Raw genomic sequence first — 91,994 nt, forward strand, 5'->3', positions numbered from 1 at the left:
CGTGCGGGCCCCCGCCATCGCCTGGTCCAGCCACCACAGGCCGTATCGAACCCTTCCAACGCGCAGTGGTCGCCGACTGACTCCGAGTGCCTGTTGAGCTGTAACAGCCATGCCACCTGCCTCAGTACACCTCGACCACTGACCCCTGCCTGAGCCCGTACCCGCCGAGATCACCACCGAACGTCGCCGAGGGGTGAAGATAGGTGCATGTAGCCCCTAAGGATGATTTACCTATCTACGTGGCGATCGTCCGATTCCGCCCTATTCGACCTCCGGTCCACATCGTGGCCCGATTCCGGGTAGCGTCATCACCATGGCTGACGCATCGGACCAGGCACCTCGTTCCAACGACGGAGCCGCACAGGACCTGCCCACGACCGAACAGGAATGGCGCGAGCGCCTGGATCCCATGGAGTACGCGGTACTCCGTGAGGCCGGCACCGAGCGCCCTTGGACCGGCGCCTACGTCGACACCAAGACCACGGGCGTCTACCGTTGCCGGGGATGCGGGACCGAACTGTTCCGCTCGGACGAGAAGTTCGACTCCCATTGCGGGTGGCCGAGCTTCTTCGACCCGGCCGACTCCGAAGCCGTGACCCTGCACGACGACGTCTCCCTCGGCATGGTCCGTACCGAGGTGCGGTGCGCCACCTGCCGCTCCCATCTGGGGCACGTCTTCCGTGGCGAGGGCTACGACACTCCCACCGACGCCAGGTATTGCATCAACTCCGTCGCGTTGTCCCTCGAACCCACGGAGTAGGCTTACCTTCCGGTTCGCCGGGTATCCCGTGGCCACTGCCACGGCGGGTCCCCGTACCCGCGTCGATTCCCACCCCCACGGGATCGGGGATAATCTCACCAACGCACCGACGCTCGGCCCTTGGTCGAACGGAAGCCGCGCGAGGGGGCACCCCACCCGGTGACCGTGCACCGCCCCGCCACCCGTACGGGGCCCGCCCCTCAAAGCGGTGACCGATGTGCGGGCGAACAGACCGACCCGTGACGAAAGCGCCCCATGACCGACGACTCACCTTCCTCCTCCGTCTCCCCACGGCCACCGGCCCGACCTCGTATGGGCATGGCCCAGGGATCGGCCCCCTGGCTGGTACCGGCGTTGGGCGCCGCCGGCGCCGCGGCCCTGGCCGCGCGAGGTTCCAGGGCACGCACCCTGGCCGCCGTACCCGTGATCGCGCTCGCGGCGGGGATGACCTGGTTCTTCCGTGACCCGGAGCGCGGCCCGGCCACCGGGCGCGTGCTGTCCGCGGCCGACGGGGTCGTCCAGAGCATCGATCCACGACCCGACGGGCGTACCCGGGTCGCCGTCTTCATGAACCCCCTCAACGTGCACGTCAACCGTGCCCCCCTCGCCGGTGTCGTGACCGGTGTCGAGCACCGCCCCGGGGGATTCCGTCCCGCCTTCGACAAGGACAGCGAGCGTAATGAACGCGTCATCTGGACCCTTGAAACCGAGATCGGTGAGATCACGGTCGTTCAAATCGCCGGCGCGATGGTCAGGCGTATCATCCCGTATCTCGCTGCGGGGCAGAAGGTCGAACAAGGCGAGAGGATCGGTCTCATCCGGTTCGGGTCACGCGTCGACGTCTACCTTCCGCGCGGGGTCGCCCCGGCGGTGGAGATCGGCCAGAAGGTCCGCGCCGGGGAAACCCGTCTTGACGCCGACTGACACCACCGGTGCCTCCAATAGCGGTGAGATCACCGAGGAAGCTCCCAGGCTCCGTCTGTGCGTCGCCGACTACCTGACCCTGGGCAACGCCCTGTGCGGTTTCCTGGCGGTGTGGGCTCTGGCCGGCGCTCAGAGCGCCCACATGGTCGCCGGGACGGTCGGCCCGCTGCCCAAGGCGGCGTTGGCCACCGCGGTGGGCCTGATGATGGTGGCGGCCTCCCTGGACGTGCTCGACGGTCGCGTCGCCCGTAAGTGGGGTGGTAGTGGCATGGGCGCCGAGTTGGACAACCTCGCGGACGTGATCAGCTTCGGTGTCGCGCCGGCGTTCTTCTTCCTGGTGTGGAGCACCACCGCCACCGAGGGGACCCTGTGGCCCGTGGTCGGTGCGAGTGCCGTGCTGCTCGCGGTGATCGTGCGGCTGGCCCGTTTCTCCTGCCAGTCCCCGGGGGCCGACTACTTCACCGGTCTGCCGTGCCCGTTCGGGGCCATGGCCGTGGTGACGATCGTCCTGCTGGACCCGCCGGTCGTCGTCGGCATGGCCGCGGCGCTGCTGGTGGCCTGGCTGATGGTGAGCCGCATGGAATACCCCAAGCCCAAGGGCCGCAAGGCCTACGTGGTGCTGGGGATGCTCGCCGGTGGCGTGCTCCTCATCATCGCCTGGGGACTCGGCCTGCCCTCCGGTGACGTGCTCATCTACCTGGCGAGCGCCATGGTGCTGGTCTTCATCGTCACCGTCCCGTTCTACGTGATCGCCACGCGGCGGGGCGCCACCGCGCCCCGGCGAGAGACCGTCCCCATCGAGTAGGTCCCCTCGCCCGGCCCGCACATGGAGAGGGGGACCCCGCGCTCTGACAGCGCGGGGTCCCCTCTCCATGTGCGGGCCCTGGTCCGATTACGGCAGGGAGGCGACCAGTTCGGCCGCGCTCTTGCGACGGCCGCTGTAGAAGGGGATCTCCTCACGGGTGTGCAGGCGGGCCTTGGCGCCGCGCAGGGTACGCATCAGGTCCACGATGCGGTGCATCTCGTCGGCCTCGAAGGCGAGCAGCCACTCGTAGTCGTTGAGACCGAACGAGGAGACCGTGTTGGCCCGCACGTCCGGGTAGGGGGCGGCCATCCTGCCGTGCTCGGCGAGCATGGCGCGCCGCTCTTCGTCGGGCAGCAGGTACCACTCATAGGAGCGCACGAACGGGTAGACGCAGATGTTGTCGCGCGGCTCCTCGCCGGCCATGAAGGCCGGCACGTGACCGCGGTTGAACTCGGCGGGGCGGTGCAGGCCCATGACCGACCACACCGGGGTGCAGGCGCGACCGATCCGGGTGCGTCGGAAGTCGGAGTAGATGTCCTGCGCCTGGTCGGAGCTGTCGGCGATCCACCAGAACATGATGTCGGCGTCGGCTCGGTAGCCCTGCACGTCATAGCTGCCACGCGTGGTGACGCCCTGTTCGGCCGCCTTGTCGAGGAGCGCCTGGAGCTCCTCCGCGGCGGCGGTGCGGTCCACGCCCTCCAGGCCGTCGACCTTGAAGACCGACCACATGGTGTAGCGGATGATCTTGTTGAGGTCGGTCCCGTCCTGCGTGATCGACTCGTTCTGCCGGCCTGTCACGGGTTGACTCCTTGATCGTTCGTTTCCTCGGCGCTTCCCGCGCCGCGGCTGGTGTGGCTGTGGTCGATGAGGGTGTCGGCCAGACGCGCGGCCTCGCGACCGGCGTCGGCGACACAAGCGGGGACGCCCACTCCCTCGTAGGCGGCTCCGCACACGCCGAGCCCCTCGTGGGTCCGCACGTCCGCGCGGATCCGCTCCACGCGGCCGGCGTGACCGACCCCGTACTGCGGCAGCCCGTCGGTCCAGCGGGTCACCCGGGTCTCGACGGGCGCGCCGGTCCGCCCGCTCACCTTCGTCAGGTCGGCGAGGGCGGCGGCGGCCAGTTCCTCGTCGGGGCGGTCCAGGACGTTCGCCTCGCGGAAACGTCCGATGGAGCATCGCAGAACGACCAGGTCCGCGCCCGGATCGACCCTATCCAGCTCCTGGGCGATCCAGGGCCACTTGTTGCTGGAGAAGGTCGCGGCCTTGATGGTCGTCCCCTCCCCTGCGGGAACCAGGAAGCCGGTGCCGGTCAGGGGCTCGGGGAAGGCGGAGGCGGGCAGGGCGAAGGTCACCAGGGCCATGCTCGCGTAGTCGACGTCGCGCAGCTCGCGAGCGGCGGTGGGCGCGGTGTCGGCGAGGAGTCGGGAGGCCTCGGCGGCCGGACAGGCCAACAACACCGCGTCGCAGGCGAGCTCCTCGACCCCCTGGGCGCCTTCCAGTCGCACGCTCCAGCCCTGCGGGGTGCGGGTGAGGCCTTGGGCCCGGGCGCCGGTGCGCAGGTCCTTCTGTCGAGCGGCCAGGGCGTCCACGACCGAGGCGACCCCGCCCCGTAGGGAGGCGAAGACCGGACCGGCCTTGGTGGGCGCCGTGCCCCGCCCCTTGAGGCTGCGGTGCACCGCGCGCATCAGCGAACGGTCCGATCGGGCCATCGGGGCGATCTGCGGCAGGGTGGAATCGAGGGAGAGCTCCTCGGCCCGTCCCGCGTACACACCGCCGAGCAGGGGTTCGACAAGTCTTTCCACCACCTGACGCCCCATGCGGGTGCCCACGTAGGTCGCCACCGGCACGTCCGAACGCACCGGGGTGCTCGGCCGGACCAGATCCAGTGCGGCCCTGGCGGTCCCGGCCGGAGACAGCACTCCGCTGCGGGCCAGGGCACGAAGGTCGCCCGGCACGCCCATGAGCTGCCCCTTGGGCAGGGAGCGGATGCGCCCACGGCTGTAGACGGCGGCCGACCCGGGTCCCGGGTGGACGATCCGATCGTCCAGTCCGAGCTCGGAGAACAGCTCCACCGCCTCGGGTCTGCGGGCGAGCACCGCCTCGGCCCCGGCGTCGATGGACACCCCGGCCACCGGTGAGGCGCGCAGTTTTCCTCCCGGCACGTCCGCGGCCTCGAGCACGGTGGTGGTGATCCCCCGTGCGTTGAGACGGTACGCGGCGGTCAGTCCGGAGACCCCGCCCCCGACCACGACGACATGTGGTGCTTCAGCCATGCCTCCAGCCTTCCAGATGCCGTGTGTCACAGCGCCTCGCCTCGCCCCTACGGGACCTCGGACCTCCGGACGTGCCCCGACGACCTGTGACCGGGGGGCGTCCAACCCGTTGTCCTGCCGTTACCGGAAGGACAGAACGAGTCCGGGTCCCGCCCCGTCGAACGGGCATGGACACTTCAACGCCCGCGCGTCCGGGGCGCGTCGTCACGGTGATGGCCTCCGCCGTTCTGGGTGCACTGTTACTGACCTCCTGCGGCGCCACCTCGGAACAGGCGGACTTCGAGTCCACCGGGGATTCGGCCCCCGCGTCCCGGGGCCTCACCGAACCCGAGAACGCCGACGCCGAGGCCCCCGAGGGGGTCGAGCAAGGTGGCGAGGAGGCCGAACCGGCCGACACGGTCGGCTCCGACGTGGAGATCGACGACCGACGACTCATCCACACCGCGCACATGACCGTGCGGGTACAGGACGTGGCCGAGGCCTCCGAGGACGCCAAGGAGCTGACCCGGGGGTCGGACGGCTACGTCGCCTCCGAAGAGCTGTCCACGCCCGCCGACGGCGCCCCCGAGGGATCACTGACCTTGCGCATCCCCACCGGGGAGTACGAGGGGGCGTTGACCGACCTGGCCGAACTCGGTGACCGCTCCGACATCGAACGATCGGTGGAGGACGTCACCGAGGAGATCGCCGACGTCGAGAGCCGCATCGATTCCTCCGAGACCGCGCTGGAGTCGCTGCGCGGCTACCTGGAGGAGGCCGAGAACGTCGACGACCTGCTCCGGGTGGAGCGGGAGATCCAGGACCGGCAGGCGGACCTGGAGTCCTTCCAGGCCCGGTTGGAGACGTTGCAGAACCAGACCTCGTACTCGACGGTGCACCTGACGCTGCGGCCGCCTTCCACCTACCTGGAGGAGCGCTCCGGCGACGAGTCGATCGGCTTCCTGGGCGGGTTGGAGCGCGGTTGGCGAGCGCTGCTCTCCCTGGGCCAGGGTCTGGCCGTGATGGTGGGTTGGTCGCTGCCGTTCATCCTGGTCGCCGTGGTGATCGGGGCCTGGCCGCTGTGGCGTCTGCGACGCCGTCGGCAGGAGGTCCAGAAGCCGCGGGGCCGGACCGCGAGCCGGTTCGGGCGGGTTCGTCCTCGCCGACACCCGGCGATGGCGACCACGCCCACCGGAACGACCTCCACGGTCGAGCCCCAGGGTGAGGCCGGCCCCGAGGGCGGGGAGCGGTCCGACGACGTCTCGGGATCCGGTGACGAGGGCTCCGACGGCGGGTCGGATTCCTGATCCCGACCCGCCTCGGACACGCCGACGCCCGGCTCCCGTCACGGGGCCGGGCGTCGGCGTGGGAACGGCCGGCCCACAAGGCCGGGCGGTCGGACTGGCCTACTGGACCGCGGTCTCTTCGTGCACGAACGCGGTGAGGCGCTCCAGCATGGCCGGGTCGGTGGTCGGCAGCACGCCGTGACCCAGGTTGAAGATGTGGCCCTCGGCGGCGCGCCCACGGGAGAGGATGTCGCGCGTACGGTCGGCGACGACCTCCCAGGGGGCGAACAGGGTCGCCGGGTCCAGGTTGCCCTGCAGGGCGATACCCGGCTGGACCCGCTGGGCCGCCTTGTCCAACGGCACCCGCCAATCCACGCCCACCACGTCGGCACCGGCCTCACCGAGCAGGCCGAGGAGTTCGCCGGTGCCCACACCGAAGTGGATGCGCGGCACCTCGTACTCGCTGAGCTGACCGAAGATCCAGGAGGTGTAGGGCAGTACCGAGGCCCGGTAGTCCTCGGCGCTCAGCGCGCCGACCCAGGAGTCGAACAGCTGGACCGCGCTGGCCCCGGCCTCGATCTGGGTGCGCAGGAAGCCGAGCGAGATGGCGGCCAGACGGCGCATGAGCTCGTCCCACAGCTCCGGCTCGCCGTACATGAGCGCCTTGGTGTGCTCGTGGTTCTTGGAGGGCCCGCCCTCGATCAGGTAGGAGGCGAGCGTGAACGGCGCGCCCGCGAACCCGATGAGCGGTTTGTCGCCGAGCTCGCCGACGATCTGGCCGACCGCTTCGGTGATGAAGTGGACGTCGTCGGGCTCGATGTCGCGCAGCCGCTTGATGTCGCCGGCGTCGCGGATCGGGTCTTGGACCACGGGGCCGACCCCGGGCTTGATGTCGAGGTCGATGCCGATGGCCTTGAGCGGTACGACGATGTCGCTGAAGAAGATCGCGGCGTCGACGTCGTAGCGGCGTACGGGCTGCATGGTGATCTCGGTGACCATGTCAGGGCGCGTACACGACTCCAGCATCGGCACGTCGGCGCGAACCTGGAGGTACTCGGGCAGGGAACGCCCGGCCTGGCGCATGTACCACACCGGGGTGTGGCTCACGGGAAGGCGCCGGCAGGCACGGATGAATGGAGAGTCTTGAAGCGTCACACCCTGATCGTGCCATGACCTTCGCGAAGGTCCCACTCGGATCACCGGGTGGGACCGGACACGGGTCGGCCCCCTCCCGCGGGGGCGTGACCGGGAACCGGGTCGAACCCGAGGGAGATTCGGTCGCGAACCTGCACGGTTGACGGTTTCGCGGTCCCAAGATCATCACAAAACCCCGACACGCCGGGGGATCTGCGACCCCCCATCGGTGACTCGTGCCACCGTCGACCAGTGCCCACCATCACACCATCGGCGGGGCACGTCCCGACGACCCCCGCCAGGACGTGATCACCACAATATGAAGGCTGACGTTTCCACCATGCCCGATGTCGGTAACGCCGAGAACGCACAAGACACGTTCCGGCGAGCGGTCGAGGCCCTGCGCTCCCCTCTGCTGCGCCCCGAGATCGCTGTCCGGGAGATCCCCCCGCCCCAACGGTTGGCCCCACACTCCGCCGCCGTCTCGGCCGAGGTCACCGTCCAGGACGAGGAGATCGCCTGGGGGCGACTGATCGTCCTGTACGACCCCGAGAACACCCGTGACTGGCCCGGTCCCTTCCGGGTCGTGTGCCAGGCCAACTCGGAACTGGAGTCGGAGATCGCCACCGACCCCCTGCTCGGTCCGGTGGCCTGGAGTTGGCTCACCGACGCCTTGGAGGTCAACGAGGCCACCCATCACACGTTGAGCGGGACGGTCACCCGGGCCACCACGGAGGGCTTCGGCACCAAGGCGCACGAGGGCGCGAACACCGAGGTCGAGATGCGTGCCTCATGGACACCGGAGTCGGACGATCTGGCGCCCCACGTGAACGCGTGGTTGGCCCTGCTGGCCTCGGCCTCCGGCCTACCGCCCCTGGACGTCACCGACATCGCCCGCCAACGTTCACGCCCCTGACGAGCCCTTCGGAAGACGCCCCGGGCACCGTTCCACGGTCGCCACGGGGCGGTCCATATCCGCGTTCGGTGGCCACAGCGCATACCGTAGTGGTGTGGCGAACGCGTTGAACTCCAAGACAGAATCCCGCGAAACCGACAACGACGAATCGGAGAGGGCGCCTCTGCTGCGGGAACCACGCGAGGGCCTTCCCGAGGTTACGGCGGATCCCGACACCCTCGCGGGTGTGGCCGCGGCGCTCGGCGCCGGCTCCGGCCCCGTCGCGGTGGACGCCGAGCGCGCCTCCGGCTACCGGTACGGTCAGCGCGCCTATCTGGTCCAATTGCGCCGTGAGGGTTCCGGTTCGGCCCTGATCGATCCGATCGCCTGTCCCGACCTGAGCGAGGTCGACGACGCGATGGGCGGGGCCGAAGTGGTGCTGCACGCGGCGCACCAGGACCTGCCCTGCCTGGCCGAGGTGAACCTGCGCCCCTCCCGGTTGTTCGACACCGAACTGGCCGGGCGATTGCTCGGGTACCAGCGGGTCGGCCTGGGCTTCATGGTGGAACGGCTGTTGAACCTGCGTCTGGCCAAGGAGCACTCGGCGGTGGACTGGTCGCAACGGCCACTGCCCGAGGACTGGCTGCGCTACGCGGCGCTGGACGTGGAGATCCTCATCGAGCTTCGCGACAACCTGGAGCGAGAGTTGGAGGAGAGCGGGAAGCTGGGGTGGGCTCAGGAGGAGTTCGCCTCGGTCCTGACCGCACCTCCCAAGGAGCCGCGCACCGACCCCTGGCGGCGCACCTCCGGTATCCACAAGGTCCGCAACCAGCGTTCCCTGGCCGCGGTGCGCGAGCTCTGGTATGAGCGCGACCGCATCGCCCAGGAGCGCGACACCTCCCCCGGTCGGGTGCTGCCCGACGCGGCGATCGTGGAGGCGGCCACGGCCATGCCGCGCACCGTCCCCGAACTGACCAGGATCCGCCAGTTCGGCATCAAGTTGGCCAAGCGCTACCTGAACACCTGGATCAAGGCGATCAACCGGACCCGGGGCATGGCCCAGAGCGATCTTCCCCGACCCAACGCCCCCGGTGATGGACCGCCCCCGGTGAACCGGTGGGCCGACCGGGCGCCCGAGGCCGCCCGGCGGCTCGACGCGGCCCGCTCCACGGTGACGAGGATCGCCGAGGAGATCGTGATGCCCACGGAGAACCTTCTGTTGCCGGACAGCGTCAGAAGGTTGGCGTGGGCGCCTCCCGAGGCCGTGGACCCGGGTTCGGTGGGTGAGTTCCTACGCTCGCGCGGGGCCCGCGACTGGCAGGTCGGACTGACCTCGGAGGCCTTGGCCGACGCCCTGCACGAAGCGGAAAAGGCGTAACAATTACCCCATCATGCCGCATCGAACCCTAACGTGATGGAAGTCACCACCCCTCAAGGGCGGTTCATACCTGTTCCGTAGCCCGGTGTCCGATTAAGTTATAGAAGCGTGCCCCTGATCGTCAGGGGATCGTGATCTGTTCGTTGGGTGTGTATCGGACCGTGGACCCACAAGGACCCGGTTCGTGATCAGGGAAATGTGGTGAGTCCGCTTGTCGTTCTGGCGTGTGTTGCTGCGCAGGGCCGGCTTGATGCGTTCTGCCGAGGTCGAATCGACCCAGGCCGTCCAGCCCACCTCCACAGACCGCACGGAGCATCCCGAGGAACGTGCGACGGACTCCGATGTTCGTGCGACCACGGTGCCGGAACAGGTTTCGGTGTCGGCCGACGAGGAGCCCACCAGGGCCCTGTCCGCCGCGGAGCCCGCCAAGGCCCTGGCCGCCGCGGTGCCCGAGCGGGCCGAACGGTCGACCGAATCCGAGGCGGGAACGACCTCCGTGAAGACGACCTCCACGGAGCGGACCGGCACTTCCACGAGGGCGACCTCGGTGAAGGGTTCGGGCTCCGGTTCGATCGTGCCCACCGCCGGGAAGCGCTCCGCCGTCCTGGAGCGCACCCTTCAGTCCCTGGTGGAACGACTCGGCACCGAGCACCCCGACACCATCACCGCCCGCAACAACCTCGCGACCAAGTACGCGCAGATGGGGCGGCGCCAGGCCGCCGTGCAGCAATTCGAACTGGCGTTGGCCGAGGCCGTCTCGGTCTACGACGAGGAGCACCCGCGCACCGAGATCATCCGGGAGAACCTGGCCTGGGCGTACGAGGACGCGGGGCGTCCGGCCGACGCCGCCGGTCAGTGGGAGACCCTGCTCGGCCAGCGTGAGGGGCAGTTCGGTCCGGCCGACGAGGACACGGTGGAGGCGCGCATGCGCCTGGCCGTGTGCTACCGACGCAGTGGTCGGTTGGACGCCGCGGTGGTCCACTACGAGCGGGCCATCGAGGACGTCGCCTCCACCAAGCGCCGCGAGGAGCTGCGTTTGGGCCTGAGCGCCGCGCAGAGCATGGCCGGCCGCTACGAGGCGGCCATCTCCCAGCTGCGCATGGTGCTGGCCGCCCGTAGGCGCCGACTCGGCAAGGGCCACCTGGACACCTTGGCCGTGCACCACCGACTGGGCCGATCCCACACCCAGGCGGGCCGCCCCGACGAGGCCGTCGAGGTGCTGCGCGAGGCCTACCGGGTGGCGCTCAACTCCTCCGGCGACCCGGAGGTGCGCCGGTTGACGGTACGTCTACGCCGCGACCTGGCGGGCGCCTACAACGCGGCGGGGCGCCACCGCGAGGCCGACGCTCTGCTCTGAACACCGAGAACGACACCGGGCCGGGGATCCTTCGTGGTCCCCGGCCCTCGTCGTTCTCGGTGCGACGCGTCGGGCATGGGGCGCCACGTGCGAAAACCACTCGCGCGCCCGGGACCCGGCCGGCAGTATCCGTTGGTCGGCTCCTCGTCGGCGCCACGTCGGGCCGCCGACCACGTCGGACCCCATCGACCACACCGAACGACCGGAGAGTGCCATGCTCGAGCTCACCGACGAGGAGATCCGCTCCTCGTTCGTCAACTGCCCCAAGGGCGAGACCAAGCGGATGACCTATCCCCCGACCATGCCCCTCCTGGACTGGGAGGACATGGATTTCCTGGGGTGGGTCGACCCCAAGGCGCCGGGCCGCGCCTACCTGGTGATCGACTCGGGTGAGCAACCGATCGGGGTCGCCCTGCGCCTGCCCAACGGCGGCCCCAAGGCCGACTTCTTCAAGTCGATGACGTGCTCGTTCTGTGTGACCGTGCACCCCGCCGGCGGTGTGCGCCTGTTCAGCGCCCCCAAACCCGGCAAGGCCGGCCGGCAAGGCGACACCGTGGGGTTGTACGTGTGCGCCGACCTGGCCTGCCCGCTGTATGCGCGGGGCAAGCGGGAGTCCTCGCTGATCCAGCCGGCGGAGACGATCGGCCGGGAGGAGCGGATCCAGCGCCTGCGCCTCAACGTCGATCGCTTCGTGACCCGATTCCTCGACGGCCGGGGCTGAGTTCAGGCGGGATGGCCCGCGCTGCGCGGGTCCACGCCGCCCCTCCATGGGTGTGGAAGGGCTCTTCGGTGATCGTCTGAGCAGGGCGGCGTGTTCGAGGTCCGGATCGACCACGCGCACTCCAGGCTTGGTGCCCAGGGGAAGGAAGCTCGGCGCGGCCCACCGCGAGGACCGAATCGGCCACCATCACCGAAAGCCGGGTTCCTTCCTTACTTCCGATATGCCCGGCCCCGCTGCTCGCACTATTTGTTACTGGCGAGTAGCATGACCTCAACAGTCCACCCATCGCTTGAAGAAGGAGGGGCCATCGTGCCGCGAACCGCCCGCGAAGTCGTGTTCGTCGACGGGGTCCGCACCCCGTTCGGCAAGTCAGGCAAGGGCCTCTACGCCGAGACGCGCGCCGACGACCTCATCGTCCGCGTGATCCGCGAACTGATGCGCCGCAACCCGGGCCTTCCCCCGGAGCGCGTCGACGAGGTCGCCATCGCCGCCACCACCCAGATCGGCGACCAGGGCCTGACCCTCGGGCGCACCGCCGCGATCCTGGCCGGGTTGCCCAAGAGCGTCCCCGGTTACTCCATCGACCGCATGTGCGCCGGCGCGCTCACCGCCGCGACCACCGCCGGCGCGGGCATCTCCTTCGGTGCCTACGACGTCGTGATCGCCGGTGGCGTCGAGCACATGGGCCGGCACCCCATGGGTGAGGGCGTCGACCCCAACCCCCGGATCATCTCCGAGAAACTGGTCGACCCGTCCGCGTTGGTCATGGGCAACACCGCCGAGAACCTGCACGACCGGTACCCGACCATCACCAAGGAGCGCGCCGACTCCTACGCGGTGCGCAGCCAGGAGAAGGTCGCCAAGGCCTACGCCGACGGCAAGATCCAGCCCGACCTGGTCGAGACCCTGGTCCGTTCCGCGGAGAAGGGCTTCGGCCTGGCCACCCAGGACGAGCCGCCGCGCCCCGGTACCACCATGGAGTCGCTGGCCGGCCTGAAGACCCCGTTCCGCGCGCACGGCAACGTGACGCCCGGTAACGCCGCCGGCCTCAACGACGGTGCCACCGGCACCCTGCTGATGGCCGAGGAGGTCGCCGAGGAGCTGGGGCTGGACGCCAAGATGCGTCTGGTCGACTTCTCCTTCACCGGTGTCGAGCCCGAGGTCATGGGCGTGGGCCCCGTCCCGGCCACAGAGAAGCTCTTCGCCCGCCAGGGCATCTCGATCGACGACATCGGTCTGATCGAGATCAACGAGGCCTTCGCCGTCCAGGTGCTGGCCTTCCTCGAACACTTCGGCATCGCCGACGACGACGCCCGCGTCAACCCGTGGGGCGGCGCGATCGCCGTCGGTCACCCGCTGGCCTCTTCCGGCGGCCGTCTGATGATGCAGCTCGCGCGCCAGTTCGCCGAGCGCCCCGACGTCCGCTACGGCATCACCACCATGTGCGTGGGCCTGGGCATGGGCGGGACCATCCTTTGGGAGAACACCAACTACGAGGGGGGCAAGTGAGCACCGCGATCGAGCAAGCCCGGGAGCTGTTCAAGGACGAGGTCGTCACCAAGGCGCTCGCCCGTGACATCGAACTCCCCTACGGGGCCGGCAAGGCCGTCCTGATCACCCTGGACAACGGACACGACCACACCAAGCCGAACACCTTCGGCCCCGGTGGTCTGCTCAGCCTGGACGCCGCGATCGAGGCCGCCAAGGCGCGCACCGACATCGTCGCGGTCATCGTCACCGGCAAACCGTTCATCTTCGCGGTCGGCGCCGACCTCACCGGCGTTCCCGCGATCCAGACCCTCGATCAGGCCAAGGCCATCGGCAAGCTCGGGCACGACGTGTTCCGCAAGCTCGGTGAGCTGGACGTACCGACCTTCGCGCTGATCAACGGCGCGGCCATGGGCGGCGGCGTCGAGGTGGGTCTGCACTGCACCTACCGCACCGTCTCCTCCGGCGTGCCGGCCTTCTCCCTGCCCGAGACCTTCCTCGGCCTCGTCCCGGGTTGGGGCGGCACCTACCTGCTGCCCAACCTGATCGGCGCCGAGAAGGCCCTCAAGATCATCATCGACAACCCGCTCGCCCAGAACAAGGTCATCAAGGGCGAGCAGGTCTTCGAGATGGGAATCGCCGACGCCATCTTCGAGCCGGCCGACTTCGTCGAGGAGTCCCTGCGCTGGGCCGCCCAGGTCCTCAAGGGTGACATCGAGGTGGAGCGCCCCGAGGTCGACAAGGGCGAGGCCTGGGACAACGCGGTCAACATGAGCCGCTTCGTGGTCGAGGGCAAGCTGCACGGCGCCGCCCCGGCCCCGGCCCGCGCCGTCGAGCTGGTCGCCGCCGCCAAGACCGCCACCCGTGACGAGGGCTTCGCCGCCGAGGACGAGGCGCTCGCCGAGCTCATCATGAGCCCCGAGCTCAAGGCCGGCCTGTACGCCTTCGACCTGGTCCAAAAGCGCGCCAAGCGTCCCGCGGGCGCCCCGGACAAGTCGCTGGCCCGCAAGGTCACCAAGGTCGGTGTCGTCGGCGCCGGTCTGATGGCCGGGCAGCTGGCCCTGCTGTTCGCGCGCCGTCTGGACGTTCCGGTCGTCATGACCGACCTGGATCAGGGTCGCCTCGACAAGGGCGTGGCCTACGTCCACGGCGAGGTCGACAAGCTCCTGAAGAAGGGGCGCGTCAACCAGGACAAGGCCAACCACCTCAAGGCCTTGGTCACCGGTTCGCTGACCAAGGACGCCTTCTCCGACGCCGACTTCGTCATCGAGGCCGTCTTCGAGAAGATGGAGATCAAGAAGCAGGTTTTCGCCGAAGTGGAGGCCGTGGTCTCCCCCGAGGCGATCCTGGCCACCAACACCTCCTCCCTCTCGATCACCGAGATGGCGTCGGAGCTGAAGCACCCCGAGCGGGTCGTGGGCTTCCACTTCTTCAACCCGGTCGCCGTCCTCCCGCTGCTGGAGATCGTCCGCGGCGAGAAGACCGACGACGCTTCCCTGGCCACGGCCTTCGCCGTCTCCAAGAAGCTGAAGAAGACCTCGGTACTGTGCAAGGACGCCCCGGCGTTCGTCGTCAACCGTCTGCTCACCCTGTTCATGGGCGAGGTCCTGGCCGCCGTGGGCGAGGGAACCGAGCCCGAGGTCGCCGACCGCGCGGTCGCGCCGCTGGGTCTGCCGATGTCGCCGCTGATGCTGCTGCAGCTGGTCGGCCCGGCCGTCGGTCTGCACGTCGCCCAGACCCTGAACGAGGCGTTCCCCGAGCGCTTCGCGGTCTCCCCGCAGCTGGAGGCCGTGGTCGAGGCCGGCAAGTCGGAGATCTTCGCCCCGGACTTCACCATCGACCCCGAGGTGAAGGAGCTCCTCAAGGGCGGCGACAACCCGTCCGAGGAGCAGGACATCCTGGACCGGGCCCTGCGCGCCTTGGCCGAGGAGATCCGGATCATGCTGGACGAGGGCGTGGTGGCCGAGGCCGCCGACATCGACCTGTGCCTGATCACGGGCGCCGGTTGGCCCTTCCACACCGGTGGCATCACCCCGTACCTGGACAAGGTCGGCGTGTCCACCGCGGTGAACGGCAAGCCGTTCCACGAGGGCGCCCCGAAGGCCGTCTAGGGTCTCACTCGCAGTGTCCGAACGGGCCCGGTCTCCACACGGAGATCGGGCCCGTTCCATGTCTTTCATGGCATTACTCTTGAACCATTCTCAAAACGACTTATAGCCACATTACCATTACTCGCACATACCCATAAGTAACCCTCGGTAATGTGTCTCCCGTGGCAGTTTCCCCCGAACACCAGATATACGCGGAGTTGTTCTCCGACGCCCCGGATATGGCGGTGGCGTTCCTACGAGACCTTGGAGTGGAGGTACCGAAGTACGACCGCAGCGAACTGACCTCCTGCGACCTCGGGCACGTCGATCCGGTCGAACGACGCTCCGACGTGGCCATCATGCTGCGCGACAAGGTCGGCGAAGACCCGCTGGCAAGGCTGATGGGCGTCGTAGTGGAGGTCCAGCGCGACACCAGCGAGCGCAAACGCTTCACTTGGCCCGAATACCTCTGCGCATTGCGTTCCAAGAACGAGTGCCCGGTGACCTTGTTGGTCATCTGTCCGCGGCAACACGTGGCCGACTGGTACGACGAGCCCATTCCACTGGGACATCCGGGTTTCGCCCTCAAACCCGTTGTCTTAGGACCCGATCGCATTCCGGCGATCACCGACCCGGCAAAGGTCGGACGCTTCCCGACTCTGGGTGTTCTGTCCGCTGCGGCACATGGGCCGGCCGACCCTGACGTGATCCGGGCTCTGCACCTGCTCACCGACAGCAGCTGCCAGAGGGCTCTGGAGGAGCTGGTAAAGGGATCCCGGTCCTGAAGGACCGGGCTTTCAGCCCTGGTGGCTGAGGGCCGCCTTTACCAGCACCAGCCATCACCCACGAGGAGGTGACCTTGATGGCTACGTTCCGTACAGGACAGCAGACCCACCCACCTGTGCTTCCTCAGCAGGTGGCTCTGGAATCGGAGTCGGTAGACACGCCCCGGATCGGGCACGAAACGAGGCTTCGGCACCACCCCACGGTGGTACCCGGTACGGACCATGTGCGAGGGGAGACCGGTACCGCATCACCTGATGGTTCCGGCGTCACCACCCAGCCCCTGGCTGGGGAGAAGCCGCGTGAGCGGCACCCATCAGTGTTCGTCCTCGACCAGCACCACACACCACTGCAACCTTGTCACCCCGCCCGAGCCCGCCAGCTCTTGGCCAAAGGACGGGCCGTGGTGGCCCGGCACACCCCCTTCACCATCCGCCTCAAGGACCGCAGCATCGCCGAGTCCGAGGTCGATGGTGTTCAGGTCGGTATCGACCCGGGCAGCAAGCACACCGGCTTCGCGGTCTTCACCCACCAGGCCGGAGAGCGTCGTGGCCGATACGCGATTCAACTGGACCATCGTGGCGGGCGGATCCGGAAGAAGATGGGCCAACGCTCCGCTTACCGGCGGCGTCGCCGGGCGGCGAACCTGCGTCACCGTGCTCCCCGGTTTTCCAACCGCACCCGCCCCCCAGGGTGGTTGTCCCCGTCCTTGAGGCATCGGGTGGAGACCACCACCGCCTGGGTGGACCGGCTCACCCGGTGGGCACCGGTCACGGCGGTGCACGTGGAGCGGGTGGCCTTCGACACCCACTCCCTGTCCGCAGGACGGCCATTGGAAGGGGTGGAGTACCAACAGGGCACCCTGGCCGGGTACGAGGTTCGCGAGTACCTGCTGGCCAAGTTCGACCGCACCTGTGCCTACTGCGGGGCGACAGACACACCGCTCAACCTGGACCACGTCCACCCGCGCTCCCGGGGTGGGTCCGATCGGGTATCGAACCTGGTGTTGGCGTGCGTGGCCTGCAACCAGGCCAAGAACGATCGGCCCGTCGAAGAGTTCGTCACCGATCCGAAAACCCTGGCGCGGGTCCTGGCCCGTGCCAAGGCCCCGTTGCGGGACGCGGCGGCGGTGCAGTCCACCCGCTGGGCGCTCTGGCGCTCCCTGAACGAACGGTTGCCCACCCGGGTGGGTTCGGGGGGTCGCACCAAGTGGAACCGGACCCGTAACCGGTTGCCCAAGTCCCACACCCTGGACGCCTTGGCCGTGGGCGAGGCCGAGACCATCACCCAGACCACCGACCGGGTACTGGTCGCCGCATGCGCGGGGCGGGGCTCCTACTCCCGTACCCGGCCCGACAAGCACGGGTTCCCGCGCCTGCGCCTGCCTCGCACCAAGGGGTTTTTCGGGTTCGCCACCGGTGACCTGGTGCGGGCCGTGGTACCCCAGGGCAAAAAGGCCGGGGTCCATACCGGCCGGGTCGCGGTCCGCGCCTCGGGCAGCTTCAACATCACCACCGCCCACGGCACCGTCCAAGGAATCGGCTACAAGAACATGCGCCTGCTCCAACGAGCGGACGGCTACGGCTACACCTGGAAAGGAGAGGGCGTTTCCTCCCGCCCCTGAAGGACCGGGTTTCCACGCCCAACACAACGATGATGACGGATACGTACGAATACACGAGCGCCTGGACCGAAAGTCTCAAGGCCGAGGGTGAGGCGAAGGGCGCGGCAAGGACACTCCTCCGTGTGCTGGAACGTGACGGGGTCGAGGTCACGGAGCAAGCACGCCAACGCATCCTCGGCTGCACCGACCCGAAGCGGATCGAAGCCTGGGCCGACAAGGTCTTCAACTCCACCATCACCCACGTCGACGAGCTCCTCGACGAGTGAGTCCGGGGCGGGCCGATGCTCCGGTGGCCATCGGCCCGCCCCTCTCCGACGATCACACGCCGGCGGGCACCTTCTGGCTCGTGTGTTCGGCATCGGACCGGGTCGGCTCGTCGTCGCCGCCCTCGGAGATGCCGACGCGGTCGTGCAACCATCGCAGCGGCCGGGGCAGCCACCAGTTCCAGGCGCCGAGCAGACGCATGGTGGCGGGCACCATGATCGCCCGCACCAGGGTGGCGTCCACCAGGACCGCGATCGCCAGGCCCACCCCGATGATCTTCAGGAAGAGCAGGCCGGAGGTGCCCATCGCCAGCAGCACCACGCCCAGCAGCAGGGCGGCGCTGGTGATGATGCGTCCGGTGCGTTGCAGGCCCAGCGCCACCGAGGCGGTGTTGTCGCCACTGCGCAGGTACTCCTCCCGGACCCGGCTGAGCAGGAACAGCTCGTAGTCCATCGCCAGACCGAAGGCCACGATGGTGACCAGCACCAGGTAGGTGGGGTCGATGGTGCCGACCGCGTCGAAGCCCAGCAGGGCCGAGAAGTGCCCCTCTTGGAAGCCCCAGATCACCACGCCGAGTGACGCGCTCAGGGACAGCGCGCCCATGAGCACCGCCTTGATCGGCAGCACGAGCGACCCGAAGGCCAAGAAGAGCAGGATCAGCGTGGACACGATGATGAAGGCGATGGTGGTGGGCGCGTTGTCGACGATGGCGTCGAGGTTGTCCAATTGCATGGCGGCCACACCTCCCACGAGTGCCTCCTCGGCACCTTCAGGGGGCGATTCGGCGCGCACGTCCTCCACGAGCGCCTGGACCTCGGGCGAGTCGGTGGCCCCTTGGTAACCCACCTCGATGTGGGCGATGCCGTCACCGGTACGTTCCACGGTGACCAGAGCGGCGCCGGGCAGGGCCTCCAGACGTTCGACGTACTCATCGAGATCCTTCTCGGTGGAGCCTCCCGTCACGGCCACGTGCAGTCGACCGACCTGACCGGCGGGGAAGTCCTTCCCCATGGTCTCGGTCGCGATCCGGGAGTGGGCGTCGGCGGGCAGGTAGCGCTGGTCGGTGGTGCCCAGGTCGGTCGAGGCCAGCCCGGAGCCGAAGGCCACCAGGACGCAGGCCACCGCGACCAGTGAGACGGCGGGGCCTCGCATGACGGTACGGGCCAGGCGGGCCCAGGTTCCGGCGTTCTCGTCGAGGGTCCCGGTGATGGTGCGGCGCGGCAGTGGCAGCTTCATCCGGTCGATCCGGTGGCCCACCACGGACAGCAGGGCGGGCAGGAAGACGAGCGCGGCGACGAGGTCGAAGGCGACCACGGCGATCCCGCCCCAACCGATGGACTGCAGGATGGGTTGGGGGAAGAAGAGCAGCCCGGCGAAGGCGATGCCGACGGTGACGCCGGAGAAGGCGACGGTGCGTCCGGCGGTGTCCACGGTCCGGCCGACCGCCTCACGTACGGCGCGGCCCTTGTTCAGTTCTTCGCGGAAGCGGCTGACCATGAACAGGCCGTAGTCGATCGCCAACCCCAGCCCGAGGAGGGTGGCCACGTTGATGGCGAAGACGGAGACCTCGGTGACGTGCGTGAGGGCCCGCAGCACGGTGAGGGAACCGAGGATGGCCAGACCTCCGACCGCGAGGGGCATCAGGCCCGCGACGAGGCCACCGAAGATCAGGACCAGCAGGAGCAACAGCACGGGCAGGGTGAACATCTCGGCCCGGACGATGTCGCTCTCGGCCGTCTCGGAGAGCTCGTGTTCGACCGCGATGGGGCCACCGAGGTGGGTTTCGAGGGGACCCGCCTCCAGTGCGGCGGCCACCTCCCCGTACTGGCCGAGTCGTTCCTGGTGGCTCTGGCCGGTGAGGGTGATCGGTATGTACGTGGCGTGCATGTCCTCGGACACGAGCATGCCGCGTTCGATGTCGGTGAGTTCCTCGTCGAGGTAGACGTCGTGGTCGGCGACGACGTCCTCGGGCAGATCGTCGGAGATACGCTGTACCGCCTGGGCGAAGGTGGGGTTGTCGACCTTGATCTCGTCACTGCGGAACACCGCGATGATGTCGACGTCGGCGTGACCCAGTTCGTCCTCGATGAGGTCCATGGCCCGGGAGGACTCCGCTCCGGGATCCTCGAAACCGCTGTCGCTGACGTCCTGGAAGACCCCGAGTCCCCAGAACACGGAGAGCACCGCGAACAGGCCGGTCACGGCGATGACCCACCATCTCCCGCGGTGGGCTCCGAGCCCCAGTCGGCCGAAGAATCCCGTTTTCGTCGACATTCCCGCTCCTTCGTGCGAACACGCGTCATGTCCGTTAACGCTGTTTGCTAACGGTGTTCACTTAAGCGTGCACCCGTTACGATGTCAATATCGTCGACCGAACAGAGCGGTGCCGTGGAACCGGCACCGAGACGGGGTGAACCACTGAACATGACGAAACCGCCGGTCACGAGCCAGCCGCGATCCGAGGCCGCTCCGAGTCGCCGAGATCGTGTGCGCGAAGCCACACTCACGGAGATCAAGTCGATCGCGCGCAGACATCTCGTGGAGCACGGTGTCGCCGGGGTCTCCCTGCGTGCGATCGCCCGCGAGATGGGCATGACCGCGCCGGGGCTGTACCGCTACGTGCCGGGCATCGACGCGCTGCTGGTGGCGATCACCGCCGACATGTTCGACGAGTTGGCCGACACCGTCGCCGCCGCCGACGCCTCGGCCCCGGCCGAGGACACCGAACTGCGCCTGCACATCGCACTACGGGCGCTGCGCGCCTGGGCCATCACCCATCCCGCCGAGTTCTCCGTGATGTTCGGGCCGAGCAGCCGACTCGACTTGGAGGCCGACATCACCCCTGCCCTGGAGGCCGGCAGGCGCTTCGCCTCCACCTTCTTCTCCCTGTGCGATCGCCTGATCAGGGAGAAGGACATCCCACTGCCCGCGGACGAGGAGATCGGACCCGAACTCACCGCCGAGCTGCGTTCCTTCGCCGACACCGTGGGCCTGTCCGCGCACGCCATGCCCACGGGAGCGGCCCTGGTGCTCACCCGGTGCTGGATACGCATCTACGGGGTGGTGTGCATGGAGGTGTTCCAGCACCTGGGCTTCGTCGTCACCGACATGGAACCTTTCTTCGAGTCCGAGCTTCAGGACCTGATGACCGGCCTCGGCGTCCGGTATATCCCCATAGAGCACATGGGGAGGCCCGTCACGGACGCCCCTGGTTGACCCATACTGGGGGCATGGGGCAGTTGTCCGTTTCATGGGTACAAACCGGACATGCCCTTTCCCTGTCGGCGCGATGACGAGGATGGCCCCGTGGACAACCGAACCGGAGACGAGGCTGCCGGGGACCACTCCCGGACCGACCGGCACGGCACCCACCCCGAAGACGCCCCGGGAGCGGAGCCACCGTCCCACACGCCCCGAGGGGCCGCCCCGGCCCCACAGTGGCCCGACGGCACGCACGCCCCGGGGACCTCGCAGGTCCCCGGCCCCGCCCCGCGACCGGAGGCCCCGCAGGCCCCGCAAGGACCCGAGGTGACGCGTACTCAGCACACTGCGGGTGCACCTCGGGTATCCGTGGCCGGCCATGCCACAGAGGTACCAGGGACTCCCGGGGAAAGCCCCGTGACGAACGTTCCGGTCGGCGCGCGGCCGCAAGGGGTACCCGGCGGTTCCCCTCAGGGGCCGTGGGCGGCCCGGGGGCCCCACGTTCCGGTCCCGCAGGGCCCCCGAGCCCCCTGGCCGCCGCAGCCGCAGACGTTCCCCGAGGCGCACCCTCGAACGGGCTGGGCACCCCCACAGGGGCCACCGTGGCATCCCCATTGGGGGCCGCCACAGACGTGGTATCCACCGCCTCGGCGCGCGGACCGGGGCAAGGGCATGCTCATCGCGGCCTTCGCCGCCGCGTCGATGGCCCTGGTCGCCCTCGTCGCCGGCGTGGTGGTCGTGGCCAACACACCGCAGCAGCGGTCCTCCCCCGGTGGCACCGACCTCTCCGCCTTCCGGGACCAGGAACTGCTCGCCCGGCCGGCGCCCGCGGAGATCGACCTGGTCGACCACCCGCTGTACGACATGACCGTGCCACCGCCCATCGACTGCGACCTGCCCGACCTGGACGTGGACTCCGACGAGTCCTGGGAGGGCTTCTCCCGACAGGCCGGGGACTGCCTCGACGAGCTGTGGGCACCGGTGATGGAGGACCTTCGACTCGCCCCCGAGCTGCCCGACGTCACCGTCACCGACCAGGGCCTGGACAGTGACACCGATGAGGCCTTCACCCTGGCCTACTACGAGAGCGACGTAGCCACCATCACCGTGGTCCTGCCCAACGTGCGCGAGGTGTCGCAGGTCGTCCCCGCGAACGAACACGAGGTCGTGTGGCTGGCCCTGATGGGCCACGAGTACGCCCACCACGTCCAGAACTCCACCGGTATCCTGCGCGTCTCCCATGACCTGCGCCGGAACGCGGGCAGCGAGGACGACGAACTCGACACGCTGCGCCGTACCGAACTCCAGGCCGAGTGCATGGCCGGGATCGCGCTGCGCGGGATCGTCGGCCCCGAGAGCGACACCCTCGACGTGGTCAACCGGCACTTCAACGACGGCGGCGACCTGGACACCCATGGCAGCGCCACCAGCCGCTCCCAGTGGTTGGAGTCGGGTTGGGACGGCGGCACCGTGGCCGGCTGCAACACCTACGGCGCCGATGCGGACCAGGTCGGCTGAGGGTCACCCGCGACCCAGCGCCTTGCGGTAGGCCTCCCATCCGCCGAGTTTGACCCGTGCGCCCCGGTCGAGCTCGGCGGCGAGTGCCTCCTCGGCCTCGTCGATGCGCAGCCAACCCTCGTAGTCGCCGACGGTCGGTCCCCGTTCGGACAGGACGTCGACCAGCCCCACCGGCTCGGGCGCCCCGGCGCGCAGAACGTCGGCGTCGGCCAGCAGGGAGCGCGCGGTCGCGGCGGCATCGGACTTGTTGGTGCCGATCACTCCGGTGGCACCGCGCTTGATCCACCCGGCGACGTAGTCACCCCGCACGACGCCGCCACCGCCGTCCAGCACCCGCCCCTCCTGCTGCGGCACGGTGCGTCCGCGCTCGTCGAAGGGCACTCCGGCCAGGGGCACCCCCGCGTAGCCGACCGAACGCAGCACCATTCCCACCTCCAGCGTCGAAGTCTCCCCGGTGCCCACCAACCGTTCCCGTTCGTCCAAACGGGTGTGTTCCACGCGCAGCCCCTCCACCGCCTCCGCGCCCACGATCCGCTCGGGACGGGTCCAGAAGTGGAACTCGATGCGCCGCGGGCGTCCCCGCGGCGCACGCTCCGCCTGTTCACGCAACAGCTTGAGGTTGGCACGAGAGGCCTTGGCGACCTCACGGAACCCGGGCCGGTCGGTGCCCACGTCGGCGAGGTCGATGTCGACCTGTTCGGGGCGCACGACCACGTCCACACCGGGCAGCCCCATCAGGTCGCGCAGCTCGGGCGCGGTGAACCTGGCCTGGAGGGGGCCGCGCCGGGCGAGCACGTGCACTGTGCGGACGCGGCTTCGAGAGAGCAGGTCCAGAGCGGGTTGGGGGATGTCGGTGTGGCGTAGCTCTTCGGCGGTCTTGGCCAGGATGCGGGCCACGTCCAAGGCGACGTTGCCGGCCCCGACCACGGCGACCTCCTCGGCGTCCAGGACGAACCGTTCGAGCTCGCTGTCGGGATGGCCGCAGTACCAGTTGACGAAGTCGGTGGCGGCCACGCTACCGGGCAGGTCCTCGCCGGGGATCCCCATGCGCCGGTCGACGGCGGCTCCAGTGGCGTACACGACGGCGTGGTGGGTGCGGGACAGGTCCGCGCGGGTCAGGTCGGAACCGAACTCGACCCCACCGACGAAGGTCACGTCCGGGTGCTCCAGGACCCGCCGCAGCGTCCTGGCCACGCCCTTGATCTTGGTGTGATCGGGGGCCACACCATGACGGACCAGTCCGTAGGGGGTGTACAGCCGGTCGAGGACGTCCACGCGGACGGGTACCCGACGCTGGCGGGTGAGCGCGTCGGCGGTGTAGATGCCCGCGGGGCCGGAGCCGATCACGGCCACCCTGAGCGGGGCGGCCTCCTCCGGTTCGGGCGATTCGAGGTTCTGCTCGGGTTCGGAAGAGGTCATGGCCCCATTCTGGCAGCACCGAAGCTTCCGTCCGGTGCTGCCAGAGCCCGAGGTCAGGCGGTTTCGTCGGCCAGTTCGCGGGTGGCCCCGGCCCCCTCACCGCGACGCGAGACCGTCTCGGTGAGCTTTCGGGACAGCTCCTGCGGGGTCAAGCCCTGCTGCTGGAGGATCTGGTCGCGCTTGGCGTGGTCCAGGAACTCCTGCTCGATACCGAAGGTGCGCACGGGCACGTCCACCTCGTGGTCGCGCAGCAGGCGGGCCACGGCGTCACCGACCGCGCCGGTGCGGCCGTTGTCCTCCACGACGGCGACGACGGAGTGCGCGGCGGCCTCGGCCACCAAGGCCTCGTCCAGGGGCTTGACCCAGAGCGGGTCGATGACGGTGACGCCGATGCCCTGGTCGGCCATACGGTCGGCGACCTCACAGGCGACCTGGGCCATGGTGCCCACGCCCACGATGAGCAGGTCCTTGGAGTGACCGCCGTCGGTGGCGCGGCGCAGCAGATCCATGGAACCGACCTTGCCGATCTCGGGCAGTTCCTCGGCGACGGCGCCCTTGGGGTAGCGCACGACGGTGGGCGCGTCCTCCACGGCCACGGCCTCGCGCAGCAGGGTGCGCAGGCGGGTGGCGTCGCGCGGGGCGGCCAGACGCAGTCCGGGCACGACCTGCAGGATCGACATGTCCCACATGCCGTTGTGGCTGGCGCCGTCGTTTCCGGTGACGCCGGCGCGGTCCAGGCAGAAGGTGACGCCCTGGCGGTGCAGGGCGGCGTCCATGAGCACCTGGTCGAAGCAGCGGTTGAGGAAGGTCGCGTAGACGGCGACCACCGGGTGCAGCCCGTTCATCGCCATGCCGGTGGCGGCGGTGGCGGCGTGCTGTTCGGCGATGCCGACGTCGAAGACCCGGTCGGGGTAGGCGTCGGCGAACTTGTTGAGGCCGGTGGGGTGGAGCATCGCGGCGGTGATGCCGACGATGTCCTCACGCTCGGCGCCCAGTTCGACCATGGTCTCGGCGAAGACGCCGGTCCATTTCTCCACCTTGGGCCCGGGTTTGGACTTGCCGGTGTCGATGTCGAAGGGTCCTGGGGCGTGGAACTGGTCCTCGACGTGGTTCTCGGCCGGGGCGTAGCCCTTGCCCTTCTGGGTGAGGACGTGGACGATCACCGGTCCGCCGAAGTCGCGGGCGCGGCGCAGCGCCTTCTCCAGGGCCTGTTCGTCGTGGCCGTCGATGGGGCCGAGGTACTTCAGACCCAGGTCCTCGAACATCATCTGCGGCTGGATGGTGTCCTTGAGGCCCTTCTTGAGGCCGTGGAGGGCCTCGTAGATGGGTTGGCCGACCACCGGGGTGCGGTTGAGGGTGCTCTTGGCGAGGTCCAGGGCCTGCTCGTATCCGGGGGCCATGCGCAGCGAGGCCAGGTGGTCGGCGAGGCCGCCCGTGGTGGGCGAGTAGGAACGGCCGTTGTCGTTGACGACGACGACCAGGCGGCGGTTCTTCTTCTCCGCGATGTTGTTGAGCGCCTCCCAGGACATCCCTCCGGTGAGCGCGCCGTCACCGATCACGGCGACGACGGTCCGGTCGGTGCGGCCCTGGACCTCGTTGGCCTTGGCCATGCCATCGGCGTAGGACAGGGCGGTGGAGGCGTGGGAGTTCTCGATGAAGTCGTGCTCGGACTCGGCGCGGGACGGGTAGCCCGACAGTCCGCCCTCGGACTTGAGGTCACTGAAGTCGTGCCGGCCGGTGAGGACCTTGTGCGCGTAGGCCTGGTGGCCGGTGTCGAAGAGGATCGGGTCATCGGGTGAATCGAAGACCCTGTGCAGTGCGATGCTCAACTCGACGACGCCCAGGCTGGGGCCCAGATGTCCGCCGGTCTCGGCGCACGACCGGATCAGGAACTCCCGGATCTCCCGGGCCAGCACAGGGAGCTGATCGGCCGAAAGCCTCTTGAGCGCTTCCGGATTCTGTATCGACTCGAACAGTGTCACTGTCTCGTCAGTCCCCTCGTCCCGCGTGTCCGCTTACGTTTACCAGAAGCGTCCCCTGACTTGGGACGGCCTTGGCTACCGGCAGGTATACATACCCGAGTTTATGGGCCATCGTCCATGGGTTCCGCCCGGAACCCCGAAGTCGAGGGTCCTACGCCACCCGTGGAAAGCACGACGGCGTCCTTTCGTGACGTATCACGATGGGCCCCACCGGTTCCGGCGTAGATTACTCGGTTTCGCCGGCACCTTCCCCCAGGGGCGCCGGAGCGGGGGCGCCGAGATCGGGGCCACGCGTGCCGAGGCTATCCGAGCGCGGCCTGCACGAGAAGGCCCACGGCGGAGGCGGACACCACGATGAGTAGGACGGCGCGCGCCCGGGTCGGGTTCACCCGGCGGCGCAGCCGGTTCCCGATGAGGAATCCGAGTGCGATGAAGGGGATCACGGACAAGCCGACGACCGTGGTCCGAGCGTCGATCTGCCCGCCCACCGCCAGGGCTCCCAGGGAGAACAATCCGCCGAACAGGAAGAACACGGCCAGGGTGGCGCGGACCCTCTCCGGCGGTTCGTTCTGGTAGACCAACGCCATCGGTGGGCCGCCAACGGAGGTGGTGGTGCTGGAGAAGCCCGAGAGCGTTCCCGCGACGACCAGCGAGAGCGGGGTGACGCGGACCCTGAAGGAACGCACGGTCAGCGCGACGGCCACCAGGACCATCACCCCCACGAACGCGGCCAGTGCCCGGGGTTCGAGCAGGGCCACGACCCATACGGCCACCAGGGTGCCCGGAACACGGGCCGGAAGCCCCCACGCCATGCCGCACCAGTCCACCTGACGCCACTCCTGGAGGAGGGTGAGCACCGGAAGGACGCTCGCGCTGATCAGGAGGGCCCCCGGCATGAGCGTGGGGTCAAGGAAGGAGATGACGGGGGCGGCGACCAGGCCGAGACCGAGTCCGACCATGCTCTGGACGGCGGCCCCGACCATGACCGCGGCCGCCGCCAGGAGGAGGAAGACCCACGCGTCGACCTGGCCGAACAGTGCGTGGGTGGTGGGTGTGAGGAGTTCATCGAGCATCAGGAGGCGAAGCTATATCTCCCCTCACCCGATCGGGATCACGTGGTAGGAAGATGGGACGAAAGGTCGGTGCCGCGCCGGACCCCGTCCACGTACTCCAGCGCCCGTTCGGGGTGCAGGAACCAGTCGATGAGCCCGGTGGGGTCACTGAAGGAGTTGGCGAACCGGTCGGCCGTGGGTCGGTGCCGCTCGGCCAACCGGTACAGCTCCCATACGTGGGGCGGCCCGGACAGCATCACCCGACTCCAGGCGGTGACCTGACGGGCGCTGTGCCAGTAGGTGCCGAAGGCCCCGCGCATGAACGCCTCGTCGAAGGGGCGGCCTCCGTGGTCGACGATGGCGCGCCGGTACACGTCGGCGCACAGCGACGCCATGTTGGCTCCCTGGGCGGTGATGGGATCGTTGGCGACCACGGAGTCGGCCATTCCCCACACGAGCGCCCCGCCCGGCATTCGGGCGACGGGGTCGCGGACCACCGGGGCGTAGCCGCCGTACAGGGCGGCCATGGGGTCGGCCAGGTGAGCACGGGAGAAGCGTTCGTACTCCCAGGGCGCGTAACGGCGCAGCACGTCCAGCAGTCCGGCGAGCACGTCGTCTCCGGTGGCGCCCTCGGCCAGGGGGCGATCGAGTGGTCCACCGGGCACCGCCTCCACCATCACCGCGTGACAGGGGCCGTTCAAGGACAGGGTGGGCAGGGTGAAGGCCTCACCCGCGCCGGGGACCACGGTGCGCGAGAGGACTCCCCCGTCCGGGTGTTCCTCGCCCCCGCTCACGTAGGCCAGCGCCAGCCGCCGCTGGGGTCCCTTGAAGTGGGAGCGTCGTGTGTCGCGGGGAAAGATCCCGGCGAGCTCGCCCCGGCCGGCGGCGACCACCACGAGGTCGTACTCGGCGCCGAGCACCTCCAGCTCCTCCCGGCCCACGCGGTGGCGCAGGAACCGGCCGCCGCCCTGGACGAACAGTTCCAGCCAGGATGCGAGTTTGATCCGCTGATCGACCGATCGGGCGGGTTCGTCCAAGCGTCCGACCCAGTCCACCTCCGGGACGGGGCCGCCCCGCCGCTCCGCCACCCGCACGCCGACACCGGTCACCTCGGGCGCCTCATCGTCCCAGAAGGCGAGTCCGTGGCGGCGTTCACGGCGCAGCGCCGGCCCGAAGAGGCACTGCGTGGACATCACACGACCCGTCCTGATCTGGTCGGGGTTCCTGGGGTCCACCAGGGTCACGTCGTAGTCCTCCGAGAGCAGGCCGATGGCCAACTGGAGCCCGGACTGTCCGGCACCGACGACGAGGATCTTGCGCATCTTTCTCCTTCACACCCGCGCGCCGGGGAGGTCACGGGGCAGGGTGGTCTCCAAGCCCGGATCTCGGGCATGACCGGGCGGGGGCGCATCGTCATGGTGGGCGACGTCCCCGTCACGGCAGGTGGCTTCACCGATGGAAGCTAGCAGCGCTCGCGTCGGCCGCCACGGCGCCCCAGAGCATGGGACCTTCTCCTCTGTCGCGGTGGGACCAATGGATCCCCCTTCCGGGCCATGGCGGGCACGTGGCCGCGGAACCGCACATCCGGCACGCGTCTCCGCATCGCCACAGGTCAGGGCGACCACCAGGAGATCATCCGGTGTTGACCACGAAGTTGGGCGCCCCGAACTCGGCGTCGGGCACGACGGCCGCCGCGCGCGTTGAACGCCCCGATCCCCCTCGCCCGGGAAAGGGACGCAGTTCACACCGTCCCCTTCCCGACCACCCCTGCCACCAGCGGACACGACGAAGCCCGGGCCGGTGGGAGTGTGGCCGGCCCGGGCCTGGAAGGACGGTCCGGGGTGAACCGGTCCTTCTCATCCTCCGGGAGAGGTCTTGCGGGCGACGCGCGAGCGTCGCCCCGAGGTGGTCCCTCAGCCGCCGCCCCGGGCGTGGGTCTTGCGCCCACGGCGGGAGACGGCGTCGAGGATGACCGCGATCAGCAACACCGCGGCGGTGATCATGAATCGGACGGAGGTGTCCATCTGCAACAAGAGCAGGCCCGAGGTGATCGCGCCGAGGACCAGGCCGCCCAGCAGCGCCGAATAGGCGTTGCCACGTCCGCCGAAGAGGCTGGTGCCACCGATGACGGCCGCGGCGATGGCCATCATCAGCTCCGCGCCACCACCGGTGGAGACGCTCGCCGCGAAGTTACGGGAGACGAGCATGATGCCTCCGATGGCCGCGAGCGTCGAGGCGATGCCGAACACCGTGATCCGGATGAAGTCGACCCTGATGCCGGCTCGCCGGGCCGCCTCGGAGTTACCGCCCACCGCGTAGACCATGCGCCCGTAGCGGGTCTTGCGCAGGACCAGGTCGAGGACGACCACGAAGCCAACGAAGATCAGGAAGGCCAGCGGCACACCCTTGTACTGGTTGAGGATCCACACGCCGCCCACGAGCGGCACGGCCAGCAGGAGGGCTCGGAAGAGCACCTCGACGAGCGGCTTGCAGGGAAGGCCCGCCTGCCGACGACGACGCTCGGCCGCCAGAACGGACACCAGGTAAGCGAGCAGGGCCACCAGGACCAGGAACCAGCCCACGACCGGAACGAAGTAGGTCTGGGTCAGCATCGCGATGGGACCGGTGGCGCTGGTGTTGATGCTGCCGTCACTGCCCATGAGGTTCAGGTGCAGCCCCTGCCAGCCCAACAGGCCGGCGAGGGTGACGACGAAGGCGGGGACGCCCATCTTCGCGAAGATGAAACCGTGGAGCAGACCGACCAGCAGGCCGATGCCCACGGCCGCCCCGATCGCGACCCACTCCGAGATCCCGTGTCGGACCGCCAGGACCGCCAGGACACCGGCGGACAGACCCGCGACCGAACCGATCGACAGGTCGATCTCGCCCAGCAACAGCACCATGATCACACCGGTGGTCATGAGACCCACCGCGGCGATCTGGACGGTCAGGTTCGACAGGTTCTGCGGCGACAGGAACCGGTCGTTCATCGACTGGAAGACGAGGCCGATCAGGATGAGGCCGACGATGACGGGGACGGGCCCGAGCTCGCCTCCTTTGAGGTTGCGTCTGACCGCGTCCCACCACCCTCGGGGTGAGGCCACCGTGGACAGCAGGCGAGGGTCGCGTCGGGCCGCGGTGTTCTCCTCGCTCACCTCGACGCCTTCCGTTTCGTGGGTCTGCTGGCTCATTCCTTGTCCTTCGTGGCCGTGGCCGATGAGCCGGTTCGGGTGGAACGGCGGGACACCGGGTTGTCCGAGGCGCCCGTGATGGCGGCCACGATCTCCTCGTAGGAGGTGTCCGCGATGGGAAAGTCTCCGGCGTTGCGCCCCAGGCGCAGGACCATGGCGCGGTCGGCGACCGCGCGGACGTCGGCCATGTTGTGGCTGATCAGGACCACGCCCAGGCCTTGGTCGCGCAACCGTTCGATGAGGTCGAGCACCTGCGCGGTCTGGGCCACGCCCAGGGCGGCGGTCGGTTCGTCCAACATGACCACGCGGGGCTGCCCCAGCAGGGAGCGGGCGATGGCGATGATCTGGCGCTGGCCCCCGGACAGGGCCGCGACGGGAACCCGCAGGCTCGGGATGCTCACCGACAGGGAGTCGAGGAGCTCCACCGCGCGGCGCTCCATCTCGACCTCGTCGAGGGTGCCGGGGAAGTGCAGTCGCTCGTTGCCCAGGAACAGGTTCCCGACGATGTCGAGGTTGTCGCACAGGGCGAGGTCCTGGTAGATGGTGGCGATGCCCAGGCGCTGGGCGTCGGCCGGGGTTCCGATGTTGACCGGCGTACCGTCCCAGGAGATGACGCCGCCGTTGTCCGCGGGATGCGCGCCCGCGATGACCTTGACCAGTGTGGACTTGCCCGCGCCGTTGTCGCCGAGCAGGGCGACGACCTCTCCGGCGTCGACTTGGAAGTCGACCTCGCTGAGGGCGCGTACGGCCCCGAAGGTCTTGGAGATCCCGGACATTTCCAGGATGGGTGTGCTCATGCTTTTTCGTCTCTTCTCTCGTCCCGGCGGGGAGGTCGTGCCTCTCCGCCGGGGCGTCCCCCGAGGGGCCGACCCCGACGGCACGGGCCGGGGCCGGCCCGGGTTACCCGGTCCTTAGAGGGCTTCCTGGCAGAAATCGGTGTCCTCGTAGTCGGAGGTACAGATCTCCTCGATGCTGTAGACGCCGTCGGAGACGACCGTGTCGCCGATGTTCTCCTCGGTGACCGCGACGGGCTCTAGCAGGACCGACGGAACCTTCTCGCCGTCGGCGTCCTCGACCTCGGTGAGCGCGTATTCGCCTGATTCCAGCTCCTCGCCGGTGGCCAGGGAGACGGCCATGGTGGCGGCGAGCTCGGCCTCGGGCCGGATGGCCTTGTAGACGGTCATGTACTGCTCACCGGAGATGATGCGCTGGATGCCGTGCAGTTCGGCGTCCTGGCCGGTGACCGGGGGCAGGTCCGCCACGGAGACACCGGCGCTGCGCAGCGCGGAAATGATGCCCGCGGCCATTCCGTCGTTGGCGGAGTACACGCCCACGATCTCGTCCAGTCCCAGGGAGGTGATGGCACCCTCCATCTGGCTGTTGGCCTCGTCCGGCGACCAATCGGGGGTGTCGAACTCCTGACCGATCTCCACCTGGCCCTCGAAGATCTCGTGGGCACCGGCCTTGAAGTCGCCCGCGTTGGGGTCGCTGGGCGAGCCGTTGATCATGACGATGGAGCCGTCGCCGGCCGTGCCCTCTTGGTCCAGGGCGCCGAGCAGCGTCTCGGCCTGGACCTGTCCGACCCGGACGTTGTCGAAGGAGACGTACATGTCGGCGCCGCCCTGGGCCAGTCGGTCGTAGGCCACGACCGGAACGCCCTGGGACTGGGCCTCGGTGACGGTGCCCGCGGCGGCCTCGGAGTCGACGGCGCCGAGGACGAGCACGTCGACACCGTCGGTCAGCATCGCTTGGGCCTGCGTCTGCTGTTCGTCGACGTCCTGGTCGGCGTTGGCGTAGGAGAACTCGCAGTTGGGGCAGAGCTCTCCGAGCGCTTCCTCGAAGAAGGGACGGTCGAAGGCCTCGTATCGGGCGGTCTGCAGCTCGGGCAGGAGGAGTCCGACGTGGAAGCCCTCCTCCAGGGTCTGCTCCTCCACCTCGGTCTCGGAACCGTCGGTGGTGAGCGAACCGCAGGCCGAGGTGAGCAGGGCCAGGGTTGCGCCGGCCGCGGTCAGCCCTAGGGCGACCGCGCGTCGGGGGTGGAGGCGTTGTGTGTTCACGACGCGTTACCTCTCAAGGATGCCTGTACGGGGTGGGAACTCGCGAGTGCTGTTGTGAAGTAGAACCCCGCGCAAGCCTTGACGTCAACTAGTGAACACATAACCGATACATCACGGCTATTAAGTTCACCACATGAAGGCAACGTATGGGCAGGTCAGTGCCGCTTTAAGCGTATGTGATGATCTGTTAACACCGGTCGGGAACCCGACCGAACCGTTCAGTTCACGACGACGGGCACTCTTGGGTTCAAGACAGGGAGTGAGAGGCCGTGATCAGGGCGCCACGAAGCGCCGCGTCGGCGCCTTGGGTACTGGCCACCACCCGAAGATCGGACAGCGCGCTGCCCAACGTGCCCAGCTCCATCGCCCTGCGCATCGGATCGAGCAGGAGGTCGCCGGCCTCGGCCAGCTCCCCGCCGACCACGATCATCTCCGGGTTGAACAGGTTCGCGATGATCGCCGTTCCCTGCCCCAGAGCCGTTCCGGCCTCGGCGATCACCCGACGGCTGCCCGGGTCGCCCTCCAACGCGGCACCGACCACATCCGTCAGAACGACCGCTCCGAGGCCCGCTCCTCGGAAGGAGTCACGCGGCAGCATGTCCATCAGGTAGTCGGTCCCGACGAAGGTCTCCAGACAACCGCGGTTGCCGCAACGGCACACCGGCCCCCGCTGGTCCAGACCGATGTGGCCGACCTCACCCGCGGTTCCGCCGGCCCCCCGGAAGAGTCGCCCCGACATGACGATGCCCGCGCCGACCCCCACGTCGAGGGACAGTTGGACCACGTGGTCGACACCCTGGGCCACCCCCGAGGCGCGCTCGGCCGTCACCGCGAGGTTGGCGTCGTTCTCCACCAGCACGGGCGAACCCAACCGTTCCGACAGGGCCGGACCGGGCCGGAACCCGGCCCAACGGGGCACGCAGGAGATGTCCCCGACCACCCCGGTGCGCGGATCGATGGGTGCGGGCACCGAGACCACGACCGCCCCGACCCGGCCCGGATCGATCCGGGCGCGGAGCAGGGTGGTCTCGGCCAGCCAGGCGGCGCGGCGCACCGCGCGCTCGGGATCGGCCGGCACGTCGTACTCGATCTGTTCGCCGGCCAGGGGGTTGCCGTCGCTGTCCCCCACCGCGACGGAGATCCGGCCGACCGTGAAGGCGAGGGCGACCACCGTTCCCGGCGGGCGCAGCAGCGTGACCGCACGCGCGCGGCGCCCGTTCGAGGAGGTGTTGCGTACCGAGACCGCACCCGCCGAGCGTAGTCCGCGCACGATGTTGGAGACACTCGCCGCGGACAACCCGGTGGCACGTGCCAGTTCGGCCTGGGTCCGGGTTCCCTCACGTCGCAGTACCTCGACCACGCGGCGCTCGTTGGCCTGACGCAGTGCTGACTGCGACCCGGGGGTCGTGTCGGCCTCGGTCACCGCGTACCCCTTTTGTGATCGACTGTGCTCGGTACTGACGCTCGATGGAATGTTACAAGCCTTGAATGCGGGCGGAGACGCCTGGTCACCCGTAGGAGTGGGGGTTCGGGATCGCGATGATGGTTCGGGTGGGAACGAGCGAGGCGAACTGGGCGGCTCGGGTGGCGCGGAGCGTCTCCGCCGCGCCACGACGGGGGCGGCGGGTGCGCGTCGTTTCGGTGGAGGGGCGCTCGGGCTCGGGGAAGAGCACCGTGGCCGAGCGGGTGCGGCGCGAGCTGGCCGCGATCGACGAACCGGTGGCGACACTGACGATGGAGGACCTCTACCCGGGTTGGGAGGGGCTCGAACAGGCCCCCGAACTGCTGCGCGCCTGGGTGTTGGAGCCCCTCGCCGAGGGGCGGTCGGCCGCGTGGCGGCGCTACGACTGGGAACGCGGCGTCTTCGAGGAGCGGTGGCGGTCCCTGCCCGAGGAGCTCGCCGAGGGCGGGACCTTGCTGGTGGAGGGGTGCGGGTCCGGAGCGGGCATCGTGCGCGACTCGATCGACGTCCTGGTGTGGGTGGCGGCCCCCGACCGTCTGCGTCGAGCGCGGCTGGACGCGCGCGAGGACGCCGACCTGTACGCACCCTTCCGTGCTCTGTGGGCCCGTCAGGAGGAGTCGCTGTACTCCCGCGACCACCCGCGCGAACGCGCGGACCTGGTGGTCGACAACTCCTGACCCGCGTGCGACCGGATCGACCGTCGGGTCCGGGTCAGCGCCGCGCTGGAGGTCCCGAACAGATCCGTCGCGCCCGTGCCAGGTCCTGGTCCATCATCCGCAGGCCCCGGTCGTAGTGCTGTCGCGCGGAGGAGTTCCGCTTTCGCAGGTCCTGACCTTGTGAGTGGAAACGGAACTCCATGATCGCCCAACCCACCAGCATCAGCACGAACGCTCCGAACGCCAGGGTCCCGAGGGCGATGGCGGATCCCACATTCGTGGCGGCCCCCGACACGCAGGAGACCAGGGAGAACGTCAGCGCCAACGACACGATCCACAGCATGCCCCAACGGGCCGCCTTGCGCTCCTCCTTCCCCGGGGAGGTGGCCCGGTGCGCGGCGAGTTCGCTCTCCCAGCGGTGCCGTTCGGCGGCCAGGGCCGCCACGGTGTTGGAGGAGCCGTGGACGGCGGCGCCCACCCCGGCACGCTCCGCGCCCGTGCTCGCCATCACCCGGTTCCAGAGGATTCCGAACCACTCACGGGCCCAGGGGCTCGTCCCGGGATCCGGGGCGCTCAGCGCCGTGGGGTGCAACAGGAAGACCAGGACCAGCGCGGGATCGACCTGGGAGCGAAGACTCCCCCAGCCGATGAGGTTCTCGGTGAGTTCACGAAGGACGCCCGTACCCGCCCGTTCGGCCCGGGCCAGCTCCTCGGCCAGCGAACCCAGCCGGGCGGATTCCTCTCCCTCGTGCCGTGCCATGATCCGCAGCGTCTCGGGGCGGGCGAGCAGGAGGAGTTCGTTGTCGACCGGGTCGCCGGTGGCCAGGGGTCGAGGGTCGTGGAAGAGCCCGGATAGTCCGACGATGGACGCGTCGTGGTCGCGGAAGCGGGGCGGAAGCGCCGGGTTCGCCTCCGCGATGAAGGTGGCCAGCGCGAGGTTGACGTCGAGCATCTCGCGGCGGAACAGGGCACGGTCGACCTTGGTGTCGCCCAGGTCCCGCATCAGCCAGGAGCCCAGGGCCTCGAACTCCCCGGGGTCGGCGAAGATCCGCAGCGCGTCCGGCCACCGTCGTTGGAAGGCGGCGGCCAGGTCCTCCACGTTCGTGAAGCGGGCGCCGGCGAAGTGGTAGGGGGTCACCTGCGTACCGGTCGCGTGGGCGAGGGGCGGGCCTGGGGCGTCCTTGGGCCACCCCTCCGCCGGAGTGGCCCGGCCGGGGGAGGTGCCCTCCACCAGGTGTCGCAGCAGGGTCCGCGCGTCGGGACGGTCTCCGGGTCTCTTGGCCAGACAGGCCAGGATGGTCTCCCGCAGCGGCCCGGACAGGTCACCGGTGTCGGGCTCCCCGCCCAGGACCCGGGCGATGCGGGCGGCCTGGCTGGGCCCGGGGAACGCGTCCTTTCCGGTGCCGGCGAACACCATCACCGCGGCCCAGGAGAACACGTCCACCGAGGTACCGATGCGCATGCCCTCCAGCTGTTCGGGGGCCATGTACCCGACCGTCCCGACGATGCCGCTGGCGGTCACCGACGTGGCCTCGATGGCCCGCGCGATACCGAAGTCGATCACCCGGGGGCCGTCCGACCCCAGCATGATGTTGTCCGGTTTCAGGTCCCGGTGCACCACACCCGCGGAGTGGATCGCCGCGAGCGCCGTCGCCGTGGACACCGCCAACCGGTGCATGTCGATACCGGTTCGGGGACCGTCCTCGGAGACCGCCCATTGCAGGGTGGGGCCGTCGATGTACTCGGTGGCGATCCAGGGTCGGTCCGCGTCGGGGGCGGCGTCGAGGATCTCGGCGACGTAGGAGCCACCGACGCTGCGCGCCTGCTCCACCTCCGCCGCGAAGCGCCGCCGCATCTCCTGGTCGCCGGACCAGGTCGCGTGCAACAGTTTGACCGCCGCACGGGTCCCGTCCTCCGCCTCGCCGAGGAAGACCTCGCCGAATCCTCCTCTGCCCAGCCGTTTGACCAGCCGGTATCGGCCGACCGTATGTCCGGGGTCGACCTTCTCCGTGGCCTCGCTCACGAAGCAGCCTCTCTTGGGTCGTTCGTTACGGTACGGGTGGCCGACACGATGGGTCAGCCCGAGGTGATCTGCCGGGCCCGTTCCAGGTCGGAGCGGATCCGCCCCACCCCGGTCGTCAACTGGGGCAGTTGCTGACGTGAGTGCTGGAGTTCCATGACCCGTTGGGCCCGGCGGGCGGCGCCACCGCACATCACCCGGTTGGTGAGGCTCACCCCGAGGGCGCCCACAAGGGCGAGCACACCGAGCCCGAACAGGAACTCGGCGAACCCTCCCCCGTCGGCCAACCCGAGCACGAAACCGACCGGCAGGGCCACGATCCCGTACTTGCAGGCCTGGAGCGCCCCGTGCATCCGCCGCTGGAACGTCACCTTGTCCTCCAGGGCCTCGTGCGTCGCGGAGACCTCCGAGTAGCGGCCCTCCCAGTAACGGCGCTGACGTGCCAGCGCATGAACGGTGGGCATGGCGGCGTGGACGGCGGCGGCGTATCCGGCGGAGTCGGGAAGCTCGGCTCCGATCACGGACCGCCACAGGATGTCCACCCAGTCCGCCACCGCGCTGTCACGGCCGTCACCGGGCGGGGTCATCCGGTCGGGGTTGAGCATGAAGGCCATGACCAGCGCCGGGTTGACGGTCACCCTGGTCGAGCGCCAGCCATCGAGTTCCTGGGCCAGGCGGGCGCACAGTGCGTTGCCGACGCGTTCGGCCCGGTCCAGGTTCTCGGCCAGAGCGCGGTGGGCCCCGGGCTCGGGGCCGCGGTGCGCGTCGAGGATCCGCAGCAGTTCGGGGCGGGCCAGCAGGACCATCTCGTTGGCCTGTGGGGCACCGGTGAGCAGGGGACGCGGGTCGGCGAACAGAAACCGCAGGTCGCTCAGGGCGGCGGCGCGCCCACGGAAGACCGGGGGCAGGTCGGGACGCAGCTGGGAGACGAAGGAGGCCACGGCCAGGTTGGCGTCGTCCACCTGACGACGGAACAGGGATCGGTCGATCGTGGTGTCGCCCAGGTCGTCCATGATCCAGGCGCCCAGGACGGAGCGTTCGGCGGGGTCGTTGAAGACCCGGACCGCGGCGGCCCAGTCACGCTGCATGGCCTCGGCCAGGGTGCCCGCGTCCTGGAAGCGGGAGCCGGCGAAGTGGTACGGCGGGGCCAGGCCCGGGGGCGTCGGTGTGGCCGGGGCCCGGAAGGGGGCGCCCGAGCTACGGGAGGGGGCGATCGCTCCCTGGGGGTGCGCGGCGGAGACGGCCGAACCCGCGGGACGGGCGCCGACCGTGCCGGCGGAGCCCGTACCCGCGACCCGCGTGGGGTCCACTCGCGCCACCCTGGTGGGATCGACCGGCGCGATATCCGTGGGCGGATGCTCGGCCACACGGGTCCGGTCCACACCGACGCGGGTCATCGCCTCCGGCGTGGGCGTGACCGTGGTGGCGTCCGAGCCCTCGGCCACGGCCGAGGGTACCGATCGGACACCGGTGGGCGAGGTCGCGCCCGATGGGCCGGCGATCAGTCGCTGCAACAACGCGGGGGCGTCCGGGCGGGCGTCGGCGTCCTTGTTCAGACATTCGGCGAGGACGTCCACGAGGGGACGCGTCACCCCGTCCAGATCCGGTGCCCCGCCGAGGATGCGCGCGATGCGGGAGGCCTGGGTGGGTGCCGGGAACGCCTCCCGGCCGGTGGCGGCGAACACCATCACCGCGGCCCAGGAGAACACGTCGACGGCGGCGGTCAGGCGGGCGCCCTCCAACTGTTCTGGCGCCATGTAGCCGATGGTGCCGACCACTCCGCTGGCGGTCACCGAGGTGGCCTCCACCGCCCGGGCGATACCGAAGTCGATCACCCGCGGCCCGTCCGCCGCGAGCATGATGTTGTCGGGCTTGAGGTCGCGGTGCACCACACCGGCGGAATGGATCGCCGCGAGCGCCGTCGCCGTGGACACCGCCAGGCGGTGCAGTTCGCTGCCCGAGCGCGGACCCTCGTCCTGCACCGAGTCCTGCAGCGTCGGCCCGTCGATGAACTCGGAGGCGATCCAGGGCCGTTCGGTCTCCAGGTCGGCGTCGAGGATCCGCGCCACGCAGAACTCGCTCACCCGGCGTGCCTGCTCCACCTCCGCGGCGAAGCGCCGCCGCATGTCCTGGTCCTCGGCCCAACCGACGTGCAACAGCTTGACCGCCGCACGAGAGCCGTCCTCGGCCTCGCCGAGGAACACCTCACCGAATCCACCGCGTCCCAGTGACCTCAGCAGCCGGTAACCACCGATCACGCTTTGGTGCGTGTCCTGGCTCCGGGGGTCGTCCACAGCCTGCCCCGTCTCTTGCTCGTCATGTCTCCCACGGGCCCCGTGGGGCCTCCCCCCGACAGGGTGTCACAGGGATGGGACCGCCCAGGCCCCATCCGGGTTCCCCCCGGGGTCCGAATCGATGTCGGGACGTTATCTTCGCCCGGCGTGGTCACCACGCAGGACCCGTTCCACCAGGTCGTCGCGCAACGCCCCATAACCTGTGGCCGCCCACACACTCTCCTCAGCGGGCACCTCGTAGTAGGGCACCTTCCGCCCCCGGTACCGGGCGGCCAACACCGTGGGTCGGATCCGGTCCCGGACCGCCTTGGCGCACACGGCGCACAGGGGCACCCGGATGTCAGCGGACCCACCGAACTCTCGCCAACGCGTCACCTTGACGTCGGTCCCGTGCAGCGGGTTCGCGTAACAGTGCGAACGCGTACGTGCCGAGCCCCGTCTCTGGGCGGGGAGCAGGGCGCGGGCCATGTGGTCCTCCGCCATGTCCAACAGCACGAGCACTCCGGCGATGTCCTCCGTCGCCCCTTCCTCGGGAAGCCCGTCGAAGACGTTCCGGGCGGCCGCGTGCGCGTCCAGGGCCCGGCCCAGCGCCTCGGTCGCCCCGGAGTCGTCGGGCGCTGTCCGGGCCGAACCCACGCGTTCGCCGAGCTCCACGAGTTCACGTTCGGCCTTGCGCACCAACTCGCCCCGACGGGCCAGGTCGGCGTTGTCGAAGGCGGCGTGCTGGGGCACGGTGGGCACGGCGCGGGGCCTGCGCCACCGGTACACCCCGAACCCTAGACCGACCAGGGCGAGCACGGCCACGAGCCAGGGCAGGATCGTGACCAACGTGTACCCCCACGGACCGAGGGAGTGGACCCAGTCGATCGGTCCCTTCTCCTGGGACTCCACCGCCTCGTCGTAGAGCGCCTTCGGGTCCTTGGACAAGGCGATCTCCACCGACCGTTCCAACTTGTCCACGGCCGGGGAGTCGTACTCGAACTCGTAGGAGACGGTGAGAGCGGAGTAGAAGGCCCGCGAACCGGACTCGTCGTTTCCCGTGCCGAAGTCGTGGCCCGAGACGCTCCTGCCGTCCAACACCAGGTAGTGCGCCTCACCGCCGATCCGGTCGTGCACCGCCGCGACCATCTGGTCGGCCTGACCGGACCAGTCTCCGCCCTCGATCAGCGGCACGGCCAGCACCCGGAGCGGCACGTCCGAACCCTCGATCCGCTCCTCCAGCGCGTCCGCCCGTTCCTCGGGCAGGGCGGAGGAGAAGGAGGGATCGACGTGGACCGGGGACTCCTCCAGTTCGGCCACGATCCGTTCGGTCGGGCTCACCGTCTCCGTCTCGGTGTCGGCGGTGGCGGTCCCGGGGAAGGCGGTCGCGAAGAACACGGTCGAGAGCGCGGCGGCGACCGCGACCGGACGGGTCCTCACCTTTCGGTGGTCAGTGGACATCGGACTCCTTCAACAGGTCTTCCACGTTGAGCCGGTACTCGGTCCCGTATCCACCGCGGTTCCACTCCCGGTCCAGTTCCAGGTAGGGGACGCGGCCGCCGCCCGGTCCGGCGACCATGAGGGTGCGGGCGCGCCGCCGGGTCTCCGTCAGAGTCGAACAGGACAGACAGAGGGGCTGTGGCAGCACCACGTTCCGCTTTCCACCCTTCCCTCGCACGGCCCCTTGGCGGACGGAGGGCCCGTGCAAGGGATTGACCGCGCACACGGGTTCGTCGGCCCGAGCCGCGATCTCCGGATCCGGATCGAGACGAAGGACGGCCCGATCGGCCAGCACCGTGACCCCTACGAGGTCGAGTTCGTCCGGGTGCGCGCCCAGGACGGTCAGGGCCGTGTCGGACTCACCCAGTGCCCTGTTCCGTCCGGGGTGATCGACCGGGGCCGTCTGAAGCGCCTTGGCCATCCGGCGTACCGCGCGGTCGGCACGCGGACGCAGGGCGCGGCCGGGCACGGCGCGCATCCGGCTCGCGAGGCCGTTCCCGCCCCACACCACGGCGAGGAGCACCCCGGCGATGACCGGTCCGATCAGGAACAACGACGTGAGGAAATCACCGGAGAAGAACCGGGAGATCCGTGAGGGTTCCGGTCTGGGGTCGGCCCGGGACTCCACCGTGTAGGGCACCTCCGAGGCCTGGCCCGGGGCGCGCTCCACCTCCTCCTCCACCACGTCCAACAGGCCGTCCAAGGCCTGGGCCGGGGTGGAGTCGTCCAGGTAACCGGTGACCCCCTCCAGGTGTGTCCAGTCGCGTTCGCCGTCCGCGTAGTCCACGCCGAAGCGGGCCGTTTCCACCCGGGTCGAGACCCCGGCCTCACCGAACACGACGACGTAGAACCCGTCCTCGTCCATGACGTTGTGCAGGGCGTGGACGAAGATCTCCCCGTCGCCGCCCGACTCGTCGTGCGGGTTCATCGGCACCACCGCGACGTGGACGGGGACGTTCTCGGGCAGTCCACGCTCGACGATCCGATCCAGTCCCTCGGTGTCCACCTGTGCCTGCGGATCCACATAGAAGGGGTCCTCGCGCAGCGCCTCGGCGACACGTTCCAGACGAACGGTATCCACCACGTAGGGTGCCGTCTCCGGCGGCACGGGGGCCGCCTTCTCGACGTCCTCGGGCAGGGTCCCCCGGTCGAGGTGGACCAGGGACGCGGCCACGACCACGACGCCGGTGGCGGTGGCCACGACCATGCCCACCATCAGGGCCCGGTCGCCTCGGAGCCGACCGGTGTGACCGGCCTCGGCGGCCCGTCGACGGCGACCCGAACGCGTCGCCCCGAACGCCAGCGCCAGGGTGACGGTCGCCCCCACCGTGAGGGCGGTGGCCTCACCGAGTCGTTCCGGCGCGTCGTAGGTCTCCATGCGCAGCGGGCGCAGGTACGACTCCGCCCACCAATAGAGCGGCCCGAGTCGCTGCCAGGGCGAACCCCACCTCTCCTCGAACCTCTCATCGAGGTCGGGAGCGACCAGGGTCCGCGCGAAGAGTTCGGCACTGGTGTCGATGGGCAGGTAGGTGACGAGGTCCTCCTCGTTCAGGAGCACCCTGTTGGCCCTCTCCACGGGCAGGCCCACCTCCCTGGACACCGCGGTCACCTCGGCCGACCCGGGTCGCAGGTAGACGTACAGGCCGGGTCGACCGACCCGGTCCTGTACCGCGGCCAGGAAGTCCATGGGCATGGTGGAGTGCCCGGGCAGGGCGCCGGCCACGACGTAGTACGGAACGTCCAGCGGGGCGAGCGCCTCGTGCAGGTCCGTCTCCAACTCGTCCAGGTCGTAGAGACCGGCGATCGAGTCGTCGACGATGACGGCCTCGCCCTCGGGTTCCTCGCTCAGCAGGCCCGCGTAGTACTCGGCGGGCCCTACCCGGTCCTCGAGGGGCCGCTCGGAATCGGCTTGGGCCGATGAGGCCCCCGACAGCACGAGGATCGCCAGCAAGGGCGCCGAGAGGAACCACGAAGCGCGCCGGGACGCGCTGAGGTGGTGGGGATGCATCCGGTCTTCCTGTCTCGGCTCGCCGCCGGGGATATTCGGGACTCGGGGAACGCGGGGCGCCGGGGACAAGGGGCGGTCGGGGCCGCTCCGCGAGTGGAACCGACACGAAGTGAGCATATCCGGACCTCGCGGACCTGCCGAAACGCGGGCTCCTCTTCGCCTGCGGTCACGATCGGGTTCGAGGCTCGGACACGAAGAAGGGCCGCCACCGTCGTGTGGACGGTGGCGGCCCGGTGAACCGCGCGTCGTGCCTGTGGGCACGGAGCGGAGCTCGGTGGGACTACTTCGCGATCAGCTGGCGCAGCACGAACTGCAGGATGCCGCCGTTGCGGTAGTAGTCGGCCTCACCCGGGGTGTCGATCCGCACCACGGCGTCGAACTCGACGCCGGTTTCGGTGGTGACCTTCACCGTGGCGGGGACACGGCCCTCGTTGAGCTCGGTCACGCCGGTGATGGAGAAGGTCTCCTCACCGGTCAGACCGAGGGAGGTGGCGGACTGCCCTTCCGGGAACTGCAACGGCAGGACGCCCATACCGATCAGGTTGGAACGGTGGATGCGCTCGTAGGACTCGGTGATGACCGCGCGCACGCCCAGCAGGCTGGTGCCCTTGGCCGCCCAGTCACGCGAGGAACCGGAGCCGTACTCCTTGCCACCCAGGACGACCAGCGGGACGTCCTGCTTCGCGTAGTTCTGCGCGGCGTCGTAGATGAACGAGACCGGGCCGTCGGGCTGGGTGAAGTCGCGGGTGTAGCCGCCCTCGGTGCCCGGCGCGATCTGGTTGCGCAGGCGGATGTTGGCGAACGTACCGCGGATCATCACCTCGTGGTTGCCGCGACGCGAACCGTAGGAGTTGAAGTCGCGACGCTCCACACCATTGGCCTTGAGGTACTCGGCCGCCGGGGTGCCCGGCTTGATGGCGCCGGCCGGGGAGATGTGGTCGGTGGTGACCGAGTCGCCCAGCTTGGCCAGGACGCGCGCACCGGAGATGTCGGTGACCGGCTCGGGATTCTGGCCCATCCCGTCGAAGTACGGGGGCTTGCGAACGTAGGTCGACTCGCCCTCCCACTCGAAGATGTTGCCGGTCGGGGTGGGCAGCTCGCGCCAGCGGTCGTCACCGGCGAACACGTCCGAGTACGCCGACTCGTACATGTCGGAGGCGATCGCGGAGTCCATGACGTCCTGGATCTCCTCGGCGGTCGGCCAGATGTCGGCCAGGTAGACCGGCTCGCCGTCCTTGTCCGTGCCCAGGGGCTCGGTGGTGATGTCGATGTCCATCGACCCGGCAAGCGCGTAGGCGACCACCAGCGGCGGCGAGGCCAGGTAGTTCATCTTCACGTCCGGGTTGATCCGGCCCTCGAAGTTACGGTTGCCGGACAGGACCGCGGAGACCGCGAGGTCGTTGTCCTGGACCGCCTTGGAGATCTCATCGGGCAGCGGGCCCGAGTTGCCGATGCAGGTGGTGCAGCCGTAGCCGACCAGGTTGAAGCCCAGCTTGTCCAGGTACGGGGTCAGGCCGGAGCGCTCGTAGTAGTCGGTGACGACCTTGGAGCCCGGAGCCATGGAGGTCTTGACCCACGGCTTGCGGGACAGGCCCTTCTCCACCGCCTTCTTGGCCAGCAGGGCGGCGCCGAGCATGACCGAGGGGTTGGAGGTGTTGGTGCAGGAGGTGATCGCGGCGATCACGACGGCGCCGTGGTCGACCTCGGTCTCGGTCCCGTCGGCCATGGTGACCGGGATCGGGCGGTGCGGACGGTCTCCGTTGGCGACCTGGGCCGGGGCGTCGGAGGCCGGGAAGGACTCCTCGCCCGCCTGGTCGGCCCCGTCGGAGACGTAGTCGCTGACGTCGTGGCGCCAGGTGCGCTTGGCGGCGGACAGCGCGATGCGGTCCTGCGGGCGCTTGGGGCCGGCGATGGAGGGGACGACCTCGGCGAGGTCGAGCTCCAGGTACTCGGAGAACTCCGGCTCCTGGGACGGGTCGTGCCAGAAGCCGTTGGCCTTGGCGTAGGCCTCGGTCAGGGCGACCTGGTCCTCGGAGCGGCCGGTCAGGCGCATGTAACGGATGGTCTCGTCGTCGATCGGGAAGATCGCGGCGGTGGAACCGAACTCCGGGCTCATGTTGCCGATGGTGGCGCGGTTGGCCAGCGGCACGGCCGCGACGCCCTCGCCGTAGAACTCGACGAACTTGCCGACCACACCGTGCTCACGGAGCTTCTCGGTGATGGTGAGCACCAGGTCGGTCGCGGTGGTGCCGGGCTGGAGCTCGCCGTTCAGCTTGAAGCCGACCACACGCGGGATGAGCATGGAGATCGGCTGGCCGAGCATGGCGGCCTCGGCCTCGATGCCACCGACGCCCCAGCCCAGGATGCCCAGACCGTTCTGCATGGTGGTGTGCGAGTCGGTGCCGACGCAGGTGTCGGGGTAGGCCTGCCCCCCACGGGACATGGTCACGCGCGCCAGGTGCTCGATGTTGGCCTGGTGCACGATGCCGGTGCCGGGCGGGACGACCTTGAACTCGTCGAAGGCGGTCTGGCCCCAGCGCAGGAACTTGTAACGCTCGTAGTTGCGCTCGTACTCGATCTCGACGTTGCGCTCGAAGGCGTCGGGACGACCGAAGAGGTCGACCACGACGGAGTGGTCGATCACCAGTTCGGCGGGGGCGAGCGGGTTGATCTTGTCCGGGTCGCCACCAAGGTCGCGGACGGCCTCGCGCATGGTGGCGAGGTCGACGACACAGGGGACGCCGGTGAAGTCCTGCATGATCACCCGCGCGGGGGTGAACTGGATCTCCTGGTCGGGCTGCGCCTTGGAGTCCCAGTTACCCAGGGCCCTGATGTGCTCGGCGGTGACGTTCTTGCCGTCCTCGGTGCGCAGGAGGTTCTCCAGCAACACCTTCAGGCTGTAGGGAAGTCGGCCGGCACCTTCGACGGTGTCCAGCCGGAAGATCTCGTACGACTCGTCGCCGACGCGCAACGTGTCACGGGCACCGAAGCTGTTCGCGGACACGGTGTATGCCTCCTGATCTCGCCACTTTGTCCCCAGCATCCTGCCGCATGGGAAGGACGCGGGACCTACTGAGGCCGCCCTGACCGAATTCCCCGAGGGCGGTGGACACGGTCCGGTGCCCTGCCACCCCTGGAATCCTTCAGAGCCGCTTTGACCTGTGACGACGCCACATCGCCACAGGTAGTGCGACCCATCGGCCGCGGACGCCCCCTCGTTCGGAGCGCGACGTCGAAAAGCGGTCGACCTCACACGCCCGAACCGGGAGCGGGTCGGGGGGAGCCCCGCTATATCTTGACGTCAAGGTATCTAACTTGTATCTCGATATCAAGTTATCGGGTGCTCCCCCGGCCCTCACGGGCACCCCCGACGAACGGATCGCTAGTCCAGCCGCGGCGCCACCGCCGAGGCCACCAACTCCAGGTGGTCCAGGTCGGTCATGTCCAAGACCTGCAGGTAGATCCTCTCCGAACCCACGGCACCGAACCGACCGATCTTGTCCACCACCTCCTCCGGGCTGCCGGCCAGACCGTTACGACGCAGTTCGTCGGGCTCGCGCCCGATGGCGGCGGCCCGCTCGGCCACCTCCGCGTCGTCACGCCCCACGCACAACACCTGGGCCGCCGAGTAGACCATGGGCGTACCGCGTCCGGAGACCCGGACCGCCTCGGTCGTGCGGTCGAAGGCCGCCTCGGTCTCCTCCAACGAGGCGAACGGAACGTTGTACTCGTCGGCGAACTTGGCCGCCAGACGCGGGGTCCGCTTGAGCCCGGTGCCGCCGATGATCACCGGCGGACGCGGATCCTGCTGCGGTTTGGGCAGTGCCGGCCCCTCCGCCAGACGGTAGTGCCTGCCCTCGTATCGGAAGGTCTCCCCCACCGAGGTCGTCCACAACCCCGTGATGATGTCCAACTGTTCCTCGTAGCGGTCGAAGCGCTCACGTGCCGCCGCGGGGAAGGGGATGCCGTAGGCGGCGTGCTCCTGCTCGAACCACCCCGCGCCGAAGCCGAACTCGACCCGACCACCGCTCATGCGGTCGACCTGGGCGACGGAGATGGCGAGGGGGCCAGGGTGGCGGAAGGTCGCCGCCGTCATGAGGGTGCCCAGGCGGATACGGGAGGTGTCGCGGGCCAGTCCGGCCAGTGTGATCCAGGCGTCCGTCGGGCCGGGGAGCCCGTTCGGGTGGTCGCCCATGTGGAGGTAGTGATCGGAACGGAACAGGGCGTCGAACCCCAGGTCCTCGGCGGCCCTGGCGACGGCGAGCTGGTCCTCGTAAGTGGCCCCCTGTTGGGGCTCAAGGAAGATCCTCAGACGCATACGCCCCAGTTTCTCCCACCCCCGACGCCGATACCGAACCCGCCGCGCGGGTACCTTCGAAAAGGCGTGGTCAGGCCACCGGGATCCACCAGAACCGGATCCACCAGAACCGTTCCCCCTCCCCATCGCGATAGCCCTTGACGTGAAGTTCCTCCGCCGTGCCCGACAGCGCGCCCCCGAATACGGACCCGACAGCCCCGACCCGGTGCTGTTGTCCGCCGTGGCCGCAGGGGAAACCGACGCCCTGGAGATCCTGCACCGAAGACACGCCCCGTGGTTGCGTCTTCGTCTGCGTTATCGCTGTTCGGACACCGACCAACTCGACGCCGCGCTCCAGGAGACGTTCCTGGCCGTGTGGCGCAACGCCGGTTCCTTCCGCCCACGCCCCGGTGACACCGACGCCGGAGCGTGGCTGTGGACCATCGCGATCCGGCAGCTCATCTCACAGCTGCGCAAACGCGCCAACCGCTGGATCGCCGAGACCGAACCCGAACCGTACGAGACCATCGGCGACGCCTCCGCCGAGGACACCGTGCTCCTCAACATCGAGCACGGCCCTCTGGGCGCCGCCCTGCACGAACTCTCCCCCGAGCTGCGTTCGGCCATCCAGGCGACCGTGCTCGACGGCCTCACCGTCCGCGAGGCCGCGGAGATCCTCCGCATACCCGAGGGAACCGTCAAGACACGGGTCATGCGCGCCAAGGCGCGGCTACGGGAGGCACTGACCACATGAGCTGGCACTTGACCCACGACCAACTCCACCGCTACGCGACCCACACCGCCGACGACGTCACCGCCATGTCCGCGGAGGCCCACCTGACCCACTGCACCCACTGCCGCGACCGACTGCCCACCGACGAGGCCTGGCTGGAACACAGCTGGGCGAACCTGCTCGACGTCGTGGACCGCCCCCGCCCCTCCCCACTCGAACGCCTGTTGGGCACGCTGGGACTGCGCGAGGGCACCGCCAAGCTGCTGGCGGCCACACCGGCCCTGTACCGGGCCTGGTTGGTGGCCATGGTGATCGTGCTGGCCACCACCCTGATCCTGGCCCACGAGATCCCGCGCGGCACCCTGCTGTTCTCCTTCACCGTCCCGGTGATCCCGCTGGCCGGGGTCGCCCTCGCCTACGGACGCGGGGTGGACCCCGCGCACAGCCTGGCCTCGGTCACCCCCTGGGCCGGACCCCGACTACTGCTCCTGCGCACCTGCGCGGTGCTGGCGCCGGCGTTGACCCTGTGCACGGTGGCGTCCGCGCTGATGCCCTCCGTCGCAACCGCGTACGAGGCCGTATTCTGGCTGCTGCCCGCCCTGGCCATGGTCGCCGGCTGCCTGATCCTGGGCCGCTGGCTGCACCTGAGCGTGGCCGGCGGAGTCATCGGCGGGGGCTGGCTGCTGCTCATGGCCATGTTCGCGCTCATGGAGGGCGCCGACCCGTTCCAACTGTTCTCGCCCCTGGCACAGGCCGGTTGGGCCACCGCCCTGGCCCTGTTGGCCGCCATCGTCGCGCTGAGGATGAGGACGGCATGACCACGACGGCCGATCCGACCGGGCTCACGGGCGGGGTCCGCGCCCGCGGCCTGGTCCGCACCTACGGCACCCGCAGGGCCCTGTCCGGGATCGACCTCGACCTGGGCCCCGGGGTGACCGGGCTGCTCGGTCGCAACGGCGCGGGCAAGACCACCCTCCTGCGCTGTCTGGCCACCGACCTGGAGGCCACCCTCGGAGAACTGAGCGTCCTGGGGCTGGACCCGGAACGTTCGGGCGAACGCACCGCGATCCGCCGCCGGCTCGGCTACCTACCGCAGAACCCGTCGTTCTACCCGCACTTCACCGCGTTCGGGTTGCTCGACTACATGGCGGTCCTGAAGGAAAGGGGCGGGCGTCGGGAGCGCCACGAGGAGGTCCGGCGCGCGCTGCGCGGAGTGGACCTGTACGACCGCAGGCACACCCGGATCCGGCGACTGTCCGGCGGGATGCGGCAGCGGTTGGGGCTGGCCGCCGCCCTGCTCGGCGACCCCCGACTGCTCCTGCTCGACGAACCCACCATCGGGCTCGACCCCGAACAGCGCATCCGTTTCCGCGACCTGGTCTCCGAGCTCGCGGTGCACAGCACGGTGCTGCTGTCCACCCACCAGATCGAGGACGTGGCGGCGCTATGCCGTCGGGTACTGGTACTGGACCAGGGACGGATGATCTTCGACGGAGCCCCCGCCGAGCTGGTCGCCCGCGCCCGGGGCCGGGTGTGGGAACAGGGAGCGCGTCCACCCGCCGGGGTGACGTCGTGGCGACTGGCCGACGGCCGCTACCGGGTCCTGGGGCCGGCGGAGTCCGACGTACCCGACGCCGTGGACCGGGTCCCGGTGGAACCGTCGTTGGAGGACGCCTACCTGCTCCTGACCGGATCGGTCCCCCGTTGAGCGGCCCCGTGCGGACCGTAGGGTGGTCGAACGCCGTCACCTTCGGACGCCTGACCGGGTTCAACCTGCGCCACCTGGCAAGGAGCCCGCTCTTCCTGATCCTGGTCCCGGCCGCGACGGCCGTGGTGTGGCTGACCTCCCACGCCTCCGGACTGCCGACCATGGGCGAGCTCTTCAACGAGGCCGTGCTGTGCGCCGCCGGGGTGGGTGCCGCCATGTTCGCGGTCACGACCTTCCCCGCCCTGCGCGAAGTACGGTACTCCCGGTCGATGGCCCTGCCACTGTCCCCGGGGGCCCGGCTGGCGTCGTTGGCCCTGGCCTCGATCACCCTCACCACCGCGCTGATGTGCGCCGTCCTGACGGTGTTCGTGGTGACCGCGCCGGCCCCCATCGCCGGGACACCACAACCGGCGGCATTCGTGGGCGTCGTCGTCCTCGGCTGGGCCGGGCCGATGGGCGCGGTGGCCTCGGTCGCCTGGACCCGTTCCTACGCCCCACTGATCGCGCTCACCCTGCTGTTGCCCCTGTACCTGTCGTCCTCGCTGCTGGCCCTGGGCACCCGCACGGACGTGATCGTCTCCCGCATGGGCAGCCTCCTCAGCATGGCGTTGCAACCGTTGCCGATCTCCTACCCCGACACCGCCACGACCGCGCTGTTATACCTGGCGCACGCCGTGTCGATGGTGCTCTGCGCCGGTCTGCTCACCCTGGCCGCCCGCCACGACACCCGGTTCCTGCGGCCGGTCGGCCTGGCCGTCACCACCGTGGTCTTGGTCGGGATGGCCGCACTGCACGTCCACGCCCAGCGCGAGTACTCCTATGACGCCCTGAGCGCCAACGCCCGACCCCGGACCCCCTCGACCGGCTCCTGCCACGGGTTGGACGACATGACCTACTGCCCGCTGCCCGGTTACGAGTCGTGGGTGGTGTTCTGGCACGCGGACCTGGAACCGGTGCTGCGCAACCTTCCCGAGGACGTTCACCGACCTACGGTGTGGCAGGCCAACCACACCCTGCGCCCGGACATCCTGTTCCACCCGCCCGACGACGGCATCGTGCTGACCGAGTACTGGCGGCCCGACGAAGAGACGCACCGTGCCCGACTGCGCTCCGAGCTGGTCGCACACGTGCTGGGAATGGGCCGAACCGACGACAGGGGATACGTGGGTACCGGACAGGCCCGAACCGTGATCGGTGCCTGGTTGGTGGCGGTCGAGGGCGAGGGGACCGAGGCCGCCGAGTGGTTCCTGTTGGACTTCGCCCCGGGCCGGGACGACCTGCGGCTGACCCACGCGTTGCTCGCCCTGCCGGAGGAACAGGTGGCCGCGGTGGTGCACGAGCACTGGGACGTCCTTATGTCTTCGACCACGGACCTGGCCACCCTCGCCGAACTGCTCGGGTTGTCGCTGACCGGGCCCGAAGCGATCCCCGAACCCGACTGGGAACGCTCCACCCTCGATCCGGGGTTCATCGACGACCAGAGCACACCACCGGACGGCACCTGACGTTCACCCCGCCCCGGACCATCCCGCTCACACCCCGGGCGCTACCGTGAGGAGGGTGAACTACCACTGGCATAAGGTCCTGCCGCCGCTGAGCGCCTGACCGGGCGCACCGGCCGACCACTCCTCCACGCGAAGGCCCCACCCGCACGGTGAGCGGCCGGTCCGTCGTGCGCCCCGCGGTTGCCCTTCAGGCGTCGAGACGGAAAGTACGAACGTGCCAGAACACACCACCCCCACATCGGTGAACCGAAAGAACCCCACCCTGTCCCGACTCACCGGCGGCCCACTGCCGATCCTGGGCGCCGCGGTGCTGTGGGGTACCACCGGCACCGCGAGCTCCTTCGCCCCCGACGGTGCCCACCCCGCAGCCATCGGCTCGGCCGGGCTGGTCCTGGGCGGAATACTGCTCTTCCTCACCGGTAGGGGATCATTCGCCCTGCTCACCCGCTCCGATGGGCGTACCCGGGCGATCCTGCTGCTGGGCGCGATCGCGGTCGCCGGATATCCACTCTCCTTCTACCCGGCGGTCGCCCACGCCGGTGTGGCGGTGGGAACCGTGATCACCCTGGGCAGCGCCCCGGTGTTCGCCGGGCTGCTGGCCTGGCGGCTGGAGCGGGCGCGTCCCGACCGGCGCTGGACGGTGGCCACCGTCGCGGCCGTGATCGGCTGCGCCGTGCTCGTTCTGGGTCCCGACCTGGTCGGCAGCCCCACCTCGGTGCGTGCTTCGGGGGTACTCCTGGCCTTGGCGGCCGGGTTCTCCTACGCGCTTTACACGATCATCGCCGAACGGCTGATCCGCCGGGGGCACACCTCCGGCGCGGTGATGGGCACGATGTTCGCGGGCGGCGGCGTCCTGGTGCTGCCGGTGGTGGTGGCCACCGGGACGGCGTGGCTGGCCACGGTGGAGGGCGCGCTGGTGGCCCTGCACCTGGCGCTGTTCACCGTGTTCCTCGCCTACCGGCTGTTCGGGCACGGGCTGCGGCACACCTCGGCCGCCACCGCCACCACGCTCAGCCTCGCCGAACCGGCCGTCGCCGCGGTGCTGGGCGTGGCGCTGGTGGGTGAACGTCTACCGTGGGTGTCCTGGTCGGGGCTGGTCGTCCTCGCGCTGGGTCTGGCCGTGCTGAAGGCCCCCTCTCCCCGCAAGCCCCGAGCACGCCGATAGCGCCGGGCGCCCCGTGCCCGCACGGGTGCGGGGCTCCCGCCTCAGTCCTCGTCTCGCCCCTCCACCTCGATCTCCACCCGTCCCGGGTAGAAGGCGACGTGGTCGGCGATGGCGGCGACCCCCTCGTAGGGCCGCTCGTAGGTCCACACCGCGTCGGCGAGTTCCTCCCCGCCCAGGTCCAGGCCGTAGTAGGCGGCGGTGCCCTTGTACGGGCAATAGGTGGTGGCCTGGGCGCGACGCAGGACCGTGGGGTCCACGTCGGAGATCGGGACGTACTGGACCGGCCGGTACTTCGCCTCGCTCAGGGTGAGCGCGGACGTGGTCCGGGCGATCACCTTGCCGTCCACCCGCACCGTCACCGGTGCTCCGGTGGGTTCGACGGTGATGGGGTGGTCCTCCCCCGGGTTGCGCTGCGCCATGGGCGTGTCCCCTCTCGCGGGTAACGGCCCCCGCCCTCGGACGGGTTATCGAATTCCCTATAGCCCTTCCCCTGGTGGCCGCCATGCGAACGTCAGTACGCTGCGCGACACGTCTCCCCGATCAGAAGGATCCCCCTGTGCGCAGACCCGCGGCGGCCCTGGCCGCCCTGTCCCTGCTGACCACGACCGCCGTGCTCTCGGTTCCCGACCGTCCCGCCGAGGCCGCGCCCCTGGACGAGGCCACGGTGGTGCCGATCCAGGTCACCGGTGACCCCTCCGAACGGTTCAACCTCGTCCTGTTGGGCGACGGCTACACCGAGGACGAGATGGACCTGTACCACGAGCAGGTCGAACAGCACCTCAACGTGCAGTGGAGCATCGAGCCGTTCCGCTCCTACCGGCACTACTTCAACGTGTACGTGGTGCAGACCCCCTCAGCCGAGTCAGGTGTGGACTGCGACCCCGCCGACGGTTGGGAGCAGCGCGACACCGCCCTGGGCATGGGCTTCTTCAACGGTTGCGACGAAGACGCGCTGGAGCGCCTGTTGACCGTGGACTCCGAGGCGGCCGACGCCGCCGCGGACATGGTCCCCGGTGTGACCGAAGACAACCGGCAGGTCCTGGCCCTGGCCAACAGCGAGACCTACGGCGGGGCCGGCGGACGCCTGGCGACGGCGTCCTCGGGCAACGCGCTCTCGGCGCTGATCAGCCCGCACGAACTCGGGCATTCCCTGGGCGAACTCCAGGACGAGTACCCCTACTACTTCCGCGACACCAGTCTGGGCCGCTACGAGGGGGAGGAGCCCGACTCGGCCCACCACACGCTGATGACCTCCGAGGAGATGATCGAGGAGGAGGCCCGGTGGTGGCGCTGGCTGGGTGAGGAGAGCGAGGCCGGCGGCACCATCCGGGCGGCCGATCCCGACGGGCACGAAGGCGGCCTGTACCACTCCGAGGGCGTGTGGCGGCCCAGTGCCCACTCCATGCTCAAGACCCTGGGCTATTACTTCGACCAGGTGGGCCGGGAGGTCATGACGCACCGGATCTCCGGCCTGCGCGACCAGGCGTCCCTGCCTCTCTCCGCCACCCCCGAAGGCGAGGTCGGCGCCGAGGACGTGCTGTGGGTCGAGGGTCCCCACCCGGTCTTCCACGAGCTGGAGTACACCTGGTCGGTCGACGGCGAGGAGGTGGCCGAGGCCGCCGGGGCACGCAACCTGGCGCTGGACGAACTCGACCCGACCGAGGGCGCCGAGGTGTCGGTGACCGTGCAGGACCCCACCGAGTTCGTCCGTGACCCGGCCATCCGCGAATCCGAGGCGATGACCCGCACCCTCACCTGGACGGTCGGTGAGCCCCTGGAGCCGGTCGAGACGGAGGTCGCCTTCGACAAGCACCGCGACACCGAACGGGCCGTGGCCGCCGACGAGGTCGTCTATGTCGAGACCACCCGTCCCACCGACCGGGTGCTCGACGTGGCCTGGGAGCTGGACGGAGAACCCGTGTCCACCGCGACCGACGGACGCACCCTGGACCTGGGCGCCTTCGAACACGAGGCGGGCGACCACACGCTGACCGCCACGGTCACCGACCCCGAGGGGTCCGGCTCACAGACGCTCACCTGGACCGTGGACGCGACCGCCCCCGAGGCTCCGCGCGAGCTGTCGACGCCGGCCGCCACGGTGACCGGCGAGGAACACCACCTGTTCCTCAACGAGTTCTCGATGAAACTGACCCCCGAGGACGACCGCAACGGGCACGTGGTCGGCGAGTTCCGGGTCGACGGCGACGGCTGGCACCACTACTACGGCTGGCCCGAGGACTCCCAGGCCCCGTTCCGGTTCACCCCCGACGGAATCAACGTCGACGACCTCGTCTACGGCAGCCTGGGCAGCGGTGGCCTGTCCATGGCGGTCTTCGAGGTGGACGGCCACGAGAGCGGCTGGGGCACCCACACCGTGGAGCACCGCGCGATCGACTCCGCCGGCAACATCGGCACGCCCGACGACTTCCGCGCCACGGTCGTGCCCGGGGCCGACCTGGAGTGCACCGAGACCGTTACCGACGACGTCTTCGGCGGGTTGACCGTCGACGAGGGCGTGGTCTGCCTCCACGACGTGAACGTGCGCGGCCCGGTCACCGTCGCCGAGGGCGCGTCCCTGGTGATCGAGGGCGGCGCCCTGCGCGGTGGCCTGTCCGCCACGGGCGCCGACACCGTGCGACTGACCGACGCCGACGTGCGCGGCGCGGTCTCCATCACCGGCACCACGTCCGAGGTGACCATCCTGGGCACTGCGCTGACCGGTTCGGTGGCCCTGCACGACAACACCCAGGTGCCGACCGACACCTGGACCGGTGAGGACGGGTACGGCCCCGTCGTGGCGGGCTCCAGCGTGCGCGGGTCGCTGGACTGCTCCGGCAACGGCCTGGCCGTGACCGACTTCGGCGCGGCCAACGACGTCACGGGGGCGGTCTCCGGCGACTGCTCCGGTCTGTGACGGCGGCGGGGGCCGGCCCGGAACGTGTCCGGACCGGCCCCCGCGGCGGTTCGTCAGTCCTGGTCCTCACGGTGACGACGGGCGAGCCTGACCGGCTCCAGCACCGCGACGCACTCCACGTGGTGGGTCATGGGGAAGGCGTCGAAGGCGCGCAATCCCACCAGCTGGTAGCCGGAACGTTCGAAGTCGGCCAGGTCACGGGCGAGCGTGGCCGGGTCACAGGAGACGTAGGCGACACGGCGCGGCTTCATGCCCGCCACCTTGCGCACGACCTCCTTGCCCAGGCCGCCGCGCGGCGGGTCCAGGGTGACCACGTCGGCGCGCACGTCGGCCCACTCGCGCATCTGCTTGGCCACGTCGGCGCGTTCGACGCGCACCTGCGGCTGGTCCTTGAGGTTGTACTGGGCGTCGCGAACGGCGTTCTCCCCGTTCTCCACGCCCATCACCCGGCCCTCGGGGCCCACCGCCTCGGCGAGCGCACCGGTGAACAGGCCGGCTCCGCAGTACAGGTCCAGTGCCGTCTCGCCCGGCTTGGGCTCCAGCGCCTCCAGGATCGCGGCGGAGAGCGTCTCGCCCGCGGCCGGGTGGACCTGCCAGAACCCGCCGGCGCCGACCCGATACTCGCGGCCCGCGACGTCCTCGCGCACGCCCTTACGGCCGCGCACCGACTGCACCCGGCCGCCCTTGAAGCGACGCAGTACCGCGCTGGAGGCCTTGAGCTCGGGCAGGTCGCCGAGCTTGGCGGTGGTGGGGGTGACGACGATGGCGCGGTCGGCGCGGGTCGCCGAGGCGACCGCCTCCACCTCCCTCACGTCCTTCCAGGTCACGTCGGTGACGCCGAGTTCACCGACGCCGGGGTGGGCGATCAGGCAGCGGTCGACGGGTTCGATGTCGTGGGAACGGTGACGGCGCAGACCGGCCCGGCCGTCCTCGTCGACGGAGAAGCGCACGCGGGTGCGCCAGCCCAGACCATCGGGGGTGCCGGGCAGCTCCTCCACGTCGACCACCATGTCGATACCGGCGATCCGGCTGAGCTGGTCGGCGACGACCTTGCCCTTGAGTCGGCGCTGGGCGTCCAGGGAGGCGTGCTGCCAGTCGCAACCGCCGCACATGCCGGGCCCGGCGAACTCACAGGGCGCCTCGACGCGGTCGGGCGAAGTGGTCAGGACCTGTACGGCCTCGCCCCTCAGGAAACGGGTGGTCTGTTCGGTGACCTTGACCCGGACGCGCTCGCCGGGCAGGGCGTGGCGGACGAAGACGACCTGTTCGCCGTGGCGTCCCACGCACCAGCCGCCATGGGCGACGTCGTCGACGTCCAGTTCGATCTCGGTACCTACAAGGGTCATGGTGGTGTCCTTCGGTGTTCGGGTCCTACGGTGACCCTGCGCGCACAGCCACCCATCCGCCCCAATCTACCGGGCCTTTTCCGGTCCGCGGACTGGATCCGGCATCGCCCGCCGGGGTGGTCGCACGCGTCACACGGATGTGTGCCAAGGTGGAAGCATCGGGCCACGGGACCGGAGCCGTGCCTCCCGAGGTGGACGGGGAGTGCTGACGAGGTGCACATCGTGATCATGGGGTGCGGACGGGTGGGTTCCACCCTGGCGCACACGCTGGTGGATCTGGGCCACACGGTGGCGGTGATCGACCAGGACCCGGACTCGTTCCGACGGTTGCGCGGCTCGGTGGCCAAACACGCGGTGCGCGGCGTGGGCCACGACCGTGAGGTGCTGTTGTCGGCCGGTGTGGACCGCGCGTCCGCGTTCGCCGCGGTCAGCAACGGTGACAACTCCAACATCATCGCGGCGCGGGTGGCCCGAGAGGCTTTCGGGGTGGAGAACGTGGTGGCGCGCATCTACGACCCGCGCCGGGCGGAGGTGTACCAGCGCCTCGGGATCCCCACGGTGGCGACGGTCAGTTGGACCGCGGACTCGATCCTGCGTCGGGTGCTGCCCGGTGACGGCGGACTCGACACGGCCCCCGAGTGGCAGGACGCCTCGGGCACCCTGGCGATGCGAGAGATGCCGCTGCCCTCGGGGTGGGCGGGGTCGACCGTCGCCGAACTGGAGGAGTCAGTCCCCCTTCGCCTGGTGTACCTGGTGCGCCGGGGCCGGATCACTCTCGCCGCCTCAGGCGAGACGTTGGTCGAGGGGGACGTGCTGCACGTGGTGGCGCACGGCCGCGACATGGGCGAGCTGACCGAGCGGTTGGACGAGCCGCGCGAGGACGAGACGGGGCGTGGGTGAGATGCGGATCGCCATCGCGGGAGCCGGAAGCGTGGGCCGTTCCATCGCCACGGAACTGGCGGGCAGCGGTCACGACGTGCTGTTGATCGACCGGGACACCCGGGCGATCGGTGTGGACGACCTGCCCCAGGTGGAGTGGTTGCTCGCCGACGCCTGCGAGCTGGCCACCCTGGAGGACGCCCGGCTGGGCGACTTCGACGTGGTCATCGCCGCCAGCAGCGACGACAAGGTCAACCTGGTGGTGTCCCTGCTGGCCAAGACCGAGTTCGAGGTGGGGCGGGTGATCGCCCGCATCAATCACCCCGACAACGAGTGGCTGTTCAACGACTCCTGGGGCGTGGACCTGGCGGTCTCTCCTCCTCGGTTGATCGCCGACCTGGTCGAGGACATGCCCGGCGAGGAGGACTACCCGGAGGAGGAAGGCACCCTGCCGCCCTTGCCGGGCGCGGAGGTCGCCGAGTCGGTGCTGCACGCGGGCAGTCCGTTCGTGGACCGCACCGAATCCGAGCTCACCCAGGCGCTGCCCGAGGGCGTGGCGCTGGTGGCGGTCCTGGGACCGGGCGGGGTGCGCCCACCGGACCCCGCGCGCACCCTCGCGGTGGGCAACACCGTGGTGTTCCTCGCCGAACCGGACTCCCTCGGGCCCTTGGAAGAGGTTCTGGGACCGGTCGACGAAGCCGACCCGGCCGCCATCGACTAGTGCGGTGACCGAGAAGGTTCACCGGCTCGACCTGTCCCTGTGATCTTGCTACCAGAAGCAAGGAAAGAGCTTTCCTTGCTTCTGGTAGCAAGATCACAGGAGATGAGAACTCATGAGCCGACCCGGGCGAACGTTTCCGGCCACAGCGCTAGTCGCGGTCGGGTGCCGAGGCCGGGTCCTGTTCGGAGTGCTCTCGTTCCTGCTCCAGTGGGGTACGGCCTCGAGCCAGTACCCACACCATGCCGGCGAAGGCGGCGACCTGCAGGGGCCAGCCCATGGCGACCTTGGAGAAACCGAGGATCGCGAAGGTGTCGGCCCAGCCCTGGTTGTCGGCGAACCACAGCGGATACTGGACCAGGACGCGGATGACGCACGGCAGCACCAGCAGCCAGGTCAACCGAGAGGCCAGCTTGACCACGGCCGGGTTGCTCCGCCAGGAGGTGAAGTCCTCCTTGTGCCCGATGAACGGGCCGATCATCAGCCCGATGGCCGGCCAGCGCACCAGGACCGAGAGACTCAGCACCAGCGCGTACACGGCGTTGTAGATGACACCGGGCAGGAACGCGTCGGCGGCGTTGCCGCTGCGCATGGCGAACAGCGCGGCGATACCGATGCCGAACAGGCTGGTGACGACGTACTGCACCGAGGATCGCTGCACCAGGCGGACCACGCCCAGCAGCAACGCGGCGACCACACCCAGGATGATCGACAGTCGCAGCTCGGAACCGACGATGTAGGAGATGGTGAAGGTCAGTGTGGGGATGGCCGCCTCGACCATGCCGCGCTTGCCGCCGAGGGCCTCGGCGAGTTTGCTGCGGACCAGGGCCTCCACCGTGCCCTCGGTGATGGTGGCGGCCGCCGCCCGGTCCGCGTCCTGGGCCGCCTCTTCGGAGGCCCGTTGCTGCTCAGTCATCCCGCTCCCGCATCTGGACCCCTAGGGCCGCCGGCCATGATGCACCACCCTACGCGAGTAGACACCGGACGGGTTCGGTGTTCTCGGCGACCGCAGGGGTGGATCGACCGACCTTGCCCACCTTCGTCACGGCTTGTCTCGTGCGACTTGTCACCGGCTCTTTATACGCCGACGGAACGCGGCGAGTCCTGGCGTCACGTCGCCGTCGTTCCGTAACCTGGCGGCCCACCCTCACGCGCCGAGGAGGCCCGCTTGAGCACCATCGGACAGGACCGTCCACCCCAGGAGGACCACGCACGCTTCGCCGCCGTCCTGGAACGGGAACTGTGGGACGCCGACACCTCCCACATCTGGTCGCCGTACTCGGTCGGCGCGGTGCTCACCCTGCTGGCCGAGGGCGCAGCCGGACGGACCCGAAGCGAACTCACCGATCTGCTGGCCCCCGGCGGGGACCTGGCGGAACACGTGAAGGCACTGGACGAGGCGGTGGCGGCCGCCGAGGGGCTGGACCTGGCGGTGCTGAACGGGCTGTACGTGCCCGCCGACCTTCCGGTGCGCGCCGACTTCGAGGAACGGGTCCGGGCTCGGGCCGGCGCGGAGGTGGACCTGGTCGACTTCCGAGGCGACGCCGAGGGGGTGCGCCGGAAGGTCAACGCACGCGTCGGCGAGGTCACCCAGGGGCTGATCGACGAACTCCTCTCCCCCGGCACCATCGACCCCGACGTGCGGATGCTGCTGGTCAACGCCCTGTGGGTGAAGATGGTCTGGCTCGACCCCTTCGAGGTGGGCCGGACCCGGGACCGTGTCTTCCACGCGCCCGGGGGCGAGCGAAAGGTGCCCACCATGCGTCGCACCGGCCGCATGGCCCACGCCGAGCACGACGGTTGGCGGATGGTGAGTCTGCCGGGAGAACACGGACTCACCTTGGACGTGTTCCTGGGTGAGGACGGCCCCCCGGATGACCGGACCTTGGGCGCCCTGTACCGGAACCGTCGAGGGGAACAGGTCGAATTGGCGCTGCCCCGGTTCGCCGTCGACAGCGACATCGCCCTGCTCGACCCCCTGGCCGCCACCACCGCCCCGGTGCGTGCTCTGGCCACCGACGACGCCGACTTCTCGGGGATCAGCGAGGAACCGCTCAAGGTCGACGCGATCGTGCACCAGTCGGTACTGCGCGTGGACGAGCGCGGCGCCGAGGGCGCGGCAGCCACCGCCGCGGTGATGACGATGGCGGCCGGCTTCCCGCCCAAGCCGAAGAGGTTCACCGTGGACCGTCCCTTCCACGTCGCCCTGCGTCGCGGCCCCGCCCTGCTGTTCACCGGGCACGTCACCGACCCCGTCGACCCCGGCCCCGCCCGGTCGGGCTCGTGAGCGCGAAGGCCGTGCCCACCGAGGATCCGTCCGCCGACGAAGCACTGGTGCGGTCGTTGTTGGCGGACCAGCGCCCGGATCTGGCCGGGGCGGAACTGCGCGTCGTCGACGGTGGCTGGGACAACCGGATGTGGCGTCTGGGCTCGGACCTGGCGGTACGCGTTCCGCGCACCCCCCGCGCCCCCGAACTACTTCGTAAGGAACTCCGCTGGTTGCCGTCGTTGGCTCCGGAACTGCCCCTTCCGGTACCCGTTCCCGTCCATTCCGGTGCGCCCTCCCCCGGTTTCCCGCACACCTGGACGATCACGACGTGGGTCCCCGGTGAACCGGCCGATCGGGCCGCGCTCCGGGACCCGCGTTCCGCCCGGATCCTGGCGCGGTTCCTGTCCGCCCTGCACCACCCCGCGCCTGACGACGCGCCCACCGACACCCAACGCGGCGTCCCGTTGTCGGAGGTCGCCGACGGGTTCGAGGAACTCCTCCGACGCGGGGCCGTCCATGGCGACCTCGACCGGGTCGGAGCGGTGTGGGAACGGGCACGAGCGGCTCCCGCGTGGGACGGGCCACCGGTGTGGTTGCACGGCGACCTGCATCCCGCCAACGTCGTGGGTGCCGACGGTGTCCTGACCGGCGTGATCGACTTCGGCGACATGTGCTCCGGTGACCCGGCGACCGATCTGTCCGCGGCCTGGCTCCTGGCGCCCTCGGGTTCGGTCGACCACTTCTTCTCCGAATACGCCCGCGCCGACGAGGCCGCCGTCCTACGGGCACGCGGGTGGGCGCTGCTGCGCTGTCAAGGGCTCATCGAGATCGGTCGTGCCGGTGAGGCCGGTCTTCCCGGTGGTAAACCCACTTGGAAGGGACCGGCCCTGGAAGCCCTGTCCCGGGTCCTCTCCTCGTCTCCCTGACCGACCGTGCGCGTTCAGGGGGTCAGGAACGGCGAGGTGGCCTCGGCCAGCCTCTCGTGGGCCTCCTCCTCTCCCACCCCCGGTTCCTCGTCACCGGCCTGGGCTCCGTAGGCACCGAACTGGGCGTGGTTCATGCCCTCCACGGTCACGGTGACGGTGTCGGCCGGCAGGGACGACCTTCGTTCCGCGATCTCGGTCAGGGGCAGGACGCCGTCCCGGTCACCGGCGACCGAGAGCACCCGTAGATCGTCACGGTCGGCCAGGTCAGCGGCCTCCACCGCGTAGGAGGCCCACAGCACCAATCCGGCCCAGTCGACGTCGGTGTCACCGGTGCCCACGTGTTGGGCGGCGAAGGCACCGCCCATGGAATGTCCGCCCAGATACCAGGTGTCCACCTCCGGCAGTTCGGTCACCACGTCCTCGGCGCGGTCCTGGTCGAACAGGGCCAGGTTGAGGCGCATGTCCGGCACGACCACGGTGACCCCGGTGGCGGCCACGATCGGTGCCCAGGTCGCCACGTAGGCGTCGTGTTCTACCCGGGCGCCCGGGTAGAACACGACCCCGGTACCCGATGGCTCCCCGGTCGGGGCCAGCAGGATCCGGTCCTCGCCCCGGACCACTTCCACGTCCGGGTTCTCCTGCGCTCGTCGCAGCGGTTCGGTCTCTGCCCGATGCGGGGTGAGCGCCCAGCCGAAGAAGACCGCGGTCGCCACGAGCGACAGCGCCACCACCGTGGCCAGGATCCACAACAGGACCCTTTTCGTGCCGGACCCGTTCACCACGGCCTTCCCCATCGCCCTCTCCCATCGGTCCTCAGACCTCGAACACCTCGAAGGAGGTGGCCAGCGCCACCCCCGCCCGCTCTCCCGCCCGGACGGCTCCCTCGCGCAGGAAGGTCTTCTGATCGAATCCGTCCAGATCGGCCAGGTACACCTCGTGCGCGTCCAGGGAAGCGATGCCCGCGGCCAGGTTCTCCTCGCTCAGCTCCACGTAGTGCGTCGACTCCGGCGCCGCCCCGAAGGCCACCATCCGCACCTCGGACCATGGTCGGTTCCCTTCCGCCGGCTGTTCGGGGAAGACCCACCGGTTCGCGGCGTCGCGGACCGCGTCCAGCAGCGCCGGTCCCAGCACACGGTGGTCGGCGTGGTTGAACCCGCCGCCACCGGCGAAGTGCTCCCGGAAGTTGATGGACACGATCACGTCGGGCCGATGCCGGCGGATCGCCTCGGCCAGGGCACGCCGCAGTGGTAGCCCGTACTCCAGCATGCCGTCGGGAAAGGCCAGGAACTCCACGGTGCCCGCGCCGACCGCCTCCGCCGAGGCGTGCTGTTCGGCCATGCGCACCGGGGCGCAGGCGCCCGGGTCCAGCGAGTCGATCCCCGCCTCGCCCTTGGTCACCAACAGTTCGACGACGTCCTTGCCCTGCGAGGTCCACCGGTGGATCGCCGAGGAGACGCCGAACTCCAGGTCGTCGGGGTGGGCCACCACCGCCAGGGCACGCTGCCAGTCCTCCGGGAACGGCCGGGGGGCGCTGTTTCGCGTTGTCTCGTCCATGGGGACACACTACGAAAACAAACGCCCCCGGAACCGTTGTCCACAGGCTCGTTTCCTCGGAACCGGAACTTTCCCCGGATCCTCGGGGCCATGCCCTGCCTCAGGCCTGCACCGGACCACCGGTGCCGGGACCCTCGGCCGAACCGTTGGGCGAGCGGCCGGCGTTGCCGTTCTGGGCCGCCTGCTGGGCGGCGCGCTGCTTGGCCGCGGCGGCCATCTTCTCCTGGATCTCCTTGGGCACGGTGATCGGCAGCAGTTCGCTGGGCGGCGCCGGCTGGTCCCCGCGCACCACCACGATGTCGGAGAACACCTGCTCGATCTCCGACATCACCTCGGGTTTGGAGGCGCCTTCGCCGCGGATGACACCGCGCAGCACCCAACGCGGCCCGTCCACGCCGATGAACCGCACCCGCTGGCCCAGTTGACGACCGTCCTCGGTCGTCTTGCCCTTGATCGGAATGACGGCCCGCAGCTCCGGACCGAAGGTGCCCTCGTGGTCCTCGACCTTGCCGCCCTGCTGCGTGACCTGTTCGCGCAGCTCCTCGCGCATCTCGTCCCACAACCCGGAGGACTTGGGCGCGGCGAAGGGCTGCACCTGCAGGGCGGTCTTGCCGCGCACCAGGGTCACCCCGATGATCTTCTGCTTGCCCTTGCCGTCCTGGGCGACGTTCACCTGGATCTCGGCACCCTGCTCCGTGGGCAGGAGCATGCTGCCCAGGTCCATCCGCTTGGTCTCGGGAGCATCCTCGGTGGAGTCCCAAGGGCCGCCGACCCGGTAACGGTCCTCGTCCTTGTCGGGCTGCGCCGAGGGACGCTCCGGTTCCACCTCGTTGTCGAACGAGACGGCCCCGGCGGCTCCACGTCGCTCCTTGGGACGGGTCTCCTCCGCTGCTCTCTCGGTCTCCTGGTCCCGCTTCTTACGGCGGCGTCCGAACACGCCTTCACCTCTTCGCTTCTTCGTGGGTCCCGGAGTCACACCGGGGATTCGGGGACGTCATCACCGTGCGGCGTGGCCCCCGGTCGAACCGAAACCACCCGATCCGCGCACCGAGTCCGGCAACGTGTCCGCCTCGACGAACGCCGCGCGCTCCACGCGTTGGATCACCAGCTGGGCGATCCGATCACCGCGCGCGAGCTCCACCGGGGTGTGGGGGTCGGTGTTGAGCAGGGTCACCCTGATCTCGCCCCGGTAGCCGGCGTCCACGGTCCCCGGGGCGTTGACGACCGTCAGCCCGCAGCGGGCGGCCAACCCCGAACGAGGATGCACGAAGGCCGCGTAGCCGTCGGGCAGGGCGATCGCCAGGCCGGTGGGCACCGTGGCGCGCTCCCCCGGGGCCAGGACCACGTCGGTGGCGGTGTACAGATCCGCGCCCGCGTCACCGGGGTGGGCGTAGACGGGCAAGGGCAGCCCGGGGTCCAGACGACGGACCGTGACGGGCACCCGGGTGCCTTCCAGGGATGAGGTACTCACATCTGCCGAGCCTATCGTTCCCCGGACGTTGCCCGGGTGGCCCGAGCGGGTGATGCGCCGGGTCGTGGCGAAGCGCTCCACGAGGTGACCCGAGGACGAACGAGGGCGGGGCGACCCCGGATGTGTTCCCGGTGCCGCCCCGTCCTCCCGTGTTCTCGCCGAATCGTTACTCGGCGTCCGCCTCCTCGGCCGGGGGCATGGTGACCTCGACGGTGAGCTCGGCGTCGTCGGTGGCCTGGAAGTCGATCGCGGCGGCGCGACCGGCGGCCGCGATGTCGGCCTTGGCGGCGCGGGCAGCCTCGACCTGCTTACCGGAGACCTTCACGCGCTCGACCTCGGCGCGCATGGACAGCTTCGCCTCGGACTTGGCCTTGCGGACCTCGCGCAGCACCTCGGCGGTGGCGGCCAGGACGGCCGGGTCACCACCCTCGGCGGCGGAACGGTACTCGGCGGCGTCGGGCCAGGCCTGGGCGTGCACCGAACCCTCCTGCCACCAACTCCAGACCTCTTCGGTGACGAAGGGGACGAAGGGCGCGAACAGCTTGTGCAAGGCGCCCAGGGCGATGAGCAGCGCGGCACGGGCCGAGGCGCCTCCGGCGGACTCGGTGTCGTAGGCCCGGGTCTTGACCAGTTCCAGGTAGTCGTCACAGAAGTCCCAGAAGAAGCGCTCGGTGCGCTCCAGGGCCCGGGTGTGGTCGTACTCGACGAACGCGGTGGTGGCCTCCTCGACCACCTCGGCCAAAGCCGCCAGCATCGCCCGGTCCAGGGGCTCGGTGACCTTGGTCGGATCGCTGGAGGCGTCCTCGCCCGCGACCGACATGACGAACTTGCTGGCGTTGAGGACCTTGATGGACAGCCGGCGGCCGATCTTCATCTGGCCCTCGTCCATGGCGGTGTCTGTGCCCAGACGCCCGCTGGCCGCCCAGTACCGGACCGCGTCGGAGCTGTACTTCTCCAACAGCGCGACCGGGGTGACGACGTTGCCCTTGGACTTGGACATCTTCTTGCGGTCCGGGTCCAGGATCCAGCCGGAGATCCCGGTGGTGTTCCAGGGCAGGGTGCCGTTCTCGAAGTCGGCGCGGACGACCGTGGAGAACAACCAGGTGCGGATGATGTCCTGCCCCTGGGGTCGGTAGTCCATCGGGAAGACCCGCTCGAACAGGTCCTGGTCGCGTTCCCAGCCGGAGGCGATCTGCGGCGACAGCGAGGAGGTCGCCCAGGTATCCATGACGTCGGGGTCTCCCATGAACCCGCCGGCCCGCCCGCGCTGTTCCTCGGTGTACCCGGCGGGCACCTGGGAGCTGGGGTCGATAGGCAGCTGGCCCTCGGTCGGCAGCAGCGGCTCGTCGTAGTTCGGGTTGCCGTCGGCGTCCAGCGGATACCAGACCGGGAAGGGCACGCCGAAGAAGCGCTGGCGGCTGATCAGCCAGTCGCCGTTGAGGCCCTGGACCCAGTTCTCGTAGCGCTGGCGCATGTGCGCCGGGTGCCAGGTGAGCTCACGGCCGCGCTCGATGAGCCGGGCGCGGATGTCCTCGTCCCGACCGCCGTTGCGGATGTACCACTGGCGGGTGGTGACGATCTCCAGGGGCTTGTCGCCCTTCTCGAAGAACTTCACCGGGTGGGTGATGGGTGTGGGTTCACCGACCAGGGCGCCGCTCTCGCGCAGCAGCTCCACCGTGCGCTCGCGCGCGGTGTGGACGGTGGCACCGACCAGGCGCGCGTAGGCCTCGCGTCCGGCCTCGGAATCGAGACCCCTGGGGGGGTCGGCGATGATGCGGCCGTCCCAGCCGATGATGGGGCGGGTCTCCAGTTGCAGCTCGCGCCACCAGGTGACGTCGGTGGTGTCACCGAAGGTGCAGATCATGGCGATGCCGGACCCCTTCTCGGGGTCGGCCAGGCGATGGGCCTTGACCGGGACCTCGACACCGAAGACCGGGCTGGTCACGGTGGTGCCGAACAGGTCCTGGTAACGCTCGTCGTCGGGGTGGGCGACCAGGGCGACGCAGGCGGCCAGCAGCTCGGGGCGGGTGGTCTCGATGTGGACCGGAGCGCCGTCGGGCTTGTGGAAGGCCACCTTGTGGTAAGCGCTGGGACGTTCGCGATCCTCCAGCTCGGCCTGGGCCACCGCGGTGCGGAAGGTGACGTCCCACAGGGTGGGCGCCTCGGCCATGTAGGCCTCGCCACGGGACAGATTGCGCAGGAAGGCCCGCTGGGCCGCTGTGCGGGAGTTGTCGTCGATGGTGGCGTAGGTGTGGCGCCAGTCGACGCTCAGCCCCAGACGACGCCAGATCGACTCGAAGACCTTCTCGTCCTCGATGGTGAGCTTGTCGCACAGCTCGATGAAGTTGCCCCGGGAGACGGGGACCTGCCGCTTGGGGTCGGGCTTGGCCGGCGGCTCGAAGTCCGGCTCGTAGGGGACCGACGGGTCGCAGCGCACACCGTAGTAGTTCTGGACACGACGCTCGGTGGGCAGGCCATTGTCGTCCCATCCCATCGGGTAGAAGACGGCCTTGCCGTTCATCCGCTGGAAACGCGCGACGGTGTCGGTGTGCGTGTAGGAGAAGACGTGGCCGATGTGCAGCGAACCCGAGACCGTGGGTGGTGGGGTGTCGATCGAGTAGACGTCTTCGCGGCTGCGGCTACGGTCGAAATGGTAGACGCCGGACTCATCCCATACGTCCACCCACTTCGCCTCGATACCGTCCAGCGAAGGCTTGTCGGGCATGCGGAAGGAATGAGAGCGGTTGGTCATGGGGGCAATGGTAATGCTCCCGAGAGCCACTTCGCTCCGGGTTTGCAGGCCCCTGAGCGCCCAGGGAACGTGATCCGTGCCTCGAACGCGCGGGGACGTGTCGGGAGCACGCCGCGCTGCGCGGGACGGCCTTGGCGTGAAAGACTTTCATCGTAGACGGTGCGCCTTCGCGCGCACCATCGTACGCACAAGGAAACGGTGAACGATTCACATGGCTAAGAAGGACGGTGAGGTCGCACCGGTCGTCCTCGGGATGGTCGCCGGTTTCGCGGCCGAGTTCGTCACTCGCAAGGCGCTGACCTTCGCCTGGACGCGCGCGACGGGCGAAGAACCTCCGACGGACCTGGAGTCCCCCGACGTGAGCCTGGGACGCGCCCTGAGCTGGGCCGTGATCGCGGGTGTGGGCGTGGAGGTGGCCCGGGTCCTGGCCGTACGCGCCACCCGAAAGCGGCTGGTCGGTTCCGGCGAACGCGATCTGGAAGTCTGACCAGGGGTCCGACCGCGACGTGTGCGGGGTCCACCCCCGCCTCGACGAACGGGTGGCGGTGGACGGCTCACCCCATCGGGGGTCCTCCCCGTCTGGAGTCGGCCGTCCACCGCCCGCCGTCGTCGCGCCCGCCGCCGTGCGGGACCCCCGTTCACGCGGAGGCGGCGGCCCGGTCACCCAGGGGTGACCGTCGCGGGTCCGTTCCCCGGTCCCGTCGGGTTCTCGGGACCATCGGGGGCTCGGGAGACCCGCCGATCAATCAGGCGCATTCCTTGCAGACCAGCTGGCCGGCGCGCTGCTCGGCGAGCTGACTGCGGTGGTGCACCAGGAAACAGCGCGAGCAGGTGAACTCATCGGCTTGGCGGGGCAGTACCCGGACCGCGAGTTCTTCGCCCGACAGGTCCGCACCGGGCAGTTCCATGCCCTCGGCCACCTCGTCGGGGTCGACGTCGATGGTGCCGGTGCCCTTGTCCACGCGCCGCGCCTGCAGCTCCTGGAGGCTGTCCTCGTTGATGTCCTCGTCAGTCTTGCGCGGGCTGTCGTAGTCGGTGGCCATCTCTGCTAACTCCATCCCCCTCGTTTAGTGCCTCATCGCGCGGGTGTAACGCTTGAGAGACCTTGGTTGTGCCCGAATCGGCCAATGAATTTTCCCGAAGTCCGTGTTCGGTGCCCCCTCCCGGGTCACCTTCCACAGGTCAGTAGCATTTTCACGAAATCGTGACCGGAGGCGGCCAATAATCGATGGCCCCTGCACTGGTCGTTCTCGTGTACTACCCAACGTCGAGCGTCTCGTAGACCGGAAAACACGTACGCGCCCACATGAAGGGCAAGTATGGAACACTCCCCCGGATCGGGGCGAAAACCAAGACATGCCCATGTCAGGAGGGATTCCCTCCGTGTCCACGCCCGGGGAAGCATACCCACCCCGACTCGTGGCTCGTGACAGGGGTGGGCGTGTCTTCGGACACGTATAAATACCACGAAGCGTGGACGGACGCAGCTTTGGAAGCGTGGAGACGGTGCGCCCCACTTTTTCCGATGGGTGCTTCGGAAGGTCGAACCCGCCGTTTCCTCAACGGCGGTCGACGCTCTCGCCGCCCTGTCCGGGTGGATTCGGCAGGCACACGGTGACGACCAGACCGCCGCCGGCGCGGGGCCAGGCGGTGACCACGCCCTTGTGGGCGCGCACCACCGAGCGCACGATGGACAGTCCCAGACCGGCGCTGCGACCCGAACCCACACGGTCGCCGGAGCCTCGCCGGAACGGTTCGAAGAGACCCTCGATCTCGTAGGCGGGGATGACCTTGCCGGAGTTCTCCACCTGAACCGCGGGCATGCCCTCGTACATGCCGCTGCGCACGGTGATCTCACCGTCCTCGACGTTGTACTTGAGGGCGTTCTCCACCAGGTTGGCGACCAGTCGTTCCAGCAGGACCGGGTCGCCCACCACCAGGGCGGAACGCAGGTCCTGGCGCGGGGAGAGCCCGGAGGAGTCGATGTCCCCGGACAGTTGACTGAGCACCGTGCCGGCGACCTCGCCCAGGTCGACCTTGGCCTTGACCTCCAACTCACGGTCGGTCTTGGCCAGGAACAGCAACCCGTCGATGAGGCGTTCGTGGCGGGCGTTGGTCTCCAACAGGGTGTGCCCGACGCTCTTGAGGTCTGCGGACACGTCCGGGGCGCTCAACGCCACTTCGAGCAGGGTGCGGTTGATGGCCAGCGGTGTGCGCAGTTCGTGCGAGGCGTTGGCGACGAAGCGCCGTTGCCCGTCGAAGGCACGGTCCAGACGCTCCAGCATGCCGTCGAAGGTGTCGGCGAGCTCACGGATCTCGTCATCGGGCCCGGACAGCGCGATGCGTTCGTGCAGGGAGCGCTCGGACAGCCGTCGGGCTATGCGGGTGATCTTCTGCAACGGCGAGAGCGCCCGCCCGGCCACCGCGTACCCCAGTGCCACCGCGAGCAACCCGACCAGGAACAGCGCCAGCAACGAGAAACGGGTGACGTGGGTGAGGACCTGTTCGATGTGGTGGCTGTGCTCGATGAGCTCGGCCAGGCTGTCCTCGGCCAGGAGGGCGTTGAGCAGGACCGCGACGACCAGGTAGTTGACCAAGACCAGGAGGGAGCCCGCCGCGAAGAAGAGCATCCCGTAGATGAGGGTGAGGCGGGCCCGCAGGCTGAGGTTGTCGGTGAAGCGATGAACCGTGGAGTGGGCGGCGGAGCGTTCGGTGCTCTCCCCTCCGGGCGCCACCGAGTTCAGGCTGCGCCACGTACCGGTGTCCCCGGGGCGAGTGGCCTCCACCTGTCCGGGTTCGGGACGCTCGCCCGGTCTCACAGTCGGTACCCGGCGCCGGGGACCGTCTGGATGACCTGTGGGCTGCCGAGCTTCTTGCGCAGGGTCATGACGGTGACCCGGACGACGTTGGTGAAGGGGTCGGCGTTCTCGTCCCAGGCCTTCTCCAACAGGCCCTCGGCGCTGACCACGGTGCCCTGCGCGCGCATGAGCACCTGTAGGACCGCGAACTCCTTGGGTGTGAGGCCGACCTCACGGCCCTCACGATACACCCGGTGGTTGGCCGGGTCCAGGGTGATGCCGTGGCGCTCCAGCACCGGTGGCAGCGGCGGCGCCGAACGGCGGCCCAGGGCGTGCACCCGGGCGATGAGTTCGGGGAAGGCGAAGGGTTTGGGGAGGTAGTCGTCGGCGCCCAGGGTGAGCCCGTCGACCCTGTCCTGGACCCCGTCGGAGGCGGTGAGCATCAGGATGCGGCCGTTGTAGGCCTCCGCGACCAGGGTGCGGGCGACCTCGTCGCCATGGATCCCGGGGAGGTCGCGGTCGAGGACGACGACGTCGTACTCGTTGACCGCGGTGTGTTCCAGGGCGGTGTCGCCGTCGTAGACCACGTCCACCGCCATGGACTCACGCCGTAGTCCGACGGCCACGGCGTCGGCCAGGACCCGTTCGTCTTCGACCACGAGTACTCGCAACGTTGTCCTTCAGGGGGGTCGGGAAACAAAAAAGGGGGCCGCTGCCGGCGCATCCCCCAACACACCGGCAGCGGCGTTCTCGGTCCCGACCGCGTCAACCGTTCTCCCACGGTCGGGGTAAGGACACGGTAAACCCGTTCGGGGAACACTGTGAAGTGTTCCGCTCGTCCTCACCCCCGTGTGTCACGGGCGCTGGGCCGGGAGTCTGTACGACCCCTGTGCGCGGAGTGGTCGCCGCCGGCGAATCCCCCAACCGCCGGCGACGACTCAACCCCGCACATCTCAAATCTGACACATCAACAATAAGAAACGAGTAAGCACTGGCCACTGCCGAAAAATGTGTCTTGGGACACTTTTTTCCATGACTTCACTCGGCGCCACGAACCCTCTTCCCCACGGGGCCACCCGGCGGACCACGACCGCCACTGACGGGCAGATTTTCACTTTGCGGAATCGGAGTCTGAATCACGGAAACGTCACCGTGCGGGGGGCGGAGGTTTGACCTGGCTCACAGTGAGGTAGACGTAGAAAACGCACGCGTGGACACCGGGCCCTGCCCGGACCGCGACGGGCGTTCATGTCACAGGGTCGTGACGACTTCGGTTCGTGCCACGTGAACAGCGTGCGCACACGCATGTGCACCGGTGCGCCACCATGCTCCGGTGCCTACCCCTGGAAGAGGTGCAATGGGCGAGTTCATGGCGGAGATCAAGGTCCGTATCAACGAGACCTACCGGTCGCTCCAGTCGGCGCAGGCCGCCGGGGACGACTTCCTTGCCGACACACATGCGTCGGAACTCGAGGACCTGTACCGCATCGCCGCCCGAAACGGCGTCGACACGCTGCACTAGGCAGTGTTTTTTAGAGCCTCCGCCGGCGCTTCGGCGTGTTCGGGCGCCCCAAAAAGTCAGGAACCTTCGGTGCCTACGGTGTGATCCTCGTTCCTCGGATCCCACCTCCGACACCTCCCCGGGTTTACAGAAGACAGGGCCTGACGGCGCCCGAACAGGTGACCCCCCGTGGTTCCCAAAACAGAACCTGGTCGGGGCAAGGCGGGGCGGCGGACCCGAGTCGGCCGCGCCCGCCCACGAATGTTCGACCCCGGGCGTGACCCGCCCGGGGTCCCTTGTGTCCGGAGGGGCCGTCAGCCGTCGGTGTCGGCGCCCAACGGCGCCAGGAGCGCGTCGAGCCGCTCGTACAGGCCGGGCCGGGCGGCGATCACCAGGTCTTCGGAGGGCGGCCCACCCCCTGGCCCTCCCAGGCGCACGCCCGCCTCGGTGGCGACCAGGCCGGGCGCGGCCCAGTCCCACAGGTTCAGGCCCCGCTCGTAATAGGCGTTGCTGCGCCCCACCGCCAGGCCGGTGAGGTCGATCGAGGCCGCACCGATCCGTCGGATGTCGCGCACGTGCCCGACCACCTCGGTCAGCACCCGCGCCTGGTGGACCCGTCGACCCGCCGAGTATCCGAACCCGGTGGCCACCAGGGCCCGGTCCAGCGGCACCGCGTCCGGGGCGCGCAACGCACGACCGTCCAGCCGCGCCCCTCCGTCCAGGACCGCCTCGAACATCTGCCCACGAGAGGGAACGCCGACCGCCGCGGCCACGACCACTCCGTCGACCTCGGCGGCGATCGCCACGCCCCAGTCCGGAGAGCCGTACAGGTAGTTGACGGTGCCGTCGATGGGGTCCACCACCCAGCGCACCCCGCTGGTGCCCTCGACACCACCGCCCTCCTCACCCAGGACCGCGTCGTTCGGCCTGACCGCGAGCAAGCGGTCGCGGATGAGTTCCTCGGTGGCCCGGTCCATCTCGGTGACGACGTCGGTCGGGCTGGACTTGGTGTCCAGGACGGTGATGCCCTCCTGCCCCTTGGCCGCGAGTTCCCCGGCCTCCGCGGCCACGGCCACGGCCAGGTCCCGCAGCTTCCCTCGGTCGTGTGGGGACTGGCTGGTGCTCACTGCTGCCCTCTTCCGTTCTGGGCCCCGAACGCGGCTGTCCGGGCACTCTCCTGGCACCCTACGCGGCGAGGGTCGTCCGGTCCCGGGCACCGTTGGAACACCGTCGGAACATCGAAGCGGGGCCCGGTGGACTCTCCGTCCACCGGGCCCCGCCGGTCGTTCACCCGGCCCCGGCGAGCAGGGTCAGAGCAGGTCGGGCTTGACCCACTCCTTGCCGTGGACGTGGTGGTCCAGGAAGGCGAAGATCGTCTCGTACCAGACCTGTGCGTTACCCGGGCTGAGGATCCAGTGATTCTCGTCGGGGAAGTACAGGAATTTGGCCTCGACCTCGTGCAGGAGGAGGTCGCGCCACAGCTTCAGGCCCTCACCGATGGGCACCCGGTAGTCCTTGTCACCGTGGATGACGAGCATGGGCGTACGGATCTTGTCCGCGTGCAGGTGCGGGGAGTTGAGCTCGTAACGCTCCGGTCGATCCAGCGGCGTACCGAACTCGCTCTCCCAGACCGGCGGGTAGTCCGTGGTGCCGCTGAAACCGTCCAGTTGCCACAGGGACGCGTGGGAGACGATGGCCTTGAACCGGTCGGTGTGCCCGGCGATCCAGTTGGCCATGTAGCCGCCGAAGGAACCACCCATCATGGCGGTGCGCTCGGCGTCGATGTCCTCACGCGCCTCGGCGGCGTCGGTGATGGCCATGACGTCGGCGTGGGTGCGGGGCCCCCACTTGCCCCAGGCGCGGCGCAGCATGTCCTGGCCGTAACCGGTGGACAGGGCGGGGTCCGGAAGCAGCACGGCGTAGCCCCGGGCGGCGAGCAGCCACGGGTTCCAGCGCCAGCTCCACCCGTTGAAGCTCATGTACGGGCCGCCGTGGACCCAGAGCATGAGCGGGGCGGGCGTGTCTGCGGAGGCATCCTCGGGCAGCACCAGCCAGGAGCGGATCCGGGTGCCGTCGTCGGCGGTGGTCTCGATCTCGGTGAGCGTGCCCGGCATGGACAGCTCCGAGCCCGGGGTGCGCAGGTAGGTGGGTTCGCCGTCGGTGACGTCGGCGTCCAGGCGTACCGGCGCGGGCGGGGAGTCCCAGGCGTCACGCATCGCGAAGACGTGACGGCCGTCCGGGGAGGGGTTCAGTTCGCTGTAGGCGCCGTGGTCACCGGTCAGACGAGTGAGCTCGCCCGAGGCCACGTCCACGCGGAAGACGGGGCGGCGGCCGTTCTGGTCGGCGACGAGGAAGACCGTGTTCGAGTCGGCTGACCAGGCGTAGTCCCGCGGCCAGAGTTCGTGGCCTTCGAGCAGGTCACGACCTTCGCCGGTGGCCGGGTCGACGATCCAGAGCGTGGCGTCACGGGGCTCTCCGTGGTACTCGCCCTCGGAGTCGGCGTACACCAACAGGCGGGTACCGTCCGGGGAGATGGACGGGGAGCCGAACTCCAGTGCCTCGTCGGGGCCACCGACGACGGTGCGGCGTCGTCCGGTGGCGGTGTCGATGGCCACGACCTCGCCGCGGGTGGCGCCCTTGGAGGTGGGCACCGACCAGGTCACGTACACGGTGGAGCCGTCGGGCGACACCTCCGGGGCCGATCCCAGCAGGGCCATGCCGGCGTCGGGGGTGAGGTCCCGGGGCTCGCCCAGGCGGGAGTCCTCGTCCTCGGGCGGGGTGGCGGTGAACAGGCGGGGATGGTCGGGGCCGACGTCACTGTCCCAGGAACGCACCGGAAGGGCCTCGTGCAGGATCGCGGTGACACCGGCCTCCTCTCGTGCCTTGCGGGCCTCGGAGTCGGCCTCCTGGTCCTGCGAGCGAGGCAGCACCCGGCCGGTGAAGGCGACCAGGCCGCTGTCCCGGGCGACCCCGAAGGCACCGACGCCACCATGGGTCGAGGCGACCTGCCGGGCCTCGCCACCGTCGGCGGGCAGCAGCCACAGCGCCGCCTTGGGCTTGTCCTGGGATGCGGACTCGGGGTCGGGACGTCCGGTACCGAAGAGCACTGAACCGTCGGGGAGGAACTCCGCACCCGACTCGCCCTTGGTGGAACGGGTCAGTCGTCTGGGCGCGCCTCCGCCCTCGGCCTCCGGAGCGACGTCGATCTCCCACAGGGCGCTGCGGAAGGACTTGGCGTCGGGGGCGATGTCGCTCACGGGCGCGACGAGGCGGGTGCCGTCCGGGGACAGGCGCAGCCCGTTCACGCGGCGCAGACGGACGTACTCCGGCAGTTCATACCAGGAACGAACCAAGACAGATACTCCTGAAACCGTCGACTTGTGGTCGGGGACGACCCTATCGTCCGCGGTGACCCGCATCACCACCGGGTTTGCCGTCTTCCCACTTCAGAGGTGGTCAACATCGTTGACCCCCATCCTCAGGACGGTACGGGCGCACCGCCGGACGCGACGCCGCCCACGACCCCGAGGACGTGACGCAGACTGTTGTCGACGTGCTCCGCGGCGGCTCGGGCCGCGGTGTCCTCGGCCCCCTCGTGGACGGCGCGGCAGATCCGGGCGTGCTCACGGGTGCTGAGCACCATCCGTTCGGGCGTGCGACGCGCGAGTCGGCGCAGCCGCCGCAAATGCCGACGAACGGAGGTGAGGGAGTCCGCCAGGTATGGGTTGGCGGCGTTCTCGGAGACCGCGGTGTCCAGACGGTCGGTGAGCGCGTAGTAGTCGGTGTCGTCGACGCCCTCTCCGGCCTGTTCGAAGCGAATCTCCCACTCGCGGAAGGCCTCCTCCAGTTCCGCGAACACCGAGCGCTCCGGAGCACGGGCGCACAGCCGAACGGCGTAGGTCTCCAGCGCCTCGCGCATCTGGAACTGGTGCACGATGTCCTGGAGCGCGATCTCGGTGACGAAGGCGCCACGGCCCGGACTGATCCGCACCAGGTCGTCCCTGGTGAGGCGACGCAGGGCCTCGCGCAGGGGCGTTCTGGACACGCCCAGACGTTCGGCCAGCCGGGTCTCGTTCAGGTGCGCGCCCGGGGCCAGCTCCCACTCCACGATCTCCTCGCGCAGCCGCTCGTACACCAGATCGCCCTGCCCCACCCTGTGCTCCCCGTTCCCGAGATCCGCCGTCGCCGTGCCGCTTGACATCGTTCCACGTGGGCCGCCAAGCTCTTCCCGGATTGTATACAAACGGTATCCAGCTGGTGGTCGAGGCGATCACCGGATCCGCCATGCCGGTACCGAATCGCTGAGAAAGGCCCGAGGATGAGAGCGACCACACGGCTGCGAGCACTGATCGACGGGGACGGCACGCACGTCGCGCCGGGGGTTTTCGACGGGCTCACCGCCCGGCTGGCCGAACAGAGCGGGGCCGAGCTCCTCTACGCCAGTGGCGGCGCCATCGCACGCGGCCACGGGGTACCCGACATCGGGCTTCTGGGGGTCACGGAGGTCGCGGACCGGCTGGCCCAGATCACGGCGGTGACCTCGCTGCCGGTCATCGCCGACGCCGACACCGGATTCGGCAACGCCGTCAACGCGGTCCGCACGGTGGGACTGTTCGAGCGCGCGGGGGTGGCCGGACTCCATCTGGAGGACCAGACCTTCCCCAAGCGCTGCGGGCACCTCGACGACAAGTCACTGGTCCCCACCACCGAGATGGTCGGCAAACTACGCGCGGTGCTGGACACGCGGACCGACCCCGACCTGGTCGTGATCGCCCGTACCGACGCGATCGCCTCGGAGGGGGTGGAGGCCGCGCTGGAACGTTCGCGCGCCTACCTGGAGGCCGGGGCCGACGTCATCTTCGTGGAGGCTCCGCAGAGCGTGGAGCAGATCGAGCTGATCGCCGGGGAGATCCCCGAGCCCAAGCTGATCAACATGTTCCACGGGGGCAGGACCCCGCTCGTGTCCAGGCAACGCCTGGCCGAGCTGGGGTACCGCCTCGTCATCATCCCCTCCGACCTCCAGCGGGCGGTGATCAGGGCCGCCCAGCGCACCCTGGAGGCCATCGTCCGGGACGGCGACAGCTCGGCCGTCGCGGACGAACTGACGTCGTTCACCGAGCGCGAGGAGATCGTTCGGACCGAGGACTACCTCGCGCTCGGGACCTGACACCGGCCAAAGCCGTGAGGGTCAGTGCTGCTCACAGCACTGACCGCCGCCCTCGTTGCAGCGCGGCAGGGAGGTGAGCCGTTGTTCCTCACCCTGCTCGGCGTACTCGCGCACCAGGCCGGAGACCATCGACACGAACGCCGGGTGCGTACCCGGGCTGAGTGCGCGCGCGTAGTCCATACCGAGTTCCTCAGCGGTCTCACGCGCCTCGATGTCGAGGTCGAACTTGACCTCCATGTGGTCGGAGACGAACCCGTGCGGAACGACCGCCACCGCGCTCACGCCCTCGTCGGCCAGTTCCCGCAGCCGATCGTTGATGTCCGGCTCCAGCCAGGGCTGGCCGGGCGGACCGCTACGGGACTGGTAGACGACCTCGTAGGGGTGGTCCCCACCGATCCGCTCGGCGACCAGGCGGGCCACCGCGGCCAACTGGGCGCTGTAAGCGCCCTCCGGCCCGAAGGTCTGCCCCGGACCGCCGCTGGCCTCGGCCATGGTCATGGGGATGGAGTGCGCCGAGAACAACAGGTGCGCGCCCGCACGCTTGTCGGCGGGCAGCCCCTCCAGAGCGGCGCGAGTGTGATCGACCAGAGGTTCGATGAACCCGGGATGATCGTAGAAGGGACGGATCAGATCGACCTCGGGGGCGTCCGGGCCGAGGTCGGCCAGGGCCCGCTCGATGTCCTCGTGGTAGGCGGTCCGGCTGGACCAGTTGCAGTACGCGGAGGTCGGCAACGCCAGGATGCGGCGAACGCCGTCCTTCTTCATCTGCGCCAGGGTGTCGGTGAGCATCGGCGCCCAGAACCGGTTGCCCCAGTAGATGGGCAGGTCGATGCCCTGTTCGGTGAAGTCGGTGGTGATGGCGGCGAGCAGGTCCCGGCACTGCTGGTTGATCGGGCTCACTCCCTTGAACAGGAAGTAGTGCTCACCGACCTCCGCCAACCTTTCGCGGGGGATGTTGCGCCCGCGGGTGACGTTCTCCAGGAACGGGATGACCTCGTCCTCGCCCTCCGGTCCACCGAAGGAGATCAGCAAAAACGCGTCGTAAGGCCTCATGCTGTTCATGTAACCAGTTTCCGAGGCCCGCCCGGATCCGCCCCCACCCATGTCGTGGGGCTTCCGGCACGGAAGTGACCAGCTCCACTAAGGACTCTGGTCACATAAGTGACCGATCGGTAATGTCGCCGCATGACTGATGTGTTGTGGCACACCTGGGCCGACACCTACCAGGCCCGCCCCCGTCGGACGATGACCCCCCGCGACACCGAGGAGGTCGCGGCGGCGGTGATCGCCGCGGCGGCCGAGGACCTGCGGGTCCGTATGGTCGGTACGGGACATTCCTTCACGGACGTGGCCATCACCGATGGACTGCTGCTCTCCCCCGCCTCCCTGACCGGATTACGTTCGGTCGACCCCATATCCGGTACCGCCACCGTCGCCGCGGGCACGCCCCTGTGCGACTTCAACGACGCCCTGGCCGAGCGTGGCCTGGCGCTGGCCAACATGGGCGACATCGCCGTGCAGACCACCTCGGGCGCGGTCCAGACGGGGACGCACGGCACCGGGCGGGACGCGGGCGGCCTGGCGAGCCAGGTGGTCGGCATGGAAATGGTCCTGGCCGACGGTTCGGTGGTGGAGTGCTCGGCCGAGAACGAACCGGAACTGTTCCACGCGGCCCGGGTGGGGTTGGGCGCGTTCGGCGTCGTCACGGCGTTGACCTTCGCGGTACGCCCGGCCTTCCTGTTGCGGGCCGAGGAAATGCCCATGCCCTTGGACGAGGTGTTGGAGCGGTTACCGGAGCTGCGCGCCGACAACGACCACTTCGAGTTCTTCTGGTTCCCCCACACGGGCAACACCAACACCAAGCGCAACAACATCAGCGAGGGCCCGTCCCGCCCCCTGCCGCCTTTCAAGGCGTGGCTGGACGACGATTTCCTGTCCAACCGGGTCTTCGAGCGGGTCAACCGGATGTGCCGTCGCTTCCCGGTGACGGTTCCCGCCGTCAACCAGATCAGCTCCCGGGCGCTGTCGGCGCGCTCCTACACCGACGTCTCGCACAAGGTTTTCGCCTCGGTGCGCAACGTGCGCTTCGTGGAGATGGAGTACGCGATCCCCTCCGAACACGTGGCGGACGTCCTGCGCGAGGCGCGTTCGATCGTGGACCGCGGCGACCACCGGGTGAGCTTCCCCGTGGAGGTGCGCTTCGCCCCCGCCGACGACGTGTGGTTGTCGACCGCCCACCAGCGCGAGAGCGCCTACGTTGCCGTGCACATGTACCAGGGGACGCCCTATCGGGAGTACTTCGCGGACCTGGAGGCGCTGTTCACGTCGGTGGGCGGACGCCCGCACTGGGGCAAGTTGCACACCCGTGACCGTGCCTACCTGGAAGGGGTCTACCCGCGGTTGGCCGACGCCCTGGCGGTGCGGGATCGGGTGGACCCGCACCGCCACTTCGGCAACGCCTACCTGGACCGGGTGTTCGACTGACCCCGCATTGACTTCCTCTCCGCGGCTGAAGCAGGGGTCTGCTCCGCTAGGACCGATCAGCCGGTGGGCGCGGGTTCACCCTGGGTGCCGCTCCGGGGAGCACCGTCCTGCGGGGCGTCCCCTCCCTGCTCGTCATCGCCCGGTTCGGGTTCGGCCGGTTCCCCCGGCAGTTCCGGTTCGGGTTCATCCACCGGCGGTTCGGCCGGCTCGGTGGGGGTGTCGGTGCCCTGGTCGCCCGGGGTCGTCCCGGGTTCGTCCGGGTCACCGGTCCCCGTCCCCGGAGCGGTGTCCGTCCCCTCCTCCTGTGGCTCCTGGTCCCTTACGGAGGTATCGGTGTCCTCGTCGTCCTCGTCCTCGTCGGTGTGGGCCGGGGCGGACTGACCGCCCAACAGGGAGGGCGAGGTCGGCTCGTCCTGGCCCTGGGTCCAGGCGGTCAGGGAACGCCCGGTGAGCAACTCGAAGACCAGGATGACCATCATGACCAGGACGAACACCACTCCGGCGGGGATGAGGACCGCGCGTCGGCCACGCTTGGGGCGTGCTCCCTCTTCCCCGGTCGTGTCCGAGGCCACGGCCTCCGAGCGGTCACGGGGCCCCACCGAGGGCAGGAGTTCGGTCGGCTCGCCCGGGACCGGGTCGTGGGGCCGGTCCGGGTCGGCGGGATTTCCGAATCCGGGCGCCAGGGTCCGACCGGGCAGATCGTGTCCCAGGGAGGGCATGGCCATGGTCCGGGTGGCGTCTTCGGACTCCTGGAAGGCGGCCGTGGCTCCGAGGTCGTCCCTCTCGATGGCCGGTTCCGGCCGTTCCGCGAAAGGGGCGGCCTGGGGCTGCTTGGCCTTCTCCGCCAGTCCCTTGGCCCGTTCTCCGCTGCGGGTGATCCAGTGCTGGATCACCGGGGTGGCACTGGTGCTGAGCACGGCCATGACGGCGGTGCCGATGACGGTTCCGTAGACGTTCAGGTAGGAGGCGGCGGTCGCCGCGGTCAGGGTGGCCATGCCGGCCCCCACGACCTGGGCCACGCTCAGGTCGATGCGTGCGCCCTTGTCATCCTTGCCGTCCTTGTCGTCCTTGTCGTCCTTGCCGCGTCGATCGCCCCGGGCTCCCTCCATGTCATGGTCTGCGTGATGGGCTCGGCCGGTCGATCGACCCCGCTCGTTCGGCCCACCCCCGTACTCCGGTCTGGGCATGGTGTGCGGCCCCCTCCGTCGGCCGCGCGTGGGCGCGGCGGGACACTCGTCATGTCATGGGATGGGCGTGTGGTGGGGCAGACATCCCCGTAGGCCCCAACATTCACATAACGCCCATAGGTGGATACCTCACTTTAAGGGGGACAAGCCTCTGATAACGCCATCAAATAAGAACCATCACCATCTGGCGCCCCTCGGCGTGTCGAGTTGCGAACCACAAGGTGCATGATGTCTCTACTTCGCCCGAGAACGGAGTTTTTCCCAGACCTGGGGTGATTCGAGGTACGCGGGATACCATCACCGCGGAGCCTTCGTACGGGATCGGCGACATTCACCGACGATCGCTCCCGGTCGCGCGAGGCTCACCGTGTCAAGATTGGCAACGGAAGCGACCGTGAGGGCCCCGGGCACCCGGGGTCGACTCCCACCGTGGTGACCACCACGGGCCGGGAGGCGGGCACAGTTCGGACATGCCGGGCGCGGTACTGGCCGAACAGTTGTCGGCCGACCAGACTTGGAGAACGCGAGGGACGGTCTATACCGACCCTCGACGGGACGTGAAGGGGAGAGCGATGCACGAGCTTCGCCTCGTGGCCGTGAGTGAGGACGGCACCTATCTGGTGCTGGCCAGCACCGGTCGTGGAACCCGATTCATGCTGCCCGTCGACGACCGCCTGCGAGCCGCCGTACGCGGCCAGTTCTCCCGGCTCGGCCAGTACGAGATCGAAGTGGAGAATCCGTTGCGCCCCAAGGAAATCCAGGCCCGCATCCGGTCCGGCGAGACCGCGGAGGCCATCTCCGAGATCTCCGGGATACCCATCGAACGGGTGCGTTGGTTCGAAGGACCCGTACTCCAGGAGCGCGAGTACATCGCGCAACAGGCCCAGCGCGCCACCGTGCGCGCCCAGGGCGACGCCGTACCCGGTCCCTCCCTGGAGGAGATCGTCACCAAGCGGATCGGCGCCCACCAGTTGGAGACCGGCGACGCCGTGTGGGACTCCTGGAAGCGCGAGGACCGCACCTGGCAACTCAAGCTCGTCTTCCTACAGGGGGGCGACGAGCGTGTCGCCCACTGGCTGTACGAGCCCAGACACAACTCCGTCGCTCCGGCCGACGAGGAGGCCGCCAGGTTCTCCTTCGAGGAGCCCTTGTCGGCCTCGCCCGAGGCCGCGGCCAACGTCACCCCGTTCGCCCCTCGCCGCAACGAGGCCACCACCGACCTGCCCCGCCTGGACGCACAGTCCGCCGCCGAGCGCCGCCCTGGTGACATCGCTCCGCGTCGCCTGTCGTCCGCGCAGGACACGCCGTTGGACGAGCCCCTGCGCCCGGCCCCGCATACGGACCAGTTCGGGGTGCCGATCCGTGAGGAGCCCGGGCGTCCGACGCGCCGGCGGCCCGAGCGGGTGGCCGAACGCCCTCCGGAGCGAGCCCCCGAACGCGGGCCGGAGCACACACCTCAGGAGGCACCGCCCGCCGCACCGATGCCCGGTTTCTCGCGGAGCGAGCCACCGCGGCGCCACCCCATGGCGGAGCCGCCCATGCGGCCCGAGCGCCCGGCCGAGCGGTTCGGGGAGCGTCCCGCCGAACGTCCGGTGGGGCGTCGGGTAGAGCGCCCCATGGAGCGGTCCGAACGCCATGACGAGCCCGAACCGGTGCGTCCCGCGGCCGTGTTCGACGAACCGGAGCCCGAACCCCGATACCTGTCCGAGACACGTGGCCGTCCCGATTCTCCGGGAGCCCCGGACCGGCTGGACGCGCGTCCTGCACCGGCGCCCGACCCCGAGCCGGCCCCGCCTGTGACCGAACCGGAGCGACCACGACGACGTCGCGCCACCATCGACCTCAACGACAAGGGCACCCCACGACGGGCCGTGGACGAGCAGCCCCCGATCCCGGCCGCCGCCGGTGGCACCAACGGGGCCACCGCCGGGAACGGTGCCGCTCCCAAGCGCAAGGGGCGAGGACGCCGCGCCTCGGTCCCCACCTGGGACGAGATCATGTTCGGGTCGAAGAAGAACGAGTAGGCGCACCCACCGAGAGCGAGGGGGCGATCACCGGTCGGTGATCGCCCCCTCGCTCTCGTCCGGTGTCCTTCCGGCTCGTGGAGACCGTGCCTCAGGTGGTGTCCTGGTGTGGATCCTGGTCCTCCGACAGGAAGGGCCGCACCATCTCCGGGGTGATCCGCCCGGCGAAATCGACCGACTCCTCCAAAGAGGCGTCCTGAGCCGTGTAACCTCCCGCTCCGGCACCCACGGTCACCTGGAGGTCGGCCAGCCCCGAGCGACGTTGGAACAGCGTCTGGGTCCAGGTCCATCCGATCACCGCCGACCGTTCCACCGTGGCCTGTCCGCGCTGCAACGAACCCGAGCGCACGCTCACCCGTTCCCCGTCGTAGCCGTGGCCCAGGGAGCGGTACCGGTCCACCGCCAAGGGCACCCCGAGCAGCGCGAGCGCCCCCGACGCGACCGTCAACCAGATCAGGTCCAGGTAGAGGGCCACCGCCGCCACCACGACGAACGGCAGCACGGCGCGGGTGAAACGCCGGTACAGGGCCGCCCGTGGGTGGCGGGTGAGCCGGCCTCTGAACAGGTCCAGGGCACGGTCGACCACCGCCTCCACCTTGGGGCGGGGCCCGAGGGGCAGCAGGACCGCACGGTTGGCGGTGTCCCCCAGCCCGGTGACGATGGCGCGCAGCCGCACCGCGCGACGGGTACGTTCGAGGGGGTTGTCCCGTAGCTCGTACCCGCGGATGCGGCGCCGTTCCAGGGTGACGCTGCGGCGGGTGAACAGACCGCGTTCGGCCACCAGGGAACCGTCCCGACCCCGGAGCGTGAATCCCCAGTGGGTGAGGGCGTAGGAGACCACCGCGAAGACCGGCATCAACAACACCAGCACACCCGTGGACACCGCGGCGAACACCACCAGGAAGCCTCGGTCGGTGCTGGTCACCCAGTCCACGAGGAAGTCGGTGGCCACCTGCCCGGCGGACTGTTGGACCATGCCGAACAGGGTGGCCAGGAGCACGAACGGGGTCACCAGGTGACCCACGCTGAGCGCCCCGAACAGGTACCAGCTCCGGGGCATCCGGAAGTAGGTGACCGCTGCCTCGTCCGACGCGGTCACGGCCCCGGAGGCGTCCGTTCCGGCGGATGCGGTGGTGAGGGAGGCGACGCCGTCCTCCCCCACCGTGGTCGCCTCCTCCCTCCGTCCACTGAGCACGGCCTTGCGGTGCAGCAGGACCGTGCGCAGACGCTCGGCCTCGGCGGCGTCCACCGCGTCGAGCTTGCCGTCCTCGGTCTCGCCCGCCCCCGACGCGGCCTCGATGCGCACCACGGCCACACCCAATAGGCGGTGCAGCAGGCTGCTGGTGACGTCGACCCCGCGCACCCGTTCCAAGGGGATGGTGCGCCGGGAGCGTCTGATCAGGCCGCTGCGGATCTCCAGGCGTTCCTCGCCGATCTCGTAGCGGAAGGTCTTCCAGGTGACGAACCCGCGGACGAGCAGTCCCAGGACCGCGAGCAGGGTGGCGGTGAGGATCCAGGGGTTGAACCCGCCGACCACCAGACCGGCGGCGATCGGCAACAGCAGCCCCCGGATCTGGATGATGGGTCCGACGACCAGGGTGCGCGGGCTGAGCCGGTGGGCGGTCTCCGTCCCGAAGGGCGATCCTTGACCGGTGGGGTCCTCGCCCCACCAGGAACGGGGCGTCTCCTCCCCGGGTTCGGTGGGCGCTGCGAGTCCGGCGGGTTCGGCGAAGGTGGGGGCTCCGGGGGGCGCGGGGGTCGTGGGCCACCGGTGGCTCTCCCCCTCGAAGGGTGCGTACGAGCCCGAGGAAGGGGTGCCGGGCCCGGAGGAGTCGAGGGTGCCGGAGGTACTGCCGGGCGCGACCCAGCCACCGGACCCGGTCTCGGGGGACTCGGGCCGATCGGTATCGGGGTGTCGGAGGGGCTCGGGGCCCCGATGGGTTTCGGGCCGTCGGGTCTCGGGACTCTCGTGGGGGTCGTGTCGTGGATCCATCAGGTGGCGTCGTCCCGGAGCGTCCCGGCGCGCACGGCGAGTTCCTCACTGAGCCGGCGCGCCTCCTCGGCGTCCAGACCCTCGATGGTCGAAGACCCGGCGTAGGAGGCGGTCCGCACCTGGAGCGTGGCCACGTCGAAGATCCGCTCCAACCAGCCCTGGGTGTGGTCGACCGTCTGCAACCGGTTGACCGGCACCAACTGCCAGGCCCGGCTGATCCAGCCGGAGCGGGTGTAGATGACGTCCTCGTCGACCTCCCACCGATGCACCCGGTAACGCCACGAGGGCACGATGGCGATCTTGAGCAGGGCGTACGCGACGTAGACGGAGGGGAGGACCCAGGCGTTCTCGTGCACCCACGTCGGCACCCAGCCCCAGGCGAAGTCGCCCAGGGCCCAGGCCGCGGCGCTGAGCAGGGCCAGGTTGAACAGCGCGCCGAAGGCCATGCGCAGCGTCCACACCCCGATCGAGCGGCTGCTCACCCTCCGTAGCGGCGGACGTAGTCGGGCCACGCCCGTCCCCGAATCCGCTGGGTCGGGTTTCTCCCCCGGCCGGGGGACGGCGTCGTGGGGCGGGAAGTTCGTCACCCGCCCGAGTCTAGGCCGTATCCTCACGCCCTCCGCTGGGCCCCGGCCCCGGCATACGCCCTCTTTCACCGTCCGGCGCCCTCACCAGGTCTTCGGAGAAAGCCGGAGACGTGGGGAAGGGCTCGTTCCGGTCCGGTGTTCCTTCCACAGCGGGACACCTGCACCCCTGACAGCCGGAGCTGACATTTCAGGGCGTGAGAGGCGAATGCACATATCAGCGTTCTGTCAGCACCGGTCGGCACACTGAGGACAGACGCTGAAACGGAGGAACTTGATGACCGACGCCATCCGCGCGGAAGGTCTGGTCAAGGAGTTCAAGGGCACACGCGCCCTGGACGGAGTAGACCTGACCGCCAGGACGGGGGCCGTGCTGGGCGTCCTGGGACCCAATGGATCCGGGAAGACCACGACCGTACGCATCCTGTCGACGTTGCTGCGCCCCGACGGCGGGTACGCCACCGTCAGCGGGTTCGACGTGGTGCGCCAACCCCACGAGGTGCGCCGACAGATCGGCCTGACCGGCCAGTACGCCGCCGTGGACGCCGAGCTGACCGGGACCCAGAACCTGGTGCTCATCGCCCGCCTGCTGGGCTTCGATCGGGCCCAGGCCCGGGCTCGGTCCGCCGAACTACTGGAGCGCTTCGGGCTCGCCGACGCCGGTGGACGCGCGGCCAAGACCTACTCGGGAGGCATGCGCCGCCGACTGGATCTGGCCGCGAGCCTGGTCGGCCGCCCGGCGCTGCTGTACCTGGACGAACCGACCACCGGTCTGGACCCGCACAGCCGCAACGGCCTGTGGGCCGTGGTACGTGACCTGGTGGGTGACGGGGTGACCGTACTGCTCACCACCCAGTACCTGGAAGAGGCCGACCAACTGGCCGACGACATCATGGTGCTGGACCACGGCAAGGTGATCAGCCAGGGCACCCCCGAGGAGCTCAAGAGCCAGGCCGGCGACCAGGTCCTGGAGCTGCGCACGGTGGACAGCGCTCAGCTGCCCCTGGCCACCAAGATCATCGAAGCGGTCACGAGCGCCCCCGTCCACAGCGACGGACTGGTGGCGGGTGTGCCGGTCAACGACGCCTCCGTCCTGCCCGAGGTGGTCCGTCGCCTGGACGAACAGGGGGTGGCCGTGGGTGAGCTGTCCCTGCGCAAACCCAGCCTGGACGAGGTGTTCCTGGCCTTGACCGGGCACGCCGCCGAGGCCACGGACGCCGACAACGACCCCGAGGGAGCCCGCCCGTGAGCACCGTGACCACCCGCGCCTCCTCCGGATCCGTACCGCACATCCCACAGCGGATCAGCCCGCTGGTGACCGTACAGAACGGGCTCCAACTCACCTGGCGCAGCGTGCTGAAGATCAAGGCCAACCCCGAAGAGGTCTTCGGGCTGATGCTGCAGCCGGTCATGTTCGTGACCTTGTTCGTCTTCGTCTTCGGTCAGGCGATGATGGGCGACTGGCAGACCTACCGGGACTTCCTGATGCCCGGAATCATCGCGCAGTCGGTCATCTTCGCGACCATGGGTACCGGTTTCAGCCTGAGCCAGGACGTGGAGAAGGGCATCTTCGACCGCTTCCGCTCGCTGCCCATCGCCCGTTCGGCGCCGCTGATCGGCGCGATCCTGGGCGACCTGGTCCGTTACGCCATCACGGTCGTCATGGTGCTGTTGGTCGGACTGGCCATCGGGTTCCGCCCAGAGGGCGGGGTGGTCGGTGTGCTGGTCGCCGCGGCCCTGATCCTGCTGTTCGCCTTCGCGCTGTGCTGGATGTCGGCCTTCGTGGGGATGCTCGCCCGCACCCCCATGGCCGTGCAGTCCTTCGCGATGATCCTGTTGTTCCCGCTCACCTTCGGTAGTTCGGCGTTCGTCGCACCCGACGACATGCCGGGCTGGCTCGCACCCATCGCCGCGAACAACCCGGTCACCCACGTGGTGGACGCCATGCGCGCACTGATGATCGGTGGTGACGTCGCCGGACCGGTGACCTGGACCCTGGTGTGGTCGGTCATCATCACGGCGATCTTCTTCCCTCTGGCGGTGTGGGCCTACCGACGCCGCACCTGAGGGCCCACGGTGTCCACCCGAACGTCCCAGGCGGCGCCGGCCCGCCGGGGCGCTCGGGGCTCGGGGCTCGGGCTCAGCGGCGCCGGTCTCCGGCATCGACATCGTCGGGCACGATCTGCTCCAGCCACCGCGCCGTGTTCTCCAGGATCCGCGCTCTGGGCGTCTCGCGCCCTCGGGTGATCAGCCGCTCCACCTCGGCCTCTCCCAACGTGCGGGCCAGGCGCGAACGCAGGTCCCCGATCCTGGCGGAGGCGGTGTTGAGGACCCCGCGCAATCCCGCGCTGTACCCCAACAGCTCCGCGGCCCATCGGGGATCGGTGTCCTCGGTCAGTCGGGAGAGGAGCTCCAACGTGCCCAACCCGGAAATGTCGGACCCGTTGCGGGAGAGCCACCACGCCCGCCCCGCCTCGGCCCAGGCCCGTTCGACGTTCCCCTCGGCCCAGGCGAGTTCGGCGGACAGGGTGCGCCAGGTGGGTTCGATGTAGACCGGCGCGAACCCGCCCAGACCACGGACCAGGGGTTCTGTACGTTCCAGCAACCGTCGGGCCCCCACCAGGTCCCCGGTGGCCTGCATCCAGTGGATCCTGATCATGTGATGGGTGACCCGGTGCTCGTCCTGCGCCGTTTCGGCTTGGATCCTTTCGAGTTCGAGGGCGGCGCCGTCCGTGTCGCCGAGTTCGACCAGGACCTGGGCCATGAGGGTGCGAAAGAGACCACCGAGCCCGTCCAGCCCGGAACCCTCGGCCAGGTCGATGCCCTCCTGGAGCAATGCACGGGAGCGTCGCAGGTCGGTGGCCATCGTCGCGTCCACGAGCTGGGCCAGGGCGTTGCACTGTCCCCACACGTCCCCGCACTCGCGCATCGTCGACAGGGCGATCTCCGCCCGCGCACGAGAGAGGGCGGCGTCACCGAAGATCGCGTCGAGCATCGACAGCGACAGGTACACCATCGCCCGGGTCCAGGGGTCCTCCTGCCCTTGGAGAGCCATCTCCGCCCGCGCACGAGCGGGGCCGTCGGGGTCACCCTCGGTCATCGCCCGGTAGACCAGGCAGGAGATGAGCACCGGATGCCGCTCGACCCTCGTCCCACCGGCCTCGCACACCTCCTCCACCCGGGCCAGGCGTTCCAGCAGGACCGCGCGCCCCGAGGTCATCTCTCCCGCCTTGTGGAACAGACAACCGGCGTAGGCGACTTCCCGCCCCGGCGGCACCTTCTCCCCCACCAGCTCCAGTACCTGTTCGGACCAGCGGTGGACCTGCCGCCAGGCCCCGTCCAGTGTCCAGTACCACTGGGTGAGCTCCACCAGGTCCAGGGCCAGTTCGGCGTCACCGCTCTCCAACGCCCAGTGGAAGGCGGTGGTGCAGTCGTCCACCTCGCTCCGGAGCCGCTCCAACCAGACGGTCTGTTCGGGTCCGCGCAAGCCGGGGTCGGCCCGCCGCCACAGTTCCAACACGTGCAGGGCGTGGGCGTCGCGGACCCGCGTCTCCTCCCCTGACTCGACCAGGCGCTCCCACCCGTAGGCCCGGACCGTTTCCAGCTGCCGGTAGGCGGGCGGCGCGTCGTCGTCGGCGCGCCTCTCCGCGATCACGAGGGACTTGTCCACCAGCGCGAACAGAACCGTCCACACGTCCTGTCCGGCGAGCCGGCCCGGTTCCCCGTCGGGGTCGGCCACCACCCGTTCGACCGCTTCCAGGGTGGCGCCGCCGGGGAAGACGGCGAGCCTGCGCAGCAGTCGACGTTCGGCCTCGTCCAGCAGCTCCCAGCTCCAGTCGACCACCGCCCGCAGGGTGCGGTGACGGGGCAGCGCGGCCCTACTGCCGTTGGTGAGCAAACGGAACCGGTCGGTGAGGCGTTCGGCGAGCTGCCCGGGGCCCATCACCCGAAGGCGGGCGGCGGCCAGTTCCAGGGCCAGCGGCATACCGTCCAGTTCACGGGTGATGCGTACGACGTGGTCGACGTTGGCGGAAGTGAGACCGAACCCCGGGTGTGCCGCCCGCGCGCGGGCGACGAACAGCTCCACCGCCGAGCAGTTCAGGGCACCGTCGACGTCGGCCCCCTCCGGTGGCAGATCGAGCGAGGGGACCGGAAGGAGGGCCTCACCCGGCAGGCCGAGCGGCTCCCGAGAGGTGGCCAGCACTCGCAGACCCGGGCATCGGGCCAGGAGGGTCCGGACGAACCGTGCGGCTTCCTCGATCAGGTGCTCACAGTTGTCCAGCACCACCAGGCAGCGACGTTCGCCCAGGCGTGCGGCGATCCGGTCCGTCTGCGTCACCTGCGAGGACCCGGTGCGCGCCGTGATCACGTTGAGTTCGCGCAGTTCGAGGGCGGCGGCGACGGCCTCGGGCAGTTCCCGCCCCTGTCGTACCGGTGCGAGTTCGACCCACCACACGCCTTCGCCCACCAGAGAGGGTGACCGTTCGACCAGGGTCGCGGCGGCCTCGGTGGCCAGGCGGGTCTTGCCCGCGCCTCCGGGACCGGTGAGGGTGACCACGCGGGTGGTGGTGAGCCGGTCGACGGCCGCCTCGACCTCGGTCTCGCGCGCGACGAACTCGGTCAGGTGGTGGGGCAGCCGGAGCGGTGGCGGCGGCCCGGTTCCCGGTTCGTCACCTGCGGGCTCGAATTCGCCCGACCGCGTTCTCTCGCCCGATCCCGTGATCGAGGATCCGAGGGCACCGTGAGGAAGGGCCCCTTCGGGACGAGGCGGGGTCGCTTCTCCGCGCAGCAGGTCGAGGTGCACCTGCCGCAGACGGGACGAGGGGTCCAACCCCAGTTCGTCTGCCAACCGCGTCCGAAAGGTCTCGTAGCAGGCGAGGGCGTCGGCGGTGCGTCCGCTCCCGGCCAGGGCGCGCATGAGCAGTTCGACGGGGCGTTCACGGTGCGGGTCCCCCGACGCCAACGCCTCGGCCCGGGGCAGGGCCTCCGTCGCCCGGCCGAGGGCGACCCGGACCTCCAGAAGGTCCTCGACCGCCGTGCGGTGGGACTCCCCGAGGCGCAGGGCGACCTCTTGCGCCAGACCATGAGAGGTGAGGTCGGGCAGGGCGGGTCCGCGCCACAGCTCCAGGGCCCCGGCCAAGGAGAGTTCGGCCTGTTCGAATCGACCGGCCCTCAGGTCGGCCCGGCCTCGCCCGGCCAGATCCTCGAAGACGTGCAGGTCCACCTGTTCGGGGGTGACGTCCAACCGGTATCCGCCGCCGTCACCGAGCAGGCCGATCCCCTCGCCCAGAGCACGGCGCAGACGTGAGGCCAGGGCCTGCAGGGCGTTGGCCGCCGCGTTGGGGACGGCCTCGCCCCAAATGTCGTCGGTGAGTTCCTCCACGGCCGATGAGCGCCCTGGCCGGAGCAGGAGCAGCACCAGCAGGGTACGCAGGCGGGCGCCGCCCACGGCGACGGATTCGCCCGAGGGGTCGAGCACCTGAAGGGGACCGAGAATGGAGAACCACACGACTTCATGATGGCCGATCCCCCCGACCCCACGCCTTCGGTTGTCCACAGGCCCACCGGCCATGGGGCTCCCGGCCGTGGTCCCACCGACCGACCCTGCGCCCGCTCCCGGGAGTCACCGGGGCCCGCCGGACCACAGTAGGGTTCGCTCAGGACCGTGTGACGGCGCCGGAGACGGCCCTCGCGCGCACGGTTCCACCGCGACGGGTACCGGGGCCTACCTCCCGTGTGCCGGGTCCGGTGCACAGCGAGTCTCGCCTTATGGCCCGAAAGTCCAGCAGGAGCCCCATTTTGTTCCCGGTCTTGCCTTTCACCCGGACCGTCGCCGAACGCGGCGTTCCCCGCACCCGTCCCGATGCCCGTGCGGGTGCCGTCGTAGCGGGGGCCGCCCTGCTCGCGTCGACCGGTTGTGGTGTGCTCAACACGGAACTGAGCGGCGAGATGCCCACCGACATCAACGTGATCAGTCCGATGATGCAGGAGGGGCAGCCTCTGCCGACCAGTTACACCTGCGAAGCCGATGGTGAGTCGGTCTCCCCACCGTTGAGCTGGTCGGGTCTGCCCGACGACGTGGGTTCGATCGCGCTGGTGGTCGACGACCCGGAGGCGGCCTTCGTGTTCTGGGTCGTCACCGACCTGGACCCGCAACTGGTGGAGCTTCGGCAGAACACCGTTCCGGCCGACGCCAAGATCGGTCAGAACAGCTCGGGAGAGGCCGCCTACGGGGCGCCCTGTCCCGAGGAGGACGACACGCATTCCTACCGGTTCACGGTGTACGCGCTCAACGAACCCCTCGATCTGCCCGAGGGCGCGGCACTGGACCTGACACTCGAGAACATCGCCGCGCAGGCCGTGGCCAGGGGCTCTCTCATCACCAACAGCGGGTGAAATAGCTCATAACGGCTGTTTCACACTCGGTTCCGCCTTCCCACCAGGGGTCCGGGAACGAACCGAGGAAGCTCCCGTTGCCCTCTGCACACAGCGCACGACAGCACATACAGTAGGACTGTGTCCCTCGCCCCTTTTCAGATGACCGATTTCCGCCCACCCGCCGCGCGGTATCCCGGTTCGAGACCGCAGCGGGGCTTCGGCGCCCACTTCGCGAAGACGGAGTGGGGCCGCGACCCCGCGGTCGGCCGGGACCAGTGCGCCACCCTCCCCCGGCCGGTCCTCATCCGACCGACACCCGGTGCGCCTCGGGCGCGGCAGACCTCCCCAAGGTAGTGCGTACACCATGACCGTCACCATCATCATCATCGCCGTCATCGTCGTGCTCGCCGTGCTGGTGCTCCTCCTACTGGGGATGCGGGCGCTCAGCCTCGGTTCGAACGACGACTATGACGACGACGTCCAAGACGATCACGACGACCGGCCCGCCCGAGGCCGGGGGCGAGGGCGGGCCGACCTCGACGGCGATGACGAGGGGGACCGTGGCCGCCGGTCGAACAGGCCGGAGCGACGGTCCAAGGGACGGCGACAGCGCGAGGTCGACTGGGAGGACGAGTCCGACGGACTCTCCGACAACGACTTCTGGTCGAGTCTGAACGACGAGGGGCCCGCGCAGACGAGTGCCCGGGACCGGGACGACGCCTACGACGCGCGGGACGACGACGGTTACGAGGACTACGACGAGGCACCCGTGCGCGGTGGCCACCTGGACCAGGGTCCGCCCACGATGGTCGACGCTCCGGTCGAGGACCGGGCCCCACGTGGAAGCGCCTCGGACCTGGCCATGCTGGCCGGCCTCGGACACAGTGAACCCCCGGGTGCCCCGCCGCCCCAGCACCCCGAACCACCACGCCCGGAGCCGCGGCACCGTCCCGCCGCCCTGGATTCGGGGCCCACTCCGTCTGCGCTTCCGCCCACGCAGGGGTTGCCCCCGTCGCAGCCGCCCACACCCATCGATTCCGGGGTTCGCGCCGACGACCCGCTGGGCACGGGTTGGACCCCACCACCGCCTTCGACTGGTGACCCCTTCGAGGGACGTGAACCCCTCACCCCGTACGAACGGCTCGGGTTGAACGAGGGGAACGACGCTCCCGACTCCTACGGTTCGGACCGCACCCCCCTGGAGACCGGGTCGGTTTCCTCCGACCCGCTCGACCCGGGTTTCCGGCCGAACCCCGGCGAAGACTTCAGGTCGCCGATCTGGTCCAGCTTGGACACCGGTGCCCACCAGCGCTCTGACCTGAACGGCTACGGCACGCCCGGTGCGCCGGGTGGTACCGGTCTCGGTGGCCCCTCGGGCGCCATGCCCGCGCCCGGTCAGCCCATGGGCGGCCCGAGCGTGCCCGGCCACCCGGCCCCCGGGCCGAATTCGGGACCACTGACCGGCGGTTACCCGTCCGGGGCGTTCCAGGGCGGGTCCTACGATCCCGGCCTCGCCGACACCGACTCCTTCGGCCGGCCGG

The 91,994-nt window shown here is 69.7% G+C and carries 71 protein-coding genes and 1 pseudogene; 35 read left to right on the plus strand and 37 right to left on the minus strand.

What is annotated here, in order from left to right:
• Positions 1 to 313: 313 nt before the first annotated feature.
• The 3 genes from msrB (at position 314) to pssA (ending at position 2,489) form a co-directional block, all read left to right on the plus strand.
• Positions 314 to 760, plus strand: a complete 447-nt coding sequence (gene msrB, locus NLI01S_RS04770; protein ID WP_067599785.1) for a peptide-methionine (R)-S-oxide reductase MsrB — start codon at positions 314 to 316, stop codon at positions 758 to 760.
• Between the two features lie 255 nt (positions 761 to 1,015).
• Positions 1,016 to 1,684: a phosphatidylserine decarboxylase gene (locus tag NLI01S_RS04775; protein WP_067599788.1), complete on the plus strand. Its 669-nt coding sequence runs from the start codon at positions 1,016 to 1,018 to the stop codon at positions 1,682 to 1,684.
• Entirely contained in the window at positions 1,671 to 2,489 is an 819-nt protein-coding gene (gene pssA / locus NLI01S_RS04780) for a CDP-diacylglycerol--serine O-phosphatidyltransferase (protein ID WP_067599790.1), read from the plus strand. The genes NLI01S_RS04775 and pssA overlap by 14 nt, the downstream gene beginning before the upstream one ends.
• Before the next feature lie 87 nt (positions 2,490 to 2,576).
• On the opposite strand, the gene hemQ is transcribed toward pssA, so the two are convergent.
• Both hemQ and hemG read right to left on the minus strand, forming a co-directional pair.
• The gene (hemQ, locus tag NLI01S_RS04785) at positions 2,577 to 3,287 is read right to left on the minus strand and encodes a hydrogen peroxide-dependent heme synthase (protein WP_067599793.1); all 711 of its coding nucleotides are present in this window, start codon (positions 3,285 to 3,287) and stop codon (positions 2,577 to 2,579) included.
• Entirely contained in the window at positions 3,284 to 4,762 is a 1,479-nt protein-coding gene (gene hemG, locus NLI01S_RS04790) for a protoporphyrinogen oxidase (protein WP_067599796.1), read from the minus strand. The genes hemQ and hemG overlap by 4 nt, the downstream gene beginning before the upstream one ends.
• Positions 4,763 to 4,929: 167 nt before the next feature.
• Here hemG and NLI01S_RS04795 point away from each other — a divergent pair, with 167 nt between their 5' ends.
• Positions 4,930 to 6,048 (plus strand): DUF4349 domain-containing protein, encoded by a 1,119-nt coding sequence (locus tag NLI01S_RS04795; RefSeq protein ID WP_067599799.1) that lies wholly within the window; start codon positions 4,930 to 4,932, stop codon positions 6,046 to 6,048.
• Positions 6,049 to 6,147: 99 nt separating this feature from the next.
• Here NLI01S_RS04795 and hemE read toward each other — a convergent pair whose 3' ends face one another.
• Complete coding sequence (hemE, locus tag NLI01S_RS04800; RefSeq protein ID WP_371850602.1) at positions 6,148 to 7,119, minus strand: uroporphyrinogen decarboxylase; 972 nt, start codon at positions 7,117 to 7,119, stop codon at positions 6,148 to 6,150.
• Positions 7,120 to 7,501: 382 nt separating this feature from the next.
• Between hemE and NLI01S_RS04805 the strand changes: the two genes are divergently transcribed.
• The 9 genes from NLI01S_RS04805 (at position 7,502) to NLI01S_RS04845 (ending at position 17,763) form a co-directional block, all read left to right on the plus strand.
• Complete coding sequence (locus tag NLI01S_RS04805) at positions 7,502 to 8,077, plus strand: DUF3000 domain-containing protein (RefSeq protein ID WP_067599969.1); 576 nt, start codon at positions 7,502 to 7,504, stop codon at positions 8,075 to 8,077.
• Between the two features lie 94 nt (positions 8,078 to 8,171).
• Positions 8,172 to 9,434: an HRDC domain-containing protein gene (locus NLI01S_RS04810; RefSeq protein ID WP_223809117.1), complete on the plus strand. Its 1,263-nt coding sequence runs from the start codon at positions 8,172 to 8,174 to the stop codon at positions 9,432 to 9,434.
• A 211-nt stretch (positions 9,435 to 9,645) separates the two neighbouring features.
• Positions 9,646 to 10,791 (plus strand): tetratricopeptide repeat protein, encoded by a 1,146-nt coding sequence (locus tag NLI01S_RS04815; protein WP_067599806.1) that lies wholly within the window; start codon positions 9,646 to 9,648, stop codon positions 10,789 to 10,791.
• Positions 10,792 to 11,005: 214 nt separating this feature from the next.
• Positions 11,006 to 11,512: an FBP domain-containing protein gene (locus tag NLI01S_RS04820; protein WP_067599809.1), complete on the plus strand. Its 507-nt coding sequence runs from the start codon at positions 11,006 to 11,008 to the stop codon at positions 11,510 to 11,512.
• A gap of 333 nt (positions 11,513 to 11,845) precedes the next feature.
• Positions 11,846 to 13,021 carry a thiolase family protein gene (locus NLI01S_RS04825; protein ID WP_223809122.1) on the plus strand — a complete coding sequence of 392 codons (1,176 nt, stop codon included), beginning with the start codon at positions 11,846 to 11,848 and terminating at the stop codon, positions 13,019 to 13,021.
• Positions 13,018 to 15,111 carry a 3-hydroxyacyl-CoA dehydrogenase NAD-binding domain-containing protein gene (locus tag NLI01S_RS04830; RefSeq protein ID WP_067599815.1) on the plus strand — a complete coding sequence of 698 codons (2,094 nt, stop codon included), beginning with the start codon at positions 13,018 to 13,020 and terminating at the stop codon, positions 15,109 to 15,111. Before NLI01S_RS04825 ends, NLI01S_RS04830 begins: the two co-directional genes overlap by 4 nt.
• Positions 15,112 to 15,272: 161 nt before the next feature.
• Entirely contained in the window at positions 15,273 to 15,875 is a 603-nt protein-coding gene (locus NLI01S_RS04835; RefSeq protein WP_067599818.1) for a hypothetical protein, read from the plus strand.
• Positions 15,876 to 15,952: 77 nt separating this feature from the next.
• A complete protein-coding gene (iscB, locus tag NLI01S_RS04840; protein ID WP_263363272.1) occupies positions 15,953 to 17,497 on the plus strand; it encodes an RNA-guided endonuclease IscB in 1,545 nt (514 codons plus the stop codon).
• 32 nt (positions 17,498 to 17,529) lie between these two features.
• Positions 17,530 to 17,763 (plus strand): hypothetical protein, encoded by a 234-nt coding sequence (locus NLI01S_RS04845; RefSeq protein WP_157090961.1) that lies wholly within the window; start codon positions 17,530 to 17,532, stop codon positions 17,761 to 17,763.
• Positions 17,764 to 17,815: 52 nt separating this feature from the next.
• Here the strand turns inward: NLI01S_RS04845 and NLI01S_RS04850 are convergent, their stop codons facing one another.
• Positions 17,816 to 20,035: an MMPL family transporter gene (locus tag NLI01S_RS04850; protein WP_067599827.1), complete on the minus strand. Its 2,220-nt coding sequence runs from the start codon at positions 20,033 to 20,035 to the stop codon at positions 17,816 to 17,818.
• 150 nt (positions 20,036 to 20,185) lie between these two features.
• Between NLI01S_RS04850 and NLI01S_RS04855 the strand changes: the two genes are divergently transcribed.
• On the plus strand, positions 20,186 to 20,977 hold the full coding sequence (locus tag NLI01S_RS04855; RefSeq protein ID WP_067599830.1) for a TetR/AcrR family transcriptional regulator: 792 nt from the start codon (positions 20,186 to 20,188) through the stop codon (positions 20,975 to 20,977).
• A 657-nt stretch (positions 20,978 to 21,634) separates the two neighbouring features.
• The gene (locus NLI01S_RS04860; RefSeq protein ID WP_067599834.1) at positions 21,635 to 22,480 is read left to right on the plus strand and encodes a neutral zinc metallopeptidase; all 846 of its coding nucleotides are present in this window, start codon (positions 21,635 to 21,637) and stop codon (positions 22,478 to 22,480) included.
• Between the two features lie 3 nt (positions 22,481 to 22,483).
• Here NLI01S_RS04860 and NLI01S_RS04865 read toward each other — a convergent pair whose 3' ends face one another.
• The 8 genes from NLI01S_RS04865 to NLI01S_RS04900 all read right to left on the minus strand — a co-directional run bounded on the left by NLI01S_RS04865 (position 22,484) and on the right by NLI01S_RS04900 (position 33,604).
• Positions 22,484 to 23,899 carry an FAD-dependent oxidoreductase gene (locus NLI01S_RS04865; protein WP_067599838.1) on the minus strand — a complete coding sequence of 472 codons (1,416 nt, stop codon included), beginning with the start codon at positions 23,897 to 23,899 and terminating at the stop codon, positions 22,484 to 22,486.
• 53 nt (positions 23,900 to 23,952) lie between these two features.
• Complete coding sequence (gene dxs / locus NLI01S_RS04870; protein ID WP_067599841.1) at positions 23,953 to 25,881, minus strand: 1-deoxy-D-xylulose-5-phosphate synthase; 1,929 nt, start codon at positions 25,879 to 25,881, stop codon at positions 23,953 to 23,955.
• 302 nt (positions 25,882 to 26,183) lie between these two features.
• Positions 26,184 to 26,954: a sulfite exporter TauE/SafE family protein gene (locus NLI01S_RS04875; protein WP_067599844.1), complete on the minus strand. Its 771-nt coding sequence runs from the start codon at positions 26,952 to 26,954 to the stop codon at positions 26,184 to 26,186.
• Positions 26,955 to 26,992: 38 nt separating this feature from the next.
• Positions 26,993 to 28,255: a styrene monooxygenase/indole monooxygenase family protein gene (locus NLI01S_RS04880; protein ID WP_067599847.1), complete on the minus strand. Its 1,263-nt coding sequence runs from the start codon at positions 28,253 to 28,255 to the stop codon at positions 26,993 to 26,995.
• A gap of 591 nt (positions 28,256 to 28,846) precedes the next feature.
• Positions 28,847 to 30,124 (minus strand): sugar ABC transporter permease, encoded by a 1,278-nt coding sequence (locus NLI01S_RS04885; RefSeq protein WP_067599850.1) that lies wholly within the window; start codon positions 30,122 to 30,124, stop codon positions 28,847 to 28,849.
• The gene (locus NLI01S_RS04890; RefSeq protein ID WP_067599853.1) at positions 30,121 to 30,921 is read right to left on the minus strand and encodes an ATP-binding cassette domain-containing protein; all 801 of its coding nucleotides are present in this window, start codon (positions 30,919 to 30,921) and stop codon (positions 30,121 to 30,123) included. The genes NLI01S_RS04885 and NLI01S_RS04890 overlap by 4 nt, the downstream gene beginning before the upstream one ends.
• A gap of 114 nt (positions 30,922 to 31,035) precedes the next feature.
• Positions 31,036 to 32,181: an ABC transporter substrate-binding protein gene (locus NLI01S_RS04895; RefSeq protein ID WP_067599856.1), complete on the minus strand. Its 1,146-nt coding sequence runs from the start codon at positions 32,179 to 32,181 to the stop codon at positions 31,036 to 31,038.
• A gap of 247 nt (positions 32,182 to 32,428) precedes the next feature.
• On the minus strand, positions 32,429 to 33,604 hold the full coding sequence (locus NLI01S_RS04900) for an ROK family transcriptional regulator (protein WP_067599859.1): 1,176 nt from the start codon (positions 33,602 to 33,604) through the stop codon (positions 32,429 to 32,431).
• Between the two features lie 119 nt (positions 33,605 to 33,723).
• On the opposite strand from NLI01S_RS04900, the gene NLI01S_RS04905 reads away from it, so the two are divergent.
• Positions 33,724 to 34,320: a uridine kinase family protein gene (locus tag NLI01S_RS04905; protein WP_067599975.1), complete on the plus strand. Its 597-nt coding sequence runs from the start codon at positions 33,724 to 33,726 to the stop codon at positions 34,318 to 34,320.
• A 34-nt stretch (positions 34,321 to 34,354) separates the two neighbouring features.
• On the opposite strand, the gene NLI01S_RS04910 is transcribed toward NLI01S_RS04905, so the two are convergent.
• From NLI01S_RS04910 to NLI01S_RS04935, 6 genes are all read right to left on the minus strand, one after another.
• Positions 34,355 to 36,322, minus strand: a complete 1,968-nt coding sequence (locus tag NLI01S_RS04910; protein ID WP_067599862.1) for a serine/threonine protein kinase — start codon at positions 36,320 to 36,322, stop codon at positions 34,355 to 34,357.
• Between the two features lie 53 nt (positions 36,323 to 36,375).
• Positions 36,376 to 38,613, minus strand: coding sequence for a serine/threonine-protein kinase (locus NLI01S_RS04915; protein ID WP_067599865.1), 2,238 nt, complete (start codon positions 38,611 to 38,613; stop codon positions 36,376 to 36,378).
• 132 nt (positions 38,614 to 38,745) lie between these two features.
• On the minus strand, positions 38,746 to 40,053 hold the full coding sequence (locus NLI01S_RS04920; protein WP_067599868.1) for a hypothetical protein: 1,308 nt from the start codon (positions 40,051 to 40,053) through the stop codon (positions 38,746 to 38,748).
• The gene (locus NLI01S_RS25610; protein ID WP_067599871.1) at positions 40,043 to 42,100 is read right to left on the minus strand and encodes a hypothetical protein; all 2,058 of its coding nucleotides are present in this window, start codon (positions 42,098 to 42,100) and stop codon (positions 40,043 to 40,045) included. The genes NLI01S_RS04920 and NLI01S_RS25610 overlap by 11 nt, the downstream gene beginning before the upstream one ends.
• A 280-nt stretch (positions 42,101 to 42,380) precedes the next feature.
• Positions 42,381 to 45,143 (minus strand): aconitate hydratase AcnA, encoded by a 2,763-nt coding sequence (gene acnA / locus NLI01S_RS04930; RefSeq protein ID WP_190318365.1) that lies wholly within the window; start codon positions 45,141 to 45,143, stop codon positions 42,381 to 42,383.
• Positions 45,144 to 45,482: 339 nt separating this feature from the next.
• Entirely contained in the window at positions 45,483 to 46,418 is a 936-nt protein-coding gene (locus NLI01S_RS04935; RefSeq protein WP_067599878.1) for an LLM class F420-dependent oxidoreductase, read from the minus strand.
• A gap of 142 nt (positions 46,419 to 46,560) precedes the next feature.
• On the opposite strand from NLI01S_RS04935, the gene NLI01S_RS04940 reads away from it, so the two are divergent.
• From NLI01S_RS04940 to NLI01S_RS04960, 5 genes are all read left to right on the plus strand, one after another.
• Positions 46,561 to 47,151, plus strand: a complete 591-nt coding sequence (locus NLI01S_RS04940; RefSeq protein WP_067599881.1) for an RNA polymerase sigma factor — start codon at positions 46,561 to 46,563, stop codon at positions 47,149 to 47,151.
• The gene (locus NLI01S_RS04945) at positions 47,148 to 47,948 is read left to right on the plus strand and encodes a hypothetical protein (protein ID WP_067599884.1); all 801 of its coding nucleotides are present in this window, start codon (positions 47,148 to 47,150) and stop codon (positions 47,946 to 47,948) included. The genes NLI01S_RS04940 and NLI01S_RS04945 overlap by 4 nt, the downstream gene beginning before the upstream one ends.
• Positions 47,945 to 48,838, plus strand: a complete 894-nt coding sequence (locus tag NLI01S_RS04950) for an ATP-binding cassette domain-containing protein (protein ID WP_067599887.1) — start codon at positions 47,945 to 47,947, stop codon at positions 48,836 to 48,838. The genes NLI01S_RS04945 and NLI01S_RS04950 overlap by 4 nt, the downstream gene beginning before the upstream one ends.
• 8 nt (positions 48,839 to 48,846) lie before the next feature.
• Positions 48,847 to 50,343: a hypothetical protein gene (locus NLI01S_RS04955; RefSeq protein ID WP_067599890.1), complete on the plus strand. Its 1,497-nt coding sequence runs from the start codon at positions 48,847 to 48,849 to the stop codon at positions 50,341 to 50,343.
• A gap of 214 nt (positions 50,344 to 50,557) precedes the next feature.
• Complete coding sequence (locus tag NLI01S_RS04960) at positions 50,558 to 51,508, plus strand: DMT family transporter (RefSeq protein ID WP_067599893.1); 951 nt, start codon at positions 50,558 to 50,560, stop codon at positions 51,506 to 51,508.
• 41 nt (positions 51,509 to 51,549) lie between these two features.
• Here NLI01S_RS04960 and NLI01S_RS04965 read toward each other — a convergent pair whose 3' ends face one another.
• On the minus strand, positions 51,550 to 51,927 hold the full coding sequence (locus tag NLI01S_RS04965) for a DUF427 domain-containing protein (protein WP_067599896.1): 378 nt from the start codon (positions 51,925 to 51,927) through the stop codon (positions 51,550 to 51,552).
• Positions 51,928 to 52,064: 137 nt separating this feature from the next.
• Between NLI01S_RS04965 and NLI01S_RS04970 the strand changes: the two genes are divergently transcribed.
• The gene (locus NLI01S_RS04970) at positions 52,065 to 54,422 is read left to right on the plus strand and encodes a M64 family metallopeptidase (protein WP_067599899.1); all 2,358 of its coding nucleotides are present in this window, start codon (positions 52,065 to 52,067) and stop codon (positions 54,420 to 54,422) included.
• A gap of 53 nt (positions 54,423 to 54,475) precedes the next feature.
• Here the strand turns inward: NLI01S_RS04970 and NLI01S_RS04975 are convergent, their stop codons facing one another.
• Complete coding sequence (locus NLI01S_RS04975) at positions 54,476 to 55,768, minus strand: class I SAM-dependent RNA methyltransferase (protein ID WP_067599902.1); 1,293 nt, start codon at positions 55,766 to 55,768, stop codon at positions 54,476 to 54,478.
• A gap of 213 nt (positions 55,769 to 55,981) precedes the next feature.
• Between NLI01S_RS04975 and NLI01S_RS04980 the strand changes: the two genes are divergently transcribed.
• Positions 55,982 to 56,668, plus strand: coding sequence for a potassium channel family protein (locus NLI01S_RS04980; protein WP_067599904.1), 687 nt, complete (start codon positions 55,982 to 55,984; stop codon positions 56,666 to 56,668).
• Entirely contained in the window at positions 56,661 to 57,368 is a 708-nt protein-coding gene (locus NLI01S_RS04985) for a potassium channel family protein (protein ID WP_067599907.1), read from the plus strand. The genes NLI01S_RS04980 and NLI01S_RS04985 overlap by 8 nt, the downstream gene beginning before the upstream one ends.
• Positions 57,369 to 57,516: 148 nt before the next feature.
• Here the strand turns inward: NLI01S_RS04985 and NLI01S_RS04990 are convergent, their stop codons facing one another.
• Complete coding sequence (locus tag NLI01S_RS04990; protein ID WP_067599910.1) at positions 57,517 to 58,281, minus strand: DUF3159 domain-containing protein; 765 nt, start codon at positions 58,279 to 58,281, stop codon at positions 57,517 to 57,519.
• Between the two features lie 252 nt (positions 58,282 to 58,533).
• Between NLI01S_RS04990 and NLI01S_RS04995 the strand changes: the two genes are divergently transcribed.
• Positions 58,534 to 59,652 carry a serpin family protein gene (locus tag NLI01S_RS04995; RefSeq protein ID WP_067599913.1) on the plus strand — a complete coding sequence of 373 codons (1,119 nt, stop codon included), beginning with the start codon at positions 58,534 to 58,536 and terminating at the stop codon, positions 59,650 to 59,652.
• Complete coding sequence (locus tag NLI01S_RS05000) at positions 59,649 to 60,560, plus strand: aminoglycoside phosphotransferase family protein (protein ID WP_223809118.1); 912 nt, start codon at positions 59,649 to 59,651, stop codon at positions 60,558 to 60,560. Before NLI01S_RS04995 ends, NLI01S_RS05000 begins: the two co-directional genes overlap by 4 nt.
• A gap of 14 nt (positions 60,561 to 60,574) precedes the next feature.
• On the opposite strand, the gene NLI01S_RS05005 is transcribed toward NLI01S_RS05000, so the two are convergent.
• The 5 genes from NLI01S_RS05005 to valS all read right to left on the minus strand — a co-directional run bounded on the left by NLI01S_RS05005 (position 60,575) and on the right by valS (position 66,337).
• Positions 60,575 to 61,354, minus strand: a complete 780-nt coding sequence (locus NLI01S_RS05005; protein ID WP_084392317.1) for an alpha/beta hydrolase — start codon at positions 61,352 to 61,354, stop codon at positions 60,575 to 60,577.
• A gap of 19 nt (positions 61,355 to 61,373) precedes the next feature.
• The gene (locus NLI01S_RS05010) at positions 61,374 to 62,114 is read right to left on the minus strand and encodes a PIG-L deacetylase family protein (RefSeq protein WP_067599916.1); all 741 of its coding nucleotides are present in this window, start codon (positions 62,112 to 62,114) and stop codon (positions 61,374 to 61,376) included.
• 100 nt (positions 62,115 to 62,214) lie between these two features.
• Complete coding sequence (locus NLI01S_RS05015; RefSeq protein WP_067599920.1) at positions 62,215 to 63,051, minus strand: DUF3710 domain-containing protein; 837 nt, start codon at positions 63,049 to 63,051, stop codon at positions 62,215 to 62,217.
• A gap of 60 nt (positions 63,052 to 63,111) precedes the next feature.
• The gene (gene dut, locus NLI01S_RS05020; RefSeq protein ID WP_067599923.1) at positions 63,112 to 63,585 is read right to left on the minus strand and encodes a dUTP diphosphatase; all 474 of its coding nucleotides are present in this window, start codon (positions 63,583 to 63,585) and stop codon (positions 63,112 to 63,114) included.
• Positions 63,586 to 63,751: 166 nt separating this feature from the next.
• A complete protein-coding gene (gene valS / locus NLI01S_RS05025; RefSeq protein WP_067599926.1) occupies positions 63,752 to 66,337 on the minus strand; it encodes a valine--tRNA ligase in 2,586 nt (861 codons plus the stop codon).
• A gap of 211 nt (positions 66,338 to 66,548) precedes the next feature.
• On the opposite strand from valS, the gene NLI01S_RS05030 reads away from it, so the two are divergent.
• Entirely contained in the window at positions 66,549 to 66,824 is a 276-nt protein-coding gene (locus tag NLI01S_RS05030; RefSeq protein WP_067599929.1) for a DUF4235 domain-containing protein, read from the plus strand.
• Between the two features lie 259 nt (positions 66,825 to 67,083).
• Here the strand turns inward: NLI01S_RS05030 and NLI01S_RS05035 are convergent, their stop codons facing one another.
• The 3 genes from NLI01S_RS05035 to NLI01S_RS05045 all read right to left on the minus strand — a co-directional run bounded on the left by NLI01S_RS05035 (position 67,084) and on the right by NLI01S_RS05045 (position 69,806).
• Entirely contained in the window at positions 67,084 to 67,380 is a 297-nt protein-coding gene (locus NLI01S_RS05035; RefSeq protein WP_013153901.1) for a DUF4193 domain-containing protein, read from the minus strand.
• Between the two features lie 516 nt (positions 67,381 to 67,896).
• Positions 67,897 to 69,156, minus strand: a complete 1,260-nt coding sequence (locus tag NLI01S_RS05040; protein ID WP_067599932.1) for a sensor histidine kinase — start codon at positions 69,154 to 69,156, stop codon at positions 67,897 to 67,899.
• Positions 69,153 to 69,806 (minus strand): response regulator transcription factor, encoded by a 654-nt coding sequence (locus NLI01S_RS05045; RefSeq protein ID WP_067599935.1) that lies wholly within the window; start codon positions 69,804 to 69,806, stop codon positions 69,153 to 69,155. The genes NLI01S_RS05040 and NLI01S_RS05045 overlap by 4 nt, the downstream gene beginning before the upstream one ends.
• 686 nt (positions 69,807 to 70,492) lie before the next feature.
• Between NLI01S_RS05045 and NLI01S_RS25945 the strand changes: the two genes are divergently transcribed.
• Complete coding sequence (locus NLI01S_RS25945; protein ID WP_190318366.1) at positions 70,493 to 70,657, plus strand: hypothetical protein; 165 nt, start codon at positions 70,493 to 70,495, stop codon at positions 70,655 to 70,657.
• Between the two features lie 293 nt (positions 70,658 to 70,950).
• Here NLI01S_RS25945 and NLI01S_RS05050 read toward each other — a convergent pair whose 3' ends face one another.
• From NLI01S_RS05050 to NLI01S_RS05060, 3 genes are all read right to left on the minus strand, one after another.
• Positions 70,951 to 71,763: an inositol monophosphatase family protein gene (locus NLI01S_RS05050; protein WP_067599938.1), complete on the minus strand. Its 813-nt coding sequence runs from the start codon at positions 71,761 to 71,763 to the stop codon at positions 70,951 to 70,953.
• A 183-nt stretch (positions 71,764 to 71,946) separates the two neighbouring features.
• Complete coding sequence (locus NLI01S_RS05055) at positions 71,947 to 73,989, minus strand: S9 family peptidase (RefSeq protein WP_067599941.1); 2,043 nt, start codon at positions 73,987 to 73,989, stop codon at positions 71,947 to 71,949.
• Positions 73,990 to 74,114: 125 nt separating this feature from the next.
• Positions 74,115 to 74,789, minus strand: coding sequence for a GntR family transcriptional regulator (locus NLI01S_RS05060; protein ID WP_223809119.1), 675 nt, complete (start codon positions 74,787 to 74,789; stop codon positions 74,115 to 74,117).
• A gap of 165 nt (positions 74,790 to 74,954) precedes the next feature.
• Here NLI01S_RS05060 and NLI01S_RS05065 point away from each other — a divergent pair, with 165 nt between their 5' ends.
• Positions 74,955 to 75,803 carry an isocitrate lyase/PEP mutase family protein gene (locus NLI01S_RS05065; RefSeq protein WP_067599947.1) on the plus strand — a complete coding sequence of 283 codons (849 nt, stop codon included), beginning with the start codon at positions 74,955 to 74,957 and terminating at the stop codon, positions 75,801 to 75,803.
• 21 nt (positions 75,804 to 75,824) lie between these two features.
• On the opposite strand, the gene NLI01S_RS05070 is transcribed toward NLI01S_RS05065, so the two are convergent.
• The gene (locus tag NLI01S_RS05070; RefSeq protein WP_067599983.1) at positions 75,825 to 76,856 is read right to left on the minus strand and encodes a ferrochelatase; all 1,032 of its coding nucleotides are present in this window, start codon (positions 76,854 to 76,856) and stop codon (positions 75,825 to 75,827) included.
• Positions 76,857 to 76,988: 132 nt separating this feature from the next.
• Here NLI01S_RS05070 and NLI01S_RS05075 point away from each other — a divergent pair, with 132 nt between their 5' ends.
• Positions 76,989 to 78,287 carry a D-arabinono-1,4-lactone oxidase gene (locus NLI01S_RS05075; RefSeq protein WP_067599948.1) on the plus strand — a complete coding sequence of 433 codons (1,299 nt, stop codon included), beginning with the start codon at positions 76,989 to 76,991 and terminating at the stop codon, positions 78,285 to 78,287.
• A gap of 56 nt (positions 78,288 to 78,343) precedes the next feature.
• Here the strand turns inward: NLI01S_RS05075 and NLI01S_RS05080 are convergent, their stop codons facing one another.
• Positions 78,344 to 79,396: a hypothetical protein gene (locus tag NLI01S_RS05080; protein WP_067599951.1), complete on the minus strand. Its 1,053-nt coding sequence runs from the start codon at positions 79,394 to 79,396 to the stop codon at positions 78,344 to 78,346.
• Between the two features lie 650 nt (positions 79,397 to 80,046).
• On the opposite strand from NLI01S_RS05080, the gene sepH reads away from it, so the two are divergent.
• On the plus strand, positions 80,047 to 81,498 hold the full coding sequence (sepH, locus tag NLI01S_RS05085; protein WP_067599954.1) for a septation protein SepH: 1,452 nt from the start codon (positions 80,047 to 80,049) through the stop codon (positions 81,496 to 81,498).
• A 91-nt stretch (positions 81,499 to 81,589) separates the two neighbouring features.
• On the opposite strand, the gene NLI01S_RS05090 is transcribed toward sepH, so the two are convergent.
• Complete coding sequence (locus NLI01S_RS05090; RefSeq protein ID WP_084392319.1) at positions 81,590 to 83,491, minus strand: PH domain-containing protein; 1,902 nt, start codon at positions 83,489 to 83,491, stop codon at positions 81,590 to 81,592.
• Positions 83,491 to 84,078: a PH domain-containing protein gene (locus NLI01S_RS05095; RefSeq protein WP_067599957.1), complete on the minus strand. Its 588-nt coding sequence runs from the start codon at positions 84,076 to 84,078 to the stop codon at positions 83,491 to 83,493. Before NLI01S_RS05095 ends, NLI01S_RS05090 begins: the two co-directional genes overlap by 1 nt.
• A gap of 274 nt (positions 84,079 to 84,352) precedes the next feature.
• Between NLI01S_RS05095 and NLI01S_RS05100 the strand changes: the two genes are divergently transcribed.
• Together NLI01S_RS05100 and NLI01S_RS05105 are read left to right on the plus strand one after the other, a co-directional pair.
• On the plus strand, positions 84,353 to 85,324 hold the full coding sequence (locus NLI01S_RS05100; RefSeq protein ID WP_067599960.1) for an ATP-binding cassette domain-containing protein: 972 nt from the start codon (positions 84,353 to 84,355) through the stop codon (positions 85,322 to 85,324).
• Positions 85,321 to 86,142 (plus strand): ABC transporter permease, encoded by an 822-nt coding sequence (locus NLI01S_RS05105; protein ID WP_067599963.1) that lies wholly within the window; start codon positions 85,321 to 85,323, stop codon positions 86,140 to 86,142. The genes NLI01S_RS05100 and NLI01S_RS05105 overlap by 4 nt, the downstream gene beginning before the upstream one ends.
• Positions 86,143 to 86,215: 73 nt before the next feature.
• Here NLI01S_RS05105 and NLI01S_RS05110 read toward each other — a convergent pair whose 3' ends face one another.
• A complete protein-coding gene (locus tag NLI01S_RS05110; RefSeq protein ID WP_067599966.1) occupies positions 86,216 to 89,584 on the minus strand; it encodes an AfsR/SARP family transcriptional regulator in 3,369 nt (1,122 codons plus the stop codon).
• A 290-nt stretch (positions 89,585 to 89,874) separates the two neighbouring features.
• On the opposite strand from NLI01S_RS05110, the gene NLI01S_RS05115 reads away from it, so the two are divergent.
• Both NLI01S_RS05115 and NLI01S_RS05120 read left to right on the plus strand, forming a co-directional pair.
• A complete protein-coding gene (locus tag NLI01S_RS05115; RefSeq protein ID WP_223809120.1) occupies positions 89,875 to 90,471 on the plus strand; it encodes a YbhB/YbcL family Raf kinase inhibitor-like protein in 597 nt (198 codons plus the stop codon).
• A 346-nt stretch (positions 90,472 to 90,817) separates the two neighbouring features.
• A pseudogene (locus NLI01S_RS05120) lies at positions 90,818 to 91,994 on the plus strand (hypothetical protein); the annotation flags it as partial.

The organism is Nocardiopsis listeri NBRC 13360 (genome assembly GCF_001570765.1).
Classification (GTDB): domain Bacteria; phylum Actinomycetota; class Actinomycetes; order Streptosporangiales; family Streptosporangiaceae; genus Nocardiopsis; species Nocardiopsis listeri.

Excerpts from the sequence above, each read along its gene's own strand:
- iscB (WP_263363272.1), top strand. The coding sequence starts at position 15,953 with ATGGCTACGTTCCGTACAGGACAGCAGACCCACCCACCTGTGCTTCCT.
- NLI01S_RS05100 (WP_067599960.1), top strand. The coding sequence starts at position 84,353 with ATGACCGACGCCATCCGCGCGGAAGGTCTGGTCAAGGAGTTCAAGGGC.
- NLI01S_RS04905 (WP_067599975.1), top strand. The coding sequence starts at position 33,724 with ATGGTTCGGGTGGGAACGAGCGAGGCGAACTGGGCGGCTCGGGTGGCG.
- msrB (WP_067599785.1), top strand. The coding sequence starts at position 314 with ATGGCTGACGCATCGGACCAGGCACCTCGTTCCAACGACGGAGCCGCA.
- NLI01S_RS04795 (WP_067599799.1), top strand. The coding sequence starts at position 4,930 with ATGGACACTTCAACGCCCGCGCGTCCGGGGCGCGTCGTCACGGTGATG.
- NLI01S_RS25610 (WP_067599871.1), bottom strand. The coding sequence starts at position 42,100 with ATGCATCCCCACCACCTCAGCGCGTCCCGGCGCGCTTCGTGGTTCCTC.
- NLI01S_RS05075 (WP_067599948.1), top strand. The coding sequence starts at position 76,989 with ATGACTGATGTGTTGTGGCACACCTGGGCCGACACCTACCAGGCCCGC.
- NLI01S_RS04935 (WP_067599878.1), bottom strand. The coding sequence starts at position 46,418 with ATGCGTCTGAGGATCTTCCTTGAGCCCCAACAGGGGGCCACTTACGAG.
- hemG (WP_067599796.1), bottom strand. The coding sequence starts at position 4,762 with ATGGCTGAAGCACCACATGTCGTCGTGGTCGGGGGCGGGGTCTCCGGA.
- NLI01S_RS04865 (WP_067599838.1), bottom strand. The coding sequence starts at position 23,899 with ATGACCTCTTCCGAACCCGAGCAGAACCTCGAATCGCCCGAACCGGAG.
- NLI01S_RS04920 (WP_067599868.1), bottom strand. The coding sequence starts at position 40,053 with ATGTCCACTGACCACCGAAAGGTGAGGACCCGTCCGGTCGCGGTCGCC.
- NLI01S_RS04975 (WP_067599902.1), bottom strand. The coding sequence starts at position 55,768 with ATGACCCTTGTAGGTACCGAGATCGAACTGGACGTCGACGACGTCGCC.
- NLI01S_RS05035 (WP_013153901.1), bottom strand. The coding sequence starts at position 67,380 with ATGGCCACCGACTACGACAGCCCGCGCAAGACTGACGAGGACATCAAC.
- NLI01S_RS05080 (WP_067599951.1), bottom strand. The coding sequence starts at position 79,396 with ATGGAGGGAGCCCGGGGCGATCGACGCGGCAAGGACGACAAGGACGAC.
- sepH (WP_067599954.1), top strand. The coding sequence starts at position 80,047 with ATGCACGAGCTTCGCCTCGTGGCCGTGAGTGAGGACGGCACCTATCTG.
- NLI01S_RS04965 (WP_067599896.1), bottom strand. The coding sequence starts at position 51,927 with ATGGCGCAGCGCAACCCGGGGGAGGACCACCCCATCACCGTCGAACCC.
- NLI01S_RS04820 (WP_067599809.1), top strand. The coding sequence starts at position 11,006 with ATGCTCGAGCTCACCGACGAGGAGATCCGCTCCTCGTTCGTCAACTGC.
- NLI01S_RS04875 (WP_067599844.1), bottom strand. The coding sequence starts at position 26,954 with ATGCTCGATGAACTCCTCACACCCACCACCCACGCACTGTTCGGCCAG.
- NLI01S_RS04855 (WP_067599830.1), top strand. The coding sequence starts at position 20,186 with ATGACGAAACCGCCGGTCACGAGCCAGCCGCGATCCGAGGCCGCTCCG.
- NLI01S_RS04775 (WP_067599788.1), top strand. The coding sequence starts at position 1,016 with ATGACCGACGACTCACCTTCCTCCTCCGTCTCCCCACGGCCACCGGCC.
- NLI01S_RS04990 (WP_067599910.1), bottom strand. The coding sequence starts at position 58,281 with ATGACTGAGCAGCAACGGGCCTCCGAAGAGGCGGCCCAGGACGCGGAC.
- NLI01S_RS04850 (WP_067599827.1), bottom strand. The coding sequence starts at position 20,035 with ATGTCGACGAAAACGGGATTCTTCGGCCGACTGGGGCTCGGAGCCCAC.
- NLI01S_RS05030 (WP_067599929.1), top strand. The coding sequence starts at position 66,549 with ATGGCTAAGAAGGACGGTGAGGTCGCACCGGTCGTCCTCGGGATGGTC.
- NLI01S_RS04805 (WP_067599969.1), top strand. The coding sequence starts at position 7,502 with ATGCCCGATGTCGGTAACGCCGAGAACGCACAAGACACGTTCCGGCGA.
- NLI01S_RS05010 (WP_067599916.1), bottom strand. The coding sequence starts at position 62,114 with ATGGACGAGACAACGCGAAACAGCGCCCCCCGGCCGTTCCCGGAGGAC.
- NLI01S_RS04845 (WP_157090961.1), top strand. The coding sequence starts at position 17,530 with ATGACGGATACGTACGAATACACGAGCGCCTGGACCGAAAGTCTCAAG.
- NLI01S_RS04950 (WP_067599887.1), top strand. The coding sequence starts at position 47,945 with ATGACCACGACGGCCGATCCGACCGGGCTCACGGGCGGGGTCCGCGCC.
- valS (WP_067599926.1), bottom strand. The coding sequence starts at position 66,337 with ATGACCAACCGCTCTCATTCCTTCCGCATGCCCGACAAGCCTTCGCTG.
- NLI01S_RS05090 (WP_084392319.1), bottom strand. The coding sequence starts at position 83,491 with ATGGATCCACGACACGACCCCCACGAGAGTCCCGAGACCCGACGGCCC.
- NLI01S_RS25945 (WP_190318366.1), top strand. The coding sequence starts at position 70,493 with ATGGGCGAGTTCATGGCGGAGATCAAGGTCCGTATCAACGAGACCTAC.
- acnA (WP_190318365.1), bottom strand. The coding sequence starts at position 45,143 with ATGCTGGGGACAAAGTGGCGAGATCAGGAGGCATACACCGTGTCCGCG.
- NLI01S_RS04885 (WP_067599850.1), bottom strand. The coding sequence starts at position 30,124 with ATGAGCCAGCAGACCCACGAAACGGAAGGCGTCGAGGTGAGCGAGGAG.
- NLI01S_RS04945 (WP_067599884.1), top strand. The coding sequence starts at position 47,148 with ATGAGCTGGCACTTGACCCACGACCAACTCCACCGCTACGCGACCCAC.
- NLI01S_RS05065 (WP_067599947.1), top strand. The coding sequence starts at position 74,955 with ATGAGAGCGACCACACGGCTGCGAGCACTGATCGACGGGGACGGCACG.
- NLI01S_RS04880 (WP_067599847.1), bottom strand. The coding sequence starts at position 28,255 with ATGCGCAAGATCCTCGTCGTCGGTGCCGGACAGTCCGGGCTCCAGTTG.
- NLI01S_RS05005 (WP_084392317.1), bottom strand. The coding sequence starts at position 61,354 with ATGGGGAAGGCCGTGGTGAACGGGTCCGGCACGAAAAGGGTCCTGTTG.
- NLI01S_RS05070 (WP_067599983.1), bottom strand. The coding sequence starts at position 76,856 with ATGAGGCCTTACGACGCGTTTTTGCTGATCTCCTTCGGTGGACCGGAG.
- NLI01S_RS04890 (WP_067599853.1), bottom strand. The coding sequence starts at position 30,921 with ATGAGCACACCCATCCTGGAAATGTCCGGGATCTCCAAGACCTTCGGG.
- NLI01S_RS04860 (WP_067599834.1), top strand. The coding sequence starts at position 21,635 with ATGCTCATCGCGGCCTTCGCCGCCGCGTCGATGGCCCTGGTCGCCCTC.